Raw genomic sequence first — 114,776 nt, 5'->3', positions numbered from 1 at the left:
AACGGTGGCCGCGTGCACGTCGTGCAGGAGCCGGTCGGCGTGGTCGCAGCGATCACGCCATGGAACGCCCCATTGGTGCTGCTCTGCTACAAGGTCGCCGCCGCATTGGCCGCCGGTTGCACCGTGGTGGCCAAGCCCTCCCCGGAAACGCCGATCGATGCCTACATCCTGGCCGAATGCATCAGCGCCGCCGGTGTCCCCGATGGCGTGTTCAATCTGTTGCCGGCCGGTCGCGAGGTCGGCGAACAACTGATCGGTCATCCGCAGGTGGACAAGGTGAGCTTTACCGGTTCCACCCAGGCGGGCCGAGCGATCGGCGTTGCCTGTGCGCAGCGGTTAGCGCGGGTCGGGCTGGAACTGGGCGGCAAATCCGCAGCGATCGTGCTCGACGATGCCGATCTGGCCAAGGTGCTGCCCAGCCTGGTGCCCTACTCCATGCCGATCACCGGCCAGGTGTGCTTCGCGCTCACCCGCGTGCTGGTGCCGGCGCAGCGGCGCGAAGAGATCCTGCAAGCCTATTGCGCGGCATTGAGTGCGCTCAAGCTCGGCGACCCGTTCGCTGCCGATACCGGCATGGGCCCGTTGGCGCTTGGCCGCCAGCTCGAGCGCGTGCAGTCCTACATCGCGCAAGGCAGCGCCGAGGGTGCGCGCCTGGTCATGGGTGGCGGTCGTCCGACCCACTTGCCGCGCGGTTTCTTTATCGAGCCAACAGTATTTGCCGAGGTGACACCGGACATGACCATCGCTCGCGAAGAGATCTTCGGCCCGGTGGTCAGCTTTATCGATTATCACGACGACGCCGACCTGATCGCCAAGGTCAATGCCAGCGACTTCGGTCTGCACGGCACGGTCTACAGCGAAGATCCCGAGCGCGCGTATCGCATCGCACGCCGTGTGCGCAGCGGCAGCCATTGCATCAATGGCATGTGGGTGGATATCGAGATGCCATTCGGTGGGTTCAAGAATTCCGGTATCGGCCGCGAAGGCGGTATCGAAGGCCTGCACGCATTTCTTGAAACCAGGACCATTTATCTCAGTTAGAGCGTCCATCGACACAGCGACGCGTCCGCTACATAAACGCTCGCTACGTTCTGTTGGCCACCTCTGTCAGCCACGTTCAACCTTCAGCTCTCAGCAGTCGCACTCACGCCAGTCACTCCCCAACTCCGCACTCCGGAAGACCGCGCCATGACCATGCCGACCGACTCGATCGCTTTTCACGCCCGCCTTGCGCCACACACGCTCGCCGCACGCGACCTGTTGCTCGGCGCGCAATGGACCTACGCCGAGCTCGATGCGTTGATCGGCCGCTTCGCCGCGTTGCTGCAAGCGCGCGGTTGTGTGGATGGCGAACGCGTGGCGGTGCTGGCACGCAATTCGGTCTGGCAGGTGGCGCTGCATTTCGCCTGCGGGCGGGTCGGCGCGATCTATGTGCCGCTCAACTGGCGATTGAGTGCGGGCGAGTTGGATGCCTTGTTACTACGTGCAGAGCCGCATCTGTTTTTAGGCGATGACGTGGCCGCCGGGCGCGCCGATGTCGTGCCACTGATCGACTTTATCGAAGAGGCCAACGCACACGAACCCGCCGACACCGCGCCTATTCCGCCCGATCGCGTCAGCCTGATCCTGTTCACCTCCGGCACCTCGGGCCAGCCCAAAGGCGTGATGCTGAGCGAGCAGAATCTGCAGCAGGTGGCGCACAACTTCGGCGTCACCACCCGCGTGGATGCGACCAGCAGCTTTCTGTGCGAGGCGCCGATGTTCCATATCATCGGTCTGGTCACCAATGTGCGCCCGGTATTGGCCGTCGGCGGCTCGATCCAGGTGTCCAGCGGCTTCGAACCAAAACGTACCCTGGGCTGGCTGAGCGATCAATCGCTGGGAATCACCCATTACGTCGGCGTGCCGCAGATGATGCAGGCCTTCCGCAGCCAGCCCGGTTTCGATGCGGCCTCGCTGCGTCACCTGACCGCGCTGGTCAGCGGCGGCGCGCCACATGCCAGCGAGGATCTGCTCGGCTGGTTGGACGACGGCATCCCGATGGTGTGCGGTTTCGGCATGAGCGAGGCCGGCACGGTATTCGGCATGTCGGTGGACTGCGCGGTGATCCGCAACAAGCTCGGCGCGGTCGGCATTTCGACACCGGCGGTGCAAACGCGCGTGGTCGATGGCGATGGCAACGACTGCCCGGCCGGGGTCCCCGGCGAGCTGTTGTTGCGCGGGCCCAATCTCAGCCCCGGCTATTGGCGCGACCCGCAGGCAAGCGCCGAAGCGCTCGATGAGCACGGCTGGTTCCGCAGCGGCGACATCGTACAGCGCGATGCAGATGGTTTTTTCTGGGTCGTCGACCGCAAGAAAGACATGTTCATTTCCGGCGGCGAGAACGTCTATCCGGCAGAAATCGAAGCCGTGCTCGCCGAGCATCCGCAAGTGCGCGAATGCGCGGTGGTGGGCATCGCCGACCAGCAGTGGGGCGAAGTCGGTTATCTGGCAATCGTGCCCACCGATGAGGCACCGGATCTGGACCAGATCCGCGCCTATCTGGTCGAACGCCTGGCCAAGTACAAGGTGCCCAAACACCTGCGCGTCGTCGAGACGCTGCCACGCACCGCGACCGGCAAATTGCAGAAGGGGCGTTTGAAAGAGGCGTTGGCGAATGAGGCGTGACATGCGTTGGGCGCGTGCTGCGCCCAACCATCTTCAAGCCATCAATTCAGCGGCCGGATGCGGACGACTTGGCCGCACACGACCTGGCCGCGCACAACAAAACGGGCGGCCTGGGCTACCCGTTGCTCGCTTGCATCAGACCCACAGCGCAGTGATGGACAGCACGCATCAAGCCCTTACCACGGCACTTTCAGTCGATTACGCAGACGCGTCCAACAGCATGTCGTCTTCGCCGATCTGCTCATCCACCCACACCGCACCCTGCTCGGCCATCACCCCCAACTGGTGCTCCAGCTCGCGCATCAGCAAGCGCACGCCGGGTTTATGGATCGCTGCGCCATCGCGATAGATCACCCCGCCCGCCCGCGCCTGCGAGGGCTGCTGCAACTGGAACGCGCGCAGCTCGCCACGTGCGATATCGCCTGCCACCATCATGCTCGGCATCACCGCAATGCTGTCGGTACCGAGCAAAATCTCGCGGGTGAAACTGGCCGAACTGGAACGCAACTGATCGCGCGTGGCCAGGCCGTGTTCGCGCATCACCTGGGCCACGTCGCGCTCCACATGCTGGCTCAACGTCGGCAGCACCTGCCGGTAGGCCGCGGCTTCGGCAATGCGCACCGGGCCGTTGGCAAACAAGGGGTGATCGCTGCGTGCGACCAAGGCGATCGGATCCTGGTACAGCACCTTGCGGATCAGCGCATCGTAACGGGCCAGCGGATACAGCCGGCCCACGACCAGGTCGATCTCGTTGCCGGCCAGCTTGGGCAGCAACTCGTCGGTACGCCCGTGCAGCAGGCGCACCCGCAACGTTGGCTCGGCGCGGTACAACGCGGCCAGCACGGCCGGCAACAATCCGCTTGCCGCCACCGGCAATGCGCCCACCGTGATGGTGAGCGCATCGTCCTGCAGCAGACCCTCGAAGGTATCTTGCGCACGCCGTAGCTGGCCAAGAACGACATGCGCGGTCTGTACCAGCACCTCGCCCATCGCATTGGGGCGCACGCCGCGCGAATGGCGCTCGAACAACGGCGCGCCGACGATCTCTTCGATCTCCTGCAGGGCACGCGTCAATGCGGGCTGGGTGACGTTCAATACGCGTGAGGCGCGCAACAGGCTTTTTTGCCGGTCCAGCGCCTCGATGACACGTAGATGCCGGACCTTGATGCGGTGTTCGAAGAACACAGAGGACATGGTCATGGGGAGGACCTTACGTTTGGGAAGTCGGGTGAAGCCGCGCTGCGGCACAGGGCCGACGCGTGCAGATCAGCGTGCATCGGGCACACGCCGCGTCTGCATGAAGTCTTCGAAAGATTCGCCGCGCATGATGGCGTAAACCTGCAGATTGGTCATGCGCACCACGCGTGCAAATTTCTCGATCACAAAAAAATTGGCGCCATACTGCACCAGGCCGAGCCAGTCGCGCGCACGGATCAGCGCTTTTTCCTGCTCGGTGAGCTCGGCTTCCTGCATCAGCATTTCGGCATCCTGCAAAAAACGATCGCGCCAAGGGGCGCGGATCATGTGCCAAAAGAAACGATTGATGCGCAGCGCGCGGTTGCTGGTGCGCAGATCGAACACATAGGTGCCGCCGATCTGCTCCATGCCCTGTACTTGCGGATTCATCGTCAGGTCCTCATGCCGCATTCGCGGTGTGTGCGAGCAACTCTGCCGAGCGCAGCGCGCCGGCGGCTTCTTCGCCAGGCTCGTACAGCACCACGGTCATCGCAGTGGTGGTCATCAGGTAGTAGTTCTGATGCAGCTTGCGGATCGGCCCGTCCAGAGCACCACGCATCGCCAGCCACATGATCTGCTCCACGCTCTCGGCACCGCCCAGGCGCACGTAATCGGTGTGGGTCAACTCGGTCAGCGTTTCCGGCGCATGCTGGAAGCGATCCAGAAACTCCATGTCCCACTCGGTGTTGTTGAAGCCGGTGCGTTCGCCATGGATCTGGTGCGAGAGCCCGCCGGTGCCCACCACCACCACCTTGAGATCTTCCGGATAGGATTCGATCGCGCGGCGCATGGCCTGGCCCAGGCGGTAGCAGCGGCGCGCGGTCGGCAGCGGGTACTGCAGCACGTTGATGGCGATCGGCACCACCGTGCCCGGCCAGTCCGGCACGTGCGGCCACAGCAGCGGCAATGGCGCCGCGCAGCCGTGGTCGATGGGCTTGTCCTGGAACACGGTCAGGTCGAATTCGTCGTTGACCAGGCATTCGGCGATATGCGCCTGCAGCTGCACATCGCCGCGGATCGGCGGCAGATTGCGCAGCCCCGCACCTTCGTCGGCGACCGGAAAGCGCTCGCCGATGCCCAGTGCGAAGGTCGGGTACAGGTCGAAGAAGAAGGTCGTGCAATGGTCGTTGTAGAAAAACACCAGCACGTCGGCCTGTTGTTCGGCCAACCAGGCGGCCACCGGTGTGTAACCGTCGAACAGCGGCTTCCAGTGCGGATCCTGCTGCTTGCCCTTGTCGTAGGCCACCCCGATGGTGGGAACGTGCGAGGTTCCGATGCCGCCGATGATGCTTGCCATGTTGCACTCCTGCGACGCTGGCCGGCCGCTTTTGGGGCCAAACGCGCGTCATTGGTTGAGTCGGGATCAGCGACGCAATGGATCCCAAAGAAGGAAGGCCAACGACTCCGGACCGCCAAAACGGTATCCTTGGGATCCAAATTGCCATCAAGCGTTCTCATCCGCAAGGTTTTTATACAAGTAATTGCAAGTTTCCCCGCTCGAAGGAACGTGCGCTGCGGTACGGCGCGAGAGAATGGAGCCAATGGCGAACAACCACCGATTGCAAGCGGTCCAGCAACTACGCGAATTGATCCTGTGCGGCACCTTTGCCCCGGGCGAACGCATCACCGAAGCGGCCTTGGCCGAGCGCTTGGCCATTTCCCGCACCCCCATCCGGCAGGCACTGCCGGCGCTGTGCCAGGAGGGCCTGCTGGTACAGACGGGCAACCGCGGTTATGCGGTGCGGCGTTTCAGCCAGCAGGAGAGCCTGGACGCGCTGGCGGTCCGGGCGTTGATGGAAGGTATGGCCGCACGCGCCGTGGCCGAACAAGGCGCCTCTGCCGACCTGCTCGCCGCCCTGCATGCCTGCCTGGACGAGGGTGACCGCATCCTGGCCAAGCGCACCCTGGATGCCAGCGACGAGCTGGCCTACGGCGACATGAACGCGCGGTTCCACCGCATGATCGTGATGGCGGCCGACAAACCGATCCTGATTGAGACGGTGGACCGTTGCACGCTGGTACCGTTTGTCAGCCCCACCAACGTGGTGTTCGGGCAACGCTCGCCGACGCTGGCCTACGACGATCTGTTCTACGGCCACCGCCAACATGGCGCGATTGTCACCGCCATCGAGCAACGCGACGGCGCGCGCGCCGAACTGTTGTTCCGCGAGCATGCCAACACGCAGCGGCACAGCATGGGGATGTAACTCTGCGGCTTGGTTGCGTTTTCAGCGCGGCCAAACCGCGAAGCCAGCCGACGTCAACACTCACGCGCGTCTGCTACCTTGCGTTGCGCAAGCGCGCAGTGCGACTCACGTCACTCCCGCGCTCCACGTCACGTGCATGCCGACTTTGCGCCCGCATGCACGCCATTGGGCCGCACTACAACGAATGCACGTACATCAGGTTCACGCTGTTACCGGCGACCGAATTTTCCACGTCCAGCGGGATGTAAAGGTTGAGGTTGAACAGGTTCTTTGCATCCACGCGCCATGACAGCCCGGGCCCCAGATACAGCTGCATGCGCTTGCTGTCCGCCACGCGCGCGCCATTGGTCCGGTTGTCTTTGAGCTGCTGCAGGAAATAGCCGTTCACACCCACGCGCAGTTGCTCGCTCACTTTCACCGAGCTGGCAAAGTTGACCCAGACCGCGTCGCCGGCCTGGCCATTGCGAAACCGAAAGCCCGGGATCGGCGGTACGCCACCGGCACGGTCGGTGCGGAAATTGTAGAGATAGTTGATGCGCGCACTGATTTCCCAGTTATCGGTGGGCTGCACCGTGAATGCCCAGTGCGGTGCGATCGACCAAAAGCCGGTGCCCTGGTTGATGGCAGTATCGCGATCGAACTTGCCGACCGGTGCGAACAGATCCAGCGCAAAGCGCTGAAAGAAGAACACACGCCCGTCCCGCATGACCGGCGGCATCTGCAGCGCCGGACCGAACGAAATATCGCCCATGCCAAACCCATTGCTGCTCAATCGCACCGGGCTGTCGGCTGCGAACGAGGTGTCGTAGTTCACCAGCGGGATGATGGTGTTGAAACTCAGCGAACCGCGCCCCAGCGAATACGGGGTCACGTAGATCAACTGGGTCAGTAAGGCGCTGACCCCGACCTGCGGGTCGCGAAACGCAGGCGAGTTATCCCCGCGCGCATTCTTGATCGTGTTCAAGTCGTAGTAACGCAGGTATTCCAGCACCGTCCAGCCCGGCGTGGTGGAGCCGAAGCCATCCATGAAACTGGTGCCGCCCAGGTTGATGCCCTGCGGCATGGCCACTGTGTCGGGCGCTGCCTGCGCGAGGACGACCGCCGGTGCCAGCGTGCCAAGCAAGAGGGCCAGCCTGCCCGCATGCTGGCGGCGCGACCGGGACGATGAAGGACGACGACCAACAGACAAGCGTGCGCGTTCCACTAGGCGATTCTCCGATAAGGATGGGCGATTGAGGCAACGCGACGGGGGGGGGAGGAGCAGTGGTGCGATGCCACCCGGGTTCGCCGGGGCACCGTTGAACAGCGGTGGTGGGTATCTAGTGCGCTTCCACGCGCACCAGCAATGCGCCGAGGCGTTGTTTGAACAGCCAGTGGTCGTCCTGGCGCACCAGCACATCGTCGAACGTGCCAATCAATGCCGGCGCCTGTGCGGTCCACGGCGGCGGCGCGGTGGCCTGTGGTGCGCTGTACAGCACCACGTAGCTGTGTGCATGGGCCAATGCGTCTGAGTGCACGCTGACCAGGGTATTGAGCATGAGATGACAGGTACTGCGCGGCGCCCGTGCACGGAATGCCTCGCGGATCGCCTCGCGCCCATGCACGGGCGCGTCTGGTGCGCTAGGCCTTGCAAAGACGCCATCTGCGGTGAACAACGCAGCCAGTGCGTCATGTTCATGGCGATCGTTGTGCAAGGCGAACCGGCGGATCAGTTGTTCGCAAGCAACGATGATCGAAGCGTCTGGGGACACGCGGTGGCCTCACTGGCAATGGGTGATACAAGAAAAAAGTGGCGGTGACGCTGACGTCAGCGAACGTGCATTCGCGAGCCGATGGATGTGACGCCGCACGGGGAGACGGTGGTCATGCAGACAGCCAATTGCGCAGCGCGGCACTGACGGCAGCAGGCGCTTCCACCGGCGTCATATGCCCGCTGTGCTCGAACACCACTAACTGCGCGTGCGGGATCTGCCGCGCCATGTCCTGATGACGTTCCAGCGGACTCCAACTGTCCTGCCGGCCAACGCCAAGCAGCGTCGGGCAATGCACCTGCGCCAGCACGGGCGCGGCATCGGGCCGATGCAGTAGCGCGGTCACCTGGGCGGCATAGCTCTGCGGGGTCTGCCGCATGACCATGGCGACCAGTGCCTGCATCAGTTCGGCGTCGTCGTGGCGGTCGGGGTGCAGCATCGGCGGCAACCACTGGCGGGCCAGCGCCTGCATGCCGTCGCGGCGCGCCAGCTCCACGAGCGCACCACGCTGCGCATGCTCCTGCGCGTGCGCCGGATGCACGCCGGTGTCCAGCAGCGCCAGGCGCTGCACGCGCTCCGGCGCCTGCCGCACGATCTCCAGCGCCACCCGGCCACCCATCGAATGACCGGCCAGCGCAAACTGGTCAGGCGCCGCGGCCAATGCCTGTGCAGCCATCTGCTGCACGCTGTCGATACCCGGGAAATCGAGCACGCGCACCTCGGCGATGTCCGCCAGCGCCGCACGTTGCGCGTCCCAGATACTGGCGTCACACAGCAGCCCGCTCAGCAGGAGCAGCGGCGGGGTGAGTCGTACGGAAACGGCGGAGGTCATGGCCCGACTGTAGCCAGCCCGGGCGCGTCCGTCGTATGGAAACTGCGGCCTTCGCTATTAACGCCGGAACATAGCGGCCAGCAGACCGTCAGCGCGGTGCGCTCACGCGTTGCCGGACGCGCGCTTCCACAGCAGGTCCACCAACGGCGGGAGCTTGCCCGCCGCCCCCAGCACCGCGCCACGCAGCAAGGTCAGATGCATCTCGTCGTTGGAGAACACCGTGTTGATCGCGTCGAAGCCGTACGCGGCAACGGTGTTTTCGCTGCGCCGCGTGCGTGCCCAGCGCTGCAGGCGATGTGGGGCGGCCCAGTCGGCGCGCTTTGCAAGCGCGTTGCGCACCTCATCGCGCAACGCCGCCACATCGCGCAGGCCCAGGTTGACGCCCTGCCCGGCCAGCGGATGCACCACGTGTGCGGCGTCGCCCAAGGTCAGCACGCGGCCGCTGACGTATTGCTCCACCAACTGCCGCTGCAGCGGAAATGCCGCGCGCGCAGACACCACCCGCACGTCGCCCAGTCGCGCGGCAAAGGCCTGGGTCAACTCGCGCGAGAAGTCGGCATCGTCGAGTGCCAACACGCGCTCGGCTTCGGCATCCGGCAAGGTCCACACGATCGAACTGCGGCCATCGGCGAACGGCAGAAATGCCAGCGGGCCGGTGGGCAAAAAGCGCTGCCAGGCGGTGGAGTGATGCGGCTCATCGGTCTCCACGAACGCCACCACGCCTCGCTGTGCATAGGCATGCCGCGCCACCGGCAGGCCGGTCAACTCGCGCAACGTGGATGCCGCGCCATCGGCAGCAATCGCAATCGCCGCCTCCAGCCGGCTGCCGTCATCCAGGCGCAGGCGCACGCTGCTTGCGTCCTGCTCCAGCTCGGTCACGCGCGCCGGGCAATGCACTGCGATGCCTGCGGCATGCACGGCGGCCCACAGGCGATCGACCAGCAACGCGTGTTCGACGATCCAGCCAAGTTGTTCGCGGCCCAGCGTGTCGGCATCGAAGCTCAATTCGCCGCCACCGCCTGCGTCCCAGACCCGCATGCGCCGGTACGGCTGCACACGTGCGGCGCGCACGGCCTTCCACACGCCCAGGCTCTCCAGCAGAGCGGCATTGTCAGCGGCAAAGGCGTACACGCGCAGATCGGGTTGCTCTGCGCGCCACCGCGCAGGCTCACGGCCTTCGACTAGAACGACGCTCAAGCCCGCATCGGCCAGGGCCAGCGCGCAGGCGGCACCGACCACGCCACCGCCGACGATCAACGCATCGCGCATGCCACGGCGGCTCATGCGATCCCCCGGCACAACTGCGGCACATCGCCACGGAAGCCCATTGCCCCGCCGACCAGCATCGATTGCAGCGGTGCCGCCTGCGAGGTGGCCAGCAGCCCGAGACTGCGCAACAGCTGCAGCAACGGCGCCGGATTGCCGGTGAGTCGTGCCAATCCGCTGGAAAACCCGATGGTCTGTTCGCGGTCCACGCGCCGACGCGCCAGATACTCGTTCAACAGCGCGCCGGCACCGGCATCGCTGCGATCGTGTTCGATCAATTCGGCCAGCGTCAGCGCATCGCGCAAGCCGAGGTTGAAGCCTTGTGCGCCGATCGGGTGCAGCGTCTGCGCCGCATTGCCGATCAGCACCACGCGCTCGGCCACCAGGTTGGTCGCCAGCACCTGCACCAACGGATACGCGCTGCGCTCGCCGCTGGCGACAAAACGCCCGGCGCGCCAGCCGGCTGCGCGCTGCAGGCGGGCCAGCCAGCCTGCCTCGTCGAGCGCAGCCACCGCCTCGGCGTCGGCACGCGCCACGCAATGAATAGCACCGTAATGTCGGTCGCCGCGCGGCAGTAATGCGGTTGGCCCGTGCTCGCCGAAGCGTTCCCACGCGGTGCCATCCGGTGGTCGAGAGGCACGCACCCGCGCCACGAACAGGGTCTGGAAAAAGTCGTGCGCGTCGCTGCCGATATGCAGCAGCTCGCGCACTGCGCTGTCGCGGCCATCGGCGCCGACCACCAGCCTGGCCCGCACAAGCTGCTCGCCTTCATCGGTGGACAGGCGCAGTGCGCGCAGGCCGTCCTGCACCGGTTCGACCCCGATGCAACGCGCCGGGCGATAACGGCGTAGATGGGTCAATTCGTCCAGGCGTGCCTGCAAGGCGTCACCGAAGTCGCGCGCCACCACCACTTGGCCGAAGCTGTCGCGCCCGTAGTCGGCGGCGTCCAGCTGCACCCGGCCAAAGTCGCCGGCGCGGCTGACATGGATGCGCCGGATCGGCCCCGGCGGGCTGCGCAGCTTGGCCATCACCCCAAGTACGCCGAGCGCGTTGACGGTGGCGGCGGCAAAACTGAGGTTACGTTGGTCGAACACCGCTGGCGGAGTGCCGGCCGGGGTGGCTTCCACCAGCCCGACATCCAGGCCGATGCGGTCCAGCGCGATCGCCAGGCTGGAGCCGACCAGGCCGCCGCCAACGATCAGAACGTCATGTAGGTGTGTCATCCCCACATGATAAGCCTTCGCCCATGGCCTGTTGGCGTGATCGGGTGGGACAGCTTGACGCGCCAGGCGCGCGTGGCGCGGCAGGTTCCACGCTACACTCCCGGGCCTGTGATCCGGCTCCTTTCGCGCATGACTCCTCGCTCGCACGACACCCTGATTTTGAGCCTGCTCGCCATTGCGATGGCGGCCACGCGGATCAACCACTTCGCGCCGGTCCCGGACGCGTCCTGGGCGGTGTTCTTCATTGGCGGATTCCATCTGGCCGCGCGTAGCAAACTGGCGTTCCCGCTGCTGATGCTGCTGGCGGTGGCGGTGGACTGGCTGGTGATCACCAACCAGGGCCTGAGCTTCTGGCAGCACTACTGCGTGTCGCCCGCTTACTGGTGCCTGATCCCGGCGTATTTCGCGCTGTGGGCCGGTGGCGTTTGGCTGCGCCGGCATTACCATGGCGCCGAGTGGAGCGCGCTGGGCAGGCTGGTGCCTGCATTGCTGATCGCCGTGGCGCTGTGCCAGCTGATCGCCCAGGGCAGCTTCTACTGGATCAGCGCCAGCGTGGCCGAGCCGACCGTCGCCGGCTGGTTCAAGAACTACACCGACTGGCTGGGTCCTTACCTGCGCAGCGCCGCGCTCTACGTTGTGGCGGCCGCAGTGATCCAGGTCGCCGCCGAGCGCCTGACCAGCGCGCACGGCCAGACCCAGGCCGGCTGAGATGGGCAACCGGCTCTCACGCATCTATACGCGCACCGGCGACGACGGCAGCACCGGCCTGGGCGACGGCAGCCGCACCGGCAAGGACGCGCTGCGCGTCACTGCCTACGGCACCGTAGACGAAGCCAATTCGGCCATCGGCGTATTGCTGGCCGCCCCGGGCGTGCCGGAGCCGATCGCCGCGCTGCTGACGACCATCCAGCACCAACTGTTCGATCTGGGCGGCGAGCTGTGCATCCCCGGGCACGCAGCGATCGACGCCGCCGATATCGAGGCGCTGGAGCGTCAGCTCGACCACTTCAACGACACGCTTCCCCCGCTGCAGGAATTCATCCTGCCGGCCGGTGGCGAAGCGGCCGCACGCTGCCATCTGGCCCGCACCATCGTGCGCCGGGCCGAGCGCGAGACCATCGCGCTGTCGCGTCAGGAGGAAGTGCGCAGCGAGGCGATCGGCTATTTGAACCGCCTGTCCGACCTGCTGTTCGTACTCGCCCGCGTGCTGGCGCGTGCCGATGGCCAGCAGGAAGTGCTTTGGCGGCACGACCGCCGGCGCGGCTGACATGCACATGGCACGGCGGACAGGCTAGATTTGCCCCATGTTGGTCTTTACCCATCCCGCCTGCCTCGGCCACGACGCCGGCCCCGAGCATCCCGAGCGCCCCGCCCGTCTGGAAGCGGTGGTCGATGCCCTGCGCGACGCCTTCCCGGATCTGGACTGGCGCGAGGCGCCGCTGGCCAAGCTCGGCGACCTGTGCCGGGTGCACGAGCGCGAACAGGTCGATGCGGTGCTGGAAACCGCCTTCGAAGGCCATCACCGGCTCGATGTGGACACCGTGATGTCGCCCGGCTCGCGCGCGGCCGCCTTGCGCGCGGCAGGTGCCGGCATCGCGGCCGTGGACGCGGTCATGCACGACCTCACCCGCACCGCGTTCTGCGCGGTCCGCCCGCCCGGCCACCACGCCACCGGGCAGGTGTCGATGGGTTTTTGCCTGTTCAACAACATCGCCCTGGCCGCCGCCCACGCGCGCGACCGGCATGGGCTGGAACGCATCACCATCGTGGATTTCGACGTCCACCACGGCAACGGCACGCAGGCGATCTTCGAGCGCGACCCGACCGTGCAATACCTCAGCACCCACCAATCTGGGCTGTATCCGCACTCGGGCAGCGTCTATGAACGCGGCCTCGGCAACATCCACAACCTGCTGCTGCCACCGGGCAGCGACGGGTTGCGCTTCCGCAACGTGTGGGAAGACGAGATGCTGCCGCTGATCGACGCCTTCCGCCCGCAACTGATCCTGATCTCTGCCGGCTTCGATGCGCATCTGCGCGACCCGCTGGCCGATCTGATGCTCGACGCCGACGATTTCGCCTGGCTGACCCGTGCCTTGCGCACCCTGGCCGAACGGCATGCGCGCGGCCGCGTCGTCTCCATGCTGGAGGGCGGCTACGACCTGCAAGCCTTGCGCGAGAGCAGCGTGGCGCACGTGGCCGCACTGCGTTGAACCCCAACGGCGCGTTGGTCGCGCCACCCATTGCGATGAACCTCGCCCTCCCGATGCGGGGGCTTTTCATTGCCCCCATGCGGGGTATACGGCAAGCTAGTCGCCATTTTACTGGTTGAACCCACGCGTGCGCCGAGTCCTTCGCCTGCTGCCCCTGCCTTTGAGCATTGCCATCTGCCTCCCGGCCATGGCTGCCGACAAGCCGCTGAACTGGGGATTGTGCCCTGCCGTGGACCCGCTTCCCGGCTTCGACGGCGCCCCGGCCGCCGATGCCAAGGCCGCCGAGATGCGCCAACAGCTGCCCACCGATATCGAAGGCGATCAGCTGTCCGGCACCAGCACCACCCCGCAATACCAGGGCAACGTGGCGCTCAAGCGCGGCGACCAGTTCCTGGGTGCGGACAACCTGCGCATGGACACCGAGACCGGCAATTACATCGCCGAAGGCAACGTGCGCTATCAGGACACCTCCTTCCGCATGGTCGCCGACCGCGCCGAAGGCAATCAGGACACCGACGCCCACAAGGTCAGCAACATCCAGTACCAGTTGGTGGATCGCCGCGGTAATGGCGCGGCGGAATCGGTGGACCTGCAGGGCCAGGTCGGGCAGATGCACCGCTCGACCTATACCACCTGCGATCCCTCGCAGCCGATCTGGCGCGTGCGCGCGCCGGAGATCGACGTCGACAACGAAGAAGGCTTCGGTACCGCGCGCAACGCCGTGCTGCAGATCGGCAAGGTGCCGGTGCTGTACTTCCCGTGGTTCAAGTTTCCGATCGACGACCGCCGCATGACCGGCCTGCTGTTCCCGCAGTTCGGCCTGTCCGGCCGCAACGGCTTCGATTACCTGCAGCCGATCTACCTCAACCTGGCGCCGAACTACGACGCCACCTTGTTGCCGCGCTACATGAGCAAGCGCGGTTTCATGTTCGGTACCGAATTCCGTTACCTGTACGAGGGTGGTCGCGGCGAGATCACCGGCAACTATCTGCCCAACGACAAGTTGCGCGACAAGGACCGTGGCAGCGTCTTCTACAGCGGCTATCACAACGTCAACAAGTACTGGCAGGCGCGCAGCAGCATTGCCTGGGTCAGCGACACGCGCTATGTGGAGGACTTCACCAGCCGCATCAATGGCATGGGCTCGGCCTCCAGCCTGCAAAGCACCGTGGGCATCTACGGTACCGGCGAGACCTGGACCGCGGGCTTAATGGCAGACCGCTGGCAGCTGACCGACTACACGCTTGATGAGCAGTCACTGCCCTATAACCGGCAACCGCGTGCGTATTTCACCTGGGAGAAGCCGTTCGGCATTTTCGAAGCTGGCGTGTATGCGGAAGCGGTGCGCTTTACCCACGACGACTCTTACTTTGTCCAGCCCCCTAGGGACGGAAACACCAACGGCGACGACGGGGACGATTACGTCCGCACCAATATCCGCAACAAGGAATACGGCAGCGGCTCACGCCTGGACATCAAGCCTTACATCTCGATGCCTTTGTCGGGTGCGGCGTGGTTCCTGACGCCGACCGTGGCCTGGCGCTATACCACGTACCAGCTGGATTCGACGCTGGCCAACACGGCGCCGCTGACCGGCGATCGCTCGCCCTCACGCAGCCTCCCGATCGCCTCGGTGGATGCCGGTCTGTATTTCGACCGCGAGACCTCGCTGTTCGGCACCAACTATCTCAATACGTTGGAGCCGCGCATGTATTACCTGTACGTGCCCTACCGCGACCAGGACGACCTGCCGGTCTTCGATACGCGTCCGTTTACTTTCAGCTATGGCCAGTTGTTCCGCGATTCGCGCTACACCGGTGCCGACCGTCAGAACGATGCCAATCAGCTCACCCTGGCGGTGACCTCGCGCTGGCTGCGCCAGGACGATGGTCGCGAGAAGTTGTCGTTGAGTGCAGGCCAGATCCTGTACTTCAACGATTCGCTGGTCACCATCAACAACAGCACCAACTCGGCGGCCGGTAGCGAGCAGACCATCGAACAGGGCAAGTCCGCCTGGGTGGCCGATGCCAACTACATGATCAACGATCGCTGGTCGATGGGCGCCACCTATCAGTGGAACCCCAACTCGCGCAAGGAAGATCTGGCCAGCCTGCGCACGCGTTATCTGCTCAACAACGACGGCGTCATCAACCTGGCGTATCGCTACCGGCGCAACCTGATCGACGAAAGCGATCAGCTCAAGCAGGCCGATTTCTCGTTTCTGTATCCGATCAACCCCACCTGGAGCGCGGTCGGTCGCTATTACTACTCGCTGCTGGATCGCAAGCCGCTGGAAATCATCGGTGGCGTGCAGTGGGACAGCTGTTGCCTGGCCGTGCGTGGGCTGGTGCGCCGGTTCGTGCGCAACCGCAATGGCGAGATGGACAACTCCATCCAGGTGGAGTTCGTGCTGAAGGGCTTGAGCTCGTTCGGGCAGAACACGGACCGCACTTTGCGCCGTGCTATTCTCGGCTATTACCGCGACGACCTGTACTTGGTCCCGCCCAGCAACACCACGACTAATCCGGACGATTACGATCCGAACTTGATTCCATGACCAAGCCTTTCTCTGTGTTACTTGCCTCGCTGCTGGTGATCACCAGCACGGTTTCGCCGATGGCCTCGGCACAGCAATCCCAGCCACTGGATCGCATCGCTGCCATCGTGGACGAAGACGTGGTGCTGCAGAGCGAGCTCGATCGCGCTGTGCGCAACGTCAAGTCGCAGTACGCCGGCCGCGATAATCAGCTGCCGCCGGACGATGTCCTGCAGCGTCAGGTGCTCGAGCGTCTGGTGCTGGTCAAGTTGCAGGTTGGCCGCGCCGACAGCACCGGCATTCGCGTCAGCGACGAGGAGCTCAACCGGGCGATCGCCAGCATTGCGCAGCAGAACGGCACCACGGTGGATGGCTTGCGTCAGAAGCTGGCCGCCGATGGCATGGGCTATGGCGACTTCCGTGCCTCGGTGCGCGACGAAATCATCGTGCAGCGCCTGCGCCAGAGCTTTGCGCAGAGCCGTATCAGCGTGAGCGAAGGTGAAGTGGATACCGCGTTGGCCCAACAGGCCACCACCGGCAGCCAATATCACCTGGCGCACATCCTGGTCGGCCTGCCGGAAGGTGCCAACGCCGAACAAATCGCGACCGGCCAGAAGAAGGTCGATGGCGTGAAGGCATTGATCGACAAGGGCGAGCTGGATTTCTCGGCCGCTGCGGTGCGTTATTCGGACAGCCCGAATGCACTGGAAGGCGGCGACCTGGGCTGGCGCAGCCTGGACGAAATTCCCAACGCGTTCGCTCAGCTGATCCGCGACATGCAGCCTGGCCAGGTGGCCGGACCGCTGCGTGGCCCGAGCGGCTTCCAGTTGCTCAAGCTGGTGGAAATGCGCGACGCCAATGCCGGTGGCGAAAAGAAGCTGGTCACCGAGTACAACGCACGCCACATCCTGGTGCGCATCGGCGACAACCAGACCGAGGCGCAGGCCAAGGCCAAGATCGATACGCTGCGTGCGCGTATCACCGGTGGCGCCGACTTCCAGGCCACTGCGAAGGAGTCTTCCGAAGACACCAACAGTCGTGGTCAGGGTGGCGATCTGGGCTGGTTCCCAGCCGACGCGTTCGGCCCGGATTTCGGCAAGCAGGTCGAAGGCCTGGCAGACGGCGCAGTGTCCGAGCCGTTCCGCACCCAGGCGGGCTGGCATATCGTGCAGCGCGTCGGTAGCCGCCAGACCGATGTCAGTGCCGAGAGCCAGCGTGCGCAGATCCGTGAAACGATCGGCCGTCGCAAGCTGGAAGAAGAGTACAACCGCTACCTGCAGGAACTGCGCGGCGAAGCGTATGTGAGCTTCCGCACAGGCGACCGCGCCGATGGCGACGCCACTGCCGCTCCAGCCAAGCCGGCAGACCCTGCGGCGCCTGCCGCACCGACGCCGCCGCCGGCACAGCCGACGCGCTGATTCGATGCTCCCGTCGCTCGCGCTGGTGCCAGGCGAGCCGGCCGGGATCGGGCCGGAACTCTGTGTCCGGCTCGCCCAGCGGTCGCGCTCCGATGCGCACCTGATCGCATACGCCGATCCCGATACCCTGCACAGCGCCGCAAAGGCGCTGTGTTTGTCTGTGCGTTTGCTCGATCCGGATCAGCCTGCGCGCGCACCCGGCGATCTGCCGTTGCATCCGATCCGCCAGGCCGTGGCAACCCGCTTCGGCACACCCGACCCTGCCAACGCGGCGGCGGTCATCGCCGGCCTGCGTGGCGCGGCCGGCGACTGTCTGTCCGGCAAGTTGCAGGGCATCGTCACCGGCCCGGTGCACAAGGCGGTGATCAATGCCGGCGGCATCCCTTATTCCGGCACCACCGAATTGCTGGCCGAACAGGCCGGCTGCCCAGTGGTGATGATGCTGGCCAATGCGATCGTGCGGGTCGCGCTGGTGACCACGCACCTGCCGCTACGCGCAGTGGCCGACGCGATCACTGCCGACACCGTTGCACGCTGCCTGCGTATCACTGCGGCGGCATTGCAGCGCGACTTCGGTCTGGAACACCCGCGTATCGCCGTGCTCGGCCTCAATCCGCATGCCGGCGAAGACGGGCATCTGGGCCGCGAGGAACTGGACATCATCATCCCGGTGCTGGAGCAACTGCGCGGCGAAGGCCTGCAGCTGATCGGCCCGCTACCGGCCGACACCGCATTTTTGCCGCAGAAGCTCACCGGTTTCGATGCGGTGGTGGCGATGTATCACGACCAGGGCCTGCCGGTGCTCAAGTACAGCGGCTTCGAGCAGGCTGTGAATATCACGCTCGGCCTGCCCTACCCGCGCGTGGCGGTCGATCATGGCACCGCACTGGAGCTGGCCGGGCGCGGGATCGCCGACCCGTCCAGCCTGATGGCGGCAACCGCCTTGTGCGCGCGATTGGCCGCACGCGGCTGAGCGATGCCTGATCGCATGCGCATTTGCGCGCCGATCGTCCGTTAGATTCGTCAGGCAGTCAGAAACGACACCGCTTGCATGCACTGGCTCCGTTAAACTGCGCGCATGAATCATTCCTTCAGCGCTCCGGCCAAGAAGTCGCTTGGCCAGCACTTTCTTGCCGACCGGTATTACATCGACCGCATCGTGCAGGCAGTGGCCCCGCGCGCCGGCCAGCATCTGGTCGAAATCGGCCCTGGCCAGGGTGCGATTACCTTCCCGCTGCTGCGCAAGCACGGCGCGTTGACCGTGATCGAGTTCGACCGCGATCTGATCGCGCCATTGACCGACGCCGCCGCACCAATCGGCGCGCTGAGCATCATCCATCGCGATGTGTTGAGCGTGGATTTCACTGCGCTGGCCAATGGCACGCCGATACGGCTGGTCGGCAACCTGCCCTACAACATTTCCTCGCCGATCCTGTTCCATGCGCTGGACCATGCAGGCGCGGTGGCCGACATGCACTTCATGCTGCAAAAGGAAGTGGTCGACCGTATGGCCGCCGGCCCCGGCAGCAAGGTCTATGGCCGGCTGAGCGTGATGCTGCAGGCGTACTGCGAGGTCACCGCGTTGTTCGTGGTGCCACCCGGGGCGTTCCGGCCGCCGCCCAAGGTGGACTCGGCGGTGGTGCGGCTGGTGCCGCGCGACCCTGCCACGGTGCTGATCAAGGACCGCCGGCGCTTTGCCGAGGTGGTGCGCGCCGGCTTCGGGCAGCGTCGCAAGACCTTGCGTAATGCCCTGTCCGAGGTCTGCGAACCGGCGCATTTCGAGGCCGCGCAGGTGCGCCCGGATGCACGCGCCGAACAACTCGAGGTCGCGGATTTCATCCGTCTGGCCAATGTCGAGCTGGCTTGAGCGCCCCTCCCACATCGTTTTCCTTAGACTTTTCCCATGCAAGATGATCCGCGCTATCGGGTCGAGGTCGAGGTATCGCCCCGCTTCCTCGCTCATCAATCGACCCCGGAAGAAGGCCGCTATGCCTTCGCCTACAGCATCCGCATCCAGAACGCGGGCGCGCTGCCCGCGCGCCTGATCGCGCGCCATTGGCAAATCACCGACGCCAACGGACGTACCGAGCGGGTGGACGGCGAAGGCGTGGTCGGCGAGCAGCCATGGCTGCGCCCGGGTGAGGCCTTCAACTACACCTCCGGCGTGCTGCTGGAAACCGAGCAGGGACAGATGCAAGGTCACTACGACATGGTGGCCGACGATGGCACCGAATTCACCGCCCCGATCGCCGCCTTCGTGCTGAGCGTACCCAGGACGCTGCACTGATGGATGTTGCAATGAGGGAGCGCACGCGATGAGCGTCTGGGCAATTGGCGACCTGCAGGGTTGCTACGACATCACCCAGCGCCTGCTGGAAAAAATCAATTTCGATCCCGCGCAGGACACGCTGTGGTTCTGCGGCGATCTGGTCAACCGCGGCGGTCAATCGCTGGAAACGCTGCGGCTGGTGCATTCGCTGCGCGCGCACAGTGTGGTGGTGCTGGGCAACCACGATCTCTCGCTGCTGGCGATTGGCGCGCGTTCGGAAGAAGAACAGCGCAAGGTCAATCCGGATCTGCTGCGCATCGTGCTGGCCGAAGATCGCGACGTGCTGCTCGACTGGCTGCGCATGCAGAAACTGGCGCATGTAGACCGCGCGTTGGGCTGGATGATGATCCATGCCGGGCTGGCACCGAAGTGGACCACACAACTGGCCGAGAAGCATGCGCGCGAGGTCGAGCAGCAATTGCAGGGCGGCGGCTATCGCAAACTGCTGCGCAATATGTACGGCGATCAGCCGGGCTGGTCGCCGGGCTTGAGCGGTTACGACCGCAGCCGCGCGATCATCAACCTGTTCACGCGCATGCGCTACTGCACCCCGCGTGGGCGCATCGCCACCGACGACAAGGGCACGCCGGGCACGCAGGCGCAGGGTCTGTATCCGTGGTTCGAAGTGCCGGGCCGGGTGGAGCGCGATCTGAAGATCGTCTGCGGGCATTGGTCTGCGCTCGGTCTGACCATCACGCAAGGCGTGCACGCCATCGACACCGGCGCGGTGTGGGGCGGCAAGCTAACCGCCTTGCAGCTGGACACCGACGACCTGCGCGTGGTGCAGGTGCCCGGCATTCCGATCACGCACCCGCCGCAGGCAGCGCAGCGCGCACGATCACCGCGTCGTCGGCAACGCCAGCGTGGTGGCGGTGGCGACACCGCGAACGCGAACGCAAGTTCCACCACGGCCCCCAACACGGCTCCGCCCGCCGCAGACTGAAAAGCGGGATTGGTCGGCGTGCTGGTTGCAGCATGCCGAGCGTTTGCTTGGCGGCAGCGTGCCGGCGTTATCGTGGCGCTGTTACCTGACTGGAATGCTTGCGCTCTCGGCTTCCAGCACGCGTGCATGCCGAGATACGTTGCGACTGGAAGTAGTCGGCTGCTTCGATGAAATGCAGGAATCCGCAAAGCCAATGCCCTGCCAACGACGCAACCTTCGGCGAACTGCGGGGGAGTTTCGATCAGGTTCGCAGCGCAACCTGCTGAATTAATCGTTCTCCACCCACATTCGGTCTGCACTTATCTCCGCAGGCAGTTTCGTCATGCCATCAGCATCATGAGTGGCGATGGAAAGATCGATAAAACACGGCGAATGACGCGTTTTTCATAAAGTCATTCTCAAATCTGATAAGCCATCAGCGCATTTGAAGGTAGCGTGCATTGCCATGTCTGCCAGCGTGCAGTCAGATGGGATGCCACGCTGTCGATACAGAAAACAGTGTCGACGCACTGCTCTTTTTTTGCAGCAACACTGTTGTTATCCGGATGGCACGGATTTACGTGACCGCCCGATACCGCCACCACAGGACTCTTGCATGCGCACTCCGTTGAATGTCGTTGCCGTTTCCGGCGGCACCTCGCGCCCTTCTCGCAGCCTTGCGTTGGCTGAGGCAACGCTTGCCGAACTTGCGCGACGACTGCCGATCAAACCCAGCATTCTCCAACTCGGCGATATCGCCCGGCCGCTGGGCGCGGTGCTGTGGCGCAGCGAATTGGATGAGACGACCGAACAGGCGTTACGCCAGATCGAATCGGCCGACCTGCTGCTGGTTGTCGCGCCGGTGTATCGCGGCTCCTATCCCGGCCTGCTCAAGCATCTGTTCGATCTGATCGACATCAACGCGCTGATCGACACACCGATCCTGCTCGCGGCCACCGGCGGCAGCGAGCGGCATGCACTGGTGATCGACCATCAACTGCGCCCGCTGTTCGCCTTCTTCCAGGCATTGACCTTGCCGATCGGCATCTACGCCACCGAGACCGATTTCCAGGAGTACCGCGTGGTCAATCCGGCCCTGCGTCAACGCATCGAACTGGCCGCCGAACGCGCCGCAGGCGTACTCGGCGCACGCCCCGACGCGCTGCGGCGCATTGCCTGATCACAAGCAGTGCTCAATGAAACAAGCGCATACGCAGTGCTGGCTGTTTCGAAACAAAGCGCCATCGAATTCCCGCACATGGCAGCAACAACTTAGAAAACAGTCGCCCCGTCGAAGCCTCGCAATACTCGCAATGGATAAGCACTCTGGCGACCAACTCGCCAATTAAATCCCCGCACATGGATGTGCGGGCTCCTGCGAGGGACTCGCACAAAAGAGACCAACCATGGACATGTTCTGGTTCATTCCCACCCACGGCGACAGCCGCTATCTGGGCACCAGCGCCGGCGCACGCCAGGTCAGCGCCGAGTACGTGACCCAGGTCGCCGTTGCGGCCGACACGCTGGGCTACGACGGCGTACTGATTCCTACCGGGCGTTCCTGCGAAGACCCCTGGGTGGTCGCGTCCAGTCTGATCAACGCCACACGCCGGCTGAAGTTTCTGGTCGCGCTGCGCCCTGGCCTGATGGCGCCAGCGCTGGCCGCACGCATGGCCGCCAGTTTCGATCGGCTGTCCGGCGGGCGCCTGCTGGTGAACCTGGTCACCGGCGGCGACCGTGGCGAGCTGGAAGGCGATGGCGTGTTTCTCGACCACGCCGAGCGCTATGAAGCTTCGGCAGAATTCATCCGCATCTGGCGCGAGATCATCGCCCACAGCCACGCAGGCGACAGCTACGACTTCGACGGCAAACATCTGCAGGTGAAGGCGGCCAAGCTGCTGTATCCCACCGTGCAGCAGCCGTATCCGCCGGTGTGGTTCGGCGGTTCTTCCGATGCTGCGCACGAGTTGGCCGCCGAACAGGTCGATACCTATCTCACCTGGGGCGAGCCGCCGGAAGCGGTGGCGGAAAAGATCGCCTCGGTGCGCAGCAAGGCCGCCGCGCTCGGGCGTACGCTCACCTTCGGCATCCGCCTGCATGTGATCGTGCGTGAGACCGATGAACAGGCGTGGGCGGCAGCCGAGTCGCTGATCAGTCACCTGGACGATGACACCGTAGAGCGCGCCCAGAGTGCCTTCGCACGCATGGACTCGGTGGGCCAGCGGCGCATGGCCGCGCTGCACAGCAGCGGTCAGCGCCGCACCCGCGCCGATCTGGAAGTCAGCCCCAACCTGTGGGCCGGCGTCGGCCTGGTGCGTGGTGGCGCCGGCACCGCGCTGGTCGGCGACCCGCAGACCGTGGCCAAGCGCATTGAGGAATACGCAGCGCTCGGCATCGACACCTTCATCTTCTCCGGCTATCCGCATCTGGAGGAGGCCTACCGCTTCGCCGAGCTGGTGTTCCCGCTGCTGCCGCGCGCGCTCAAGCAGAAGCTGCCAGGGCAGGCCCTGAGCGGCCCCTTCGGCGAGGTCATCGCCAACACCATCGTGCCGCGCGCTGCAGCGCGCTGACTGGAGCATTTATGAAGCGCCGCAACCTGCTGAAATTCGGAACCCTCGCTGGCGTCGCGCTCGGCGCCTCGCCGCTGTTGTCGAGCACCGCCCTTGCGCAAGCCAACGGTGCGGTTCCCAAACAACTGCGCCTGGACTACGCCTACTACTCGCCGACCTCGCTGGTACTCAAGCACTTCGGCTGGCTGGAAGAAGCGCTCAAGGCGCAGGGCACGCAAGTCAAATGGGTGCTGTCGGCCGGCAGCAATCGCGCGCTTGAATACCTGGGCGGCAACAGCATCGACTTCGGCAGCACCGCCGGCCTGGCCTCGCTGCTGGCGCGCGCCAACGGCAATCCGATCAAGGCCGTGTACATCTATTCGCGCCCGGAATGGATCGCGCTGGCGGTGGGCAAGAACTCGCCCATCAGACAGCTGACTGAACTCAAGGGCAAACGCATCGCTGCCACCAAGGGCACCGACGCCTACCTGTTCCTGCTGCGCGCGCTGCGGCAGGCCGGGTTGAGCAAGAACGCGGTGGAGATCGTCCATCTGCAACATCCCGACGGGCGCACCGCGCTCGAACGCGGCGATGTGGACGCGTGGTCCGGCCTGGACCCGCACCTCGCCGCGAGCCAGATCGAGGCCGGCACGCGGTTGATCTACCGCAACGTCGCCTTCAATTCCCGTGGCTTCTTGAATGTCAGCGAGACCTTCGCGGTCGCTTACCCCGATCAGATTCCGCTGGTGATCCAGGCCTACGAAAAAGCGCGCAAATGGGCGATCGCCCACCCCGACGAACTTGCCGCGCTGATCGCCACCGAGGCCCGGTTGTCACCCCAGGTCGCCAGGCTACAGCTGCAGCGCACCGACCTGCGCAATCCCGTGATTGGCCCCGAAGAGCGGGCGGCGCTGCAGAGCGCGGCGCCCATCCTGCTGGAAGAAGGCCTGGTCCGGCCCGGCACCGATCTGAGCAAGGTGCTGGCCGCACTGATCGATCCCAGTTACGCCGCACGCGCACGCGTGGCGCAGGGCTGAGCGCAGCGATGAACGAGACTTCCTTGCGCGTTGCGCGCAGCTTACCGACCACGGCGCCGTCGCGACTGCGACTCAGACTGCCGGCCAGCAGCCTCGGCTGGCTGTTGCCATTGAGCTTCTTCGGCGCGCTCGAAATCGCCTCGGCGCTCGGCTGGACACCACGCTACCTGCTGCCGCCGCCAAGCCAGATCCTGACCACGCTGGCAGACGAGGCCGGCCGCGGCCTGGCCAGCCATATCGGCGCCAGCGTGTTGCGGGTGCTGGCCGGCTTCGCCATCGGCGCCGGCCTGGGCTTGCTGATCGGCATTGGGGTTGGACTGAGCCGCTGGCTGGAACAGTTGATCGACCCCAGCTTCCAGGCACTGCGCGCGGTGCCCAGCCTGGCCTGGGTACCGTTGCTGTTGCTGTGGATGGGCATCGACGAGGCGCCGAAGATCACCCTGATCGCCATCGGCGCGTTCTTCCCGGTGTATCTGGGCGTGGTCAGCGGCCTGCGCCAGGTCGACCGCACGCTGGTGGAACTGGGCGAAAGCTACGGCCTGTCGAAACCGCGCCTGGTGCGGCGGATCCTGTTGCCGGCGGCGCTGCCGTCCATCTTCACCGGGCTGCGCACCAGCCTGAGCCTGGCCTGGATGTTTCTGGTAGCCGCCGAATTGATTGCCGCCACGCGCGGGCTGGGCTATCTGCTCAGCGACGGGCGCGAAACCTCGCGGCCGGACATCGTGATCGGCGCGATCGTGCTGCTGGCCCTGCTCGGCAAACTCAGCGACAGCGTGCTCAAAGCGATCGAATCGCGCACCTTGCGCTGGCGCGACAATCTGCAGAACCGCAGCGTGCCTGGTCATGCAGGAAACCACACGTGAGCAGCACCGGCCTGCAGCTGCGCATCGCCAGTAAGCAGTTCGGCGCGCGCCAGGTGCTGCGCGACATCGAGCTGCAGCTGGCACCGGGCGAGATCGTCAGCCTGATCGGCGCCAGCGGCTGCGGCAAGAGCACCCTGCTGCGCATCGTGGCCGGTCTGGAACGCGATTACGCCGGCAAGGTGCTGCTGGATGGCGCGCGCGTGCGCGGGGTCGACCGGCGCATCGGTTTCATCTTCCAGGAACCGCGCCTGCTGCCATGGCTGGACGTGGCCGCCAATGTCGCCTTTGCCGACGATTCGGATATGTCGCCAGCTGCGGCGCGGCAATCACCACGCGTGCAGCAGTTGCTGGGCGCAGTCGGCCTGCTCGACTATGCAAGCGCGCTGCCCAAGCAACTGTCCGGCGGCCAGGCGCAACGCGTGGCGCTGGCCCGCGGGCTGTATCGACAACCGCGCGTGCTGCTGCTCGACGAGCCTTTCAGCGCGGTGGATGCGTTCACCCGCATCAAGCTGCAGGACCTGTTGCTGCGCCTGGCCGGCGAGCATGCGTTCAGCGTGCTGCTGGTCACCCATGACATCGAAGAAGCGGTCTACCTGAGCGACCGTGCGATTGTCATCGGCGGCCAGCCAGGGTCGATTGCGCATGCACTGCAGCTGGACACGCCGCGTCCGCGCGATCGTCAAACCGACGAACCGGCACTGCGTCAGGCCCGCCAGACCCTGCTCGCGGCGCTGCACGACATTCATGTGTTTTGAAGTGATGATCAGGCGCGAGAGCGGCCGTCATCCGGGCTTGGACAAGTCGCAGACAACGTCATGCAAGCGTGGCACATGAGATTCCGAGTACCGTGCATGCCGATCTGATGAGCGCACAGCCGTTTTGCTCGCCACGCCTGACGCGTCTGTCGAACTGGAATGCAGGCGCAAGACGCTGCTTGGCTGCCACCACGATCATCAGCACTCAACACTTGCTACTGGTCAACCCGCACTGACCGCACTGTTTCCCATCCAACAAGGCCATCGCGCATGACGAGCCTCCCACCACAACCACCCCTGCTCACTCCGCTGCAGACCGCCCAGCGCCTGGCGGCCGAATTCGCCGAGACCGCGATCGAACGCGATGCACGCGGCGGCACGCCCAAGGCCGAACGCGATGCATTGCGCGCCAGCGGCCTGCTCGCGCTGAGCATTCCCGTGCAGTACGGCGGCCTTGGCGCCAGCTGGGGCGAGGTGCTGCAGATCGTGCGCGCATTCGCCAAAGTCGACAGTTCCATCGCGCATGTCTTCGGCTTCCACCATTTGATGCTGGCCACCGTGCGCCTGTTCGGCCAGCCAGCGCAGTGGCACCCATGGCTGGAACAGACCGCGCGCGCGCAATGGTTCTGGGGCAACGCACTCAATCCGCTGGATACCCGCACCGTCGCCGTGCACCACGACGGCTGGCGCGAGTTCTCCGGCAAAAAGAGTTTCTGTTCCGGCGCTATCGACTCGCAGATGTTGATCGCCTCCGCATTGGACGAACGCAGCGGCAAACTGTTGATCGGCGCCATTCCCACTGCGCGCAGCGGCATCTCGCTGGGCCACGACTGGGACAACATCGGCCAGCGCCAGACCGACAGCGGCAGCGCCACCTTCGAACGCGTGCGTGTGGAAGAAAGCGAACTGTTGCTCGATCCCGGCCCCTTGAGCACACCGTTCGCCTGTCTCCGCCCCTTGATCGCGCAGTTGCTGTTCGCGCATCTATTCCTGGGGATTGCCGAGGGCGCGTTCGAAGAAGCGCGCACCTACACCCTGACCCAAGCGCGCGCCTGGCATCGCTCCGGTGTCGAACAGGCCAGCGAGGACCCCTACATCCTGGCCCATTACGGCGAGTTCTGGCTGGGCCTGGAAAGTGCCCGGCTACTCACCGGCCGCGCCGCCGAACTGCTCGATGCCGCCTGGCGCAAGGAACACGCACTGAGCAGCGACGAACGTGCACAGGTCGCGTTGGCGGTGGCTGCCGCCAAGGTCGCCACCACCCGTGTCGGGCTGGAGGTCTGCAGCAAGCTGTTCGAAGTCACCGGCGCGCGCGCCACCCACGCCGCGCTGCGGCTGGACCGCTACTGGCGCAACCTGCGTACCCAGACGCTGCACGACCCGGTCGATTACAAGCTGCGCGAACTCGGCGAATGGGCGCTGCGGCAGCAGCCGCCGACACCCAGCTTCTATTCCTGAGTGCTCTATTCCTGAGTACGCTGACGTTTCGCCTGCATCCACGCACTCGTTGTGTCAGCCGCGCTTGGTTGCTTGAACGTGATGCGGCGGTAGCGACCAACCGCTCATTCAACGCACGCGCCACTGCGCACTGCAACGATCGGTCTTTCAGCAACGCGCATGCCTCAGCGCCGGCGATAGTCCACATAATCGAACGCGAACGCATGGCGGGCATCGGCCGTGTGTCGCTCGCGCTGTACCGCTTCCCACACGGCCGGGTCGATCGGCGGGAAGTGGGTGTCGGCCTGCTCCACGATCGTGGCGACCTCGGTGACGGCCAGAACATCTGCCAGTTCCATCGTCAGGCGATACACCTCGCCACCGCCGATCACGCACAGCTCCTGCGCACCTGATGCATCGGCCTGCGCAATCGCTTCATCGACCGAAGCCACCGCCTGCATGCCCTCGAACGGCACCTGCGCGGAACGCGTCAGCACCAGATTCAAGCGCCCCGGCAACGCACGCCCCAAGGACTGCGCGGTCTTGCGCCCCATCAGGATCGGCTTGCCTAACGTCAGCGCCTTGAAGCGCTTCAGATCGTCCGGCAATTTCCACGGCAATTCGTTATCGCGGCCAATGGCATTGTTGCGGTCGAAGGCGACGATCAAGATGATTTTCATGCCTCAGCATACCGCGCAGGCAGGCTGCATCATGCGACCGCTGCTCACACCGCAACCGGTGCCTTGATCGCCGGATGCGGGTCGTAACCGTCGATGGCGATGTCCTCGAAGCGGAACGCAAACAGATCAGTCACCTCAGGATTCAGGCGCAATCTGGGCAGCGCGCGTGGAGTGCGCGCTAGTTGCTCGCGCGCCTGCTCGAAGTGATTCGAATACAGATGTGCGTCGCCCAAGGTGTGCACGAAATCGCCAACGCCCAGCCCGGTGGCCTGCGCCACCATATGCGTCAGCAATGCATAGCTGGCGATGTTGAACGGCACGCCGAGAAAGATATCGCCACTGCGCTGATAGAGCTGGCAGCTGAGCTTGCCGTTCACCACATAGAACTGAAACAGGCTATGGCACGGCATCAGCGCCATCTGCGGTAGCTCGCCCACGTTCCAGGCGCTGATCACCAGCCGGCGCGAATCCGGGTTGCGCTTGATCTCGTCCACCAGCCATTGCATCTGGTCGATTTCCACGCCGTCCGGGCCGGTCCAGCGCCGCCACTGCTTGCCGTAGACCGGGCCGAGATTGCCATCGGCGTCGGCCCATTCGTCCCAGATGCGGACCTGGTTGTCCTTGAGATAGCCAATGTTGGTGTCGCCCTGCAGAAACCACAGCAGCTCGTGGATGATCGAGCGCAGGTGCAGCTTCTTGGTGGTGACCAGCGGAAAGCCGTCGTTGAGGTCGAAGCGCATCTGCCAGCCGAACACGCTGCGCGTGCCGGTGCCGGTGCGATCGGACTTCTCAGCGCCGTGTTCCAGCACATGCTGCAGCAGGTCCAGATACGGCTTCACTTGGCGGCTCCCGCCACTGCGGTGTCCACCACCACCGGCTGCAACACCGGCGCGCGGCGCGACATCGCCAACAACACCAGCCCGCCAATGATCAACGGCAGGCTCAGAATCTGCCCCATCGTCAGCCAGTTGAAAGCCAGGTAGCCGATCGGCGCGTCGGGCACGCGCACGAATTCGACGATGAAACGGAACACGCCATACAGCAGCGCGAACATCCCCGACACCGCATAACGCGCACGCGGCTTCATCGAGAACGCCCACAACACCACGAACATCACCACGCCTTCCAGCGCGGCTTCGTACAGCTGCGAGGGATGGCGCGCGAACTGATTCAACGCACCGGTGGCGTACTGCGCCTGGATCTGGGCAGGCAACTGGCCGGCCAATTCCGGCGCAAGCGGAAAGATCACGCCCCATCCGGCCTGGGTGAACTTGCCCCACAACTCGCCGCCGACGAAATTGCCGAGCCTCCCGAAGCCCAGACCCAACGGCACCAGCGGCGCCACGAAATCCATCACATCGAAGAAGTGCAACCGGTGCTTGCGCGCCCACAGCCCGCAGGCGATCAGTACACCCAGCAGGCCGCCGTGGAAGCTCATGCCGCCTTGCCACACCTTGAACAGAATCAGCGGGTTGGCCAGCAAGCTGTCGAACGCATAGAACAGCATGTAGCCGATGCGCCCGCCCAGCACTACGCCAAGCATGCCGTAGAACAACAGGTCGGAAAATCCGTCCATGTCCACACCGGGCAGGCGGCCGCGCAGGATGCGCGAGCGGCCCAGCGCCCAGGCGGAGAAGAACGCGGCCAGGTACATCAACCCGTACCAGTGCACCTGCACCGGGCCAAGCGAGAAGGCGATGGGGTCGATGGCGTGCAGATAGATCATGCGGACCGCGGATCACAAAAAAGCGAGGCGTCTATTCTGACATCTCGCACGCGCTCAGCCTAAGAGCTGGGGACGATCGGGCAGCTCGTCTTCATGCTGCACGTTCGCAGCAGCCGGGAAATGCTCGCTCAACAGCTCGGTCACCGCCTCGATCCCGGCTAGCACCGCCGCCTTGTGCTCGCCGTCGCGCAGGAATTCCTGCATGCGCCGACACACCTCCGCCCACTGCGCGTCCGGCACGCGGCTGCGCAGACCGCGGTCGGCGACCACTTCGATGGCGTGGTCGGCAAGCAGCAGATAGAGCAGCACCCCGTTATTGGCGTCGGTGTCCCAGGTGCGCAATTGCGCAAAGGCCTGCTCGGCACGCTGGCGCGCGGTGTGCCCACGCCATAGCGCGCTCAGCGGCAGATCGGCTTCCACCGCCACCAAGATCTGGCCGGTATGGGTGCGCTCGCTGGCTGCAACGGCTGCGGCAATCGCGTCCATGCAACTGGCCGGGAAACTACGCTGCGCCGAGGGCGCAAAGACATGCCTGAGCCAACGCATTACCAGCTCCCCGAGGCGCCACCGCCTCCCGATGACCCGCCACCACCACCCCAACCGCCGCCGCCGAACCCGCCACGGCCGCCGCCCCCAAATCCGCCGAACCCGCCGCCGCCCCAGCCACCGCCGCCGACAAAGCGCCCCGGCGATCCGGATGCCAGCCCCGCCAGCAGCCCGATGACCGCAGCGCCCACGCTGGCGAACAACAATGAAGTGAAGAGCAGTGCGGCACCGCCGGCTGCGACGCCGGTCAGCAACGCGCGCAGCGGCCGCGGCAACGCGCCGAGAATGCCGCGCGCCACCATCGCGACGACAAAGCCGATGAACAACGCCATGATCCAGCCGCCGCCACCGCCCGAGCCATTGCCCAAGCCGCCATCGGCATGCCCGCTGACCGGCGCGGGCAAGGCCTCGCCCTCGATCAAACCGGCCAGCGTCGCGGTTGCAGCGCTGATGCCGCCGGCGTAGTCGCCCTCACGGAAGCGCGGTGCCAGATACTCCTGGATGATGCGGTTGGCCGTGATGTCGGGGATCGCGCCTTCCAGACCGTAACCGGGCTGGATCCGCACGCGGCGGTCGTCCTTGGCCACCAGCAGCAACACACCGTCGTCCACGCCCTTGCGGCCGATCTTCCACTGGTCGAACACGCGCTGGGTGTACTGCTCGATCGCCTCCGGCTGGGTGGTCGGCACGATCAGGATCTGCAACTGCGCGCCCTTGCGCTGCTGCAAGGCCAGCGCCTGCTGCTCCAGCTGCTGGACCTGGGCAGCATCCAATGTGCCGGTGACATCGACCACTGGCGAGCGCAATGGCGGAATGGTCGCCAGATCCTGCGCCAGCAGCGAAGCCGGCAGCAGCAGTAGCGCCATCATCCACAACACCCACCTGTGCGTTTGCCGCATTAGCTAACTCCTACCTGATGAGCACTGACAGTTAATCAGCACTGACACTTAGCTTCCCTTCTCCCTGCGGGAGAAGGTGCCCCGAAGGGGCGGATGAGGGTACGCGCGAAGCCTCGTGCAGTTAGACGACACAGAGGCTCCGCGCCGTACCCTCACCCCAACCCCTCTCCCGATGGAGAGGGGCTTGATGCCCAGCATCTGAAAGTTGGTTGAGCAAGCGGACGATAGATAGATCGACATGGCTAACCTAAGGAAGGTCTGAACAATGAGGCCTGAGAGTGCGGGATGTCGCATCGTTCCGGAGAGTCGCGTTTGGATCTTCGGATTTTTCGCAATTTCTGGAGCTTTCCTTGGGAATTCCCCGGGTTACAGGCGCACGCTCCCCATCGTCGGCAGTAACTGCTTTCGCTTCATCCACAGGTTCGATAGCGCAAACAAGGTCAGCACCTGCGCGGTGTTCTTGGCCAGGCCGCGATAGCGGACCTTGGTGTAGCCGAACTGGCGCTTGATCACCCGGAATGGATGCTCCACCTTCGCGCGCACACTGGCCTTGAAGTGTTCCCAACGTCTTTCCCGAGCACGCTCGCGCTTGTTGCCGAGGGCTTGCATCGTCGAGGGCCTGGCGGCGATGAAGAATGCAGCCTTGCAGGCCTGCAGTTCTTCGCGCTTATCCGCACCGGTGTAGCCGCTGTCGCCAAACACGCTGTCTTCTTTGCCATGCAGCAACGTGTGTGTCACCGTGACATCGGCGACGTTGGCGGCTGTGCAATGGACGTGGTGCACCAACCCGGAAAATTCATCCACGCCGATGTGCGCCTTCATCCCGAAATACCACTGATTGCCCTTCTTGGTCTGATGCATCTCAGGGTCGCGCGCGTTGTCGGCATTCTTGGTCGAACTGGGCGCCGCGATCAGCGTCGCATCGACGATCGTGCCCGACCGCAGGCTCTGGCCCTTGCGCGCCAGATGCGCGTTGACCGCTTCCAGCATCCGCGCGGCAAGGCCATGGGTCTCCAGCAGGCGCCGAAAGTTGAGAATCGTGGTCTCGTCCGGAACGTTGTCCAAGCCACCGAGCTGGGCAAACCGCCGCAAGGTCGGGATCTCGTGCAGTGCTTCTTCCATCGCCGGATCGCTCAGCGCATACCACTGCTGCAGCAGATGAATCCGCAACATCGTCGCCAGTGCGTACGGCTGCCGACCTGGCCGGCCCGATACCGGATAGTGCGGCGCGATCAGACCGAGCAGTTGCTGCCACGGAACCACCTGCTCCATCTCGGCCAGAAAGATCTCGCGCCGGGTCTGCTTGCGCTTGCCCAGGCCCTCAGCGTCACCGAACGTCAGTTGCATGGATCACTCCTCAACATCAGGCGGGTAGTGTCGCGTATCTGTGGTGCGTTGTTCAGAGGTTCCCTAACAATTGCCTCGACATGCCGTGCGGCCAACCCCGCAGTATTTGATACTGCGCAAATCGCAATTACTTACTGCGCAGGCTGCGGTTGCTGCACAGGCTGCTGCTGCGGCGCCTGTTGATTACCGAAGTCCACCTGCGGCGCACGCGAGATCTGCGCTTCGTTTTCCACAGTGAAATTCGGCTTGGGCTGATACCCGAAGATCTTGGCGGTGATCACCTGCGGGAACGAACGGATGTAGGTGTTGTACTCCTGCACCGTCTGGATATAACGACCGCGCGCCACGGTGATGCGGTTTTCGGTGCCTTCCAGCTGTACCTGCAGATCGCGGAACGACTGGTCGGATTTCAGCTGCGGATAATTCTCGCTGACCACCAGCAGGCGCGACAGCGCGCTGCCGAGTTCGCCCTGCGCTTGCTGGAAATTCTTCAGCGACGCTGCGTCGTCGGCGTTGACCTGAATCTGTCCGACGCGCGAGCGCGCATTGGTCACCTCGGTCAGCACCTGGCGCTCCTGCTGGGCGTAGCCCTGCACCGTGCGCACCAGATTGGGAATCAGATCGGCGCGGCGCTGATATTGATTCAGCACTTCCGACCAACCTGCCTTGACGCCTTCCTCCTTCTGCTGGATCGCGTTGTAACCGCAACCGGACAGCGAGACGGTCAGCATCAGCAACACCAGGGCGCGAATCAGGACAGGCATGCAGGCGACTCCGTAGAAGAGAGCCGCAGCATGCCATGTAGCAAGTCAAGCCGGCATGCACATGCGTACGACTGGCGGGTTGTTCCGCTGGGCGATCAGTTCTCGAATTAAGAACAATGTCAGTTCGAACGCATCGGTGTGCGCACGGGCGCTAGGCGCGACAGAGGCTGGCAATTGTTAAAGAGAGTCACTACGCGCCACACGAACGCCGGGCTCTTCCGCTGACGCACTCGCACTCGCACTCTGATGCGTCGCATCGCCATGTACGTCTCCACGCTTTCGCTAAGCAATCGCCTACAAGGGCCTGGCTGCCACGGCGCGCGCGTGACCAATCGCTCTCAGAACACCCGCGGCAACAGAATCAGCCCCCAGCACAGCAGCACATTGATCAGCAGCAAGAACACCGCCGCCGAGCCCATATCCTTTGCGCGGCCGGCCAGCACATGGTGTTCCGGGCCGTAGCGCTCGATCACCGCCTCGATCGCGGAATTCAACAATTCGGCGGCCAGCACGATCAGCAAGGGCGCAATCAGCGCGATGCGCTCCAGACCGGACTGACCGAGCCACAGTCCAAGCGGCGCCAGCACCACGGCCAGGCAGACCTCGAGCCGAAACGAAGATTCATGCAGCCATGCCGCGCGCAAACCCTGCCACGACCAGATCGCCGCCTTGAGCATGCGGCGCGGGCCGCGCGGCACGTGTCCCAGTTGATCGGCCACGCGTCAGCGCTTCCGGCCGCAAGGGCGTATCAGGGGACGGATCGAACGCATGGTGTGGTCGCTACTCAGGAAAGGCCGAATTTTGCACCGTGGCGCTGCGCACCGCCAGGGCGTGACACCCGTCCAAACAGGTGGCGTTGGGCCTACAAGGCAGTCGGATGCTGCCGCAAGGCGCACCATCTGCCGCATGGTCGGGTCTGGCCCGGCGAAGCGGCCTGCGCGCAATGCGATGCTACGCCCTGGAAGCCAACGGGTTTGCCCTCCGCTTCCAGCCTGTCGCACCATGGCGGTCCGCTTCACTGCCGCAGGCTCTCTCGCATGATCAAGCATCCCTTGCGCACACTGCTGTGCGCCCTTGCGTTATTGTCCGGCCACGTCCACGCCGACACCCCACACACCGCGCCGCAAGTCCCGGCGCAGGCCTCCAATGCCGCGTGGGAAAACGACATGAAGCGCTTTGCCGACAGCGACGCGCAGCAGCCGCCACCCAAGCACGGCGTCGTGTTCGTCGGCAGTTCGTCGATCCGTTTCTGGGACACCTTGGCGCAGGACTTTCCCGGCAAGCCGGTGATCAATCGCGGCTTCGGCGGCTCGGAAGTGCGCGACAGCACATGGTACGCGGACCGCATCGTGCTCCCCTACGCGCCGCGCCAGGTGGTGCTGTATGCCGGCGACAACGATCTCAACAGCGGCCGTACGCCGGAGCAGGTGCGCGACGATGTGCTGGCATTCGTAGCGCGCATTCGGCGCGATCTGCCCAAGGCGCGCATCAGCTATCTGTCGATCAAACCCAGCCCGTCGCGCGCGCATTTGCTGCCGGCAATCGTGACGGCCAATCGCCTGATCAAGGACGCACTCGCGCCGCTGCCGCGCGTGGACTACGTGGACATCTACACACCAATGCTGGATGCCAGAGGCAAGCCGCGCGCCGAGCTGTTTCGCGAGGACATGCTGCACATGACCGCCGACGGTTACGCGATCTGGCGCAAGGCAGTGGAACCTGTGTTGGAGCAGAAGTAAGACCAGGCAGATCGGCCAACAAAAGACGCCCTCAGGCCACAACCACCGCCACCGACGTCCCCACATCGGCCTCGCTATGCAATTCGATCCGCCAACCGAAGCGGTCGCACAGCCGGCGCACGATCGACAGGCCCAGGCCGGTGCCCTGCGGGCGTGTGGGATCGGCGCGGAAGAATGGCTCGAATGCACGTGCACGTGCTTCTTCGCTCATGCCGATGCCGGTGTCGCGCACGATGATGCGGTCCTGGGTCACTTCGACTTCGATGCTGCCGGTGTCGGTGTAGGCACAGGCATTACGCAGCAGGTTGCTGAGCACCACGCGCATCACCCGCGGCGGGGCGAACATCTGCAGGCTACGGTCGCCGACCATCTGCAACGACACCGGCTTGTCGCCAAGCAATTCACGCGCGCTGTCGACTTCTTCGCTGGCCAGTTCGGCGGCGTCGAAGGTTTCGCTTTGCGGGTCGATTTCGGCCTCGCGCGCCAGGATCAGAAACGCATCGATCACCGCTTCCATATCGTGGCCGGCCCGCTGGATACGGCGCAGGCTGCGTTGCGTGCGCGGCGACAATTCGTCGTCGGCCAGGGCCATGTCGCTGGCCACGCGGATCACCGTCAGCGGCGTGCGCAATTCATGACTGGCATCGCGGGTGAAATTGCGTTCGCGCGCAACGTGGTCGCTGACTCGTTGCCCCAGCGCATGTAACGCTGCGGCCAACTGCCGTGTTTCGCCCTGCAGTTCGGCGGGCAATCGTTCCGGTGCCAACTCATCCACATCCGGATTGCGCGGGTCCCACTGCGAAACGCGCCGTGCGAGCCAGCTGATCGGCGACACCAGGCGTTTGGAGATGCGATAGGTAAACCACGACACGCCGTAGATCGACAGCAACACCACGATCGCCGGCACCACGCCGTACCACAACGTCAGATGGGCGGCGCGCGAACGCGAAAACACCAGATACAAGCGTCCTTCCGGACGTTGATCCACATACACCAGCGCGTCGGCAGCGGCCACTTCGCTGAAGCCGCGCGGCAACCGTTGCAACACCGGCGGTGCGTTGTCGCCGAGCTTGCCGGCAGGCGAGAAATAGCCCTGTATATTGCGGGTATTCGGCGGCGGGTTGTTCGGCGCACTCTTGTGCAGGCGCCAGAAATGCACCGCCTCGTCGGCCAGTACGGTGCGCACCAGGCTGTACTTGATCACGAAGGAGATCAGATAGCCGCCAAGGACGATCGCCAGACTCGCCAGTGCGACCTGCAACAGGAAGGCGAGACGTATTTTTCGTGGGAGCCCGTGCGGCATTGCGGCATCCAGGGAGAGCGCCGGATTAAAGGCAACGCTTCCGTGAGCCCGTCGTGCAACCAGCCGGCAGCACGCGGAAGCGAGCGGCGCGTGAGCGCCTACAGGAAAAGCCGGCCGCCAGAAGGCGACCGGCCAGTGACATCAGGCCATCGGTTGGGCGATGTCGGCGATGCGATAGCCGGCGCTTTGCACGGTGTGCAGCAGGGGGCGATCGAAGGGCTTGTCGATGATCTTGCGCAGGTTGTACAGATGGCTGCGCAAGGTGTCCGAATCCGGCAACCCATTGCCCCAGATCTCGCGCTCGATTTCCTGGCGGGTGACCACACGCGGCGATTCGCGCATCAGGATGGTGAGCAACCGCAAGCCGATCGGCGAGAGCTGCAGCTCGGTGCCGGCACGGGTGGCGCGCATGCTGACCGGGTCGAGCACCAGGTCGGCGACCTTGAGCACTTCCGAACCCACCTGGCGGCGCTCGCGACGGATCAGGGCACGCAGGCGCGCTTCCAGTTCCTGAATCGCAAACGGCTTGGTCAGGTAATCGTCGGCGCCGAAGCCCAAGCCGGTGAGCTTGTCGTCCAGCGTGTCGCGGGCGGTCAGCATCAGCACCGGGGTGGACTTGCGTGCGTCGTTGCGTAGGCGGCGGCACACTTCGATGCCGTCCAGGCGCGGCAGCATGAGATCCAGCACGACCACGTCGTAGCTGTTCTCGGCGGCCAGACGATAACCGTCCAGTCCGTCCTGCGCATAGTCGACCTCGAAGCCACGGCCTTCCAGGTACTCGCCGATCATTTCGGAGATATTGCGATTGTCTTCGACGACCAGCACGAGGCCGGACGTTTCCTTGGTCTGACGCATGGACTTTCCTCGGTCTTCAGCTTTGTGAAACATGCCGGATCGACGGTGGAAAGGGCGTGAAGGACCGGCGACGTTCTGTGACAGACGACGCCTAGCGACCGAGCAGTGGACGCAGCGCCGGCCAGACCGTTTCCAGCACCTTCGGCTGGGCCGCGGCGGTCGGATGCAAGCCGTCGGCCTGCATCAGCCCCGGCTGTAGCGCGACCTTTTCCAGAAAGAACGGCACCAGCGCGGTTTTGTACTGTCTGGACAGGTCGGCATAGGTCGCCTTCAGGCGTTCGCGGTAGGCCGGGCCGTAGTTCGGCGGCACATCGATACCGAGCAGCAGCACCTTTGCGCCGGCCTGCTGGCTGAGCTGGATCATCTTTTCCAGATTGCCCTTGAGCTGTGCCGGGGTCAGGCCACGCAACGCATCGTTGCCGCCAAGTTCGATCACCACGACGCCGGGGTGGTGCTTTTCCAGCAAGCCGGGCAGTCGCGTCAATGCGCCGGAGGTGGTCTCGCCACTGATGCTGGCATTGACGACTGCCGGTGGCGTCGCCATGTCACGCTTCAGGCGTTGGTCCAGCAGAGTGACCCAACCGGACTGCACCGGGATGTTGTGCGCAGCGCTCAAGCTGTCGCCCACGACCAGGATCGGTGCGGTTGCCACCGGACTTTTGGCAGAGGCAATTCCCGGCGCAAGCAGGGACAGTGTCAGCAGCCACAGGACCAGCGCGCCATATCGCAGTGTTCTTTCACGCATTCGGAGATTCCTCATCGACAGTCTGGCCCCCCGCTCCAGCACCCGCACCGCCATCGACGTCCGCGAGGTCGGCAAGTCCGTCAGTGGACCGGAGGGAACACTCCACATCCTCGACAACGTGAGCTTGACGGTCAGTGAAGGCGACAGTATCGCCATTGTCGGCGCATCCGGTTCGGGCAAGACCACCCTGCTCGGCCTGCTTGCCGGGCTGGATCTGCCCAGCCGCGGCAGCATCGCGCTCTCCGGCCAGGATCTGGGCCAGCTCGACGAAGAAGCCCGTGCCGCCCTGCGCGCGCGCGAAGTCGGCTTCGTGTTCCAGAGCTTCCATCTGCTGCCGGCACTGACCGCCGAAGAAAACATCGCACTGCCGCTGGAACTGGCCGGGCGCGAAGATCCGGCGCGGGTGCGCGAGGTGCTGGAGGCGGTGGGCCTGAGCGCACGTGCGCGCCACTACCCGCGCCAGCTGTCCGGCGGCGAGCAGCAACGCGTGGCGCTGGCACGCGCCTTCGTGGCCAGGCCACGCATCCTGTTCGCCGACGAGCCCACCGGCAGCCTCGATCAGACCACCGGCGCGCAGATCAGCGACCTGCTGTTCGCGCTCAATGCCACCAGCGACACCACCCTGGTGCTTGTGACCCACGACATGACGCTGGCGCAGCGCTGCCATCACATCTACCGCATCGACAGCGGCCGCCTGCACGCTCAGACCGGTCCGGCCGCATGAACGTGCTGCGACAGGCCGCGCGCGCGGTGCGCCGCGAGTTCCTGGCCGGCGATCTGCTGACCGTGTTCGCCGCGCTGGTGCTGGGCGTGGCGGTGATGACGGCGGTCGGCACGCTGGTCGACCGGGTGACGTTGGCGCTGACCTCCAGCGCGGCCGAAGTGCTCGGTGGCGATCTGGGCGTGACCGGCCGCCAGGAGATTCCGGCCGACTTCGCTGCTGAAGCGCAGCGACGCGGGCTGCAGAGCACGCGCATGGTCAGCTTCCCCAGCGTGTTGTTCCATGGCGAGTCCAGCCAGATGGCCAACATCCGCGGCGTCGGCGCTGGCTATCCGCTGCGGGGTCAGTTGCTGGTCTCCAAGGACAGCACTGGCACGGAAGGCACCGTCGCCAGCGCACCGCCGCCGGGTCAGGCCTATGCCGACCCGCGTCTGCTGGAGGCGCTGGGCCTGCGGGTGGGCGAGCAGCTGGAATTCGGCGCCGGCCATCTCACCATCGCCGGCGTGCTGCGTGCCGAACCGGATGCCTCCGGCGAACTGATGCAGCTCTCGCCGCCGTTGTTGGTCAATCGCGCCGATATCGACGGTGCCGGCCTACTCGGCCCCGGCAGTCGCGCTTCGTACCGGCTGATGTTTTCCGGTGCGCCGGAAGCCATCGCCGACTTGCGCGCCTGGTTGAAGCCACGCGCCAGCGAATACCGTCTGGTCGGCATCGAAGACACCCAGCGCGGCATGCGCGCGGCCTTTGATCGCGCCGGCCGCTTCCTGGCCTTGTCGGCGTTGCTGGCGGTGCTGTTGTCCGGCGTGGCCACCGCATTGGCGGCCAACCGGTTTGCGATGCGCCGCATCGACACCGTCGCCGTGTTGCGCTGCCTGGGCGCACGCCAGCGCGACATTCTGGCGATGCTGTCGCTGCAATTGCTGTTAACCGCGATCCCGGCCTGCCTGGTCGGGATCGGGCTGGGCATGCTCGCGCAGGAAGGCCTGGTGCAGGCGCTCGGCAGCCTGATTCCGAACCGGCTGCCGTTGCCGCAGGCCACCCCTGCCCTGGCCGGTGCCGGCATCGGGTTGGTACTGCTGCTGGGCTTCGGCCTTCCGCCGCTGCTGCGGCTGCGCAACGTGCCGCCGATGCGCGTGCTCAACCGCAGCTTCGCCGCAGTACCGCCGAGTTCGCTGCTGGTCTACGCCGCTGCGTTGGCGGCCACGCTGGCGCTGACTGTCTATGCCACCGGCAATCTGGTGCTCGCTGGTTGGGTGCTCGGCGGGCTGGCTGCATTGGCGCTGGTGGCGATGGCGCTAGGGCTCGGGCTGCTCACGTTGCTGCGGCCGATCCAGCATCGCCTGCGTGGCGCCTGGAAGTTGGGTCTGGCCTCGCTGACGCGGCGGCGTGGCCTGAGCGTGGTGCAGTTGGTCGGGCTGTCGCTGTCGCTATGCGCGCTGTTGCTGCTGGCCGTGGTCGGCCCCGGACTGCTCGGGCAATGGCGCGAGCGTCTGCCGGTGGATACGCCCAACTACTTCCTGATGAATATCCAGCCCGAACAAACCGCGCCGGTGCTGCAGACGCTACGCGGCTTGGGCGTCAACGATGCGGCCGTGGAGCCGTTTTCGACCGGGCGTCTGGTGGCGATCAACGACAAACCGCCTGCGCGCGGCGACCGCGATCCACAGGACAATGGCGACGGCGACAACCGCCCGGTCAATTTCTCCTGGCGGCATGCATTCCCCCCCGCAAATACCTTGCTGGAAGGCAAATTCTGGGCAGCCGACAGCACTGCGCCGGAGGCCTCGGTGGAAGAAGGCTGGGCGCAGCGGTATCAGCTCAAACTCGGCGACCGCATCACCTTGTTGCTGGGCGAACAGCAGCGCAGCTTCACCGTCACCAGCATCCGCAAGGCCGACTGGGATTCGTTCCGGGTCAACTTCTTCCTGCTACTCAATCAGGGATCGGTCGGCGATGCACCGTACAACCTGATTTCCAGCTTCCATCTGCCACCCGGCAATGCGCCCAAGCTGGCGTCGTTGAGCCGCGACTATCCCAACATCTCTGTGCTGGATATCGACGCCATCCTCGGCCGCGTGCGCGAAGTCATCGACCAGGTGGCGCAGGCGGTGCAACTGGTGATGGGCTTCAGCCTGCTGGCCGGCGTGCTGGTGCTGCTGGCGGCCTTGCAGGCCACCGCAGGCGAACGTCGCTACGACAGCGCGGTGCTGCGCACGCTGGGCGCGCGACGCGGGCAGTTGCGTGGCGCGGTACTGGTGGAATTCGGCGCGCTCGGCTTGCTCGCGGCAACGCTGGCGGTGACCGCAGCGGCGGTGATCGGCGCGGTGGTTGGGCGCCAGGCGTTCGAAATTGCGTTGACGCCGGATTGGCCGCGTCTGCTGATCGGCGGCGCCTTCGGCCTGGCACTGAGTCTGTTGGCCGGTTGGTCGGGCACCCGGCGCATCCTGTCCACGCCGCCGGCATTGGCGTTGCGGGCGGAATAAGAGTGCACCACAAAGCGACTGCGCTGCCCAGGCGGCGCTGCGTCAATATCTACTCATCGACGTAAAGCAGTTGAGCCCGAATCGGGTGGCGCCAAGTTGCGTCGCCCGTCATGCCGGGTCGCATATACCTGCAGCGCATAAGCACGTTGCCAATCGTACGTTCGCAGCGGCGGCACGACTGCCTAGAGTGGTCTGTCCGGTCGCCGGCCCAGGCGGCCTTTCGTTGCCGTCGAGGTGCCACCGTCATGGCCAGCGTCACTTCCGCCGCGCGTGCGCAGACCCCGCGCGATGCGGTTTCCACAGTGCAAGCTTCCGGCGTGCAGATCGTGCCGTTCGATGCCCCGCTGGGCGCCGAAGTGATCGGCCTGGATCTGTCGCAGCCGCTGGATGCGGACACCTTCGCGCGTATCCATCAAGCGCATCTGGACTATCACGTGCTGGTGTTCCGCGACCAACGCATCACCCCGGCGCAGCAGGTCGATTTCAGCCGTCGCTTCGGCCCGCTGCAGATCCATGTGCTGCGCAATTTCCAGTTGCGTGGGCATCCGGAAGTACTGGTGGTGTCCAATATCAAGGAGAACGGCGAACCAATCGGCCTGGGCGATGCCGGGCATTACTGGCACTCGGACCTGTCGTACAAGGAAACGCCCAGTCTGGGCTCGCTGCTGCACGCGCAAGAGCTGCCCAGCGAGGGCGGCGACACCTTGTTCGCCAATCAGCATCTGGCCTGGCACACCTTGCCCGATGCGCTCAAGCACGCGGTGCAGGACCTGCGCGCCGAGCACAGCTATCTGGCCAAGTACGAAGAGCTGCGTGCGCGCAATCCGTGGCGTCCGGCGCTGACGGCCGAACAGATCGCCGAAGTGACACCGGTGCAGCATCCGATCGTGCGCACGCACCCGGAGACAGGCCAGAAAGCGCTGTTTGTCAGCGAACATTTCACCACTCGCATCGTCGGCTTGCCCGACGACGAAAGTGATGCGCTGCTGCAGGCTCTGTTCGAACACAGCACCCGCGAGGCATTGGTGTATCGGCACCGTTGGCAGCCGCACGACATGGTGTTCTGGGACAACCGCTCGGTGATGCATCTGGCCGCCGGCACGCCGGATCACCTGCGCCGTCGGCTCAACCGCACCACCATCGAAGGCGATGCGCCGTTCTAGAAATCGTGCGCCGCCGCGTGGGTCTTATGGCTCGTAACGCGCTTTGAAATGCGCCCTTCCCTCCCCCTTTCGACTGGAGCGCCGCATGCGTTTGACCGTCACTTCTCACCACGCAGCCCCGCAGCGCCGTCGTTTCTTCGGGCGTGTTGCGCTGCTGCTCCTGGCCGCGTTGCCTTTGCTGTTCAGCGCGCATGCGCAGGCAGAAGGAAAACTGCGCGTCGCCAAACAGTTCGGCATCGTCTATCTGCTGCTGGACGTGGCGCAGGATCAAAAACTCATCGAGCAGCAGGGCAAGGCCGCTGGCGTGGATATCGACGTGCAGTTCCTGCAGTTGTCCGGCGGCGCGGCGGTCAACGATGCCTTGCTGACCGGTTCGATCGATATCGCCGGTGCCGGTGTCGGGCCGTTGTTCACCATCTGGGACCGCACGCATGGCCGCCAGAACGTGCGCGGCGTGGCCTCGCTGGGCAATTTTCCGTACTACCTGATCAGCAACAATCCCCGTATTAAAACTATCGGCGATTTCACTCCGCAGGACCGGATTGCGGTACCGGCCACCGGCGTGTCGGTGCAGTCGCGTTTTCTGCAGCACGCTTCGCAGCAACGTTGGGGCGACAAGGGCACCCATCAGCTGGATCCGCTGCAGGTCGCATTGCCACATCCGGATGCCGCCGCCGCGATCATCCGTGGTCGCACCGAGATCACTGCGCACTTTGCCAGCCCGCCGTTCCAGGAGCAGGAACTGGCGCGTAACCCGGCCGCGCATATCGTGACCAGCTCCTACGAGATCGAAGGCGGCCCCTCGTCGGCGACGGTGCTGTATGCCACCGAAAAATTCCGCCGCGACAATCCCAAGACCTATCGCGCCTTCGTCGCTGCGCTGGATCAGGCGGCACGTTTTGTCACCGCGCATCCGGAACAGGCGGCGGATATCTTTCTGCGCCGCAATGGCTCAGGCATCGACCGCGCGCTGGTGTTGCAGATCCTCAAGGACCCGAAAGTGCAATTCACCGTGGTGCCGCAGAACACGCTGGGGCTGGGCAAGTTCATGCAGCACAGCGGCGCGATCAAGCAGACGCCGAGCAAGCTGAGCGACTACTTCTTCGACGACCCGCTGATTGCGGGCGGGAGCTGAGCGATGCCCACGCCCACGCCCTTGCTGCAGGTCGACCACGTCAGCCTGGAATACGCTTCCGCGCAGCGCGTGGTGCGTGCCACCCACCGCGTGCGTTTCGATGTGCATGAAGCCGATCGTTTCGTGCTGCTGGGGCCGTCGGGTTGCGGCAAATCCACCTTGCTCAAGGCGGTGGCCGGCTTTGTGACCCCGCGCGAGGGGCAGATCCGTCTGGATGGCAACGCGGTCACCGGGCCCGGGCCGGACCGGGTGGTGGTGTTCCAGGAATTCGACCAGCTGGCGCCGTGGAAGACCGTGCGCGAGAACGTGGTGTTCGGCCTGCGCGCGGCACGCAAGCTCTCGCGTGCCGAAGCGCGCGAACGTGCTGACGACAGTCTGGCGCAGGTCGGTCTGAGCGCCTTTGCCGATGCCTATCCGCACACCTTGTCCGGCGGCATGAAGCAACGCGTGGCGATCGCGCGCGCATTGGCGATGCGCCCGCGCGTGTTGCTGATGGACGAGCCCTTCGCTGCACTCGATGCATTGACGCGTTCGCGCATGCAGGAGCAGGTGCTGGAGCTGTGGGAGCAATCGCGCTTCACCTTGCTGTTCGTCACCCACTCCATCGAAGAAGCCCTGGTGGTCGGCAATCGCGTGCTGCTGTTGTCGCCGCACCCGGGTCAGGTGCGCGCCGAACTCAACGCACATGCATTCGGCCCGCACAGCGCTGGCAGTGTGGCGTTCCAGCAGACCGCGCAGCGCATTCATCGGCTGCTGTTCGACCTGCCCGACGACGCCCTGGATGATGCCAAGGTAGCACCGCTGCGTCGCCCGGCCGAACGCCAACGCGAGGCGCTGCCATGAGCGGCAGCAACGCCACCGCGCTGCCGCCGCTGCCGCCGGTGCGGGCCGAGTACGAACGTGCACTACAACCGCTGGATCCCGCATTGATCGCCACCGCCGCGCCGGCGCGCTGGCAGGCGCCGCCGTGGCTGCGCAAGGCACTGGTGTTGGTGGTGCTGGTCGCCGTGTGGGAGATCGCCGCGCGCGTGGTTGGCGATGATCTGATGCTGCCCAGCGCCCTGCAGACCGCACGCGCGTTTTACGATGGACTGCTGTCGGGCGAGTTGCTGCGCCGCGTGGGCGCTTCGCTGCGGGTGCTGGCGCAGGGCTACGCGCTCGGCGTAGTGCTGGCCTTCGTGCTGACCGCGCTGGCCGCCTCCACGCGCTGGGGCCGCGATGTGCTCGGCACCTTGACCGCCATGTTCAACCCGCTACCGGCCATTGCGTTGCTGCCGCTGGCCCTGCTGTGGTTCGGCCTGGGCACCGGCAGCCTGGTGTTCGTGCTGGTGCATTCGGTGCTGTGGCCGCTGGCGCTGACCACCTATGCAGGCTTCCAGGCAGTACCGGAAACGCTGCGCATGGCCGGGCGCAATTACGGGCTGCGTGGGCCGCGTTACGTGGCGCAGCTGCTGATCCCGGCCGCGCTGCCGGCGATCCTGTCCGGGCTGAAGATCGGCTGGGCGTTCGCCTGGCGCACCCTGATCGCCGCCGAGCTGGTGTTCGGGGCCACCTCCGGCCAGGGTGGTCTGGGCTGGTACATCTTCCAGAACCGCAACGAGCTGTATACAGATCGGGTGTTCGCCGGCCTAGCGATGGTGATCGTGCTCGGCCTGCTGGTGGAAGGCGTGGTGTTCCAGGCCATCGAGCGGCTGACCGTGCGCCGCTGGGGCATGCAGCGCTAGGCTGCCGGGCTCATCGGCACGGTCGCGTGCGCTTAACAGGGCTGGATTATGCTGCCGGCCCGCTCACACCCCGACCGCCGTCATGCCCACCGCGCCCTTCACTGCTTACGTCTACCCGATCCTGCTGTTGCTCGCCAGCAACGTGTTCATGACCTTCGCCTGGTACGGGCATCTGAAGTACAAGAGCACGCCGTTGATGATCGCAATCCTGGTCAGCTGGGGCATCGCGTTTTTCGAATACTGCCTGCAGGTGCCGGGCAACCGGCTCGGGAGCGCGGTGTATTCGGCCCCGCAGCTCAAGGGCATGCAGGAGGTGATCACGCTGCTGGTGTTCGCCGGCTTCTCGACGTTCTACCTGGGCCAGTCGTTGAAGTGGAATCACTGGGCCGCGTTCGGCCTGATTCTGGTGGCCGCGTTCTTGATGTTCAAGGAATAAGGCTAATGCCCCGTAGGAGCGCGCTGGCGCGCGATGAGGCGTTACCGATAAAGCCTCAATCGCGCGCCAGCGCGCTCCTACGACATCCAGGTGCCTAGTTCGCCGGTTCCACCCACTGCGCGAACACCGCATCGAGTTGCGCGTCCTTGACCCGCTTGCCCTTCTGCACGGTCTCGGCCTGCTGGAACATCGGCATGATCATCGCCATGCCGTCCGGCTTGGTCTTCAGATGCAGGCCCGGCGGCGTGTCCAGGAACTTGGCCCAGCGCGTGCGCACCTTGGCCCAGTAGCCCTGGGTGCCCTTCCAGTACGCATAGGCCTGGGCGAAATCGACGTCGGTGGTCTTGCGGTAATCGTTGAAGCCGAACTCGCGCGCGATCGCCTCCTGGCTGCCATCGGGCTTGCGCAGCACCTTGGTGTTGAACTGTTCGTGGGTCCAGCCGTTGGGCGTGAGCGTGTGGCGGTTGATCACCGACAGCGCGTTGTAGTCGCTGCGCTTGGTGTATTCGCGGCGCGGCAACGGGCGCCAGCTCAGATCGCTGGTCCAGGTGGGATGACCCTCGGCATAGTCCCAGCGACCGGTGCCGCAATAGCGTGGCGCGTCGCTGACTTCATACACGCATTGCGTCCAGGCGCCGGTGGTGACTGCCGGCGGCAGCGCATGCACCGTCCAGGTCTGCTCGGCAGTGAACTCGAAACGCTGCGGCGCCTCGAAGATCCAGTCCTGCCGCCAGTGCTTGGTCACATGCTTGCTCTTTTCGTCGACCAGCAAGTGCTGCAGCACCACTTTGCGCGGTGAATCTTCGACCACGATGACCACTTCGCTGGCGCCGCTGCGCATGGCCGAGGCACGTTCGTAACCGGGCTTGAGCAGCACGGTTTCGTCGAAGGCGAAGTCCACGGCGTATTCGCCCTGCATCGCCAGGATGCTCTGGCGATCGCGCTGGGCGTCGGCGGCGGCAATCAACGGCAACAGGCTCAGCGTCAGTGCGATACAGCGGGGAAACAGTGGGCTCATCGGAACTCTCGTTGGTGGTCTCAGGAACGTCAGCGGCGCAAGCGCACCAGCGACGTCGTCATGTCGGATGGATCAGTATTGCTTGATGAGGTGGAGTCAGCGCGCAAGGCGGCAGCGCGTGCGCAGCAGCAATCATCCACCGCCACACGTCCGTCGATGCCCTCCTCGCGTGCCAGGCGTGCGGCCACTTCCGCGCCCAGCGCCGAGACTGTCGCCAGGCTGGCGACAAACGGTTGCTCGCGAGTGGCGGCCGTCTGCAGACGCAGCGCGCTCAATCGCCAGGCCTCCCCGCGCATACGGCCGGCCAGACGACGCCACAGCCGCTCGCCGACGCCGAGCTCATGGGTTTCCATCGGCAGCGGCGGCAAGCGCGAGACCAGGCGATCCCAGATCAAAAAATCGCTGTCCGGCAACAGACAAATCCGCCAGCAGCAGTGTCCTTCGGCATCGAAGAACCAGATGCTTTCGCGCACGCCGTCGCTGTCGACCTGCCGGCATGCCGCCGCATCCACCGCGTGCTGCCAGCCATCCAGCTCATTGCCCAGCGCGGGCCGATACAGACATAGCACCGTGCCCAGTGCCGCCAGCTGCTGCGGACGCGGCAGCGCGGCGCGGGTGGCACGTGCATGCGACAACTGCGGCAGTGGGCGGGCGCTGGTCATGGCCGCTACCAGCTCACGGCCAGGCTGACCGAGGCGGTACGCCCGGCGCCGGTGAAGCGGTCGAGCACCGTGCTGCTGGCCAGCGTGCCGTTGGGCAGCGCGTTCCAGTCCACATAGCGGCGATCGGCCAGATTGAAGATGCCGGCGGTGACCTTGGCGCCGGGCGCAAATTCCCAATGCCCCATCAGATCCAGCGTGGCGTAGCCGGCCGGCGTGTAATAGCTGTCCAGCTGCGGGCGGCGTTTGCGTGCAACGAAGGTGCCGATCAACTCTGCGCCCCAGCCATCGCTGTCGAAGGCCACACCGAAGGTGCCGCGCAGCGGGTCGACCGAATTGAGCGGCGTGTCGTCGGTGAGATTGTCGCCTTCCGAGTAGGCGACGGCGCTGTTGAGCGACCAGCCCTGCCAGCCCGCCAGCGCGCCCAGATCGACACCGGCGCGTGCTTCGGCGCCCTTGATCACCACATCGTCCACATTGCGCGACTGGAACAGCATCAGCCCTTCGGCGTTGAAACCCGCCGGCGCATACGATTCGATGAAGTTGCGGTAGTCGGTGTAGTACACGGCGACGCCCAGATACCCGATCGCGTCGTTGAAACGCAGCCCCAGTTCGCCACCGCGACTGGTCTCCGATTTCAGGTCCGGATTGGCGATGGCGGTGTAGCGCGCCTGCAGATTGGTGAAGCCGATATTGACGTCGTTGTACGGCGGGGCGCGGAAGCCGTGCGCGTAATTGGCATACGCCGACCATGCATCCGAGAAACGCCACACCGCACCGAACTTGGGCGAGACCTGGGTTTCGTCGATGGTCGCAGCGGCCACGCCGGGATTGTCTTCGCGGAAGATATCGTCCACCTGTGGCGAGAGGCGGAAATAATCCACGCGCACGCCGGGTGTCAGCGACAGCTTGCCGTCGAATAGGCGGATCTCGTCCTGCGCGTACAACCCGAGCTTGGTGGTTTCGCTGTTGGGGAAATCGCGCACCGGGAACACGTCCTGACCGACCCGGTTGGTCACCACGCCATTGACCAGATTCACCGAATACCCGTCGCGCTTGGCGCGGGTATCGGTCCAGGTGCCATCCAGACCGTAGGTGATGTCGTGGCTGAGCGTGCCGGTGTCGATGGACTTGTGCGCGTTGACCAGCAGCCCGTACACGCGCTGATCGAAATTGTGTTCGTTGTGGCGGCGCGTGTTGTTGCCGCGCAATTCATCGGTACGCTGCAGGCTTTCGCTGTCCTGGCGATACAACTGCCACTGCAGATCGTCGGCGAGCGCCCAATCCAGTGCATCCAGCTCGTGCCGCAGCGAGACGCGCGCACGCGTCTGATGGTCGCGCCCTTCCTGCGACAGAATGCGCAGCGAGGCCATCGCATTGCGCGGGTCGATACCGGTCAAGGCATCGATGCTGCCGTAGTCTTCGTTGCCTTCCACGGTGAGCTTGAAGCGCTGTTGCGCGCTCGGCGCGTAGACGAGTTTGGCGAGCACGCTGCGGCCGTCGATGCGCTGCGGATTGGCTGCGGTGCGGGTGAAATCGCGGCTACGGTTGTCGCCCTGGTTCTGCGCTTCCTGACCCTGGCGGTGACTCACCGCCACCATGCCGCTCCAGCGCTCGCCGCCGAACGCGCCGGTGGCACCGGCGAACAGGCCGTTCCAGTCGCCCTCGTAGCCGAACTTCAGCCCGACGTAGCTGTGCTTGTCGGCACTGAGATAATCGGCCGGGTCCTTGGTGACGAAGGCCACCACGCCGCCCAGCGCATCGGAACCGTACAAGGAGCTGGCCGGCCCGCGCACCACTTCGACGCGCTTGAGCGTTTCTAGATCGACGAAGTTGCGGTTGGCGTTGAGGTAGCTGCCGAAACTGAAGGTGTCCGACACCGGCACGTTGTCGACCAGGATCGCCACGCGGTTGCCGTCCAGCCCGCGGATGCGGATGCCGTTGGCGCCGGTGAAGCGGCCGCTGGTACTGGTCACCGACACGCCGGGCGTGTAACGGAACAGATCCTTGAGCTCGCGCACCAGTTGGTTGTCGAGTTGTTCGCGGTCGATCACATCCACCGTGCTCGGCACATCGACCAGGGCGCGCTGGGTGCGCGTGGCGGTGACCTGCAGCCGGTTGAAGTCGTGCACCTCACGCGCGGCATCCCCGCTGCCGTCGAGTTCAGTAGCATGGGCACACAACGGAACAGCAGGCAGCGCCAGCGACAGCGCGACCACCAGCGGATGCAGGCGGATCATCGGAAACCTTCGAGAAGAACCCCCGACAGCGCGCGCTGTGGCAGACGCCGCGAGCGGCAGCCGAGGGTAGAGAATGAAGTGGCGGGCGGCGGCGGCAACGCCCGCGGCAGACAGCTCCAATACCTGCGCGAGCGGGCATCGGTGGGGGTGAAGCGACTTAGAACATCGTGCGCGGCAATCAGGCTGCGGGAGCGAACGAGTACGGCTGATGCTGGGCACCTGCCGATCTCGACACCGACCGCGCCCGCTTGGCGGTGCGCAGCGGGTCATCGGCGGTGTTACTTGGTCAGGATGAGCTTGTCGTTGCTGGTATGGCGCAGGCGATAGACACGATCGCCATGCTGAATCAGCACTTCGCGACGGCCCTTGAGCAGCGCCTCGCTGCTGATGACGTCTTCTGCGGGGACAGCGCGCGGGACGGCGCGGTCGCGCAGGTTGACCGGTTCGGAGCGAAGCAGCACGGGGTGAGCGGTCATGATCTGGATCTCCAGTCGGTTGGCCAGACAAATAATAACCATTCTCATTTAATGATCAAGAGCCATTCTCATTTGAATGCCTGGATCTTTAGATGAATACACCCACTTCGATTGCATTTATCAATCGATATGGGCAGCAGTCGTGGCGCAGCTCCATCGTCCGTCATGAAAAGCCTGCCTTCTCACATTCCAGCTGGAGACGACCTGGCCCAGCTGGATCAACAACCCCACCTTTCAGCGCGTGACCTCTTCCACCCGCGCCCAGTCAGCTGCATCGACCTTGGTCAGCGTTTCCAGCGCGCCGAGGTTTTCTTCCAGTTGCGCTACACGGCTGGCGCCGAGAATCACCGTGGACACATGCGGGTTGCGCAGGCACCAGGCGATGGCCAGGCGTGCGGGCGACTGGCCCAACTCGGCGGCCAGCGCGCAGAACGCGCGGGCACGTTCCAGGCGGCGGGCCTCCGGTGCACCCAGCACTTCGTCCTGCAACCAGTGATTGCCCGGCTGGCCCAGGCGGCTGTCGGCGTCCACGCCGGCGTTGTACTTGCCGGTCAGCAGGCCCGAGGCCAGCGGCGACCAGATGGTGGTGCCCAGCCCGGCTTCGCATAGCGGGGCGTACTCGCGCTCCAACCGGTCGCGGTGCAGCAGGTTGTATTGCGGCTGTTCCATCGACGGGGCGTGCAGATGCTCCTGCTCGGCGATGGCGATGGCGGCGCGCAACTGTTCGGCGCTCCATTCGGAAGTGCCCCAGTACAGCACCTTGCCCTGGCGGATCAGTGCGTCCATGGCGCGCACGGTTTCCTGGATGGGGGTGTCAGGATCGGGTCGGTGGCAGAAATACAGATCCAGATACTCCACGCGCAGGCGCTTGAGTGCGGCATGGCAGGCATCGGTGATGTGCTTGCGCGAGAGTCCGCGCTGGGTCGGGCGCGGGCTGTCCACCGCGCCGAAGAACACCTTGCTCGAGACGCAATAGCCATCGCGCGGCAGGCGCAGGTCGGCGATCACATCGCCCATCACTTCTTCGGCGCGGCCGCGTGCATACACCTCGGCGTTGTCGAAAAAGTTGATGCCGTTGTCCCAGGCGGCAGCAATCAGGTTGCGCGCTTCGCTGCGCCCGATCTGCTTGCCGAAGGTGACCCAGGCCCCGAACGACAAGGCCGACAGCTGCAGCCCGGTGGAACCCAGACGACGGTAATGCATTGGCAGACTCCAACAACCTCCGTGGCGCCCTGCCCCGGATCGGCGTGCGCAGTGTAGGACGTGAGGTTGCTGGGGCGACAGGGCGTGGACTGCGTAATCCGCAGGCATTCCGCCACCAACGGAATTGCCTGCCCATCAGTAACCGCAGAAAGTGGGAGCGCGGTGGCGTATCCGGGTGCGGGACCGTGTGGCGGCATGGATGCCGCCACCGAGCCTACATGGACGTACTTGCGGCGTGTCCCGCTCCCGGATGCGACGCCACGCATCGACCAACGCCGCGCACGACGTCTGCCAGTTCGAGGCGAACGCTTCAGTGGCTGTAGGGCGCTTGCACGCGTACCGGCGTGGGACACGCCGCAAGTACGTCCGTGTAGGCTCTTCTGCGGCATCCATGCCGCATAAGGTCCCACGCCGGTACGCGCGCAAGCACCTTCGGCTGTCGTCGGCGACTGATGGAAAAGCAGCGTCTGGCTGCCGGATCGAATCACGGGGCGTGGCCTTCGCTGGCGCCATCGCGCTATCCCTTCCACTACCGGTGAGTCGACTCCGCAAATCCCCCACTTTGCGCAAGCACGGCTCACCCGCTCGCTACTGCCGGCCTGTCAGCGCCCGCTGCATCTCGGTTGCGGGCTGACGGGGAACGTCTGAACACCGCTCGCCTTGCCCACCGTCACCCCCTGCTCTAGGCTTCTCGGTTTGCCGTCTGCGCCGGGGAATGGAATGGTCGAAGGTTTGGGAAGGATCGGCTTTGGCCTGTTCGGTCTGGCGGTGCTCATCGGCATCACCTGGCTGTTTTCGAACAACCGCCGCGCGATCGACTGGAAGCTGGTCGCCACCGGTCTGGCGCTGCAGATTTCGTTCGCCGCACTGGTGCTGCTGGTGCCGGGCGGGCGCGACGTGTTCGACTGGCTGGGCCAGGGCTTCGTGAGGGTGCTGAGCTTCGTCAATGAGGGCTCCAGCTTCATTTTCGGCAGCCTGATGGACATCAACAGCAACGGCTTCATTTTTGCGTTCCAGGTGCTGCCCACCATCATCTTTTTCTCCGCGCTGATGGGCGTGCTCTACCACCTGGGTGTGATGCAGGTGATCGTGCGTGCGATGGCCTGGGCGATCACCAAGGTGATGCGCGTATCGGGGGCGGAAACCACCAGCGTGTGCGCCAGCGTGTTCATTGGCCAGACCGAAGCCCCGCTGACGGTGCGCCCGTACATACCCAAGATGACCCAGTCCGAGCTGCTGACGATGATGATCGGCGGCATGGCGCATATCGCCGGTGGCGTGCTGGCAGCGTACGTCGGCATGCTCGGCGGCAGCGACCCTGCGCAGCAGGCGTTCTACGCCAAGCATCTGCTCGCCGCCAGCATCATGGCCGCGCCCGCCACCCTGGTGGTGGCAAAGCTGCTGGTACCGGAAACCGGCACCCCGCTGACCCGCGGCACGGTCAAGATGGAAGTGGAAAAGACCACCAGCAATGTCATCGATGCGGCTGCGGCCGGCGCCGGCGATGGCTTGCGGCTGGCGCTGAATATCGGCGCGATGCTGCTGGCCTTCATCGCGCTGATCGCGCTGATCAATGCACCGCTGACCTGGTTGGGCGATGTCACCGGCGCCGCCAAGGCGCTGGGCCATCCGACCAACCTGTCGACGATCTTCGGCTACGTGCTGGCGCCGATCGCCTGGGTGATCGGTACCCCGTGGGTGGACGCGACCACGGTCGGTTCGCTGATCGGCCAGAAGGTGGTGATCAACGAGTTCGTCGCCTACAGCGAGCTGTCGCGGATCGTGAAGGGCGAAGTGCCGGGCGTGGGCCTGAGCGCCGAAGGCCGGCTGATTGCCACGTATGCACTGTGCGGCTTTGCCAACTTCAGCTCGATCGCGATCCAGATCGGCGGTATTGGCGGGCTGGCACCGGAACGCCGTCACGATCTGGCCAAGTTCGGGCTGCGCGCGGTGCTCGGCGGTTCGATCGCAACGTTCATGACCGCTACCATTGCCGGCGTGCTCTCGCATTTCGGTTGAGGTGGCGCGGGTTCATCGGTGTGCCGGTCTAATCGCCGCACGCCACGTTTTATTCAGTCATTCAAGTTAAGGGTATTTATGAGTTCGGTCGTCGTTGTCGGGTCCTTCAATGTCGATCACGTGTGGCGCTGTGATGTCCTGCCCGCGCCGGGTGCCACCATCGCCGGTCGCTACAGCACCGGCCCGGGGGGCAAGGGGTTCAATCAGGCGGTCGCGGCCGCGCGTGCCGGCGCCAAGACGCATTTTTTGTGCGCGCTGGGCGACGATGCCGGTGGTGCGCTGGCGCGCTCGCTTGCCGCGCACGATGGCTTCGCGCTGATCGCCGAGCCCAGCAATGAGCCGACCGGCACCGGCGGCATCTATGTCGACGCGCATGGCCGCAACACCATCGTGATCGGTGCCGGCGCCAACTCGGTACTGAGCGCCGCGTTCGTCGATAACCAGCGCGCGCTGGTCGCCTCGTCCCGGGTGTTGCTGGCGCAGCTGGAATCGCCGGCGGAAACCATCGAATCGGCGCTGGCATTGGCGCGCGAGTGCGGCGTACTGACCGTGCTCAACGCCGCGCCGGCCAATGCGCCGACCTCGATCTGCCTACTCAAGTTGTCGGATGTGCTGACGCCCAACGAAACCGAATTCGCCGCCCTGCTCGGCCGCCATGTCGGCGAGCGCATCAACGCCGACGATGTGGCGGCGCTGGACGGCAACACACTGCATTCGCTATGCCGCAAGTTGCTGCCGGGCGGCACCGTGGTGGTGACGTTGGGTTCGGTGGGCGCGTTCATTTCGCACGCAGAAGAACAGCTGCGTGGCGATACGGCTGCGCATTACCGGGTGGGCGCGGAAAGCGCGCAGACGGTGGACACCACTGGCGCCGGCGATGCCTTCAACGGCGCGCTGGTGGCCTCGCTGGCGCAGTCGCCCGGCGCCAGCTTCAACACCCACGTGCGCTTTGCCACCCGCTATGCCGCACGCTCCACCGAAGTGGAAGGCGCTGCTACCTCGATGCCGCGAATGGTGCCCGAACCGGCGGTGTGATCCGCACGCTTCACGCGACGACGAAGGCGACCGCAGCGATGCGGTCGCCTTTTGCGTTCAGGGCGTTGGACTGCACGTTAGAGACTGTTTTCGATTGGCGAACGGCATGTTGAGACCTGTCTGCCGACGGATGCTGCGAACCGCGCTCCCAGCGGAACTTCGGTCTTCTTCCTCGGACAGTCGCTCGGGTAAGGAGGCGAGGCATGATGCAGCGTCGGGCACCCGTACCCTCATCCGGCGCTGACGCGCCACCTTCTCCCGAGGGGAGAAGGATGGAGAAGCCCCTCTCCCCGCGGGGCGAGAAGGCGCTGCTTACGCGCCACTGGCGCGTGTGCCTTGGAGCGCCCGCGCCGCAAGCGCGGGCAGGGGCGCGAAGCGGGGGTTGGGGTGAGGGTACGACGGAAGACAGTCAACTCCACAGCACAGTTGGAGTGAGGTACGGCCAACCAATACTCCCGCCACTGTCGTCCTTTACACGTCGCACTTTGCCAATCACGCCGACATCGCTCGAACGACTCCTAGCAATCGCTCAGGCCGAAGCCCACAAGCGCTCTTACGATTCCCCAATCCCCAATCCCCATTCCCGACTCCCGATTCCCGATTCCCCCACCCCAGCTACAATGCCGCCATGCACATCAGCCCCTACTCCATCGACCCCAAGGTGATCCTGGCCCCGATGGCCGGCGTCACCGACAAGCCGTTCCGGCTGTTGTGCAAGCGGCTGGGCGCCGGGCTGGCGGTGTCGGAGATGACCATCTCCGATCCGCGCTTCTGGGGCACGCGCAAATCGCTGCACCGCATGGACCATGCCGGCGAGCCGGATCCGATCAGCGTGCAGATTGCCGGCACCGAGCCGCAGCAGCTGGCCGAGGCCGCGCGCTACAACGTGGACCACGGCGCGCAGCTGATCGACATCAACATGGGCTGCCCGGCAAAGAAAGTCTGCAATGCCTGGGCTGGCTCGGCGCTGATGCGCGACGAAGATCTGGTGGCGCGGATCCTGCGCGCAGTGGTGCAGGCGGTGGACGTGCCGGTCACGTTGAAAATCCGCACCGGGTGGGATTGCGATCATCGCAACGGCCCGACCATTGCGCGCATTGCGCAGGACTGCGGCATCGCCGCGCTAGCCGTGCACGGGCGCACCCGCGATCAGCATTACACCGGCAGTGCGGAGTACGCGACCATTGCCGAAATCAAGGCTGCGTTGCAGATTCCGGTGATCGCCAATGGCGATATCGACTCGCCGCAGAAGGCTGCGCAGGTGCTGCGCGACACCGGCGTGGATGCGGTGATGATCGGCCGCGCCGCGCAGGGGCGGCCGTGGATCTTCGGCGAGGTGGCGCATTACCTGGCCACCGGCGAGCTGTTGCCGCCGCCGTCGTTGGCGTTCGTGCGCGATACCTTGCTTGGACATCTGGAAGCGCTGCATGCGTTCTACGGGCAGCCGCAAGGTGTGCGCATCGCGCGCAAGCATCTGGGCTGGTACGCCAAGGATCACCCGCAAAGCGCCGACTTCCGCGCGGTAGTCAATCGCGCCGAAACACCAGAGGCGCAGCTGGCGCTGACCCGCGATTATTTCGATGCGTTGATCGCCGGTGTGTCGCCGGCGCTGTCGGCCGCAGCCTAAACTGATTTTTCTAGCTTCAATTTTTTGAGAGCTGCACGCATGAGCGCACCTGGCGATACACCCACCTATCTGCATGGTTTTTCGCCCACCGAACAGGCACGCCTGCTCAAACAGGCGCGCTTGCTCGAAGCCACCTTGTTCAATCAGATCGACTACAGCGGCGCGCGACGTCTGCTGGAAGTGGGCAGCGGCGTGGGTGCGCAAACCGAGATCCTGTTGCGCCGCTTTCCCGATCTGCACGTGACCGGCGTGGACTTGAGCGAGGCGCAATTGGGCGCGGCACGCGCGAATCTCGAGCGGCTGGCGTGGTGCCGCGAGCGCTACACCTTGCAACAGGCCGATGCGACCGACCTGCCGTTCGAGGCGCGTCAATTCGATGCGGCATTCCTGTGTTGGGTACTCGAACATGTGCCCTCGCCCGCACGCGTGCTCAACGAAGTGCGCCGCGTGCTGCTGCCGGGCTCGCCGGTGTATGTCACTGAGGTCATGAATGCCTCGTTCCTGCTGCATCCGTACTCGCCGAATCTGTGGCGCTACTGGATGGCGTTCAACGATTTTCAGCACGACCAGGGCGGCGATCCGTTCGTCGGCGCCAAGCTGGGCAACCTGCTGCTGGCCGGCGGCTTTCGCGATGTGCAGACCGAGATCAAGACGCTGCACCTGGACAACCGCGAGCCGGGCCGGCGCAAGACCATGATCGGGTTCTGGGAAGAAGTGCTGCTGTCGGCGGCCGAGCAATTGCTGCAGGCCGGCGCGGTCAACGCAGAGACCGTGGACGGCATGCGCCGCGAACTGGCGCAGGTGCACAGCGACCCGAATGCGGTGTTCTTCTATTCGTTTGTGCAGGCGCGCGCCACGGTGTATTGAGCGGGCGCCGAGAGGGTCTACTGCGCGGTTCTACTGAGTCACCGGCGCAGGCGCGGCAGCATGTTCCAGATCGCCAGTCAGCACCGTGCCGGCCGGCTCGTGCCAGATGCGGTGCCACATTTGCGCCAGCACTTCGCCGATCTGATCGCGTGCCACCGGCGCGCGGTAGGCCGCCTGGACCTGCCGCGGCGCAATCGGCTGCCACTGCCCGTCTTCGCGATGAGCGACCACGAAGTTGAAGTTGTAGTCCGGCTCCAGGCCCATGCGCAGATCGCTGAGCATCAACTCGTCGTCGACCAGGCGCGCGCGCATGAAGCCGCGATTGAACCAGGTCAGCCGGCGCACCGAATCGAACCTGGCCACTTCACCCAAGGCCTGGGTGTTGCTGGAATAGCCGCGGAACTGCATCGGGCCCTTGTCGGCGACCAGCGAGCGCTCGCCGATCACATAACCATTCGGCGTCATCGCGACCACCCGCCACAACAAGGTATTGAGCGGCATCGGCACCGAGAAGCGCGGCGCATCCTTCAAACCGAGTGCGGCCAGCGCGCGATCGGCTTCGCGGTCGACCAGGTGCTTGGCCAGCAGCGACCAACCCAGATACGCAGAACTCAACGCAAGCCCGATCACCAAGGCGTGCTGGGCAAGCGGACGCGCACGTGCGAACCACGCCACCGCACAGGCCAACAACAGCCATAGCGTGTAGCCCGGATCGATGATGAACACACTCGACCACATGGCCGGATGCGGCTGCAACGGCCACCACAACTGGGTGCCATAGACGGTGAAGGCATCCAGCAAGGGATGCGTGATCAAGGCCAGCTGGATCGCCCAGAACCAGCGCTTGGGCGCACTGGCCACGCGCCGGTTGCCGTAGCGGCGGTACAGCCACCAGATCAGCCAACCGACGAATGGCAGCACCAATAACGAATGGCTGGCGCTGCGATGCACGGTCATCTGCGTGACCGGGTCACTGGTAAAGGGCAGCAGCGCCAGTGCGTCTAGATCGGGCAAGGTGCCCAGTGCCGCGCCGGCCAACAAGGCGGCACGGCGCTGTCCGGCCGGGGCGACGGCGGCAGCGACGGCGCCGCCGAGAACGATCTGGGTCAATGAATCCATCGCCCGATGCTAGCAGGCCCAACATGCATTGGCAGGCATGTTTGTACGCGTTTTCAGTCGAATGCAGGGCGATCGTCGGCGAGGCTTGGCTGGTCGTCCTGCACGGCAGCGCCTTGCTGTCACCGACGTCTGCTTAACTCCATTGCCACCTGTTCAGGCGCACAATGCAACGGACATGCGGGGCGTGTATCATCCGCAGCCATCTTTTCATCCGAATCAAGGGATATAAGCCAGATGTCCAGCTACCTGTTCACCTCCGAATCGGTCTCCGAAGGCCATCCGGACAAGATCGCCGACCAGATCTCCGACGCTGTGCTGGATGCCATCCTGGCCCAGGACAAGCGTGCCCGCGTGGCGTGCGAGACGATGGTCAAGACCGGTGTTGCGATCGTTGCCGGCGAAGTGACCACCAGCGCCTGGATCGACCTGGAAGCGCTCACCCGCAAGGTGATCCTGGACATCGGCTACAACAGCTCCGACGTCGGCTTCGACGGCGAGACCTGTGGTGTGCTCAACCTGATCGGCAAGCAGTCGCCGGACATCAATCAGGGCGTTGATCGCAAGAACCCGGAACAGCAGGGCGCCGGCGACCAGGGCCTGATGTTCGGCTACGCGACCAACGAGACCGACAGCCACATGCCGGCGGCGATCCACCTGGCACACCGCCTGGTCGAGCAGCAGGCCAAGATCCGCAAGAAGAAGAACTCGGCGCTGTCCTGGCTGCGTCCGGATGCCAAGTCGCAGGTCACCTTGCGCTATGAAGACGGCGTTGCGACTGCGATCGATGCGGTGGTGTTGTCGACCCAGCACGATCCGGGCGTCAAGCAGAAAGACCTGATCGAAGCGGTGCGCGAGGAAATCCTCAAGCCGGTGCTGCCGGCCAAGTGGCTGCACAAGGGCACCAAGTTCCACATCAACCCGACCGGCAAGTTCGTGATCGGCGGCCCGGTGGGCGATTGCGGCCTGACCGGTCGCAAGATCATCGTCGACACCTACGGCGGCTGGGCCCGTCACGGCGGCGGTGCGTTCTCGGGCAAGGATCCGTCCAAGGTCGATCGTTCGGCCGCCTACGCTGCGCGCTATGTGGCCAAGAACGTGGTGGCTGCCGGTCTGGCCGACCGTTGCGAAGTGCAGGTTTCCTACGCCATCGGCGTGGCCGAGCCGACCTCGATCTCGGTCACCACCTTCGGCACCGGCAAGATCGCCGACGAGCAGATCGAAAAACTGATCCGCAAGCATTTCGACCTGCGCCCGTTCGGCATCATCCAGATGCTCGACCTGATCCACCCGATGTACCAGCAGACCGCCTCCTACGGTCACTTCGGCCGCAAGCCGAAGGACTTCAGCTACACCGACGCGACCGGTGCGCAGCACAACGCCACCGCGTTCTCGTGGGAAAAGACCGACCGTGCCGATGCGCTGCGCGCCGACGCCAAGCTGAAGTAAGTCAGCGGCTCCTGCGGGAGTGGATGTAGTGAGTTGCACATGGGCCGCTGATGCGGCCCATGTGCGTTTTGGCGGAACGCGTATCGTGATCAATGCTTGCGTGGGGAGCATCGTCTGCCGATCAGCGCTAGTAATACTGGGAGCGCGGTGTCGCGTCCGGGGGCGGGACCGTGTGGCGGCATGGATGCCGCCACCGAGCCTCCACGGATGGATTTACGGCGTGTCCCGACACCGGATGTGGCGCCGCGCAGCCGACCGACTCCGCACACCGATCGGTCTTGCACACGACATCTGGCGTTTTCATGCCAATGCTTCGGCTTGCTGCGGGCGCTTGCACGCGTACCGACGTGGGACACGCCGCAAGTACGTCCGTGTAGGCTCTTACGCGGCATCCATGCCGCGTAAGGTCCCACGCCGGTACGCGTGCAAGCACCACCGGTTGTTGTCGGTGGTTGACGGAAAAGCGGGGTCTGGTTGAACTGATCGAGCTTCGGAGCGTGGACTTCGCTGGCGAAGTGATAGTTCCAACGACTGGCACTATGGCAGCAGCGTCGAATGACAACGTGTTGAATTGATACCGACAACATCGCCTGCGGAATCCGCAAGCATTAGGCCGCTTGAAAGCCTTTAGCTTTGCTTTGCGACAGCGACGATTCTGCGGGAGAGGGGTTGGGGTGAGGGTACGGGGCGAAGCCTCCTTGAGTAATCGATGACGCCAGGCTTCGCACGTACCCTCATCCGCCCCTGCGGGGCACCTTCTCCCGGTGGGAGAAGGAACAGCCGCTGACCGCCTTTTTCGAGTTAAAGATTGCTGCTGTACGGTTACCGATCGAGCTGCAGCTGCTTCTCAAGCGCCTGCGTAAACTCCGGCAACGGGCATGCCTTGCGTTGCTCTGCTGTGCAAACGCCAAGCGCCAACTTCTGCTGCAACGGCGGATGCTCCAGATTGAGCGGCGTCAGCGTCCGCAGTTGATCCAGCGATTGCGCCAGATACTGCGCACGCACCACCTGCTTCCCACTCGGCTCGCGCCATAGGCCCAGCACCAACGCACCGCCCGGCGGCGGATCATCCGCGCCGTAGCCGGGCAAGTGAAAGTGCACGCCCAGCAAACTGCTCAACGCGGCGATATGCGTGTCGCTGCCGACGAACAGCGATACCTTCGGCGCCTGCGCGTCACCGAAGCGTTGCAGCACTTCACGCGCCAGCGGTGCGCCCGAGCGCGCGGCCATGTAGTGCGGCCGTGCGTAGATGTCGAACAGCAGCGCGTGCAGCCGCGAGACCTGCGCGAGGCGTTCGGGCGTGACCCGGCCCCAGCCGACCTGCGACTGCGGCAGACCTTCGGCGTATTGCAGCAGCAGGACCTCGCCGGTGCCGGAGGTCAGATCGATCGGCCCACCCAAGGCCAGGCCGCGGCCATTGGCAGACGGCGTCAGCGTGGATGGCATCTGCGCAAAGTCGCAGGGCGTGCGGGTGCAGCCCAGAATCTGCTGCATCGCCTGCAGTTCGGCCGCATGCCCTTGCAGCAACGCGGCAGGACCGCCGGTCTGCTTTTCGATCGAGGCGACCGCTGCGACGGCATCGAAGGCAACCGCGCCGGCTTCGATCGGTCGAAACAACGGGTCGTTGCTGCCGGCTTCACGGTGCCCGGCCACGATGCCGCAACCGGGTGCCAACGCCTCGGCCAGCAAGGCGCCGCTGTCGATGGTGCGCTGATCGGTGTTGGCCCAGATCGACACGCTGCCTGGCGCCGGGCAACCAGTGCTCGGCAACACCTTGTGCTGCGCCAGCCATTGGCGCAGATACTCGCCGCTCAATTGCACGCCGATGCGCCCATGCGGGGTGAGCATGCTAGCCGGCGTGGACCACTGCGGCCACGGTGCGTCTGCGTAGTGCGCGGCGGCGGCTTCACCCTGCAACGGCGCACGCACGCCATGCCGGAACACGACAACCACGCGCTCCAATTGCGCGGTCTGCACGACTGCAGGCGGCGCAGGTGTCCGCGGCGTGCAAGCGATCAGCAGCAACATCCCAAGTGCAAGTGCCGGCATCAGCCAGCGCGGCCGAGGCACTGTCTTCGAGCGTTGCCTGACACCTGCGTGCAACGGCGCAGTGATCCCACGCGACGGCAACAACGCAATCCCCATCGCGCCGCTGCCGTCATCGCCTGCGGGCGTCTGTTCACCACCCTGCCCCGTTTTCCTAGCTTGCATGGAACACATACTTGGCTGTCATCCCGTTGGTCATGGCGGAATGTACGGTGCCAATATGCAAGGCAGACGACACCTGGCGAAACTTCCTCAAATATTCGGGCAGCCGCCACGCGGCGATAGATCCCCGGAATCAGCCGCACGGTTGCGGCACCAAGTGCGGCATCAGTCTTGTCCAACCACGACTCGCCGCAGGGTGCGCTGCCTTGCGTGGATAACCCGACACACCAGTCGTCAGGACGCACTGCACAAGGCAGCGGCACGATGACATGCAGATGAGCCGGCATCAGCCCATCTGCATAACTGCCCAAGCCGCGTGCGTGGTACGTCACCTGTCCGCGCTAGGGAACCTCTGAACAACGCACCACAGATACGCGACACTACCCGCCTCATGTTGAGGAGTGATCCATGCAACTGACGTTCGGTGACGCTGAGGGCCTGGGCAAGCGCAAGCAGACCCGGCGGGAGATCTTTCTGGCCGAGATGGAGCAGGTGGTTCCGTGGCAGCAACTGCTCGGTCTGATCGCGCCGCACTATCCGGTATCGGGCCGGCCAGGTCGGCAGCCGTACGCACTGGCGACGATGTTGCGGATTCATCTGCTGCAGCAGTGGTATGCGCTGAGCGATCCGGCGATGGAAGAAGCACTGCACGAGATCCCGACCTTGCGGCGGTTTGCCCAGCTCGGTGGCTTGGACAACGTTCCGGACGAGACCACGATTCTCAACTTTCGGCGCCTGCTGGAGACCCATGGCCTTGCCGCGCGGATGCTGGAAGCGGTCAACGCGCATCTGGCGCGCAAGGGCCAGAGCCTGCGGTCGGGCACGATCGTCGATGCGACGCTGATCGCGGCGCCCAGTTCGACCAAGAATGCCGACAACGCGCGCGACCCTGAGATGCATCAGACCAAGAAGGGCAATCAGTGGTATTTCGGGATGAAGGCGCACATCGGCGTGGATGAATTTTCCGGGTTGGTGCACCACGTCCATTGCACAGCCGCCAACGTCGCCGATGTCACGGTGATGCACACGTTGCTGCATGGCAAAGAAGACAGCGTGTTCGGCGATAGCGGCTACACCGGTGCGGACAAACGCGAAGAACTGCAGGCCTGCAAGGCTGCATTCTTCATCGCCGCCAGGCCCTCGACGATGCAAGCCCTCGGCAACAAACGCGAGCGTGCTCGGGAAAGACGTTGGGAACACTTCAAGGCCAGCGTGCGCGCGAAGGTGGAGCATCCATTCCGGGTGATCAAGCGCCAGTTCGGCTACACCAAGGTCCGCTATCGCGGCCTGGCCAAGAACACCGCGCAGGTGCTGACCTTGTTTGCGCTATCGAACCTGTGGATGAAGCGAAAGCAGTTACTGCCGACGATGGGGAACGTGCGCCTGTAACCCGGGCAACACCCTGCAAACGCGCCGGAAACGGCAAAAAAATCGAGGATCTGAGCGCCGTCAGCCTGGTCGATGTGGTTAGGCTCATCCTCCGATGCCGTTGATCAGACCATCCCTAGCACGGCCCTGAGTATCCATACGAGCGATGCAGCGCAGATCGGCTCACACTCAGGTGCGTAGAAAGATTTCCACGCGTCGATTGAGTTGTCGCCCGCCGGGGTTGTCCTGTCCATTGAGCGTATTCGGCGCTACCGGCTGCGATTCGCCGTAGCCCTTTGCGCCGGCCGACTGCGCGGCACCGCGTGTGCGTAACGCGGCCAGTACCGCATCGGCGCGGCGCTCGGACAGCGCCTGGTTATAAGCGTCGCTGCCCTTGGCATCGGTATGCCCGCGCACTTGCATGTCCTTGGTGCTGACCTTGCCGAGTGCCGCGGCCAAGGTGATCAGATAGCCGCACGGCGCACCGGGAGGTGCGAACTTCTGCAGCAGCGGAAAGCGCCCGGCGGGCGGCACCTTCGGCAGCGGCGGCATGCGTACCTCGCGCGGCGGTGTGCCGACGGTACCGGTGCCATCGCCGCGGTTCTGCACCAACCCGTCCGGGCCGTTCCAGGTTCCCGAACCGTCGGCGTTGATGGTGATCAGGCCGCGCGGGCCATTCCAGGTGCCGCTGCCATCGCCGTGATTGTTGACCAACCCGCTCTTGTCGCTATTCCAGGTACCCGCACCCTTGGCGTCCAGGCTGATCAGACCGGCCGGGCCGTTGTAGGAGCCGGCACCGTTGGCCTGCACCTGGATGATTGCGTCGTCGCCACCGGCGCCGCTCGCATTGATGGTGCCGCTGCCGTCGGCGTTGACGCTGATCAGGCCGCCGTCGAAGTTGGCGGTGCCGCTGCCGTCGGCCTTGAGGTCGAACAGCCCGTTGTCGCCATTGCGCAGCAGATTGCCGTTGGCATCGACGCTGGTGATGCCGGCATCGTTGATCAGGGTGCCGCCATCGCCGCAACGTGCCGGCGCAACGCTGACGCCTTCGATCGGGTCGAGAATGTCCTGCAGCGAGGCTTCCAGCGCGCGTTGCGCCGGGGTCACGCCGGCGATCTCCGGCACCACGATCAACGGGATGGCCGGGAACTCGGGCACCGCCTCATCGGTGGCCGGCGGCGCATCGGATGCACGCGCTGCAGTCTGCGCTGCCGGCGGCGTTGCAGCCGCAGCGTCTGCCGCGTTGTTCTGACCTTCGTCGCGGCCGCAACCGGCCAACAGCAAGGGCACCCAGATCACTGCCGACAGCGTCTTGCGCATCGCGTCTTCCTTGTTGGAGCGTGTTCGAGAGAACCGCCTGATAGCATGAGGCTGGTAAACAATGCGCTAAGAACGGCGAACAAAACCGCTGCGCGGCCGCCAGGTCGAGTGCAGTGATTTTGTCGGCCACTTCTTGGTGAATGCAGTCAAAAGCCTAGTTAATCGAGGGCACGGTGCCCTCGCCGCTCGCGGGACACGCCGCAAGTACGTCCATGTAGGCTCGGTGGCGGCATCCATGCCGCCACACGGTCCCGCAAGCGGCGAGGACACCGCACCAGACAGTTATAGGTTGCCTTGTTGAAAGCCTGCCTATTTCTCGGCTTGTCTTGGAAGCTGATCGGGCGCGCCGTCACCTAAACGACGCACGTCATGCATTGCTTGCACCATGCAAAACGACACTCTCGACTGGTCCTTGCCCGCCCACCGTCGCGGGACCTTACGCGGCATGGATGCCGCGTAAGAGCCTACACGGACGTACTTGCGGCGTGTCCTGCGATGGTGGGCGGGCAAGGGCCCTGCAGCCAACTCGCAGCGTCGAGGGCGCGGCGCCCTCACCGCTCGCGGGACACGCCGTGAACCCATCCCTGGGGGCTCGTTGGCGGCATCCACGTCGCCAACGAGCCCGCAATCGGTGAGGACACCGCACCAGATAGCTGGCCGGCTGTTTTATTGAACGCCATGCGCACCGACCATTCGCTGACCACAACGGCGTCTCGATTCTGCTTGCTTTCAGAACGTTGCCGAGGGTGCAGCCGGTATCTCGCCTTGCGCGCCTTGCGCACTCGTGTTTCCTGCCTCCTCGGCCTGCAGCTGCGCATGCAGGATGCGGCGGATCTCCAGAATCGCCTGCGGCGTTTCCTGCACGCTATGCCAGGAGGTCACTACCAGTTCCGACTCGGCGCCCTGCAGATGTGCGCTGCGATAAGGCACCAGACCATCGTCGGAATCGGCCAGCGGCACCTGCGGTTTTTCGCGCCCGACGATTGTGTGGTAATGCACCTGTGGGGAGATCGGCAGGTCCATGCTGGCGCGCACGAACGGGTCGGTATCGCGCAGGTTGTCGATGCTGGTCGGCGGCAGCAAGCGCCGCTTGCGTCGCGGGTCGCCGCCCTGCCCGTCACGCTCGCTGTTGGCCAGGTCCTGCAGCACATCGCCGAAGCGATCCAGCAAGGCGATCGGCAAACGCACCAAGCGGCCGACGAAGCGCCCCAGCCCACCTTCGGCCAATGGCGTACCCCGATGCGGCGCGGCAATGAAGATGGCGCGGTCGACCTGCGGCAGTGGCGAAAAATGCAGCAGCGGCGACAACTTCGCGCGCACGCGTGCGCCGCGCTCGCCTTCCAGCCGGTAGTTTTCCAGCAATGAATTCCACAACGTGTCGCCGGAAGACGACACCAGCAAGCGCCCGATCACCCCGCCCATGCTGTGGCCGATCAACACCATGTCCTGCGATGCGATCGCCGTGCCGGCCGGATCGAAGTGCTGCAGGCTGCGCTCCACCAGGGCCTGGATTTCGGCGCGGTTGACCGCCACCGGCGCATTGGTCGGGTAATACACCTGCCAGATCTGGTAACGCTGGCGCAGCGCTTCATCGCCCATCACTTCGTTGGCGACATTAACCCAGGCTTCCGGGCTGCTGGCAAGGCCATGCAGCATCAGCAGCACGCGTCGGTCCGGATCGTAGGGCTGCATCAGATACAGATGCGGGCGATCGATGCCGCGCGCGCTGCCCAGCATCGAGCGCAACGACTGCGCGGCGAAACCGGATTTGGCCAGCCACAAGCCATAGGCCGCAGTGAAATTGGCTGCCAGCGGCACGCGCTGCCCATGCAGCACCACCTCGTTCTGGCGATACGGGTCGTACGGCACCACGGTGGCGATGTTGCGGCGTAGCACGGCATCCAGCGTCTCGCCTTCGAAACGCAGCAGCAGCGTTGCCGGTGCGTACGGCATCTCGCTGAAAGTAGGCAACGGCCGCTCTGGCGATGCGACTGCAGTGGCGGCTTGTTGCAAGGCCAGCCCGGCGGGATCGCCGACCACTTGCGGGTCCACCTCGGCCACCAGCTCGGCACCGAAGCCATCGCGCCGATAGGTGCTGCGCAGACCATTGAAGCGCAAGGCCGAGGCGGCGAAGATCGCGCGTGGCGTGTTGCCGCCGCCCGGCAACCGATACGCAGACATGTCGATCGCCACCTGCCAGCGGCCCAAGGTGGTCGGTTCGCGCTCGTTTTGGCCGGTCTGCTGCGCGCGTGCGAACAGGCGTTCGATCACCTGCTGCACGGCGTAGTTGTAATAGTCGCGCACCTGCGTCTGGCGATTTTCGAACGCACGTGCACTGGGCGGGCGTGCGCTGAAAAACAGGTACGCGTACGCATGCCGCGCTGCTTCCAGCCAGGCGTCGACTGCCGCGTCGCTCATCGTTGTCGGGTCGCGCCCGCCCAAGGCAATCGCATGCGCGGTCCATAGCTCGGCTTGCGTTGCCAGACGGCGCTCGTCGCCGATGCCCGCCACGCTGGTGAGTTGCTGCAGGCACGGCAGCGGGTCGCTGCGGCAGGCCTTGGGTTGCAGCCCGGCCACCTGCAGGGTCTCACTGCTGGCCTGGCTCAACTCGCCGGTGCTGAGCACATCCCCGCGCGTGCGCGCGATGTAGTCGCCGCTGCTGTGCGATTGCACCGTGACCATGGCGCAGCCGCTCAGCAACAGGCTGCCCAGCACACCCGCCAACACTGCAGCGGTGCGGCGTCCACGCAGGCGCGGCGTCACCGGGGTGCGCTCGTGGTGGCAGCAGGCGCCGGGGCCTGCGGCATGCCGACACGGATGCGCTCGGAGAAATCTGCCGCCGTATCGGCTGCGATCGCACGTGCGGTGAAATGCCCGCGCTGCTTCAAGGTGGCAAAAGCGTAGCCGGGCAGCAGGCCCTGATGATCGTAGGCGTATGCGTCCACGTAGCCGGACAGCAGCAGGCGATGATCCAGCGGCAGCGTCGGCTGCAATTGCCGCGCCAGCGCAAACACAATCGTGGTGCAGTTGCTGGTGAGCGTGTTGTAGAACGCCGGGGCGCGATTCAGGTCGTTGGTCATGCGCACATAACCCATGAACATGCGGCGCAGACCGGCCTTGGGAATCGCCAGCCGATATAGATACATGTCCTCGCCACGCACGTTGGTGCGCACGCGCAGAATGTCGCGCTCGTCGGCGGCCACCAGGGTTTCTTCGAAGCTGCGGAAAAACCCGCCCAACGCAGAAAACGACTCGCCGCGTTCCTTGCGAATTTCCAGCGAGAACACCACGTGCGAGCCGTCGTCGAAGCCGAACGACACCAGCGTGTGCGCGATGGCTGGGCCCATCCAGTACGAGAGCGCCAGATCTGCGCTGACCAGACGATCCAGATCGTAGCGCCGGGTTTCCCAACGCGGCTGGTAGTCGGTTTCGCTCTGCCAATCGAAATTGCGCACGTTGCGCAGCGTCACGATGTTGCCGTGCACTTCGGGCTGCAGCCGCTGGGCGACATCGTCGGCCCAGTCGCGGTCCTGGCTGGGCTGCATCATCCACCACGACACCGCCAGCACCGCAAACGCCGCACTGAAGATGCCCACCAACGCCCAGTTCTCGCGGCCACGGCGCAGGCCCCACAACGCCGCCAGCGCCATCGCGCACCACGAGCCCACCCAGGCCGCGCGCACGAACGCATTGCCAGTGATCGCGAAGTAGATCGCAAGTCCACCCCATAGCGCGGCCAGCACCAGCGCCACGCGCAACGCCCAGCGACCGAGGCGGGACCGCGTGGCCGGCTTCATCGCGTGCCGCCTTCCGGCACCTGCATGCCCAAGGCGTGCATCAACAGATCGGCCGAGCGATGGGCAAGCCGTTTGCGTTCGGATTCGTCATTGCCACGCAGGCAGCTGCCCAGCATGTCGATCACCAGCAGCAACTGCTCGTCGTCGACATCGGCGCGGCACAGGCCGGCGTCGCGGGCACGATGCACGAACGGCAGGAAGATATGCACCACACGCCGATCGGCCGCTTCCACGGCCGGGTGCGCGCGTTCGATCGAACGCCAGAAATCCACCAGCGGTGCGGATTGGGCGATGTGCTCGGCCACGTCGTGCAGCAGCACCGCCAGCCCGTCCGGGCGCTCGCCCAGATCGGCGGCGAGGCGTTCCAGCCCGTCCAGGCCGCGGGTCATCAACGCGGTCATCAGCGCGAGCCGATCGGGGAAATTGCGATACAGCGTGGCGCGGCCAAGGCCGGCACGTTCCACCACCAGTTCCAGCGGGGCATTGACGCCGTGTTCGCTGAACACTTCGTCGGCGGCATCGAGTATCTGCCGGCGGCGCAGCGCGGCATCAGGGCGAGGAGTCGTCATGGCGGCATTATCGGACAGATTTGTCCGGTAACGCCAGAGTCCGCTTGACGAATCCGCACCCTCTCCGACCAACGGTCTGATCAGACGGTCTGATCAGACGGTTTGACCAGGCCGTCGGATTCGACCGTCGGATCCGACGGTCGGGCCAGCAGACCGGATCACCCGGTGTTCTGCACGCCTTGCGAGACGCCGTTGACGCAGGCGACCAGCGCGCGCAGCAGCTCGTCGTCTTCGCCATCGGTGGCACGCCAGCGTTGCAGCAGGTCCACCTGCAACACGCTGATCGGGTCGATGTAGGGGTTGCGCAGGCGGATCGACAAGGCCAGCCGCGGGTCGTGCTGCAGCAGCGATTGCTGCCCCGTCAACGCCTTCACCCAGCCCTTGGTCAGCGCCAGTTCGTCGCGAATGCCCGGGAAAAAGCGCTCATGCAGGTCACCCGACAGCCGCGAAAACAGCTCGGCGATGTTGAGATCGCCCTTCGACAGCACCATCGCCACGTCGTCCAGAAAGGTGCGGAAGAACGGCCAGTCCTGCGCCATCTCGCGCAAGGTCTCTTCATGTCCCGCATCCACTGCCGCCTGCAGGCCGCTGCCCACGCCGTACCAGCCCGGGATCACCGCACGCGCCTGGCTCCACGCGAACACCCACGGAATCGCGCGCAGATTGGACAACGCCGCGTCCTGGCCGAGCCTGCGCGACGGGCGCGAGCCCAGGGTCATGCGTTCGATCACGTCGATCGGCGTGGCGCGGCGGAAATACTGCATGAAATCCGGCGCGCCAACGAACGCGCGGTACGCGACAGTGCTTTGTTCTGCGACCAGATCCATCACTGGCCGCCAGCGATCCTCGCGCGGCTCGGGCGCACGCGGGCGCAGGCTGGAGAGCAGCACCGCGCCGGTCATCTGTTCCAGCGAGCGCAATGCCAAGGCACGAATGCCGTACTTGCGATGGATCACCTCGCCCTGCTCGGTGACGCGCAGGCGGCCATCGACGCTGCCGCGCGGTGCGGCATCCAGCGCACGGCTGGTCTTGCCGCCGCCACGCGCAATCGAGCCGCCGCGGCCGTGGAAGAAGGTCAGCCGCACGCCCAGCTCGGCAGCAGCTTCAAGCAATTCCACCTGCGCGCGCTGCAAACCCCAGCGCGAGGCAGTGATGCCGCCGTCCTTGCCGCTGTCCGAATAACCGAGCATCACCATCTGGGTATCGCCGCGCGCGGCCAGATGCTGGCGATAGACCGGGTCGGCGAGCAGATCCTGCACGGTGCCGGTGCCGCCGCGCAGATCGTCCACGGTTTCGAACAACGGCACGATATCCAGCGGCACGGCGCCGGCGTCGTCGACCAGGCCACCGCGTCGCGCCAGCGCGAGCACGGTGAGTACGTCGGCGCGGTTGTGCGCCATCGAGATGATGTAGCTGCCCAACGCATCGGCGCCGTGGCGGCTGCGCGCATCCGCGAGCGCGGCGAATACCGCATCCAGCCGTGCATTGCCTTCGTCGGCTACGCGCGGCAGCACCTGCTCGCCGGAGGCATACGGGCCGAGCAAGGCAGCGCGCTGCCTGGCGTCCTGATCGTCCCAATCCGCCTGGCCCAATGCGTCGGCCACTGCGCGCGCATGCACGCTCGATTCCTGGCGCACATCCAGACGCGCCAGATGAAAGCCGAACGTGCGCACGCGCCACAACAGACGGCGCACCGCGAACCAACCGGCGTGCAGCCCCTTGTTGGCCTGCAGGCTGTCCAGAATCAGCTGCAGATCGTGTTCCAGCTCGGACGGTGCGGTGTAGGCGCCCTCGGCATCGTCCAGCGTGGCCTGCAGACGCGCGCGCATCAGATCGTTGAGCAGCCGGTACGGCATGTCGCCATGGCGCGGACGCGAGCGTGCGGCGTCCTCCGGTAGCAGTGCGCGGTAGCGCTCCAGTTGCTCGCTCAATTCCGCACTGACTGCCACCAGTGTGGTCGACTGGCTGAGCAGGCTGGCCAGTTGCCACAGCTCGTTTCGATAGCGATCCAGCACCGCGCGTCGCTGCGCATCCAGCGTGCCGGCGATGGTGGTGGCATCCACATTGGGATTGCCATCCATGTCGCCGCCCACCCAGGTGCCGAAGCGCAACAGGCGCGGTAGGGTCGGCACGCTGCCATAGGTTTCTTCGATGGCGTGTTCGAGGGTTTCGTACATCACCGGCACCACGCGATACAGCACCTGGGTGAGATAGAACCCCACATGCTCGCGCTCGTCTTCCACGGTGGGACGCACCGGCGAGGAATCGGCGGTCTGCCAGGAGGCGGTCAGGGCCATGCGGAAGCGCGCCGCATCGGTGGCGCGCTCGTTGGGCGTGCGCATGCCATCCAGGTTGTCGACCAGGCTGGCGACCATCAGCTGTTCTTTTTCAAGCAGCGCGCGCCGCACCGCTTCGGTGGGGTGCGCGGTGAACACCGGCTCCACATCGATACGCGGCAGCCATTCGCTGAGTTCTTCCAGCGTCACGCCCTGCGCCTTGAGCCGGCGCAATGCATCGTGCAGGCCATCCGGCTGCGGGGTGTCGGTGCTGCTGCGCTGGTACTCGCGGCGGCGGCGGATGCGATGCACGCGCTCGGCGATGTTGACCACCTGAAAATAGGTGCTGAAGGCGCGCACCAGCGACTCGGCTTCGCGCGGCTCGCGCCCGGTCAGTTGCTCACTCAGCGTGGACGGCGGTGCATCGCCCTCGCGCCGCGCAATCGCCGTGGTGCGGACATGTTCGATCTCTTCGAGGAATTCCGCAGAGACCTGCTCGGCGAGCAGATCACCGACCAGTGCACCGAGCCGACGCACATCGTCGCGCAAGGCAAGATCGGGGGTAGCGAACACAAGACTGCTGCGGTACTCGTTCATCGGAAACGCACACCCTCTTCAAGCGCAAAGTCGTCGAAGACTAACCCAAAAGGATTAGATGGTTGCGACAAGCGCGACGGTTTCAACGCCAACCATCGCGTACCAGAGCCCCCTATCGATGGCTCTCGTAGGAGCGCGCTCGCGCGCGATGGGGCTTTCCCGGTAATGCCCCATCGCGGGCAAGCCCGCTCCTACGCGGTGTGGCTGTCCTGGTCATGGCCCGTCGCGCCCAGGTGCGCTCCTACGGGTGCCAGCGCACGATCGATCAACGCGTGCGCGTAGCGCCGGTCTCCTTCACCGGCTCGCCGAGATTGGTCTTCAACCACTGCTCGCTCTCGGCCAGCATCTGCAGGATCGACTGCCGCGCGCGATACGCATGCGATTCGTTGGGCAGCATCACCAGGCGCGCGTTGCCACCCAGGCCCTTGATCGCAGCGAACATGCGCTCGCTCTGGATCGGGAAGGTGCCGGTGTTGTTGTCGTCCTGGCCGTGGATCAGCAGCAACGGGTCCTTGATCTTGTCGGCGTAGTTGAACGGCGACATCGCCTGGTACACCGATTGCGCCTGCCAGTAATTGCGTTCTTCGGCCTGAAAACCGAATGGCGTGAGCGTGCGGTTGTAGGCACCACTGCGCGCGATGCCGGCCTTGAACAGGCGCGTATGCGCGAGCAGATTGGCGGTCATGAAGGCGCCGTAGGAATGCCCGCCGATGGCGATGTGCTCACGGTCGGTGACACCGCGTCGTACCACTTCGTCCACGGCGGCCTGCGCATCGGCGATCAACTGCGGCACATAGGTATCGTTGGGTTCGGCATCGCCTTCGCCGACGATCGGCATGGTCGGGTTGTTGAGCACCACATAGCCGATCGCCAGAAACGCCTGCGGCCCCCAGTAGCTGATCGCGTTGAAGCGGTACGGCGAGTCGGTGACCTGGCTGGCGGTATCGGCACTCTTGAACTCGCCCGGGTAGGCCCACATCAGCAGCGGCCGCGGGCCGTCGCGTTTGGGGTCGTAACCGGGCGGCAGCAACAGCGTGGCGGTGAGGCCCACGCCATCGGCGCGCTTGTAGCGGATCTGCTCCTTCTGCACGCCGCGCAACTGCGGCAGGGGATGCGCGAAATGCGTCAACGCACGCGGCGCAGCCGCTGCATCGCCCAGCGTCTGCACGAAATAGTTGGCCGGTTCTTCAGGCGATTCGCGGCTGAGCAGCAACTGCGTGCCTTGCGCATCCAGCAACGCCAACGGCGCGGAATAGGTCGGTGCCTGCGAATGGAACAGGCGCGTGGCGCGTTTGCTCTGCAGATCGAAGCGGTCCACGAACGGGCGGTCGCCTTCCGGCGAGGCGCCCTTGCCGAGCAGGAACAGGCTGTTGCCATCGGCACCGGTCTGCAGCAGCGCGCGGCCCTTGCCATCGGCCACCGTCGCCGGCGTGCCGGGGTCGTTGTAGCGGTCCTGCGAGGAACGGTCCCACAGCAGTTCGGGTGCGCGCCGCGGCTGATCCGGTGCAATGCGCCACTGTTTGGTGCGGCGGGTCTTCCACCAGCTCTCGCTGAGGATGGCCAGATCGCCCCGGCCCCACTGGATGCCGTCAAAACGGCTGCCCAACTGCGCCAGCGTCACCGGTGCACGCGCGAACGGCGCGGCCTGCATCAGCACCGCATCGCGGATCTTGCTCTCGCGTGCCGGGTCGCCGCCGTCCTGCGCCTCGGCCCAGACCAGCGTGGCCGGTGCATCAACGCGCCAGGCGATGTCGCGCACGCCGGTGGGCACTGCGTCGTTGCCGGTCGGCAGGCCTTCCACCAGCGGCAACTTGGCGATCTGCCGAACCAGCTTGCCCTGCAGGTCCAGCACTTCGATGCGACGCGCGAAATTGTCCACCGGCACCACATACGAGAACGGCCGCTCGCTGCGTTCGCTCAGGAGGTAACGGCCATCCGGCGACACCGACAGGTTGAGATAGATGCCGGGCGCGGCGATCGGGCGCACCTGCCCGCTCACCGTGACGATGATCGGCTGGCCGGTGGCGTAGTACTCGAACACGCGCGCATCGGCCTCGTTGCGCAGCAGGTCCTGATAGGTCGGCAGCGAACGCACGCCGGCGGCGGCGCTGGTCTGCTGGGTCGCAGGACCGTCCGGCACCGCATCGCGCGTGGGCGGCGTGCCCTGCCCTGCCACCTGCTGCTGCACCAGTAGCCCGCTGCCATCGGGCAACCAGCCCAACGCGTCGTTGACGCTGGTGTTCAAGCCGGCCACCAGACGCCGCGCCTGCCCGGCCGCCACATCCACCAGCCACAGCTCGTTTGCACCGCTGGTCGCATCCTCGCGGCGGAACGCCAGGTAGCGTTGATCCGGCGACCAGCTCAACGTGGCCAGCGACAGTGGCGACGGCAGCCCGGCGATCTGCCGCTCGCTGCCGTCGGCTACCGACAGCAGCCACAGCTTGCCGGCGAAGGCAAACCGGCTGCTGGCGAAGGTCTTGGGATGGATGCGCAGACCGGCCAGCTTGAGCTCGGGTTGGGCGACCTCGGCGATATCCGGCAGCGCCGGCATTTGCAGCATCGCAGCCAGATCACGTTTCGGCGAGATGTGCAGCAGTGGCGCGCGCGGGGCGTCCACCACCGCCTGCAGCGCTTTGGAGGGCAGTTGGTACCCGCTGGCCGCCGCAGTGGGTTGCGCAGCCGGCGTGCTGGCCGCCGATGCCAGCAGCGGCGCGCTCAGCGCCAACACGCCCGCCCACGCCCACGTGTACTGCCGCCAGCCCTGCGCATTCCGCTTTGCCTGCATTGTCCGTCCCCGGTCTCGATCGACCCTGGACCATAGCAGCCGTTGGTCGGCGACTCCCCTGCCGTTGGTTGGGGGTCATGCCAATTCATGCCGGAGGGGGGTGCTGCCGATATAATCAACGCTCTCGTCGAGGGGCGCTGCGACCGGTATGGCGGACTGATCCGCCAACTGCACAAACCGTGCAGGCAATACGGCCAGGCTCGACAAGCATTCATCGTTCAACGGCGCCCCGAATTGCAGACATTGGTCTGCTTACCGGAGCTATTGCATGAACGCTGTCACGAAAATCGCCCCACATACTGACTACAAGGTCGCCGACCTCTCCCTGGCCGATTGGGGCCGCAAGGAGCTGGACATCGCTGAGCACGAGATGCCGGGCCTGATGTCGATCCGCCGCAAGCATGCGCAGAGCAAGCCGCTGAAGGACGTACGCATCACCGGCTCGCTGCACATGACCATCCAGACCGCCGTGCTGATCGAAACGCTCAAGGACATCGGTGCCAACGTGCGCTGGGCTTCGTGCAACATCTTCTCCACCCAGGACCATGCCGCCGCCGCGATCGCGGTCACCGGCACCCCCGTGTTCGCCTGGAAGGGCGAGACGCTGGAAGAGTATTGGGACTGCACCCTCGACGCGCTGACCTTCACCCTGCCCGACGGCACCCAGACCGGTCCGGAACTGGTGGTGGACGACGGCGGCGACGTCACCTTGCTGATCCACAAGGGCTATGAGCTCGAAAACGGCAGCACCTGGGTCGACGAGCCGGCGGCTTCGCACGAAGAAGGCGTGATCAAGGCGTTGCTCAAGCGCGTTGCCGTCGAGCGTCCGGGGTACTGGACCCGCGTGGTCAAGGACTGGAAGGGCGTCTCCGAAGAGACCACCACCGGTGTGCACCGCCTGTACCAGATCGCCGAAGCCGGCAAGCTGCTGATCCCGGCCATCAACGTCAACGACTCGGTCACCAAGAGCAAGTTCGACAACCTCTACGGCTGCCGCGAGTCGCTGGCCGACGGCCTCAAGCGCGCGATGGACGTGATGCTGGCCGGCAAGGTCGCCGTGGTCTGCGGTTACGGCGACGTCGGCAAGGGCAGCGCCGCCTCGCTGCGCGCCTATGGCGCCCGCGTCGTCGTCACCGAGATCGACCCGATCTGCGCCCTGCAGGCGTCGATGGAAGGCTTCGAGGTCAACACCATCGAATCCACCCTGGGCCGCGGCGACATCTATGTCACCACCACCGGCAACAAGGACATCATCACCGTCGAGCACCTGCAGGCGATGAAGGACCAGGCCATCGTCTGCAACATCGGCCACTTCGACAACGAGATCCAGGTCGATGCGCTGAACGCACTCAAGGGCGTGGAGAAGATCAACATCAAGCCGCAGGTGGACAAGTACGTGTTCGCCAACGGCAACGCGATCTTCCTGCTGGCCGACGGCCGCCTGGTGAACCTGGGCTGCGCCACCGGCCACCCGAGCTTCGTGATGTCCAACTCGTTCGCCAACCAGACCCTGGCGCAGATCGACCTGTGGGAAAAGCGCGACAGCTACGAGAAGAAGGTCTACATCCTGCCCAAGCACCTGGACGAGGAAGTGGCCCGCCTGCACCTGGAAAAGATCGGCGTCAAGCTGACCACTTTGACCAAGGACCAGGCCGAGTATCTCGGCGTGGATGTGGCTGGCCCGTACAAGCCGGATCATTATCGCTACTGATCACCTGGGCTGATGATTGCCCGGATGTCACAGGTTGAGCAGAACGGGCGCCGAAAGGCGCCCGTTTTCTTTGGGGGACGCTGGATGGCTCTGCGTAGAAGCGGACCCACATGGCGATCAATCTGCCTTCGCACCACGTAGCGACATCGACGTGCATCGCAAGCTGTAACGCCTTGAGCAATACACCATGGAAGAATCCAGCATCTTCCGATAGTTTTTGCCGCTGGCGTGCCAGCTATTCCTGTATGCGATGCTCGCTCAAGGCTTGCAAATTAACCGGCGTGACGGCAAGACTGATCGTCCACTACGCAACACCCATCGTCGGAAGGAAACAACATGGGCGGCTTTAGCATCTGGCACTGAATCATCGTTCTTTTCTTCTTTTGCAGTGTCGCCGCTGTCATCAGTCTGATCGTCTGGGTCGCAAAGCGCGCGTCGCGCAAATCGACTATCGCAACGACAGGTTCGGCAGTTCCAAAGACCGCTCAATCCAGACTGCTGGAGCTGGAAACACTGAGGTCGCAGCAGTTGATCACGGACGCGGAATACCACCAGCGCCGCACCGACATCCTGAGCGAAATCTGAGCAGCAGCTGCAGCGCATGAACTATGTCTCCGCTGTGCTGGATCAACATGTCCATGTCATTTGCGAAGTTGCCATGCGCCAGAAATTACTGACGCGTGGCAATTCGATACAAGACGGCATCAGTCTGAGCTTCAAGAACTCTCAAGAACTTTCCAAAATCCTCAGCCTGCTGCAATCACTGCAAATTTTCTTTGCCGACGCACCTGCGGGTTGGCCGCCCGCGGCCGTCTTCGCGCAGCTCAGAGATCAGGGACTGGTGCAAGGCGCGATCACTACTGTTGCATGGGTCGCCCCCGACGTGCCCGTGCTCGGCGTCGGCTAGCACGCATCTGCGCCGGGGTTGCCGGCAGTTCGCCAGGTGCAATCAACGCAATGGTGCGCTTGAGAATGTCGGCTGCTGCGCACACACGTCTGCGGCTAATAACTTTCCAAACTCCGCTGACTAACGTGGCGCGGTAACACTCGCATCCATTGATGGCATGCGTTGGTTATTCCCTGCCGCACTCGTATTCTCAAGAGAACCGGTCATGAAAAAAAGCATGCTCACGTTGGCACTCTCGGCGCTGGTCCTGACAGCCGCACCCGATGTCTTTGCACAAGGTGCATCCGGCGACGGATCAGGGTGGTTCGTCAACGGCGGCGTCGGCCGCACCTCGCTCAAGAGCGGGACCTACGATGGCAGCGATACCGGCTACAACGTCTCCGCCGGGTATCGCTGGAACGTGCTGTTCCCATGGCTATCGATTGGTCTGGAAGCTGGCTATAACGATCTTGGCAACATCCAGGCGAAAAATCTCTTCAACGGTGACGCGGTCATCGAAGACGAAAGCCAGCTGCGTGGCTGGACAGTCGGGTTGAATCAGCGCTTCGCACTGGGCGACAAGTGGTATGCCAGCATGCGTGGCGGGCTGTATGGCTGGAAGGGCCAGGGCCTGAGCAATGACACCGTGTCGGACCGCGACGACCTGGACAAGCTATCGTGGTATGCAGGCGCCGGCGTAGGCTACAACCTGGGCGAGCACTTCAGCATCGGCGCCAACTACGACCATTACAACGCCAAGAAATTCGAAGTGGACTTGAGCACCGACATGGCGTCGGTGAATGCCGAATATCGGTTCTGACAGTTACCAGAATGTCGAGCTGCGGCGAGTCCGAAAACAGCACACGCAGCTCGGCTCTGCAGTCGTAAGTGCAACCCCATCTCACGCTCAGCGAAAGGATACGCGCGCGGCGGCGAAGCAGCACCGCGCCGCCGACAGGCCTGAGTTCAAGAGCAGCGCCCCTTTGTCTGCCGCGCGAAAATCGCACGATACGACACGAGCGATCTGCCTGCTAAGGCCGCCAATTCGCATTGCATTCCCAGAACGCAACGCTGCGCCGATACGCGTCACGATCAAGCGGTGTGCCGGAGCCGCCTTCTTCCACCCCCAGTGCGTTGCGCAACATCGTGATCGGCGCCATCGGGGTTTCCTCCGGCTCGGTGGTATAGAGGCAACCGACTACACCCCAGTCAGCGTCGATCGGCGAGCCTTCTTTCGCCAGCTGATCGCGGCTATACAAAATCGGCAAGAGATACGTGGCCACTGGCGGTTCGACACCTTCGAACCACCGCACCAGCACCGGCAATTCCTGCGTACTGCGCGCCTCGTAGCCGGAGCGCAGCAAGTGACGATTGTCGCCGGTGATCGGCGCGGTAAGGCAGCGGGTCGAGGTCCAGTTACGGTGCACGTGCAACCGGCAGAACGGCGCATAGCCTTCGATCACGCGCACTGGCGTCTCGTCATTGAGCCGCTGGATGAACTGCTCGGGTGTGCAGTCCTGGATGGCGTTGCCGCGACCACCGCGCGGGAACAGGCGGGTACGGGCGAACGGCGTTAGAACGATCGACATGGCAGTGTTGGAGGCGGCAAAGACCGCCAGGGTAGCGTGCAGCCTTGCACGCGGCCACTCACCAGATCAGATCGTCCGGCACCTTGAACTGGCTGTAATAGTCATCGTCGCTGTCTGTCGGTGCCGGGGCGCTGCCGCGGCCATGGTCCAGCACCACGGTGTCCGCATCGCGGCTGTAAACCTTGTCGGCGGCTGCGCGTGGAATCAGCTCGAAGCCGTCGCCGTGGCGTGCGATCACCAGTGCGCCACTGGCCAGCTGGCTGCGCAGCGTGGGGTTGACCAGCACGCTGCGGATGACGCTGCCGTCGTTGAAACGGTAGTCGATCTCGCCCTCGCGCTTGACCTTGCTGGTCTCCACGATCTGCCGGACCTGGGCCAGCACCTCCTGCCGCCGAAGTTGCACCTTGCGCTCCTCGGCGAGCGCGCGATCGCGTTCGGCGCGCTCGGCCTGCAGACGCACGGTGTCCACCTTGTCGACGTCTGCCGGCGCCACCGCTGCGCCCTTGGCGTGACGCTGCTTGAGCTGCTCGCGTGCGACCTTGTCCACCTGGGCCTTCTTGACCAGGCCAGCCTTGAGCAGTTGTTCTTGCAGTGGATTGCGCATGGGAATTGGTCGGCAGGTGGGTATGGGCATAGTTTAGCGGCCAGCGCGTGGTCCTGGTGCTCGGCGCGCTTACCGGGGGCATCTGCTTCATCCGCCGGCCACGCCTGGACAGCACGCGTCATCCCCATCCCCTGCCAGCGCGCGGGGCACGTCTTTGGCGTCGTTGAGTTGCCAAACAATCCAGGCGAATACGCCACACGCCACTGTTCTCATCGCACGACAAGGTGACTTGTAGCGCACCTGTGAACCTGCCAATACACCGCCTTGTTGAGATCGACACAGTGCCTCTGCGCGCGTCATCGCGCGCGAATGATTTTTTTATCTCCCGAATAATTTTCGCAGCTTTTTTATGTTTCCGGTAACGCTCGCACACGTGATGCGGCAACGCAGAGGGAGCGAAATATCGCAGCACCATCAACGCGCGCTCGCGTTCAACTCGCATTGATTGAAAAAAGAAATCTCGCGCCTGCAACGAAGCCGCTTGTTCGCCGGACCTACGGGGGCAACTCGACGCATGCAGTGTGATCAGCGCATCGCATGCGCCGCAGCTATCCCCCGATGAGGCGAAGCCGCCTTGCTTCAGGCAGCGACGCCTCAGTCTCGATGAACCGTGCAGCAGACCGGAGCAATGCGATGCCTCTCTATTTCGTGCGCCATGGTGAGTCGCTCGCCAACGAACAGAACTATTTTGCCGGTGCGCAGAACTCACCGCTCACGCCGCTCGGCCGCCGCCAGGCACAGCAGGCAGCACGCTACGTGTGCCAGCGCGCATTACGTTTCGACGAAGTGCATGTGTCCACATTGGAGCGTGCACAGGCCACAGCGGCCATCATCTTGGAGGGTGCGCAAGGCAACCCGCAGGTGCGCTCGAGCGCCGCCCTGGTGGAGCGCGATTTCGGCATTTTCGCCGGCAAGAACAAGACCTTGATCAAGAAGTCGATCGGCCACCGTCTCTACGACGCCTGCTTTCACGACGCTGATGGAGCGCCACCCGATGGCGAACACTGGATGGACATGTATGCGCGTTGCAAGCACTACTACGACACCGTGCTGGCACCGCTGGATCGACAAGGCAAGCAGGTCCTGGTGGTGGCGCACAAGTACATCGTCGAAGTGTTCGCGCTGATTGCCTCTGGCCTGCCGCCTGCCGAGTACATCGACTTCCGCCTGCCCAATTCGCGCCCGCTGTCGTGGGACGAACTCAAGCAGATGACCGCGCGCAGCTCCTCGCGCATGAATTATCTGGGCGAGCAGACCGAGATCCACCTATTGCAATGGATGTTGCTCGCGGCAATCAGCGGCTTCGCACTGTCGTGCCTGGGCGTCAGTCTTCCGCATGTCGTCACCACCACCGCCATCGTCGCGCTGCTGGCAGCGAATGCCTTCTTCCTGTCGCTGCGTATCGAACCGGGCGCTCTGCGCCTGACCCAAGGTCCAGAAAATATTGCGCTCAGCATCATCAGCGTGGCACGTGCGCTGTGTGCCATGTTCCTGCTCACACACTTCCAGAACGAATGGATCCATGTGATCGGCTTGCTGCTGATCGTGCCGCCCGCCTTGTCGGTACCGACCTTCTCGCTGGCGCGCGGTGGCGATTACTTTTTTGCGGCACGCTACACGCTGGTGCTGTCGATCCTGCTGCCGGTGCTGTTATTGGTGTTGTATGTGGACCACCGTGAAGTACTGGGCAACGCGCATGCGCTGGAGCGCTTCTTCGTGGTGCTGTTGCTTGCCTTGGCGTTGCCCTCCTTGCTCGCACAGGTCTGGCGGCGTGCGCGCCCGATCGCAGCCGGCAAACTCGCAACCAATTGGGGCTGGGTTGGCTCATTGACGATGGTGCCGATGGCCTTGCTGGTCTCGCTGCGCGCCGACGGAGCGGCGCTGGCCGATGCATTGCTGCATGGCGGCTGGCCGGCATGGGCTGCATTGCTGCTGCCGTTTACGCTATTGATGGCATGCCGTGTGGGCAGCGCGTTGTATCTGCACGCGCACCAGGTGGTGACCGGCAAGCGCATCAGTGCGGCCATCGCCTCGGACATCCATCTGCTGCAGACCTCGCCCAATATCTTTTTGTGGCTGAGCCTGTTGCTGCCCGGCACGTTTGCGCACGCGCCCACGCTGGTGGCCGGTACCTTGCTGGGCTTCTTTGCGTTTGCGCTGCTGGACGAGGCATGGGTGGTCAGGCGCTTCCGCGCGCAGATCGCACCTGCGATGCACAAGCTTGCGAGTCGTTCCACTTCAGCCAATGGCGTGACCACTACCGCCACGGTCGGGCAGGACGAGGCGGTGCTGGACAGTCGCTGAGACATGCCGGCAGCAGAAGTGTCGACCCTGGGCGTTTGCTGCCGATTCGCTGGGATACGCTCGTGGAAACGCGCGGTCTCTGACGCAAAAAAACACCGGCCAATGGCCGGTGTTCTCAATGCTGCAGCACCCTGGAGAGCGCGGCCGACTACCAGGCAAACGGCGCGGTAACCTTGCGTGCAGCCAGCAGAAACGCGTCGGCAACGTGCACGAATGGCGCGACATCCACTTCCGACTCGCCGCTGCGCACCAGCTGCACAAAGCGCCGATACAAGCCGTCGTACTCGCCGGCCGCATCCACTGCCTGCGGCTGCCCATCGATGCTCAGCTTGGCACCGCCCTCGCTGAGCATGAGCAGGCCTGCGGTGGTTTCCACCTCGATATCCCAGCGCTGATGACCGGTTTGCAGGAAGTCGAATTCGGCCGTCACCGGCACACCCGCAGTGTCGACAAAGGCGAGCTTGGCGTATAGCGGTGCCTGGCGGTTTTCCGGCGTATGCAACTCGGCCTCGCGCAGCGCGAAGGGGCGTGGCAACAGATGCGTGACGATGGACAACGCATTGATGCCGGGATCGAACACGCCCATGCCGCCCGGCTCCAGAATCCAGTCCTGCCCCGGATGCCAATGACGAATGTCTTCTTTCCAGGTGATGTGCGCGCGCAGGATCTGCTTGTCGGCCAGCCACGCCCGCGCAGGCTCCACAGCGGCGGCACACCGCGAATGCCAGCTGGTAAACAGGCTACGTTGCGCACGCTGCGCCACTGCACGTAGATCATCGATTTCTGCGAGCGTGGCGGCGGGGGGCTTTTCCAGGAACACATGGCGGCCAGCGCTCAGTGCGGCTTGGGCAAGCGCATGACGCCCGACCGGTGGCGTGCACAACGCCACTGCCTCGATCTGCGGATGCGCAGCAAACGCCTCTTCCAACGTGTGATAGGCCGGCACGCCATCGACCGTGCCGTGCCGGCTGACGGTGGCGACCAGCTGCACATCCTCGCGCGCGGCGATGGTGGGCACATGCTGGTCGCGGGCGATCTTGCCGATACCGACAAGGGCAATGCGCAATGCGTCTGGATGCTTCATCGAAACCTTCGTGCTGATATGGAAGTGACAGCGCCGCTTCGATCGCATGAAGCAAGCGATTGCGCGGGGCCAACGCGGCAATGGCGCAATGCAGCTCCGCAGCCCTGCACGCGAGCACGCAGTGTACGGTCAGGGTGCGGCTCGCCGCGAGACATCGCTCCTGCTTGTTTTGCTATACCTGCGACGCGTGGTGGCCGCGCAAGGACGGCCATTGCTGCGCGCTTTTACGATGCCGTGCTCGGCGCGCTCGGCTATGTGCGGGTGTGGTCCGATCTGGAGCCGGCACGCTCGATCAGGCGGTCGCGTACGGCCGGCCAGGCGGCGAAGACAGCCTGGCGTTGAAGCAGTGGGAAGCCGGCATCTGCTGGATTGATCCATACACCAACCTGCTTGGGTGCGCATTGCAATGCGCTATCCGACCACATCCCGCCGCAACAGGAGTCGCCTGCCTGACACGCGCGCATGCCAGGCAGCTGACCGCAGGTAGTCACATCTCCAGCACCACCTTGCCCAGGTGGCTGCCCTGTTCCAGATAGCGGTGCGCCGCAGCGGCCTCGCTCAGCGGGAAGCGCTTGTCGAGCAGCACGCGCAGCTTGCCCTGCGCGATCCACGGCCAGACCACGCGCTCCACTTCCGCCGCCAGACGCGCCTTTTCGTCGGCGCTGCGCGGGCGCAACGTCGAGCCGGTGAGGACCGCCTGCTTGCGCATCAGCAGCGGAATCGGCACCTCGATGGTCGAACCGGCCTGCGAGGCGATGTAGACGATGCGCCCGCGCGGATTGAGCGCCTCCAGGGTATCGGCGAACACCGCAGCGCCCACCATGTCGAGCGACACATCCACACCGCCGTGCGCCTTGGCTACGGCGACAAAGGATTCGGCAGTGGAGTCGATCGCCAGATCGGCGCCCAGTTCGCGCGCCTGTGCCGCCTTGCCCGCCGAACGCGCGGTAGCCAATACATGCGCGCCGGCGGCCTTGGCCATCTGGATCGCGGTGACGCCGATCCCGGAGGTGGCGCCATGCAGCAACAGCCACTCGCCAGCCGCGAGCCGGCCGTGCTCGAACAGGTTGGCGTAGGCGGTAAAGATGGTTTCCGGTAATGCGGCGGCGTGCACCAGATCCATGCCGGCCGGAATCAGCAGCACATGGCGCGCGTCGACCACTGCGTACTGCGCGTAGCCGCCGCCGCCCAGCAATGCACACACGCGATCGCCCACTTTCCAGCGCCCAGCCGGCTCCACGATTTCACCTGCGATTTCCAGGCCAAGGATCTCCGGCGCGCCGGGCGGCGGCGGATAGTGGCCGGCGCGTTGCAGCAGATCGGGACGATTGATGCCGGCGGCGTGCACGCGGATCAACACGTGCCCCGGCGCGGGACGCGGGCGCGGTTGCTCGCTGACGTACAGCGCATCCGCATCGCCCTTGCCATCGCGGATGGCGATGGCGGTCATCGTGGTGTCGCTCATGCAAGGCGCTCCGTAGAAAGTGCGCCCAGTGTAGGCATGCAGGCGTCAACGTTTGGCGCAGGGTGGGCAGCGATGCTGCGCAGCGCAAGACCCCGTGAATCGCCACGCGCGCCTGCACCGACGCAGACGCGCGTGGCACGCATCACTCCTCGCTGGGAGCGACGCCCTGGTCGATGTACTGGCGAATCGCCTCGAACACCTTCGAGGTGCCGTCATCCTGCCCGGACGGCAGGCGTGCAGCGAAGTCGCTCAGCAACTTGTCGCCATCCACACCGGGTTGCTCGGCCAGGGCGAGCGCCAGGTCGCCGACGCTGCGCGCCAGCGCGACCCAGATGCGGCCCAACGATTCGGCGATGACATCCATTTCCTCTTCTTGCATGTTGCGCTCCGATCAAGTGGCGTGGGGTGCCTTGAAGCTTACCGCCTGCGCTAGGTAGTGAGGCCCTAGCGCAAGCAGCCGCAACCATTCGGATATCACGCCTGCACCCGGATGCCCACATGACGGCGAACGCGAAAATCGGGACGCTCGCAACCAAATATGCATTCATCGCGATGAAGCGATATTATGCCCGCACGCTCTGCCGGACCCGCCGCGATGACGCATCTCAGTTTCGAGTTCTACCCGCCCAAGACCGACGACCAGCGCGCGCAGCTGGACCGCACCGCGGCCAGGTTGAAGGGCTACGCGCCGGAATACGTGTCGTGCACCTTCGGTGCCGGCGGCTCCACGCTCAGCTACACCTCCGAGACGGTGCGTCACCTCAAGCAGAAGCATGGCTTCGAAGCCGCCCCGCATCTGTCCTGCGTCGGCGGCAGCCGCGAGGAAATCCGCGAACTGCTCAAACTCTATCGCGCGATCGGCTGCACCCGCATCGTCGCGCTGCGCGGCGATCTGCCTTCGGGCATGGGCCATCCGGGCGACCTGCGCTATGCCTCCGACCTGATTGCCTTCATCCGCGCCGAACACGGCGATGCGTTCCGCATCGAAGTCGGCGCGTATCCGGAAACCCATCCGCAGGCGACCGATGCGCTGAGCGATCTGCGCTACTTCAAGGCCAAGGTGGATGCCGGCGCGGATGCCGCAATCACCCAGTATTTCTACAACGCCGACGCGTACTTTCATTTCCGCGACACGGTGCAGCGCATGGGCGTGGAGATCCCGATCATCCCCGGCATCATGCCGATCTCCAATTTCTCGCAGCTGCGGCGTTTTTCCGAGCAATGCGGTGCGGAGATTCCGCGCTGGATCGGCAAGAAGATGCAGTCCTACGGCGACGATGCCGATGCGGTGCGCGCCTTCGGTGCGGAAGTGGTGGCCACGGTGTGCGAACGCCTGATTGCCGGCGGCGCGCCGGCCCTGCACTTCTATACGCTCAACCTGGCCAAGCCGACCACGCAGGTGTTGCAACTGCTCGGGCGCTGAGTGCGGGCTTTGCGCGCGCGTGCGCTGCTGGCGCGCGTTTGGCCGGCCTTGCATCACAACCACAGCACGTCGCACACCGACGCGCAGGCCCTGATGCGCACGCGTGCTGCCGAGGTTGAACGCGTGACCGGCCGGTATCGCACGCACACCTGCGCGCGCACGTATCTCGCCAGCTCACACGCCCCCCGCTACGCTGCGCCGATGCCTCGCGTCCTGCTGCCTTTGTTGCTGTTGTTCTGCCTTGGCTCCGCCACGCGTGTGCAGGCGCAGGAGATCCGCCGCTGCGTCACGCCGGATGGGCAGACCATGTTCACCGACCGCCGCTGCGAAGACGTCGGCGCCGCTTCGCGTCCGCCACCGGCCACGCGCACGCAAGGCAACACCGGCCTGTATCGCTACGGCTGCCCGCGTCGGCTGAGCGAACTGGTGTCATTGCTGCAACTGGCGGTGGACAGCCGTGACGTCAACCGGCTCTCCAGCCTGTACCTGTGGAGCGGCCAGTCGGATGCCGCTGCCAACCAGGTATTGAGCCGTCTGGAAGCGATCGTGCAACGCCCGTTGCTGGATATCGTCCCGATGTACCCGCAAAGCGAGACACCAACCTGGGAAGCCGAAGCCGGCAGCACAGCCACAGCCGCTCCCTCGTTGGACGGCAGCGCCATCGACGCCCCGCTTCCCGCAACTCCAAGCCGCCCACGACCGTGGGGCCTCCGCCTGGAACAGAACCTCCCCAGCGGCACGCCCGCACGCAGCGTGCTGCGCCTGCGCCGGCAGTACAACTGCTTCTGGGTGACGTTTTAAAGCCGCTCACAAAACACGCGTGGGCTGCCATGACCGTATCTGCTTCGAACAACCCTCTCGAATGAAATTACCCGCACGCAGGTACACAGCTCGCCAAACGTTTTAAGACCAAACAGCAAACCGACGCATGATCTCTGCAACCGCTTGCTCTGGACTCAGTACCGCGCTGTCGATCACCCAATGCGGCGCGGTCCAGGCCACCTAGTCATGCGCGAGTACGGAAGACCAGTCCGGCGCGCGCAGTCCGGGGATTTCGCTATGCCGCGATTCCACGCGCTGCCGATGAACGTCGCGATCGCTGCACACCACTTCGATTTCCAGCAGCCGGCTTTGTGTGCGACGCGCCACGTCACGCCATGCCTCGCGGGTGACCGGCAAGGGATTGACGCTATCGGCAACCACCACCTGGCGTTGGCGCAGATTCGCCTCTGCAATGGCGTAGGCAATCAGATAGCCGGCCGGCCCGACGTCGTCAGCGAGTGCACCGCTGTCGCGCAGCGCTTGCTCGATGGTGTCGATGCGTAGATACATCGCATTGCAGTGCGAGAGCAGCAGCTGTGCAATGGAACTCTTGCCGACGCCCGGCAATCCGCCGAATACCACCAGGGTCGCCGACGGTGTAATCACTGCGGCCAGAGCGAGCGAATTGCCGCAATGCCTTGCGCGCCATGCGAGCGTGCTTCGCGCAGGTCGTCGATCTGCATGCCGCCGAGTGCGTAGATCGGTAGCGAGACCTGCTCGCGCAGGGTTTCGAAACCGTCCCATCCCAACGGTGTCGCACCCGGATGCGAGGTCGTCGCCTGCACCGGACCCAGTACCGCAAAATCGCAGCCCAGGCGCTGTGCATGATGCAGATCTTCCAGTCCGTGGCACGAGGCGGCAACCAGCTGTTCGGCCGGCAGCGGGCGCTGTTGCAGTGCGGCTAATTGCTCCGATCCCAGATGCACACCGATGCCGAGTTCGCCGGCCAACGCGATGTCGCGATTGAGCAGCAGCTGCGCGCGCGCACGACCACGCACGCGCATCACCTGTTGCAGCAATGCCTGCCAGCGCGCGGGCTCGGCCTGCCGCGCGCGCAACTGGATGCGCGTAACGCCCTCTTGCAGCGCACGCTCCAGACCTTCCAGCCACAGCATGTCGTCGTCCGGTTCGGGCGTGATCAGATAGCGGTCGGGCTGGCGCAACGCACCGACCACCGGCACGTCGGCGGGCGGCATCGAATAGCGGGTCAGCTTGTCCGCGGCCACCCAGGTCATCGCCTGGCCTTCGCGCCCGCGCGGGCTGCCTTTCCATGCGGTGATGTGGCGCACTTCCAGGCGTAGCCGCTTGTCCGGGTACAACTGCGGTACATCCATCAGCCACTCGCCCACCTGCGCCTCGATACCGAGCTCTTCATTGAGTTCGCGCACCAGCGCCTGTTCGGAGGTTTCGCCAGGTTCGCGCTTGCCACCGGGAAACTCCCACAGGCCAGGCATGTCACGGGTTTCGGTACGGCGGGTCAGCAGGATGCGGCCGCGGGGGTCGGTGATCACGCCGGCAACGACGTGGATGGATCTTAGAGAATCGGGCATGGGCACAAGAGTGCCGCGAGTGAGCCGTTCAGTGCAATCGCTTGAGGGCGGGGATTCAGGATTAGGGATTCGGGATTGGTCAAAGCGCAGCATATGTGCTTCTGCCAATCCCCAATCCCCAATCCCCAATCTCCAATACCGGCCCTACAGCGGATGCCCGATGCGCCAGAGCACTCCGCTGGGATCGTGCAAGGTGAAATCGCGTGCGCCCCATGGTCGATCTTCCGGCGCACTGCAGGTCACCCCGAACTGCTCGCCCAGCCCGGTGTCGTGCACGTGCTGCCACCAGCCATCGGCGTCGTCCACCCATAGGTGCAGCATCAGATTCTCGGCCAGCTCGCGCAGATAGAAATCCTGCAACAAAAACGCGCAGTGCGTGCCATGCCGGAAGCAGGTCACGTTGCCCACCTCGTCTTCCTGCACAAAGCCCAGTGCGCGATAGAACCGCTGCGACACCGCGTAGTCGCGCGCAGGCACGAACACCTTCAGTTGCTGGCTGGACAGCGACATGACCGCACTCCACGCAGGATGTGGATCGAGCATACGCCCCGCAGTGGCGCAGACGGAGAAGCCTGTGTGCAGCGGGGCAGTTGGCGCAGCGAGAGATTGGACGAGCGTGTGGCGGACCTGCCGTTCCGAGGCCCACCGAGAGAGCACACCACAAGAACCTGAGAGTCCCATCCGTAAGCAGAGCCCCCTTGGTAAGGGGGGGGCGCGCCAAAGGCGCGGGGATCGGAGGAATACCGTGCACCCAGCGTCCGCTACGCGGACACTGGGTGTGCAGCCCGCAAAGCGGGCTGCACCACGGTCAACTCAGCTCAGCTGAGTTGACCGTGGCAGTGCTTGTACTTCTTGCCGCTACCGCACGGACACGGATCGTTACGGCCCACCTTGGGCTCGTCGCGGGTCACCTGCGACACCGGCACCGGTGCGTTGCCGGCCTGCATCTGTTCCACTTCCTCGTCGGCACCGTAACCGCCCACGTCCTGATGCTGGAACTGCGAAGCCATCAAGCGCGCTTGCGCCTGCAGACGCTCCTGCTCTTCCAGCTCGGCCACTTCTTCTTCGCTGCGAATGCGCACGCGCGCCAGCAGGTTGATCACTTCGCGCTTGACGTTCTCCAGCATCTCGGAGAACAGCTCGAAGGCTTCCTTCTTGTATTCCTGCTTGGGCTGCTTCTGCGCGTAACCGCGCAGATAGATGCCCTGGCGCAGGTAATCCATCTTGGCCAGATGTTCCTTCCAGCCCTGGTCGAGCACGGTCAGCATCACGTGCTTCTCCAACGCGCGCATGGTGTCGTTGCCCACCGCCGCTTCCTTCTCGGCAAAGTGCGCATCCACCGCTGCCTGCACCTTGGCCGCAATCTGCTCGGCGTCCAGCTCTTCCTGGGTACGCGCCATCTCGCTCAGCGCCAGAGGCATGCCCAGTTCCGATTCCAGCGTGGCTTCCAGACCCTTGAGGTCCCACTGCTCGTCGACCGAGTTGGGCGGCACGAAGCGCGCGACCAGATCGTAGATCACATCGCCACGGATGCCGTCGACGTTGTCCTTGACCGATTCGGCATCCAGCAATTCGTCGCGCTGGGCGTAGATCACCTTGCGCTGATCGTTGTTGACGTCGTCGAAGTCCAGCAGGTTCTTGCGGATGTCGAAGTTGTGCGCTTCCACCTTGCGCTGCGCCTTTTCGATCTGCCGGCTGACCAGGCGATCTTCGATGACGTCGTCTTCCTTCATGCCCATCATGCGCATCGCCTTCTGGACCCAGTCCGAGGCGAAGATGCGCATCAGGTTGTCTTCCAGCGACAGATAGAAGCGCGAGGAACCCGGGTCGCCCTGACGACCGGCACGGCCGCGCAGCTGGTTGTCGATACGGCGCGACTCGTGCCGCTCGGTACCGATGATGTGCAGGCCGCCGGCCGCCTTGACCGCGTCATGCCGGCGCTGCCATTCGGTCTTGGCCTGCAGACGCTGTTCGTCGCTGATGTCCTCGCCCATGCCGTGCAGCTCGGTTTCCAGCGAACCGCCCAGCACGATGTCGGTACCGCGACCGGCCATGTTGGTGGCGATGGTCACCGCACCCGGCTGGCCGGCGTTGGCCACGATGGTGGCTTCGCGCTCGTGCTGCTTGGCGTTGAGCACTTCGTGCTTCACACCTGCATTGCGCAGATGCTCGGACAGCATCTCCGAGGTTTCGATCGAGGTGGTACCCACAAGCACCGGCTGACCGCGCTTGGCGCAGTCTTCGATATCGGCCAGCACCGCATTGAACTTGCCCTTGCGGTTGAGGAAGACCTGGTCCGGATGGTCCTTGCGCACAGTCGGGCGGTTGGTCGGGATCACCACCACTTCCAGGCCGTAGATGCTCTGGAATTCGTAGGCTTCGGTGTCGGCCGTACCGGTCATGCCGGACAGCTTCTTGTACATGCGGAACAGGTTCTGGAAGGTGATGCTGGCCAGCGTCTGGTTCTCGCGCTGTACCGGCACGCCTTCCTTCGCTTCGACCGCCTGATGCAGGCCATCGGACCAGCGACGCCCGGACAGCGTACGGCCGGTGAATTCGTCGACGATCACCACTTCGCCATCGCGCACGATGTAATCCACATCGCGCTGGTAGATCGCATGCGCACGCAGTGCGGCGTTGAGGTGATGCACCACGCTCAGGTTCTGCGCGGCGTACAGGCCATCTTCGGCATTTTCGAGAATGCCGGCCTGCATCAGCAGTTCTTCGGCGTGGCCCATGCCCGCCTCGGACAGATGCACCTGCTTGCCCTTCTCGTCAATCCAGTAATCGCCCTCGCCCTCTTCGCTTTCCTGCTTGGTCAGCTGCGGCACGATGCGGTTGACGCGGATGTACAGCTCCGGCGATTCGTCGGCCGGGCCGGAAATGATCAGCGGGGTGCGCGCTTCGTCGATCAGGATCGAGTCGACTTCGTCGACGATCGCGTAGTGCAGATTGCGCTGGTAACGATCGGCGCGCGACAGCGCCATGTTGTCGCGCAGGTAATCGAAACCGAATTCGTTGTTGGTGCCGTAGGTGATGTCGCTGCCGTAGGCCTCGCGCTTGTCGCTGTGCGGCATGCCCGGATACACCACGCCCACGCTCAGGCCCAGCCAGTTGTACAACTTGCCCATCTGCGCGGCATCGCGGCGCGCCAGGTAGTCGTTGACCGTGACCACGTGCACGCCCTCGCCCTGCAGCGCATTGAGGTACACCGGCAGCGTGGCGACCAGGGTCTTGCCTTCGCCGGTGCGCATCTCGGCGATCTTGCCCAGGTGCAACACCATGCCGCCGATCAGCTGCACATCGTAATGACGCATGCCGAGCACGCGGCGGCTGGCCTCTCGGCAGACCGCAAAGGCTTCGGGAAGAATCTTGTCCAGGGACTCGCTGGCGGCAAGTCGCTGCTTGAACTCCGGAGTCTTGGCTTGCAGCTCGGCGTCGGAGAGCTTCTCGATCGTCGGCTCCAGGGCATTGATCTGGGTGACGAGGCGGGTGAGCTGGCGCAGCTGGCGTTCGTTACGACTGCCAAAGACACGGGTAAGCAGACTGTTGATCATTGAAGAAACCGGTTGAAAAGGAACGGTTTGACCGACGCCGGTCCCCAAGACCCGGCCGCCGTAAACGAAACAGGGCGCACTGCGCCCTGTCGATGGCAACACCCTATTGTAGCTTGGGGCGGGCCTTCACGAATCAAGCGCTGAGCGGGCCTTCGTCAACCGCGCCCGCGGCGTCCCACCGGCGTGTTGGTGTCGCCCAGGAACTTGCGCGGATTGACCACCCGCCCGTCCGCCCACACCTCGAAATGCACGTGTGCGCCGGTAGAACGGCCGCTGGAACCGGCCCTGGCCACCTGTTGGCCGGCGCGCACCAGATCGCCCACCTTCACCACCAGCCGCGAGTTATGCGCGTAGCGGGTCACGTAGCCATTGCCGTGGTCCACTTCGACCACGTTGCCATAGCCGCCGCGCACGCCGGCGTAGCTGACCACGCCATCGGCGACCGACATCACCGGGTCGCCCACGTTGGCATGGAAATCCACACCCTTGTGGAAGGCCGAACCGCCGTCGAACGGATCGGCGCGGCCGCCAAAGCCTGAGGTGATGTAGGTATTGCGGATCGGCATCCGCGAGGGCACCGAGTTCTGCTCGAGCTGATGATCGAACATCAGCGAGGCAAGCACGTTCAATTGCTGGCCGGAGGCGGAGAACTGCTGTTCCACTTGGCCTAGCGTCTCCTTGAGCGATTCGACCGGCATGTCGCTGACCGGCTCATCGCCGCCACCGACGCCGACCGGCGCGTCGAAGTCGAACTCGCCGTCCTTCAACTTGCCCATTTCGGTCAGCCGCTCGCCCAAGGCATTGAGGCGGGTGGCCTGCGCCTGCAGCTCACCCATGCGCGCGGCCAGTGCATTGACCTGCGCCTGCGAAGCGCGCTGCGCCTGGGCCAGCTCGGCCTGCTGCTGCGCGACCTTGGCCTGCAGCGCGGAATTGGTCACCATGCCGGTGGCGGTGCTGGCACCGACGCCGATCAACATCCCCAGGCCCAACACCGCGCCGAGGACTACCATCGGTCGATCTGCGGCGAAGCCCTGGAACTGTCGGACCACACGCTGGGTCCGGGTTTGCCGAGATTTGATTACAACTTTCTTCAACGCCATATGAGTGTCATGTCCAAGCCCAAGTCCAACGCACGCAACCCTTCCGCTCCACAACCGGCCATCGAGGCCGCGTTGGGTGAAAAGGCTGGCGACCCCTTGCGTCGCGCCTTGTGGCTCGATGCGCTGGACCGGCAGTTGCGCCCCCTGTTACCGCCTCATCTGGCCACCCGTTGCCGGTTGGCCAATGTCCGAGGCGAACAGCTCGTTTTTCTGGTTGATTCACCTGTCTGGCATGCCAAGTTGCGGCTTGCCGAGACCCAATTGTTGGATGCCGCCCGATCCATCGGACTGAAGGCCACCGCAGTGACCATCAAGACCATCACGACCCCGCTGCATTCCCCAATGCCGCAGAACCGTGAACGTCCACGCCCTGTCTCCGAGGCGACGCACAAAGGACTGCGCGACGCCTTGGCCTCCTTGCAGGACGTTCCACCGACCAAGCGGTGATATCCGTGCCGCCTGTACGAAACGGCCGCCTGTGCGTGAAAGAATTGCGAAGACCGCACACGACCCGACGCATCCTAGCGGGCATAGGCCACGCAGGAGTTAGAGAAGTCTTAAATAAACGTTAAGAACGAGCCGGAAATCCGACAGAGTTCACACTTCGAACGCCAACTGCGGCATTCCCTGACATCAGGCGTAGACGGGGCTGGCGTAGGTGACCGGCGGCTGCACGCTGCCTTCGGGAAAGCTGACCCATTCCCAGGCCGCTTGATCGGCCAGCAACGCACGCACCAGCTTGTTGTTGAGCGCGTGGCCGGATTTGAAGCCTTCGTAGGCGCCCAGGATGGCGCCGCCGGCCAGATACAGATCGCCGATGGCGTCCAGGATCTTGTGCCGCACGAATTCGTTGGTGTAACGCAGGCCGTCCTCGTTGAGCACGCGGAACTCGTCCAGCACGATGGCGTTGTCCATCGAACCGCCCAGGCCCAGATTGCGCTCGCGCATGTACTCAAGGTCGCGCATGAAGCCGAAGGTGCGGGCGCGCGAGATTTCCTTGACGTAAGCCGAGGTGGAGAACTCGATTTCCTGGCGCGACTGCTTGGCCGGGATCATCGGGTGATTGAATTCGATGGTGAAACCGAGCTTGTAGCCCTCGTACGGCTCGAAGCGCGCGACCTTGTCGCCTTCGCGTACTTCCACCGTGTGCTTGATGCGGATGAAGCGCTTTGCCTTGTTCTGCTCGACGATGCCTGCCGACTGCAGCAGGAACACGAACGGGCCGGACGAGCCGTCCATGATCGGCAACTCGGCCGAGGACAGTTCGACGATGACGTTGTCCACACCCAGGCCGGCCAGTGCCGACATCAGATGCTCCACGGTCTGGATCTTGGCGCCATTGCAGGTCAAACCGGTGCACAGCGTGGTCTCGGTGACCAGCTCGGCATCGGCGGGGACTTCGACGACAGGTTCCAGGTCCACACGCCGGAACACCACGCCATGATCGACAGGAGCCGGTCGTAGCGTCATATACACCTTGTCGCCGCTATGCAGGCCGACGCCGGTGGCACGAATGGTGTTTTTGAGAGTGCGTTGCTGGGTCATATGCGAAGTCTGGATGAACAATGCAGACAGGCGCTGAACCGGCTGTCCAATCGTTGAGATTATCCGAATTTTAACAAGTCACGCGTGACGGCAACTGTAATCGACCGGTCACGCCACTGCAAAAGCTGCCGGATCAACGCGTCGATCCGGCAGAAAGAGGACATGGCATTGCAACCCCGAAGCGAACCTCGGGGCATTGCGGGCGGCGCCACCAAGGTGGCATCGCAGTGAAGCGTCAGTCTGCCTGGCGGCGCAGGAACGCCGGGATATCCAGGTAGTCGTTGGGCAGGTCTGCCGCCGGCGCAGAGGAACCGCCGCCGTTGTTGCTGCTGCTGCCGACCGAGTCGCTGCTGGGACGACGCAGGCCAAGGCCCATGCTGCCGCCAACGGCCTTGGACACCGCATCGCCACCGCTGGTCTCGAAATCGCCGAATTCCGGCTGACCGGTGGTGGCGTTGCGCACCAACTTGATCGGCGCGCGCTGGTCCGGACGCTGGGTCTGGCGTGCAACCGCACGGTTCAGACCAGTGGCGACCACGGTGACGCGCACTTCGTCCTGCATGTCCGGGTCGAGCACCGTACCGACGACCACGGTGGCATCTTCCGACGCGAACGCTTCGATGGTGCGGCCGATCTCGTCGAACTCGGCCATGGTGAAGTCCGGGCCGGCGGTGATGTTGACCAGGATGCCGTTGGCGCCGGCCAGGTTCACATCGTCCAGCAGCGGGTTCTGGATGGCGGCTTCGGCAGCGGCCTGCGCGCGATCGTCGCCGCGTGCCGAACCGGTACCCATCATGGCCAGGCCCATTTCCGACATCACGGTGCGTACGTCGGCAAAGTCGACGTTGATCAGGCCCGGACGCACGATCAGATCGGCGATGCCCTGCACGGCGCCCTGCAGCACGTCGTTGGCAGCGCGGAACGCCTGAATCATGGTGGCGTTGCGGCCGAGCACGGTGATCAGCTTTTCGTTGGGAATGGTGATCAGCGAATCGCAATGCTGGCTCAGTTCCTCGATGCCCTTCAGCGCAACCTGCATGCGGCGGCGGCCTTCGAACGGGAACGGCTTGGTGACCACGGCCACGGTCAGGATGCCCATTTCCTTGGCCAGCTGCGCAACCACCGGCGCTGCACCGGTGCCGGTGCCACCGCCCATGCCGGCGGTGATGAACACCATGTCCGCACCCTGCAGCGCGTCCATGATGCGCTCGCGATCTTCCAGCGCAGCCTGACGGCCGACTTCCGGATTGGCGCCCGCGCCCAGGCCCTTCGTCACGTTGGTGCCGAGCTGCAGCTGCAACTTGGCGCCGCAGTTCTTGATCGCCTGCGAGTCGGTGTTGGCGGTGATGAATTCCACGCCATCGACGTTGGTGTTGACCATGTGTGCAACCGCGTTACCGCCGCCGCCGCCCACGCCAACGACCTTGATTACCGCGTTGGGAGCCATCTTTTCGATCAGTTCAAAATGTGCCATGTCAGTGTCCTCTTGAGCCGGGATTGGGGAGTGGGGATTGGGGATTCGCAAAAGCGTTGGTCCCTGTCCACTCCGCACCACGGCGAGTGTTGTTGTTTGAAAGTCGGGATTCGTGTGCGGGACCGTAGATGCGCTGTTGCGCTCTACGACTCACCTCACCTACTCCTCGACGCAATGCCTGCAAAAAATTTTACCGCCTACCCGCTCGCCGCTCTCTACTTAATCTTTGCTGCCACTCTGCTTTTCTTTCGCTCTTACCAATCCCAAATCCCGAATTCCCAATCCCGGCCCCTCAGAATTCGCCGCGATACCAGTTCTTCAATTTCTTGAACAAACTCCCGGCACGTCCGGTCGGGATCGACGGGCGGCGCGGGTGTTCGATCTGGCTGCCCATCAGCAACAGGCCCACGCCGGAGGCGTGCACCGGGTTGCCGACGACTTCGCCCAGGCCGGTGACGTGCTGGGGAATGCCCACGCGCACCGGCATCTGCAGCATTTCTTCGGCCAGTTCGACCACGCCTTCCATCTTCGACGCGCCTCCGGTGAGCACCATGCCGGCGCGCACCATTTCCTCGAAACCGGAGCGGCGCAATTCGGCCTGCACCATTTCGAAAATTTCTTCGTAACGGCCCTGCACTGCCTGCGCGAGCGCATGCCGTGGCATGCGGCGCGGCGGGCGATCGCCGACCGAGGGCACCTGGATGCTTTCTTCGGCGGTGGCCAGCTGCGCCAGCGCACAGGCGTAGCGGACCTTGATCTGCTCGGCTTCCGGGGTCGGCGTGCGCAGCATGTGCGCGATGTCGTTGGTGACGTGGTCACCGGCGATCGGCAGCGAGGCGGTGTGGCAGATCGCGCCCTGCACGTAGACGGCGAGGTCCGTGGTGCCGGCGCCGATATCCACCAGCACCACGCCCAGTTCGCGCTCGTCGGCGGTCAACACCGCCACCGACGATGCGAGCGAGGACAGCACAAGATCGTCGACCTGCAAGCCGCACTTCTGCACGCACTTGGTGATGTTGGCCGCGGCCGACTGCGCGCACACCACCAGATGCGCATGCACCTCCAGGCGCACGCCGGTCATGCCGACCGGATTGCGGATGCCTTCCTGCGAATCGTCCAGCACGTATTCGCGCGGGATCGCATGCAAGATGCGCTGGTCGGCAGGAATGGCCACGGCCTTGGCCGCATCCAGCACGCGCTCCAGATCGCTCCAGGTCACTTCGCCGTCGCGGATCGGCACGATGCCGGGCGAGTTCTTGCACTGCACATGGTTGCCGGAGATCGAGGCGTACACCGAGCGGATTTCGCAGCCGGCCATCAGCTCGGCTTCTTCCACTGCGCGCTGGATCGACTGCACGGTGGATTCGATATCCACTACCACGCCGCGCTTGAGACCGCGCGATTCATGCGAACCGATGCCGATCACTTCGATCGGATTGCCGGGCGAGTACTCGCCGACCAGCGCGACGACCTTGGAGGTGCCGATGTCCAGTCCAACGATGAGGGATTTGTCGCCTTTGCGGTTCATGTCTTAAAGCCGGGATTCGAGATTCGGGATTCGGGATTGGAGAAGAGCGGTCTACGGTTACGGGGCAATTCCAGAACAACCGTGTGGTGTGCGGCGGGTGTGGCCGGCGGCAGCTTTTTCTTGGTTTCCGGCGCGCCCTCTTCCATTTTTCGTTCGACCGTAAAGCCATTGGTGTAGCGCAGGTCGGCGCGGGCGATCGGGCGTTGCGGGTCGGCCAGCTGCGGCAATACGCGGGCGAAGCGCTGCAGGCGTGCGCGCGCATCGTCGCGGCCGATCACGATCTGCACGCCGTTGCTTAGTCCCAGCGACCAGCTGCCGCGTGCGTCCATTTCCAGGCGCTCCACATCCAGCCCGGTCGGCGCGAACAGCGCGCGCGATTCGTTGTAGAGCGCCACCACGTCCTGCGTCTTGCTGTCCGGGCCACCGAGTTGCGGCAGCTTGAAATCCTTCAACAACGGCGGGGTGCGGAACAACCGGCCCTGCTCGGACAACATGCGGTCGGTGCCCCAGCGCGCGAACGGCTTGTGCTCGGTGACATGCACTTCCAGCACGTCCGGCCAGCGCTTGCGCACCTGCGCACTTTCCACCCACGGCAAGCGCGCGATGGCGTCCTGCGCGTTCTGCAATTTCACCGCGAAAAAACCCGAGCGCGCATACGGCAGCACCACCGCACGCAGCTCTTCGGCCGGCACCCGCTTGAAGTCGCCGGACACCCGCAACCGCGCCAACGGCCAACGCTCGGCGCCGACCCAGCCATTGAGCACAGCCACCACAGGCAACGCGACCAGCGTCACCGCGATCAACCAGGCCAGGATGCGCAGGGTGGCGTTCATGGGCGCGCTCCGCGCGCGGAATTGGTGATTCGGGATTGGGGATTCGCAACGGCAACAGCAACGGCGCACGCGGCGTCGCTGTTGGCCAATCCCGAATGCCGAATCCCCAATCCCGCCGTCATAGCGTCTGCTCCAGCACGCGCCAGACCAGTTCTTCGAAATCGATGCCGAGCTGGCGCGCGGCCTTGGGTACCAGCGAGTGGCTGGTCATGCCCGGAGCGGTGTTCACTTCAAGCAGATACAGCTGGCCGCTGGCGCGGTCGCGCATCACGTCCACACGGCCCCAGCCACGTGCGCCGGCAGCGCGGAAGGCGTCGAGTGCGAGCTGGCGGATCTGCGTTTCGGCATCGCCTTCCAGGCCCGGGCACAGGTACTGGGTGTCGTCGGCCACGTACTTGGCGTTGTAGTCGTACCACTGGCCCTTGGGCACGATGCGGATCGACGGCAGCGCAACTTCGCCGAGCACGGCCACGGTGAGTTCGTCGCCTTCGATCAGCTGCTCCATCAGCAGCGCGCCGTCGTAACGCGCCGCCAGCACCACGGCTTCCTCGAGCTGGGCCTGGTCGAACACGCGGCTGATGCCGACGCTGGAGCCTTCGTTGGCCGGCTTGACGATGACCGGCAGGCCGAGCTGTTGTGCCGCGGCATGAATTTGATCGGCGCTGGCACCGGCGGCCAGACGCGCATAGCGCGGTGTGGACAGGCCCAGCGACAGCCACACCTGCTTGGTGCGGATCTTGTCCATGCTCAGCGCCGAGCCGAGCACGTTGGAGCCGGTGTACGGCACCTTGAACGCTTCCATCAGGCCTTGCACGATGCCGTCTTCGCCGCCGCCGTTATGGCCGTGCAGCACGTTGAAGACGCGGTCGAACCGTTTTTCGACCAGTGCCTGCGCCAATGCCGGAATGCCGTCGACCGGCTGCGCATCGACACCGCGCGCGCGCAGTGCATCGAGCACGTTGCTGCCGGAGTTCAACGACACTTCGCGCTCGGACGAGGTACCGCCGAGCAGCACGGCAACGCGACCGAACGCAGCCGGATCGGTGCCGCGCACGTTGGCGACCGTCGCGCTCATGCAGCCGCTCCGGTGAAGCCGTTATTGATGATGTGCTGGGCCACGTAACCGATATCGCCGGCACCCATCATCAGCAACAGGTCGCCATCCTGCAGCACGTCCGGCAACACTTCGGCCAGGCCCGAAATCTGGCCGACCACCACCGGCTCGCTGCGGCCGCGCGCACGGATGGCACGCGCCAACGCACGCGAATCGGCGCCGGGAATCGGCGCTTCGCCGGCCGGGTAGACCTCGCTCAACACCAGCGCATCGACGGTACTCAACACCGCGGCAAAGGCATCGAACTGATCGCGGGTACGGCTGTAACGATGCGGCTGGAATGCAACCACCAGACGCTTGTCCGGCCAGCCACCGCGGGCTGCGGCGAACACTGCTTCCAGCTCGCGCGGATGGTGGCCGTAATCGTCGACCACGCGCACGCGTGCACCGGTGCTGGTGGTGACTTCGCCCAGATCGTTGAAGCGACGGCCGATGCCGGCGAAGTTTTCCAGCGCGCGCGCAATGGTTTCCGGCGCCACGCCCAATTGCCAACCGATCGCCGCTGCTGCCAGTGCATTGAGCACGTTGTGACGGCCCGGCAGTGCGAGCGTCACCGGAGTGGTGGTGCCTTCGGGCAGGCGCAGCGTGAAGCGCATGCGCGGGCCGTCCTGCACCACATCTTCGGCGCGCACGTCGGCGTTTTCGCTCATGCCGTAGCTCATCACGTGGCGCGGCGTCTTGCTGGCCAGCGCGGCCACTTCCGGGTCGTCGATGCACAGCAGGGCCAGGCCGTAAAACGGCAGGCGCTGCAGGAATTCTGCGAATGCCGCCTGGATACGCGAGAAATCGTTGCCGTAGTTTTCCAGGTGATCCGAATCGATATTGGTGATCACCGCCATCAACGGATTCAGACGCAGGAAGCTGCCATCGCTCTCGTCGGCTTCGGCCACCAGCCACTGGCCGCCACCGAGCTTGGCGTTGGCACCGGCGGCTAGCAACTGCCCGCCGATGACGAAGGTCGGATCCAGCCCGCCTTCGCTCAGCACGGCCGCCGCCAGACTGGTGGTGGTGGTCTTGCCGTGCGTGCCTGCCACCGCGATACCGCGACGGAAGCGCATCAGCTCGGCCAGCATCGCCGCACGCGGCATGATCGGAATGCGCTGGCTGCGCGCTTCCATCAGCTCGGGGTTGTCTTCGCGGATCGCGCTGGACACCACCACGCAATCGGTGCCGAGCACATTGGCCGCCGAATGCCCGCGCATCACCCGCGCACCCAGCTTGGCCAGCCGACGCGTGGCCGCGTTATCAGAGTTGTCGGAGCCGGAGACTTCATAGCCCAGCGTCAGCATCACTTCGGCAATGCCGCTCATGCCGGTGCCGCCGATACCGACGAAATGCACGCGCGGAAACGCACGCACCAGATCGCCGCTGTCCTGCAGACGGCGGATCACGCGGCACCTCCTGCGGAGTTGCGAATCGGGACTCGGGAATCGGGAATCGTATGAAGCGGAGCGCCAGCGGCGACGGATACTTGGTCGGTGCGCTTGTCTGCGTGCATCAATTTGTGTTCCTGCAAGTGTTCTGAGCTCTGCCCATTCCCCATTCCCGATTCACCACTCCCGGCCTCTTGAAGAATGATGTCGGCGATGCGTTCGGCGGCGTCGGGTTTGGCCAGGGTGCGGGCGGCTTGCGCCATCGACAGGCGGCGCGCGGGGTCGGCGAGCAAGGTCTGCAAGACCTGCTGCAGACGCACTGCCAGGGTGTCGTCCTGCTTGAGCAGCACGGCGGCGTCGGCGCCGACCAGGTATTCGGCATTGCGGGTCTGGTGATCGTCGACGGCGGCGGCGAAGGGCACCAGCACGCTGCCGATACCGGCGGCGCACAGTTCGGCCAACGTGGAGGCACCGGCGCGGCACACGACCAGGTCGGCCCAGGCGTAAGCGGCCGCCATGTCGGCGATGAAGGGTTCGACGCTGGCGTTGACGCCGGCCTGTGCATACGACGCTTCGGCTTCACCGCGCAGCTTCTCGCCGCACTGATGACGCACCTCGACATCCGGGTGACCGAGTGCCGCCAGTGCCGCCGGCACGGCTTGATTCAATGCGCGTGCACCCTGGCTGCCGCCGAGGACCAGCATGCGTACCGGGCCACCACGACCGACCAGGCGCAGAGCCGGCACGGGGAGCGCTGCGATTTCCGCGCGCACCGGATTGCCCACCGCTTCTTCGCCAGCGAAGCTGCCCGGGAAACCGGTCAACACGCGACGCGCGAAACGCGACAACACCTTGTTGGTCATGCCGGGTGCGCGATTTTGTTCGTGCACCAGCAACGGCACGCCGAGCAGACGAGCAGCCAGGCCGCCCGGGCCGGCCGCAAATCCGCCGAAGCTGATCACCGCACGCGGCTGGCGCTTGCGCAGTACGAAGCCGGCGGCGCGCACCGCGCGCATCACCCGCACCGGCGCGCCGAGAAGTTTCACCAAGCCCTTTCCGCGCAGCCCAGTGATGGCCAGCGTGTCGAGTGGGATGTCGTGCTGCGGCACCAGACGGGTTTCCATCGCGCCATCAGCGCCAAGCCAGGTCACCGGCACGCCACGCGCGCGCAGCACCTTGGCCACGGCCAGGCCCGGGAAGATATGCCCACCGGTTCCGCCAGCAAGGATCATGACCGGACGAACCACAGCTGACTGCGCGGACGCCGGCGTGGGATTCGCATGGCTACTACTCATGCAATCCTCCCGAACGTCGGTTCCACACGCGGCTGCATGCGGCTGGTGCCGCGCAGGATGGCCGATGCCGGCGCCACCGATGCTGCAGCGACCGGTGCGGGTGCGGGTGCAGCGGCAGCCACGGTGTCGCGCTGCGGTTTGCGTGCTGGCGCATACGCCGGCGGCACCGAGTCGACCACCGGCTCGGCCGGCTCCGCCGACGGCGCGCCTGCACCCTGCGGCGACAACTTGCTGCGCAGGCGCTCGGCGCGATCCATTTCATAGGACACGCGCAGCAGCAAGCCCATCGCCACGCAGGTCATCAGCACCGACGAACCGCCGGAGGAAATCAGCGGCAAGGTCAGGCCCTTGGTCGGCAGGATGCCCAGATTCACGCCCACCGAGACGAAGCTCTGCAGGCTGATCCACAGACCGATGCCGAAGGCGATGTAGCCGGAGAAGTGGCGCTTCATTTCCACGCAGCGCATGCCCAGCCAGAACGCGCGGCCAACCAGTAGCGCGTACAGCGAGATCACCCCGCACACGCCGACAAACCCGAGCTCTTCGGCAATCACCGAAAAGATGAAATCGGTATGCGCTTCGGGCAGATAGTTGAGCTTTTGCACCGAGGCGCCTAGGCCCACGCCGGTCCACTGGCCACGGCCGACCGCCATCAAGGCATTCGACAACTGGTAGCCGGAGCCGAGCTGATCGGCCCACGGATCCAGGAACGAGGTGATGCGACGCAGGCGGTACGGTTCCAGGATCGCGATGAAGGCGAACACCGGCAGGCCGAACACGATCGGCATCGACATGCGCGGCAGGTTCACCCCGCCCAGCACCAGCATGCCGGCTGTGATCGCCAGCAACAGCGTGGACGAGCCGAAGTCCGGCTGCATCAACAGCAGGCCGACCAGTGCGATCGCCACGCCCAGCGGCTTGAGCATCGCCGGCCAGGTCGCATTGACCTCGTCGCGAAAGCGCACCAGGTAGCTGGACAGCCACACGATGTAGAGCACCTTGACCGCTTCCACGGTCTGGAATTTCGACACGCCCAGATTGATCCAGCGCTTGGCGCCGTTGACGCTGCTGCCCAGGCCGGGCACGAACACCACCATCAGCAAACCGAAGCAGGCCAGCAGCAGCACCTGGTTGTACTGCTCGATGGTCTTGAGCTCGGTCCGCATCGCCCAGAACGCCAGGCCAATGCCGATGCCCAGAAACAGCAGATGGCGGGTCAGGTAATAGAACGGGTTGTCGGACAGTTCGATCGAGCTGGACGCCACCATCACCACGCCCAGCGAGGCGAGCGTGGCCGCGGCGCCGAGCAGCCACGGGTCGTAGCGCCCGCCGATGGCTTCGAGTCGAGTGGCTTGACGCGCGTTGTCGTTCATCAGCGCACCTTCAACGTGGCAAGGCCGATCAGCACCAGCACCACCGAGATGATCCAGAAGCGCACGATCACGCGCGGCTCCGGCCAGCCCTTGAGTTCGAAATGATGATGGATCGGCGCCATGCGGAACACGCGCTTGCCGGTGAGCTTGAAGCTGGCGACCTGGATGATCACCGACAGCGTTTCGATCACGAACACGCCGCCCATGATCACCAACACCAGTTCCTGACGCACGATCACCGCGATGGTGCCGAGCACCGCGCCCAGCGACAGCGCGCCGATATCGCCCATGAACACCATGGCCGGATAGGTGTTGAACCACAGAAACCCTAACCCTGCCCCCGCGATCGCCGAGCAGATGATGATCAGCTCGCCGGCCCCGGGAATCAGCGGGATTTTCAGGTATTCGGCAAACACCACGTTGCCCGAGGCATACGCGAACACACCCAGCGCACAGGCCACCAGCACGGTCGGCATGATCGCCAGACCATCCAGGCCGTCGGTCAGATTGACCGCGTTGGAGAAGCCGACGATCCAGAAGTAGGCAATGACCACAAAGCTCACGCCGGCCAACGGCAGCGCCACCGCCTTGAACATCGGAATGTAGAAGGTGATCGCGGCCGGCACATCGGCGGTGTAGTACAGGAACAGGCCGGCAGCCAGGCCGAAGATCGACTGCAGCAGATACTTCCAGCGCGACTTCAGGCCGTTGGGGTCGCGGCGCACGATCTTGATCCAGTCGTCGTACCAGCCGATCGCGCCAAAACAGATCATCACTGCCAGCACCAACCACACATAACGGTTGCGCAGGTCGCCCCACAACAGCACCGACAAGGTCACCGTCAGCAGGATCAGCGAGCCGCCCATGGTGGGCGTACCGGCCTTGGAAAAATGCGTCTGCGGGCCATCCTGACGGATCGGCTGGCCACCCTTGAACTGGCCCAGCTTGCGGATCACCGCCGGGCCCATCCACAACGACAGGAACAACGCGGTCAGCGCCGCCAGGATGCCGCGGAAGGTCAGATAGTTGAACAGCCCGAACAGGCTCTCCAGTTGCTGTAGCCAACGGGCCAACTCAAGCAGCATGGGAGGTGTCCTCCACCGCTGCGAGCAACGCGGCGACGATGCGGTCCATCGCACTGCCACGCGAGCCTTTCACCAACAACGTGGGCGGGACCTGCGCCGTGGTGGCGGCAGTCTGCGCCGCCGCACCGGTGTGTTCGTGCATCGAAGAAGATTCCTGCGTTTGAGTCGGCGAAACGGCGACCTGCGCCAGATCCGCCTGCAACGCCGCGACCAGCGCGGCATGAGTGGCGAACACGCGGCCGCCATCGCCGAAGGCCTGCGCGGCGGCGGCACTGAGCTCGCCCAACGCGTAAAGACGCTGCAGCTTGGCCGCACGTGCGCGACGCCCAGCAGCGGCATGCAGCGCCTTGCCTTCCGGGCCGAGTTCGCGCATGTCGCCGAGGACCAGCCAACCCGCGCCCGGCGCGGCAGCCAGCGTGTCGATGGCCGCATCCAGCGAACCGGGATTGGCGTTGTAGCTGTCGTCGATCAGCACAGCGCCGCTGGGCAGCGTGTGTGCGATCTGACGACCGGCCACCGGACGCGCCTGCGCCAAACCGGCGGCGATGATCGGCAATGCGATACCCGCGCCCAACGCCAGCCCGGCCGCAGCCAGCGCGTTGAGCACGTTGTGGCGGCCCGGCAGCGGCAGCGCGATCTGCGCCTCGCCTTGCGGCGTCACCAGCGTGAACTGCGCACCACCTTCCTGCAGCCGTAGCCCACGTGCAGTGAGGTCGGCGCTGGCCTGCAAGCCATAACGCAACACGCGACGGCCCTGCACCGGCTGCGCATGCAGTTGCTGCTCGAACCAGGCCCCGAAGGCATCGTCGGCATTGATCACCGCCACGCCATTGGCCGGCAGTGCAGCGTAGATGGCGCCCTTGGTGCGCGCGACGCCGAGCAGGCTGCCCAGACGTTCCAGATGGGCGGGTGCGATATTGTTGACCAAAGCTACGTGCGGCTGCGCGATGTCGGTGAGATAGGCGATATCGCCCGGCTTGCCGGCGCCCATTTCGTAGATCGCAACATCCGCATCGTCCGGCGCGGCGATCACCGCCAGCGGCAGGCCGATTTCATTATTGCGGTTGCCCGGATTGGCGTAGACGGTGGTGCCCTCGACGCGCCCAGCCTCTTCCAGGATCGACAGCAGCAAGGCCTTGACGCTGGTCTTGCCGTTGGAGCCGGTCAACGCGATCACGCGCGTGGCGCGGTCGCGCTGCATGCCGGCAGCGATACGCGCCAGCGCGAGTTCGGTGTTTTCCACCAGCACCTGCGGCACGCTCAGCGCAGGCAGCAGGCGATCCACCAGCAACCCACTGGCACCATGCGCCACTGCGTCTGCGGCAAAGTCGTGTCCATCGAAACGCTCGCCGCGCAGCGCCACATACAGGCTGCCGTTGGCGAGCGTGCGGGTGTCGTTGCCGACCGCATCGATCATGGCGTCGTCGCCGTGCAGCTCGCCGCCGGCCCAGTGGGCGATCAACGACAACGGAGTGAGCTTCATGCGCGCACTCCCAGCACGGTGCGCGGCAGCAAGGCCTGCGCCGCCACGATGGCGTCGTCGAAGGCATGCTGCACACCGGCAATTTCCTGATATGGCTCGTGGCCCTTGCCAGCGATCAGCACGATGTCGGAGGCACCGGCCATGCTGATGGCCTGATGGATCGCCGCGGCGCGGTCGCGCTGCACGATCGCCGCATCCGGGCGCGCAAAGCCGCGCAGGATGTCGGCCACGATCGCATCGCCATCTTCGCCACGCGGGTTGTCGTCGGTGACGATCGCCACATCTGCATTGACCTCGGCGATCGCCGCCATCTGCGGACGCTTGCCGGTATCGCGCTCGCCACCGCAGCCGAACACGCAGATCAGCCGGTCCTGCGCATGCGAGCGCAGGCTGGCCAATGCCTGTTCCAGCGCGTCGGGCGTGTGTGCATAGTCCACCACCACCAACGGGGCGCCATGCGCGCCGCCGAGACGATTCATGCGGCCGTGGATCGGCTGCAGCTGACCAAGCACTTCGGCGATCTGTGCCGGCGCGATGTCCAACGCATACAACGCACCGGCGACCGCGAGCAGGTTATCGACGTTGAAGCGGCCCAGCAGCGGCGAGTGCACCGGATGCACTTCGCCATGGATGTTGAGCGCGAAATTGATGCCGTTGTGGTCCAGCTGCAGCGCCTGCGCACGCACCACGGCCTGGGCTTGCGCGCGCGAACTCACGCCGATCGCGCGCAGCGCCGGGTCGAGCGCGGCGAACAGCGTGCGGCCGAAGTCATCGTCCAGATTCACCACAGCTGCTTTCAATCCAGCGCGCGTGAACAGCTTGGCCTTGGCCGTGCCGTACTGCGCCATGTCGCCGTGGTAATCGAGATGGTCGCGGGTGAGATTGGTGAATACCGCCACGTCGAAGTGCACTGCGTCGACGCGGCCCTGGTCGAGCGCGTGCGAGCTGACTTCCATCGCCACGGCCTGCGCGCCTTCATCGCGCAACTGCGCCAGCAACGCGTGCGTGGGCAATACCAGCGGCGTGGTGAAACCGGTCGGCACGGCATTGCCATACAGGCCAACACCCAAGGTGCCGAGCGTGCCGGTGGGCATGCCGAGCAGCGTCAGCGCCTGCGCCAGCAACTGCACGGTGGAGGTCTTGCCGTTGGTGCCGGTGACGCCGACCATGCGCAGCGCCTGCGAGGGCTGGCCATGAAACTGATCGGCCATCGCGCCCAGACGCGCGCGCAAACCAGGCACGGCGATCGCATCGGCCGGTGCCGGCAACTCGGCAGGCGCTGGCGGCTCGAACAACACCGCCGCCGCGCCATTGGCACGCGCCTGTTCGACGAAGCCCAGACCATGCGCGCCGAAGCCGGCGATCGCCACGAAGGCATCGCCCGCACGCACCGCACGGCTGTCCATCACCAGACCCGAGACCTGCACGTCGTGCGCGATCGGCACGTCCGGCAACAGCTGCGACAGCGGCATGGAGCGGCTCACTGGCGGCTCTCCTGCAGCGGTGCGGGCTGGGCCGGCGCGGGTAGCGCGGCAGGTGCAAGTGCGGTGGGAATACCGGCAGAGACTTCATCCACCGGATCCGGCATCAATGCCGGGTCCAGCTCGGGCGGCTGCGGCTTGGCGATCGGCTGCCCGGTCTTGCCAGCCGCCTGCGCGGCCAGCCACGACTGGATGTCGTCCGGCGGCACGTCCATCAGACGCAGCGCGCCTTCCATCACCTTGTGGAACACCGGTGCCGACACCAGGCCGCCGTAATACACCTTGCCCTGCGGATCGTTGATCACGATGACGGTGGCAAAGCGCGGGCGCGTGGCCGGCACCAGGCCGGCGAACAGCGCGTTGTAATGCCCGCGCTCGTACCCGTTGGCGCCGTTCTTGCGCGCGGTACCGGTCTTGCCGGCCACGTGATAGCCCAGAATGGCCGCGCCCTTGGCGCCGCCCTGGGTGACCACGGTTTCCATCATGTCGATGACCTGACGCGCCACTTCCGGCGTGACCACCTGGCGGGTTTCGTTGTGCTGGCCGCGTACGAAGGTCGGCGGGGTCAGCTTGCCGCCGTTGCCCAGCGTGGCGTACGCCTGCGCGATCTGCAGCGGCGTCACCGACAGGCCATAGCCGTACGACATCGTGGTCTTGGACGGGCCGCTCCAGCGCGCCGGTTGCAGCACCACGCCCGAGGATTCGCCGGGAAAACCGCTATGCGGCGCGCTGCCGTAACCGAAATTGCGGATCGACTGATAGAACGTCTGATCCGGCACCTTGGCCGCAATCTTGGCCGCACCGATGTTGGAGCTGCGCGTGATCACGCCGGTGACGTTGAGCACGCCGTTGTTGCGCGGCACATCGCGGATGGTGAAGCGCCCCACGGCCATGTAGCCAGGGTTGGTGTCGATGATGGTGTCCTTGGTCACCACGCCGGCAGTCAATGCGGTGGCCACGGTGAGCGGCTTCATCGTCGAACCCGGCTCGACCAGATCGGTGACCGCGCGGTTGCGGCGCGCCGACGGATTGATGCCAGTGACCGAATTGGGGTTGTAGGTGGGCAGGTTGACCATCGCCAGCACTTCGCCGGTGGCCACGTCCATCACCACCATCGAGCCGCCGGCAGCATTGTTTTCGACCAACGCGTTGCGCAGTTCCTTGTAGGCCAGGAACTGGATGCGGCGGTCGATGCTCAGCGTCAGGTCCTTGCCCGGCTGCGCAGGACGCACCAGATCCACGCTCTCCACGATCGCGCCGCGCGCATCGCGCACCACTTTCTTGGAGCCCGGCTTGCCGCGCAGCCATTCGTCGAAAGCCAACTCCAGGCCTTCCTGGCCGCGGTCGTCGATATTGGTGAAGCCCAGCACATGGGCCATCGCTTCGCCTTGCGGATAGAAGCGACGGAACTCGCGCTGCGAGAACACACCGGGAATCTTCAGCTCAACAATGGCATGCGCCTTGTCCGGATTGATCCGGCGCTGCAGGTACATGAATTCCTTGCCGGCCTTCTGCGCCAGCTTGGCGTTCAACTCGTCCAGCGGCTGGCCGAGTGCCTTGGCCAACTCGGGAATGCGGTCCGGATTACGCAGCAGTTCCTGCGGATTGACCCAGATCGATTCCACCGGCGTGGACACCGCCAGCGGCTCGCCGTTGCGGTCGGTGATCATGCCGCGCGAGGTGGCGATCGGCAGCTCGCGCAGGTAACGCGCTTCGCCCTGGCGCTGATAGAAATCGCGGTTGACCAGCTGCACGAACGCCGCGCGGCCGATCAGCGTCACCGAGCACAGGCCCAGCGCGATGCCGACCAGCGTCAGACGGCCACGCAGGTTGAAGTTGCTGCGCGCGCGGTTGCGGCCGGCTTTCATGGCGCACCTCCGTGTGCGCCACCCTGCGGGCGGCTGCGCCGTGCAAAACGGCTGTCCTGCCGTTTTGTCATGGACACACCCTGTGCGCCACCCCGCGGGCGGCTGCGCCGTGCAAAACGGCTGTCCTGCCGTTTTGTCATGGGCGCACCACCACGATGTCGTTGGTCTCCGGGAACTTCATCCCGATACGCGCACGCGCGACCTGATCGACGCGATTGCTTTCCGCCCAGGTGGCCTGCTCCAGCTGCAGCCGGCCGAATTCGATATTCAATTCGTCACGCGTGTGTTCGAGCTTGGACAACTGCACGAACAACTTGCGATGCATGTGGCGCATGTACACCACACCGATCGCCGAGGCGATGCTGCAGGCGAGCAGCACGATGAGCAGCAGGCGGCTCATTGGGCGTCTCCTTGAGACGCCGGGATTGGGGATGCGGGATTCGAGATTCGCTTAAAGCGCTCTTCTAATCCCGAATCCCCAATCCCCAATCCCAACTTCTCAGCCACCCGCAACACCGCACTACGCGCGCGCGGGTTGACGCTCAACTCGTCGAAGTCGGCTTTGACTGCGCCGGTGACCAGCTGCAGCGTCGGCACGAACGGCTGCGCTTCGGGCAGGCGGCGATTGCTCGGCGGGGCCTTGGCGTAGCGGGCCATAAATTGTTTGACGATGCGGTCTTCCAGCGAGTGGAAGCTGATCACCGCCAGGCGGCCGCCGGGCTTGAGCGCGCCTAGGGCGGCATCCAGGCCGGCTTCCAGATCGTCCAGCTCGCGGTTGATGTAGATGCGGATCGCCTGAAAGCTGCGTGTGGCCGGATGGGTCTTGCTGTCGCCACGCGGCATCACCGAGGCAATCAGGTCGGCCAGCTGCGCGGTGCGCAGCAGCGGCTGTTCGGCGCGGCGCGCCACGATGGCACGTGCGATGCGGCGGCTCTGGCGTTCTTCGCCATAGGTCCACAGCACATCGGCGATGTCGCGGTCGCTGGCCTGCGCCAGCCACTCGGCCGCGCTCTGCCCGGCGTCCGGGTCCATGCGCATGTCCAGCGGGCCGTCCTTGCCGAAACTGAAACCGCGCCCGGCCACATCCAGCTGCGGCGAGGACACGCCCAGATCCAGCAGGATGCCGTCGACGGTTGCCGCAGCGACCACCTGGCCCAGACCGGCAAAGCTGCCGCGATGGATGGACACGCGCGCATCGCCACCGAACGCTTGTTCGGCCACGGCAATCGCTTCGGGGTCCTTGTCCATCACCAGCAGTCGACCTCCCGGGCCAAGGTGTTGCAGCACGCCACGGGCGTGTCCGCCACGCCCGAACGTGCCATCGAGATAGGTTCCGTTTTCGATCACCTGCAGGCCATCCAGAACCTGCGTGTACAGCACCGGCACATGGGCTGCCGGCGGCTGCGACACCGGGTGACCGGGCTGCGCTTCACCGCGCATCCGGGCACCCCGGCTCACAACCTGAGATCGAGCAATTCATCGCCCAGATCCCCGTCAGACAATGTCTGCTGGATCAGTGCGCGATGTGCCTGCTCGCTCCAGAGTTCGAATTTGTCGCCCATGCCCAGCAGCACGGCCTTTTTCTCGATGCCGACCGCATTGCGGTGGCTGGCCGGGATGCTCAGACGGCCGTTGGCGTCCAGCTCCAGCATTGCGGAAGAACCCACCAGTTTCTGCTGCAGCGTGCGGACCACGCGCTGGGTATTGGGCTTGGACATCACATCGTCACGCACCCGCTCCCACTCCTTTTCCGCATACAGCCACAGACATCCGGCTTCGAACGGGTTGTAGGTGAGTACCAGGCGGTTGCCGCTCGCACGCGTGACGAGGTCGCGGTACGCGGTTGGCACCGCCATACGCCCCTTGTCGTCCACCGTGATGGCAGTCTCGCCCTGAAACACCGAATGCAACCTCGAATACCCGCTGGGGGATCATTGAACCACGAAAAACCACAAAACACCTGGTTTTCCCTCCGTTGCCCACCTTAGCAGTGCGCCGAAGGTTGTCAACAACTTTGGAGACCGCAAATCGCCAGTCGCATCAATGAGTTGCAGCACTCTTTAGAGACTTGTTCAAAGGTTATCCACAAGTTGCTGTTTCGTCTCAGATTTTGAGATTGAACAAAAGTTCAGGGGTGTGAAGGCCATGTAAACTCGACCGTGGTCTCACTTCACATTGAGCCGACTACACGTCATGACTGCGCAAACCGGCGACAATCGGCGCCATGTGCCTGGTTGCTCTCGCCTGGAAAGCCCACCCCCGCTGGCGTTTGCTGCTGGCGGGCAACCGCGATGAATTCCACGAGCGCCCCACCGCGCCGCTGGCACGTTGGGCAGCGCCGGCCGACGGCGTGCTGGCGGGCCGCGACCTGCGCTCGGGCGGCAGTTGGGTAGGGCTGGGCAACCACGGTCGCGTCGCGGTGGTGACCAACGTGCGCGACCCGCTCGCCACCGCGTCCGGGCGCTCGCGGGGTCATCTGATTGCCGATTACCTGGCCGGCAGCCTGGATGCCGCCGCCTACGCCAGCGATCTGGCAGCGGCCGCGCACGAGTTCCCGCCCTTCAACTTATTGCTGTGCGATGCCGAGCGTTGCGAGCACCTCAGCAACCACCCGCCACTGGCCCGCACGCTGGCGCCCGGCATCCATGGCATGTCCAACGGCCCGCTGGATGCGCAGTGGCCCAAGACCGCCGCACTGACTAATGCATTACACAACTGGTGCGCCACCGACAGCGACGACCTGCAACCCTTGTGGACCTCCCTGGGCAACCCTGCAATCGCACCCGACGCCGCGCTTCCCCACACCGGGGTGGACTTGGCCACCGAACGCCTGCTCTCGGCCGCCTTCATCACCGGCACCAGCTACGGCACGCGCGCCAGCACCATCGTGGCGGTGGACCAGCAAGGCCGTGGCTTCATCCACGAACGCCGCTTTGGACCAAACGGGATCTTCCAAGGCGAAACACGACTGGACGTCGCCGGCATGCATTGACAATGCGCATTCATGCGCATAGCGTGCGCATAATCCACTGGAGGCCGCTCATGAGCCGTTATTACGACAGGTCCGCGCAAAAAAAGCCGCTGAACCTGACCATCAACTCGGACCTGGCCGCGCAGGCACGGGCGATGACTGGCAACCTGTCGGCAAAGGTCGAGGAACTGCTGGCCGAGTACGTGACAAAAGAACGCGACAGCCACAGCGCCCGAGCAATGGAGCTGCAGCGCGCCGCAAGCGAATGGAAGACCTTCACTGACGCGCACGGCTCCTTCGCCGAGGAGTTCTCCACGCTATGACCGACCAGTTCGATGTCTACGCGAACGTCGGCCAGAACAAGAACATCCCGTACGTGGTCGTCGTCCAGTCAAAGATCTTCGACGCCTCACCTCGCCGCGTCGTCGTGCCCCTGGTCCGAAAGTCCACCCACTCCCCGACCCCCTCCCGCTTCACCCCGGAACTCGCGGTGGCCGGCCACAGCGTCATCCTGCAACCCCTGGAAATGACCTCGGTGCCGCTGGCAGTGCTCAGCAAACCTGCCGGCTCCCTGAAAGACCAGGGCCAAACCATCATCGACGCCCTGGACGAGCTATTCACCCGCTCATTCGGCTAGCGCCGAACACGACCGCAGGTGAAACACCAACGCAACGTTGCCCGCGAGGGCGAAGCCCAAGCCACGTAAAAATGACCGCAGCACCCAGATCGCATTGATCGCAGCCGAAGCAAGCGCCCAGCAAAGCACCCGAGTGCAAGCCCCCTTGAGTCAAGGGGGCGCGGCGACAGCCGCGGGGTTCTGGCATGCCCGGAGCGGGGCCCGCGCTTTGTACTGCCGAAGGCGGTACAAAGCGTGGGTGTCTTCTTGGGGCGAACGCCCAAAGAAGACAGCGAAACAGCCGTGGGGTTCTGGCATGCCCGGAGCGGGACCCGCGTTTTGTACCGCCAACGGCGGTACAAAGCGTGGGCACCTTTTTGGGCCTACGCCCAAAAAGGCGGCGGAGCCGGCCGATAAGCCGGGTTCTGTCGTGGACAGTCATTCGTCTAGGCGCTACGTCACCGCAGCGCTCAAGCAACCTACCCGGATCCAGCGCGGGCCACGCCAATGGATCCCTATTTGGTCTTGCTCCAGGTGGGGTTTGCCGTGCCGGTCCGTTACCGGACTCGCGGTGCGCTCTTACCGCACCATTTCACCCTTACCGGCTCCTCGAAAGGAACGTAGGCGGTATCTTTCTGTTGCACTTTCCGTCGGCTTGCGCCGCCCAGGCGTTACCTGGCACCTTGCCCTATGGAGCCCGGACTTTCCTCGGCACTCTTGCGAGTGACGCGACTGTCTGGCCGACTCCGCCGGGGCGCACTATACGCTATGCAGAACGGCGCAGCGATGCCAGCCCCGCCATTGCCGGTAGGAGCGCACCTGGGCGCGAGAAGCCTTATCGAAAAATCACAGTCGCACGCAAACGTGCTCCTGGGATGGCAAACCTACCCGCCATACAACGCCTTGCGCGGCGCACCGGTCAGCTCGGCGGCCAGCTTGGCGGCGGTGGACGGGGACAGGTGCTCGGCAAGCTTGGCGTAGACGCGGCGGCCTTCGGCGAGTTGGCCTTCGGCGGCGTCGGCGGCGCCCTGCACCATCACCACGAACTCGCCCTTGCGCTGGTTGTCGTCGGCTTCGACCTTGGCCTGTAGCTCGGCCAGGGTGCCGTCGAGCACGGTTTCGAACAGCTTGGTCAGCTCGCGGGCGATCACCGCCGGGCGGTCGTCGCCGAAGGCCCCGCGCAGGTCGGCCAGCGAGTCGACGATGCGGTGCGAGGATTCGTAGAACACCAGGGTGCGGGTCTCCCCGGCCAGGTGCGCCAGGCGTTCGCGGCGGGCAGCGCTTTTGGCGGGCAGAAATCCTTCGAAACTGAAACGGTCGCTGGGCAGGCCGGCCACGCTGAGCGCAGCGATGGCGGCGCAGGCGCCAGGCACCGGGCTGACCCGAATCCCGGCCGCGCGCGCGGCGCGCACCAGCTTGAAGCCGGGGTCGCTGACCAGCGGGGTGCCGGCGTCGCTGACGATGGCCAGCGACTCGCCCTCGCGCAGGCGCGCGACGATGCGCTCGGACATGGCTTCTTCGTTGTGGTCGTGCAGGGCCAGCAGCGGGCGGTCGATGCCGAAATGGCCGAGCAACTGGCGGGTGTGGCGGGTGTCTTCGGCGCAGATCGCGGCCACGCCACGCAGCACCTCCTGCGCACGCGGCGACAGGTCGGCCAGGTTGCCGATCGGCGTGGCGACCACATGCAGGGTTCCGGGGGACGTCATCAGCGGTATTTCCGGGGGCAAAGGGTAGAATCGTAGCGTTTTTAACGGTCCGCCCCGGCGGGCCCCGTCCAATGGATCTGAAATGAACAAGCGTGTTGCAAGGATCTCCGCCCTGTCGCTGCTGGTCATGCTGGCCGCCGGTTGCGCCACCAGCAGCGTCACCCAGACCGCCTCGCCCACGCAGAACGCGGCGCTGGCGTTGCTGGACCAGGGCAAGCCGCGCGAGGCGGCGCAGCAGTTGGAAGCCGAGGCGGCCGGCGCCAGCGGTGCGCAGCGCAGCCGCTTGCTGGCCGCCTCGGCGTTCGGCTGGCACGACGCCGGCGATGACGCACGTGCGCGCACGTTGCTGGCGCAGGTGACCCCACGCCATCTCACTGGCGAAGACCGCGCCCGCTTCGCGTTGTTGACCGGCGAGCTGGCTGTGATCGACAAGCAGGCCGCGCAAGCGCTGCAGGCGCTGGGCGACAGCCCGCAAGGCCTGCCGCAGCCGTTGCAGACCCGCTGGCTGCTGGCACGCGCCGCCGCATTGGAAGGCACCGGCGACCTGTTCGGCGCCGCCGCCGACCGTGCACGCGCCGATGCCAGCCTGACCGGCACTCCGCGCAGCGAAAACCAGCGCGCAATCGTGCGCCTGCTCGCCGCGCTCGACGACGCCACGCTCAAAGGCCGCACCGCCGCACTACCGGCCGGCGACCCGCTGTACAACTTCGCCGGCCGCGCCATGATCAGCCGCGGCTTGGCGCTGCCGCGTGCGTTCGAGCGCGATGCGCAGTGGGGCTTCGATACCAGCAAGCGCCCGC

General features: G+C 65.0%; 100 protein-coding genes, 1 other RNA gene, 1 pseudogene and 1 riboswitch (2 of these 103 only partly in view). Of the genes and pseudogenes, 43 read left to right on the top strand and 59 right to left on the bottom strand.

The features are described 5' to 3' along the window. Together NMB96_RS10845 and NMB96_RS10840 are read left to right on the top strand one after the other, a co-directional pair. Nucleotides 1–1,041: the 3' portion of an aldehyde dehydrogenase gene (locus NMB96_RS10845; protein ID WP_255086870.1), read on the top strand. Its footprint begins 429 nt before the window's first position; only the last 1,041 of its 1,470 coding nucleotides appear in the window; its start codon lies off the left edge, out of view; it ends in the stop codon at nt 1,039–1,041. Between the two features lie 147 nt (nt 1,042–1,188). Continuing rightward, nucleotides 1,189–2,667 carry an AMP-binding protein gene (locus NMB96_RS10840; protein WP_255086869.1) on the top strand — a complete coding sequence of 493 codons (1,479 nt, stop codon included), beginning with the start codon at nt 1,189–1,191 and terminating at the stop codon, nt 2,665–2,667. A 198-nt stretch (nt 2,668–2,865) separates the two neighbouring features. Here the strand turns inward: NMB96_RS10840 and NMB96_RS10835 are convergent, their stop codons facing one another. From NMB96_RS10835 to NMB96_RS10825, 3 genes are all read right to left on the bottom strand, one after another. Beyond that, nucleotides 2,866–3,867 (bottom strand): LysR substrate-binding domain-containing protein, encoded by a 1,002-nt coding sequence (locus NMB96_RS10835; protein WP_043888995.1) that lies wholly within the window; start codon nt 3,865–3,867, stop codon nt 2,866–2,868. 66 nt (nt 3,868–3,933) lie between these two features. Beyond that, nucleotides 3,934–4,293, bottom strand: coding sequence for a protocatechuate 3,4-dioxygenase (locus NMB96_RS10830; protein ID WP_255086868.1), 360 nt, complete (start codon nt 4,291–4,293; stop codon nt 3,934–3,936). A 10-nt stretch (nt 4,294–4,303) separates the two neighbouring features. Further along, complete coding sequence (locus tag NMB96_RS10825) at nt 4,304–5,200, bottom strand: gallate dioxygenase (RefSeq protein WP_255086867.1); 897 nt, start codon at nt 5,198–5,200, stop codon at nt 4,304–4,306. A 235-nt stretch (nt 5,201–5,435) separates the two neighbouring features. Here NMB96_RS10825 and NMB96_RS10820 point away from each other — a divergent pair, with 235 nt between their 5' ends. Beyond that, the gene (locus tag NMB96_RS10820; protein WP_023902948.1) at nt 5,436–6,110 is read left to right on the top strand and encodes a GntR family transcriptional regulator; all 675 of its coding nucleotides are present in this window, start codon (nt 5,436–5,438) and stop codon (nt 6,108–6,110) included. Between the two features lie 175 nt (nt 6,111–6,285). On the opposite strand, the gene NMB96_RS10815 is transcribed toward NMB96_RS10820, so the two are convergent. From NMB96_RS10815 to ubiH, 5 genes are all read right to left on the bottom strand, one after another. Beyond that, a complete protein-coding gene (locus NMB96_RS10815; protein WP_023902947.1) occupies nt 6,286–7,314 on the bottom strand; it encodes a SphA family protein in 1,029 nt (342 codons plus the stop codon). A 115-nt stretch (nt 7,315–7,429) separates the two neighbouring features. Continuing rightward, a complete protein-coding gene (locus NMB96_RS10810) occupies nt 7,430–7,861 on the bottom strand; it encodes a nuclear transport factor 2 family protein (protein WP_023902946.1) in 432 nt (143 codons plus the stop codon). 112 nt (nt 7,862–7,973) lie between these two features. Further along, nucleotides 7,974–8,693: an alpha/beta fold hydrolase gene (locus NMB96_RS10805; RefSeq protein ID WP_023902945.1), complete on the bottom strand. Its 720-nt coding sequence runs from the start codon at nt 8,691–8,693 to the stop codon at nt 7,974–7,976. A gap of 102 nt (nt 8,694–8,795) precedes the next feature. After that, nucleotides 8,796–9,977 (bottom strand): UbiH/UbiF family hydroxylase, encoded by a 1,182-nt coding sequence (locus NMB96_RS10800; protein ID WP_255086864.1) that lies wholly within the window; start codon nt 9,975–9,977, stop codon nt 8,796–8,798. Then, nucleotides 9,974–11,182: a 2-octaprenyl-6-methoxyphenyl hydroxylase gene (ubiH, locus tag NMB96_RS10795; protein ID WP_255086863.1), complete on the bottom strand. Its 1,209-nt coding sequence runs from the start codon at nt 11,180–11,182 to the stop codon at nt 9,974–9,976. The genes NMB96_RS10800 and ubiH overlap by 4 nt, the downstream gene beginning before the upstream one ends. Nucleotides 11,183–11,311: 129 nt before the next feature. Between ubiH and NMB96_RS10790 the strand changes: the two genes are divergently transcribed. The 15 genes from NMB96_RS10790 (at nt 11,312) to NMB96_RS10720 (ending at nt 27,262) form a co-directional block, all read left to right on the top strand. After that, nucleotides 11,312–11,890 (top strand): hypothetical protein, encoded by a 579-nt coding sequence (locus NMB96_RS10790; protein ID WP_255086861.1) that lies wholly within the window; start codon nt 11,312–11,314, stop codon nt 11,888–11,890. Between the two features lies 1 nt (nt 11,891). Then, nucleotides 11,892–12,449 carry a cob(I)yrinic acid a,c-diamide adenosyltransferase gene (locus NMB96_RS10785; protein ID WP_255086860.1) on the top strand — a complete coding sequence of 186 codons (558 nt, stop codon included), beginning with the start codon at nt 11,892–11,894 and terminating at the stop codon, nt 12,447–12,449. A 37-nt stretch (nt 12,450–12,486) separates the two neighbouring features. Then, nucleotides 12,487–13,395, top strand: coding sequence for a histone deacetylase family protein (locus tag NMB96_RS10780; RefSeq protein WP_023902941.1), 909 nt, complete (start codon nt 12,487–12,489; stop codon nt 13,393–13,395). Between the two features lie 127 nt (nt 13,396–13,522). Then, nucleotides 13,523–15,952 (top strand): LPS-assembly protein LptD, encoded by a 2,430-nt coding sequence (gene lptD / locus NMB96_RS10775; RefSeq protein WP_043909593.1) that lies wholly within the window; start codon nt 13,523–13,525, stop codon nt 15,950–15,952. Further along, the gene (locus NMB96_RS10770) at nt 15,949–17,349 is read left to right on the top strand and encodes a peptidylprolyl isomerase (protein WP_023902939.1); all 1,401 of its coding nucleotides are present in this window, start codon (nt 15,949–15,951) and stop codon (nt 17,347–17,349) included. Before lptD ends, NMB96_RS10770 begins: the two co-directional genes overlap by 4 nt. Before the next feature lie 4 nt (nt 17,350–17,353). Then, on the top strand, nt 17,354–18,322 hold the full coding sequence (gene pdxA / locus NMB96_RS10765; RefSeq protein ID WP_255086859.1) for a 4-hydroxythreonine-4-phosphate dehydrogenase PdxA: 969 nt from the start codon (nt 17,354–17,356) through the stop codon (nt 18,320–18,322). A 105-nt stretch (nt 18,323–18,427) separates the two neighbouring features. Further along, nucleotides 18,428–19,216: a 16S rRNA (adenine(1518)-N(6)/adenine(1519)-N(6))-dimethyltransferase RsmA gene (rsmA, locus tag NMB96_RS10760; RefSeq protein ID WP_255086858.1), complete on the top strand. Its 789-nt coding sequence runs from the start codon at nt 18,428–18,430 to the stop codon at nt 19,214–19,216. Nucleotides 19,217–19,252: 36 nt separating this feature from the next. Beyond that, the gene (gene apaG, locus NMB96_RS10755) at nt 19,253–19,636 is read left to right on the top strand and encodes a Co2+/Mg2+ efflux protein ApaG (protein WP_006451488.1); all 384 of its coding nucleotides are present in this window, start codon (nt 19,253–19,255) and stop codon (nt 19,634–19,636) included. A 28-nt stretch (nt 19,637–19,664) separates the two neighbouring features. Continuing rightward, complete coding sequence (locus NMB96_RS10750; RefSeq protein WP_255086857.1) at nt 19,665–20,621, top strand: symmetrical bis(5'-nucleosyl)-tetraphosphatase; 957 nt, start codon at nt 19,665–19,667, stop codon at nt 20,619–20,621. Between the two features lie 595 nt (nt 20,622–21,216). Next, nucleotides 21,217–21,780 carry an FMN reductase gene (gene msuE / locus NMB96_RS10745; protein WP_023902934.1) on the top strand — a complete coding sequence of 188 codons (564 nt, stop codon included), beginning with the start codon at nt 21,217–21,219 and terminating at the stop codon, nt 21,778–21,780. Between the two features lie 226 nt (nt 21,781–22,006). Next, nucleotides 22,007–23,170 (top strand): FMNH2-dependent alkanesulfonate monooxygenase, encoded by a 1,164-nt coding sequence (gene ssuD / locus NMB96_RS10740; RefSeq protein ID WP_115039841.1) that lies wholly within the window; start codon nt 22,007–22,009, stop codon nt 23,168–23,170. 11 nt (nt 23,171–23,181) lie between these two features. Continuing rightward, nucleotides 23,182–24,186: an aliphatic sulfonate ABC transporter substrate-binding protein gene (locus tag NMB96_RS10735; RefSeq protein WP_023902931.1), complete on the top strand. Its 1,005-nt coding sequence runs from the start codon at nt 23,182–23,184 to the stop codon at nt 24,184–24,186. Nucleotides 24,187–24,194: 8 nt separating this feature from the next. Then, nucleotides 24,195–25,049, top strand: coding sequence for an ABC transporter permease (locus NMB96_RS10730; RefSeq protein WP_023902930.1), 855 nt, complete (start codon nt 24,195–24,197; stop codon nt 25,047–25,049). Then, nucleotides 25,046–25,804, top strand: coding sequence for an ABC transporter ATP-binding protein (locus tag NMB96_RS10725; RefSeq protein WP_023902929.1), 759 nt, complete (start codon nt 25,046–25,048; stop codon nt 25,802–25,804). Before NMB96_RS10730 ends, NMB96_RS10725 begins: the two co-directional genes overlap by 4 nt. A gap of 270 nt (nt 25,805–26,074) precedes the next feature. After that, complete coding sequence (locus tag NMB96_RS10720) at nt 26,075–27,262, top strand: acyl-CoA dehydrogenase family protein (RefSeq protein WP_255086856.1); 1,188 nt, start codon at nt 26,075–26,077, stop codon at nt 27,260–27,262. A 164-nt stretch (nt 27,263–27,426) separates the two neighbouring features. Here NMB96_RS10720 and NMB96_RS10715 read toward each other — a convergent pair whose 3' ends face one another. The 8 genes from NMB96_RS10715 to NMB96_RS10680 form a co-directional block, all read right to left on the bottom strand. After that, on the bottom strand, nt 27,427–27,921 hold the full coding sequence (locus tag NMB96_RS10715) for a dihydrofolate reductase (RefSeq protein WP_255086855.1): 495 nt from the start codon (nt 27,919–27,921) through the stop codon (nt 27,427–27,429). A gap of 44 nt (nt 27,922–27,965) precedes the next feature. Continuing rightward, nucleotides 27,966–28,760, bottom strand: coding sequence for a thymidylate synthase (locus NMB96_RS10710; RefSeq protein ID WP_023902925.1), 795 nt, complete (start codon nt 28,758–28,760; stop codon nt 27,966–27,968). Further along, nucleotides 28,757–29,647: a prolipoprotein diacylglyceryl transferase gene (lgt, locus tag NMB96_RS10705; RefSeq protein WP_023902924.1), complete on the bottom strand. Its 891-nt coding sequence runs from the start codon at nt 29,645–29,647 to the stop codon at nt 28,757–28,759. Before lgt ends, NMB96_RS10710 begins: the two co-directional genes overlap by 4 nt. Before the next feature lie 54 nt (nt 29,648–29,701). Further along, nucleotides 29,702–30,193 (bottom strand): TPM domain-containing protein, encoded by a 492-nt coding sequence (locus tag NMB96_RS10700; protein WP_255086853.1) that lies wholly within the window; start codon nt 30,191–30,193, stop codon nt 29,702–29,704. After that, the gene (locus tag NMB96_RS10695; RefSeq protein ID WP_023902922.1) at nt 30,193–31,092 is read right to left on the bottom strand and encodes a TPM domain-containing protein; all 900 of its coding nucleotides are present in this window, start codon (nt 31,090–31,092) and stop codon (nt 30,193–30,195) included. The genes NMB96_RS10700 and NMB96_RS10695 overlap by 1 nt, the downstream gene beginning before the upstream one ends. Before the next feature lie 366 nt (nt 31,093–31,458). Continuing rightward, the gene (locus NMB96_RS10690; RefSeq protein WP_255086852.1) at nt 31,459–32,439 is read right to left on the bottom strand and encodes an IS5 family transposase; all 981 of its coding nucleotides are present in this window, start codon (nt 32,437–32,439) and stop codon (nt 31,459–31,461) included. Nucleotides 32,440–32,570: 131 nt separating this feature from the next. Further along, nucleotides 32,571–33,203 (bottom strand): LemA family protein, encoded by a 633-nt coding sequence (locus tag NMB96_RS10685; protein ID WP_023902764.1) that lies wholly within the window; start codon nt 33,201–33,203, stop codon nt 32,571–32,573. A gap of 338 nt (nt 33,204–33,541) precedes the next feature. After that, nucleotides 33,542–33,922 carry a diacylglycerol kinase gene (locus NMB96_RS10680; protein ID WP_023902762.1) on the bottom strand — a complete coding sequence of 127 codons (381 nt, stop codon included), beginning with the start codon at nt 33,920–33,922 and terminating at the stop codon, nt 33,542–33,544. Nucleotides 33,923–34,240: 318 nt separating this feature from the next. On the opposite strand from NMB96_RS10680, the gene NMB96_RS10675 reads away from it, so the two are divergent. Next, nucleotides 34,241–34,942: an SGNH/GDSL hydrolase family protein gene (locus NMB96_RS10675; RefSeq protein ID WP_255086851.1), complete on the top strand. Its 702-nt coding sequence runs from the start codon at nt 34,241–34,243 to the stop codon at nt 34,940–34,942. A gap of 31 nt (nt 34,943–34,973) precedes the next feature. On the opposite strand, the gene NMB96_RS10670 is transcribed toward NMB96_RS10675, so the two are convergent. From NMB96_RS10670 to NMB96_RS10660, 3 genes are all read right to left on the bottom strand, one after another. Continuing rightward, complete coding sequence (locus tag NMB96_RS10670; protein ID WP_183086883.1) at nt 34,974–36,245, bottom strand: sensor histidine kinase; 1,272 nt, start codon at nt 36,243–36,245, stop codon at nt 34,974–34,976. A 141-nt stretch (nt 36,246–36,386) separates the two neighbouring features. Beyond that, a complete protein-coding gene (locus NMB96_RS10665; protein ID WP_002811889.1) occupies nt 36,387–37,100 on the bottom strand; it encodes a response regulator transcription factor in 714 nt (237 codons plus the stop codon). A 91-nt stretch (nt 37,101–37,191) separates the two neighbouring features. Next, nucleotides 37,192–37,860, bottom strand: a complete 669-nt coding sequence (locus NMB96_RS10660; protein ID WP_023902759.1) for an arylesterase — start codon at nt 37,858–37,860, stop codon at nt 37,192–37,194. Between the two features lie 109 nt (nt 37,861–37,969). Between NMB96_RS10660 and NMB96_RS10655 the strand changes: the two genes are divergently transcribed. The 7 genes from NMB96_RS10655 (at nt 37,970) to NMB96_RS10625 (ending at nt 45,507) form a co-directional block, all read left to right on the top strand. Then, complete coding sequence (locus tag NMB96_RS10655; protein ID WP_043889686.1) at nt 37,970–38,569, top strand: ABC transporter ATP-binding protein; 600 nt, start codon at nt 37,970–37,972, stop codon at nt 38,567–38,569. Beyond that, nucleotides 38,566–41,049 (top strand): ABC transporter permease, encoded by a 2,484-nt coding sequence (locus NMB96_RS10650; protein WP_023902757.1) that lies wholly within the window; start codon nt 38,566–38,568, stop codon nt 41,047–41,049. Before NMB96_RS10655 ends, NMB96_RS10650 begins: the two co-directional genes overlap by 4 nt. 245 nt (nt 41,050–41,294) lie before the next feature. After that, entirely contained in the window at nt 41,295–42,212 is a 918-nt protein-coding gene (locus NMB96_RS10645; RefSeq protein ID WP_023902756.1) for a TauD/TfdA dioxygenase family protein, read from the top strand. An 85-nt stretch (nt 42,213–42,297) separates the two neighbouring features. After that, on the top strand, nt 42,298–43,347 hold the full coding sequence (locus tag NMB96_RS10640) for an ABC transporter substrate-binding protein (protein ID WP_023902755.1): 1,050 nt from the start codon (nt 42,298–42,300) through the stop codon (nt 43,345–43,347). Between the two features lie 3 nt (nt 43,348–43,350). Further along, complete coding sequence (locus NMB96_RS10635; RefSeq protein WP_183086884.1) at nt 43,351–44,190, top strand: ABC transporter ATP-binding protein; 840 nt, start codon at nt 43,351–43,353, stop codon at nt 44,188–44,190. After that, a complete protein-coding gene (locus NMB96_RS10630; RefSeq protein ID WP_023902753.1) occupies nt 44,187–45,071 on the top strand; it encodes an ABC transporter permease in 885 nt (294 codons plus the stop codon). The genes NMB96_RS10635 and NMB96_RS10630 overlap by 4 nt, the downstream gene beginning before the upstream one ends. Before the next feature lie 82 nt (nt 45,072–45,153). Then, nucleotides 45,154–45,507 carry a DMT family protein gene (locus NMB96_RS10625; protein WP_023902752.1) on the top strand — a complete coding sequence of 118 codons (354 nt, stop codon included), beginning with the start codon at nt 45,154–45,156 and terminating at the stop codon, nt 45,505–45,507. Between the two features lie 94 nt (nt 45,508–45,601). Here the strand turns inward: NMB96_RS10625 and NMB96_RS10620 are convergent, their stop codons facing one another. The 5 genes from NMB96_RS10620 to NMB96_RS10600 form a co-directional block, all read right to left on the bottom strand. Continuing rightward, nucleotides 45,602–46,525, bottom strand: a complete 924-nt coding sequence (locus NMB96_RS10620; RefSeq protein ID WP_023902751.1) for a DUF6607 family protein — start codon at nt 46,523–46,525, stop codon at nt 45,602–45,604. Between the two features lie 29 nt (nt 46,526–46,554). Beyond that, on the bottom strand, nt 46,555–47,187 hold the full coding sequence (locus tag NMB96_RS10615; RefSeq protein WP_023902750.1) for a ChuX/HutX family heme-like substrate-binding protein: 633 nt from the start codon (nt 47,185–47,187) through the stop codon (nt 46,555–46,557). 5 nt (nt 47,188–47,192) lie between these two features. Then, nucleotides 47,193–49,424 carry a TonB-dependent hemoglobin/transferrin/lactoferrin family receptor gene (locus NMB96_RS10610; protein ID WP_023902749.1) on the bottom strand — a complete coding sequence of 744 codons (2,232 nt, stop codon included), beginning with the start codon at nt 49,422–49,424 and terminating at the stop codon, nt 47,193–47,195. Between the two features lie 278 nt (nt 49,425–49,702). Then, nucleotides 49,703–49,942 carry a hemin uptake protein HemP gene (gene hemP, locus NMB96_RS10605; protein ID WP_023902748.1) on the bottom strand — a complete coding sequence of 80 codons (240 nt, stop codon included), beginning with the start codon at nt 49,940–49,942 and terminating at the stop codon, nt 49,703–49,705. Between the two features lie 192 nt (nt 49,943–50,134). Beyond that, nucleotides 50,135–51,103 carry a potassium channel beta subunit family protein gene (locus NMB96_RS10600; protein ID WP_023902746.1) on the bottom strand — a complete coding sequence of 323 codons (969 nt, stop codon included), beginning with the start codon at nt 51,101–51,103 and terminating at the stop codon, nt 50,135–50,137. A gap of 720 nt (nt 51,104–51,823) precedes the next feature. Between NMB96_RS10600 and NMB96_RS10595 the strand changes: the two genes are divergently transcribed. The 4 genes from NMB96_RS10595 (at nt 51,824) to NMB96_RS10580 (ending at nt 56,651) form a co-directional block, all read left to right on the top strand. Beyond that, on the top strand, nt 51,824–53,122 hold the full coding sequence (locus NMB96_RS10595; protein ID WP_006451423.1) for a NupC/NupG family nucleoside CNT transporter: 1,299 nt from the start codon (nt 51,824–51,826) through the stop codon (nt 53,120–53,122). Nucleotides 53,123–53,200: 78 nt separating this feature from the next. After that, nucleotides 53,201–54,157 carry a ribokinase gene (locus tag NMB96_RS10590; RefSeq protein ID WP_255086850.1) on the top strand — a complete coding sequence of 319 codons (957 nt, stop codon included), beginning with the start codon at nt 53,201–53,203 and terminating at the stop codon, nt 54,155–54,157. A gap of 628 nt (nt 54,158–54,785) precedes the next feature. Further along, nucleotides 54,786–55,784, top strand: coding sequence for a tRNA dihydrouridine synthase DusB (dusB, locus tag NMB96_RS10585; protein ID WP_255086849.1), 999 nt, complete (start codon nt 54,786–54,788; stop codon nt 55,782–55,784). Nucleotides 55,785–55,823: 39 nt separating this feature from the next. Further along, nucleotides 55,824–56,651 (top strand): methyltransferase domain-containing protein, encoded by an 828-nt coding sequence (locus NMB96_RS10580; protein WP_255086848.1) that lies wholly within the window; start codon nt 55,824–55,826, stop codon nt 56,649–56,651. A 30-nt stretch (nt 56,652–56,681) separates the two neighbouring features. Here the strand turns inward: NMB96_RS10580 and NMB96_RS10575 are convergent, their stop codons facing one another. Next, on the bottom strand, nt 56,682–57,770 hold the full coding sequence (locus tag NMB96_RS10575; protein WP_255086847.1) for a metal-dependent hydrolase: 1,089 nt from the start codon (nt 57,768–57,770) through the stop codon (nt 56,682–56,684). 234 nt (nt 57,771–58,004) lie between these two features. On the opposite strand from NMB96_RS10575, the gene metK reads away from it, so the two are divergent. Then, entirely contained in the window at nt 58,005–59,216 is a 1,212-nt protein-coding gene (gene metK, locus NMB96_RS10570) for a methionine adenosyltransferase (RefSeq protein WP_006449196.1), read from the top strand. Nucleotides 59,217–60,038: 822 nt separating this feature from the next. Here metK and NMB96_RS10565 read toward each other — a convergent pair. Next, on the bottom strand, nt 60,039–61,361 hold the full coding sequence (locus NMB96_RS10565; RefSeq protein WP_425520926.1) for a histidine-type phosphatase: 1,323 nt from the start codon (nt 61,359–61,361) through the stop codon (nt 60,039–60,041). Between the two features lie 471 nt (nt 61,362–61,832). On the opposite strand from NMB96_RS10565, the gene NMB96_RS10560 reads away from it, so the two are divergent. Continuing rightward, the gene (locus tag NMB96_RS10560; protein ID WP_183086593.1) at nt 61,833–62,813 is read left to right on the top strand and encodes an IS5 family transposase; all 981 of its coding nucleotides are present in this window, start codon (nt 61,833–61,835) and stop codon (nt 62,811–62,813) included. Nucleotides 62,814–62,981: 168 nt separating this feature from the next. Here the strand turns inward: NMB96_RS10560 and NMB96_RS10555 are convergent, their stop codons facing one another. From NMB96_RS10555 to NMB96_RS10530, 6 genes are all read right to left on the bottom strand, one after another. Continuing rightward, a complete protein-coding gene (locus NMB96_RS10555) occupies nt 62,982–64,112 on the bottom strand; it encodes an OmpA family protein (RefSeq protein WP_343237628.1) in 1,131 nt (376 codons plus the stop codon). A gap of 729 nt (nt 64,113–64,841) precedes the next feature. Continuing rightward, nucleotides 64,842–66,794 carry an esterase/lipase family protein gene (locus NMB96_RS10550; protein WP_374728774.1) on the bottom strand — a complete coding sequence of 651 codons (1,953 nt, stop codon included), beginning with the start codon at nt 66,792–66,794 and terminating at the stop codon, nt 64,842–64,844. Nucleotides 66,795–66,871: 77 nt separating this feature from the next. Continuing rightward, the gene (locus NMB96_RS10545; RefSeq protein WP_255086845.1) at nt 66,872–67,909 is read right to left on the bottom strand and encodes a DUF4105 domain-containing protein; all 1,038 of its coding nucleotides are present in this window, start codon (nt 67,907–67,909) and stop codon (nt 66,872–66,874) included. Further along, nucleotides 67,906–68,478, bottom strand: a complete 573-nt coding sequence (locus NMB96_RS10540; RefSeq protein WP_043889008.1) for a TetR/AcrR family transcriptional regulator — start codon at nt 68,476–68,478, stop codon at nt 67,906–67,908. The genes NMB96_RS10545 and NMB96_RS10540 overlap by 4 nt, the downstream gene beginning before the upstream one ends. Nucleotides 68,479–68,636: 158 nt before the next feature. Then, complete coding sequence (gene ppc, locus NMB96_RS10535) at nt 68,637–71,351, bottom strand: phosphoenolpyruvate carboxylase (protein ID WP_255086844.1); 2,715 nt, start codon at nt 71,349–71,351, stop codon at nt 68,637–68,639. Nucleotides 71,352–71,616: 265 nt separating this feature from the next. After that, entirely contained in the window at nt 71,617–74,136 is a 2,520-nt protein-coding gene (locus NMB96_RS10530) for a S9 family peptidase (RefSeq protein ID WP_255086843.1), read from the bottom strand. Nucleotides 74,137–74,259: 123 nt separating this feature from the next. Then, nucleotides 74,260–74,373, top strand: a riboswitch (S-adenosyl-L-homocysteine riboswitch). A 31-nt stretch (nt 74,374–74,404) separates the two neighbouring features. Here NMB96_RS10530 and ahcY point away from each other — a divergent pair. The 3 genes from ahcY (at nt 74,405) to NMB96_RS10515 (ending at nt 77,553) form a co-directional block, all read left to right on the top strand. Further along, nucleotides 74,405–75,847, top strand: coding sequence for an adenosylhomocysteinase (ahcY, locus tag NMB96_RS10525; protein ID WP_255086842.1), 1,443 nt, complete (start codon nt 74,405–74,407; stop codon nt 75,845–75,847). A gap of 601 nt (nt 75,848–76,448) precedes the next feature. After that, nucleotides 76,449–76,754 (top strand): PIN domain-containing protein, encoded by a 306-nt coding sequence (locus NMB96_RS10520; protein ID WP_023903034.1) that lies wholly within the window; start codon nt 76,449–76,451, stop codon nt 76,752–76,754. A 205-nt stretch (nt 76,755–76,959) separates the two neighbouring features. Beyond that, nucleotides 76,960–77,553: a porin family protein gene (locus NMB96_RS10515; RefSeq protein ID WP_255086841.1), complete on the top strand. Its 594-nt coding sequence runs from the start codon at nt 76,960–76,962 to the stop codon at nt 77,551–77,553. A gap of 211 nt (nt 77,554–77,764) precedes the next feature. On the opposite strand, the gene NMB96_RS10510 is transcribed toward NMB96_RS10515, so the two are convergent. Next, a complete protein-coding gene (locus tag NMB96_RS10510; RefSeq protein WP_255086840.1) occupies nt 77,765–78,322 on the bottom strand; it encodes a DUF3228 family protein in 558 nt (185 codons plus the stop codon). 58 nt (nt 78,323–78,380) lie between these two features. Next, nucleotides 78,381–78,926: a DUF2058 domain-containing protein gene (locus NMB96_RS10505; RefSeq protein WP_255086839.1), complete on the bottom strand. Its 546-nt coding sequence runs from the start codon at nt 78,924–78,926 to the stop codon at nt 78,381–78,383. 633 nt (nt 78,927–79,559) lie between these two features. On the opposite strand from NMB96_RS10505, the gene NMB96_RS10500 reads away from it, so the two are divergent. After that, the gene (locus NMB96_RS10500; RefSeq protein ID WP_255086838.1) at nt 79,560–81,230 is read left to right on the top strand and encodes a histidine phosphatase family protein; all 1,671 of its coding nucleotides are present in this window, start codon (nt 79,560–79,562) and stop codon (nt 81,228–81,230) included. Nucleotides 81,231–81,378: 148 nt separating this feature from the next. Here NMB96_RS10500 and NMB96_RS10495 read toward each other — a convergent pair whose 3' ends face one another. The 3 genes from NMB96_RS10495 to NMB96_RS10485 form a co-directional block, all read right to left on the bottom strand. Beyond that, a complete protein-coding gene (locus NMB96_RS10495; protein WP_043889009.1) occupies nt 81,379–82,314 on the bottom strand; it encodes a Gfo/Idh/MocA family protein in 936 nt (311 codons plus the stop codon). Nucleotides 82,315–82,801: 487 nt separating this feature from the next. Further along, a complete protein-coding gene (locus NMB96_RS10490) occupies nt 82,802–83,779 on the bottom strand; it encodes an NAD(P)H-quinone oxidoreductase (protein ID WP_255086837.1) in 978 nt (325 codons plus the stop codon). Between the two features lie 142 nt (nt 83,780–83,921). Then, nucleotides 83,922–84,158, bottom strand: coding sequence for a hypothetical protein (locus NMB96_RS10485; protein ID WP_023903043.1), 237 nt, complete (start codon nt 84,156–84,158; stop codon nt 83,922–83,924). A 216-nt stretch (nt 84,159–84,374) separates the two neighbouring features. On the opposite strand from NMB96_RS10485, the gene metF reads away from it, so the two are divergent. Continuing rightward, nucleotides 84,375–85,202, top strand: coding sequence for a methylenetetrahydrofolate reductase [NAD(P)H] (metF, locus tag NMB96_RS10480; RefSeq protein ID WP_023903044.1), 828 nt, complete (start codon nt 84,375–84,377; stop codon nt 85,200–85,202). Between the two features lie 201 nt (nt 85,203–85,403). Continuing rightward, nucleotides 85,404–86,003: a hypothetical protein gene (locus tag NMB96_RS10475; protein ID WP_183086885.1), complete on the top strand. Its 600-nt coding sequence runs from the start codon at nt 85,404–85,406 to the stop codon at nt 86,001–86,003. Nucleotides 86,004–86,105: 102 nt separating this feature from the next. Here NMB96_RS10475 and NMB96_RS10470 read toward each other — a convergent pair. The 5 genes and pseudogenes from NMB96_RS10470 to NMB96_RS10450 form a co-directional block, all read right to left on the bottom strand. Then, nucleotides 86,106–86,630, bottom strand: a pseudogene (locus NMB96_RS10470) (P-loop nucleotide/nucleoside kinase family protein). Next, the gene (locus tag NMB96_RS10465; RefSeq protein ID WP_255086836.1) at nt 86,627–87,574 is read right to left on the bottom strand and encodes a Nudix family hydrolase; all 948 of its coding nucleotides are present in this window, start codon (nt 87,572–87,574) and stop codon (nt 86,627–86,629) included. Before NMB96_RS10465 ends, NMB96_RS10470 begins: the two are co-directional and overlap by 4 nt. 144 nt (nt 87,575–87,718) lie before the next feature. Beyond that, the gene (locus NMB96_RS10460; RefSeq protein ID WP_255086835.1) at nt 87,719–88,084 is read right to left on the bottom strand and encodes a VOC family protein; all 366 of its coding nucleotides are present in this window, start codon (nt 88,082–88,084) and stop codon (nt 87,719–87,721) included. Between the two features lie 308 nt (nt 88,085–88,392). Continuing rightward, entirely contained in the window at nt 88,393–91,131 is a 2,739-nt protein-coding gene (gene secA / locus NMB96_RS10455; RefSeq protein ID WP_255086834.1) for a preprotein translocase subunit SecA, read from the bottom strand. 155 nt (nt 91,132–91,286) lie between these two features. After that, entirely contained in the window at nt 91,287–92,231 is a 945-nt protein-coding gene (locus NMB96_RS10450) for a M23 family metallopeptidase (RefSeq protein WP_255086833.1), read from the bottom strand. Here NMB96_RS10450 and NMB96_RS10445 point away from each other — a divergent pair, their 5' ends adjacent. Further along, a complete protein-coding gene (locus tag NMB96_RS10445) occupies nt 92,232–92,678 on the top strand; it encodes a DciA family protein (RefSeq protein ID WP_006448957.1) in 447 nt (148 codons plus the stop codon). 186 nt (nt 92,679–92,864) lie between these two features. Here the strand turns inward: NMB96_RS10445 and lpxC are convergent, their stop codons facing one another. The 15 genes from lpxC to mraZ form a co-directional block, all read right to left on the bottom strand. Then, nucleotides 92,865–93,776: a UDP-3-O-acyl-N-acetylglucosamine deacetylase gene (gene lpxC / locus NMB96_RS10440; RefSeq protein ID WP_006448956.1), complete on the bottom strand. Its 912-nt coding sequence runs from the start codon at nt 93,774–93,776 to the stop codon at nt 92,865–92,867. Between the two features lie 235 nt (nt 93,777–94,011). Next, entirely contained in the window at nt 94,012–95,250 is a 1,239-nt protein-coding gene (gene ftsZ, locus NMB96_RS10435) for a cell division protein FtsZ (RefSeq protein WP_006448955.1), read from the bottom strand. 292 nt (nt 95,251–95,542) lie between these two features. Beyond that, nucleotides 95,543–96,778, bottom strand: a complete 1,236-nt coding sequence (ftsA, locus tag NMB96_RS10430) for a cell division protein FtsA (RefSeq protein WP_003485272.1) — start codon at nt 96,776–96,778, stop codon at nt 95,543–95,545. Beyond that, nucleotides 96,775–97,611 (bottom strand): cell division protein FtsQ/DivIB, encoded by an 837-nt coding sequence (locus NMB96_RS10425; protein ID WP_023902730.1) that lies wholly within the window; start codon nt 97,609–97,611, stop codon nt 96,775–96,777. Before NMB96_RS10425 ends, ftsA begins: the two co-directional genes overlap by 4 nt. A 118-nt stretch (nt 97,612–97,729) precedes the next feature. Then, the gene (locus tag NMB96_RS10420) at nt 97,730–98,686 is read right to left on the bottom strand and encodes a D-alanine--D-alanine ligase (RefSeq protein WP_023902729.1); all 957 of its coding nucleotides are present in this window, start codon (nt 98,684–98,686) and stop codon (nt 97,730–97,732) included. Next, nucleotides 98,683–100,116, bottom strand: coding sequence for a UDP-N-acetylmuramate--L-alanine ligase (murC, locus tag NMB96_RS10415; RefSeq protein ID WP_023902728.1), 1,434 nt, complete (start codon nt 100,114–100,116; stop codon nt 98,683–98,685). Before murC ends, NMB96_RS10420 begins: the two co-directional genes overlap by 4 nt. Next, complete coding sequence (gene murG / locus NMB96_RS10410) at nt 100,113–101,393, bottom strand: undecaprenyldiphospho-muramoylpentapeptide beta-N-acetylglucosaminyltransferase (protein ID WP_023902727.1); 1,281 nt, start codon at nt 101,391–101,393, stop codon at nt 100,113–100,115. Before murG ends, murC begins: the two co-directional genes overlap by 4 nt. Further along, nucleotides 101,390–102,766, bottom strand: coding sequence for a putative lipid II flippase FtsW (ftsW, locus tag NMB96_RS10405; RefSeq protein WP_023902726.1), 1,377 nt, complete (start codon nt 102,764–102,766; stop codon nt 101,390–101,392). The genes murG and ftsW overlap by 4 nt, the downstream gene beginning before the upstream one ends. Beyond that, nucleotides 102,766–103,851, bottom strand: coding sequence for a phospho-N-acetylmuramoyl-pentapeptide-transferase (mraY, locus tag NMB96_RS10400; protein ID WP_006452808.1), 1,086 nt, complete (start codon nt 103,849–103,851; stop codon nt 102,766–102,768). Before mraY ends, ftsW begins: the two co-directional genes overlap by 1 nt. Further along, nucleotides 103,841–105,334: a UDP-N-acetylmuramoyl-tripeptide--D-alanyl-D-alanine ligase gene (locus NMB96_RS10395; RefSeq protein ID WP_255086831.1), complete on the bottom strand. Its 1,494-nt coding sequence runs from the start codon at nt 105,332–105,334 to the stop codon at nt 103,841–103,843. The genes mraY and NMB96_RS10395 overlap by 11 nt, the downstream gene beginning before the upstream one ends. Next, nucleotides 105,331–106,806 (bottom strand): UDP-N-acetylmuramoyl-L-alanyl-D-glutamate--2,6-diaminopimelate ligase, encoded by a 1,476-nt coding sequence (locus NMB96_RS10390; RefSeq protein WP_255086954.1) that lies wholly within the window; start codon nt 106,804–106,806, stop codon nt 105,331–105,333. Before NMB96_RS10390 ends, NMB96_RS10395 begins: the two co-directional genes overlap by 4 nt. A gap of 8 nt (nt 106,807–106,814) precedes the next feature. Next, nucleotides 106,815–108,683 (bottom strand): peptidoglycan D,D-transpeptidase FtsI family protein, encoded by a 1,869-nt coding sequence (locus tag NMB96_RS10385; RefSeq protein WP_006452805.1) that lies wholly within the window; start codon nt 108,681–108,683, stop codon nt 106,815–106,817. Between the two features lie 136 nt (nt 108,684–108,819). After that, nucleotides 108,820–109,083 (bottom strand): cell division protein FtsL, encoded by a 264-nt coding sequence (gene ftsL, locus NMB96_RS10380; protein ID WP_005991913.1) that lies wholly within the window; start codon nt 109,081–109,083, stop codon nt 108,820–108,822. Continuing rightward, nucleotides 109,080–110,123 carry a 16S rRNA (cytosine(1402)-N(4))-methyltransferase RsmH gene (gene rsmH, locus NMB96_RS10375; RefSeq protein ID WP_023902722.1) on the bottom strand — a complete coding sequence of 348 codons (1,044 nt, stop codon included), beginning with the start codon at nt 110,121–110,123 and terminating at the stop codon, nt 109,080–109,082. The genes ftsL and rsmH overlap by 4 nt, the downstream gene beginning before the upstream one ends. A 14-nt stretch (nt 110,124–110,137) precedes the next feature. Then, nucleotides 110,138–110,593, bottom strand: a complete 456-nt coding sequence (mraZ, locus tag NMB96_RS10370; RefSeq protein WP_095574949.1) for a division/cell wall cluster transcriptional repressor MraZ — start codon at nt 110,591–110,593, stop codon at nt 110,138–110,140. A gap of 314 nt (nt 110,594–110,907) precedes the next feature. Here mraZ and NMB96_RS10365 point away from each other — a divergent pair, with 314 nt between their 5' ends. From NMB96_RS10365 to NMB96_RS10355, 3 genes are read left to right on the top strand one after another with little or no spacing between them, the layout of a single operon-like run. Then, nucleotides 110,908–111,675 carry an NRDE family protein gene (locus NMB96_RS10365; RefSeq protein WP_023902721.1) on the top strand — a complete coding sequence of 256 codons (768 nt, stop codon included), beginning with the start codon at nt 110,908–110,910 and terminating at the stop codon, nt 111,673–111,675. Between the two features lie 50 nt (nt 111,676–111,725). Beyond that, on the top strand, nt 111,726–111,977 hold the full coding sequence (locus tag NMB96_RS10360) for a type II toxin-antitoxin system CcdA family antitoxin (RefSeq protein ID WP_023902720.1): 252 nt from the start codon (nt 111,726–111,728) through the stop codon (nt 111,975–111,977). Next, nucleotides 111,974–112,291 (top strand): CcdB family protein, encoded by a 318-nt coding sequence (locus NMB96_RS10355; protein ID WP_023902719.1) that lies wholly within the window; start codon nt 111,974–111,976, stop codon nt 112,289–112,291. Before NMB96_RS10360 ends, NMB96_RS10355 begins: the two co-directional genes overlap by 4 nt. A 377-nt stretch (nt 112,292–112,668) precedes the next feature. Here the strand turns inward: NMB96_RS10355 and rnpB are convergent. Both rnpB and rsmI read right to left on the bottom strand, forming a co-directional pair. Beyond that, nucleotides 112,669–113,018, bottom strand: an RNA gene (gene rnpB / locus NMB96_RS10350) — RNase P RNA component class A. A gap of 136 nt (nt 113,019–113,154) precedes the next feature. Continuing rightward, nucleotides 113,155–113,976 (bottom strand): 16S rRNA (cytidine(1402)-2'-O)-methyltransferase, encoded by an 822-nt coding sequence (gene rsmI, locus NMB96_RS10345; protein ID WP_043888956.1) that lies wholly within the window; start codon nt 113,974–113,976, stop codon nt 113,155–113,157. 82 nt (nt 113,977–114,058) lie between these two features. On the opposite strand from rsmI, the gene NMB96_RS10340 reads away from it, so the two are divergent. Next, on the top strand, nt 114,059–114,776 hold the beginning of the coding sequence (locus NMB96_RS10340) for a penicillin-binding protein activator (protein WP_023902717.1). 1,013 nt of this gene lie beyond the right edge of the window; the window shows 718 of its 1,731 coding nt (coding positions 1–718); its start codon is at nt 114,059–114,061; its stop codon lies off the right edge, out of view.

The organism is Xanthomonas hortorum (assembly GCF_024339125.1).
Taxonomy (GTDB): domain Bacteria; phylum Pseudomonadota; class Gammaproteobacteria; order Xanthomonadales; family Xanthomonadaceae; genus Xanthomonas; species Xanthomonas hortorum.
This window is presented reverse-complemented; position numbering and strand designations above follow the sequence as displayed.

Bases quoted from the DNA above. Each gene is read 5' to 3' on its own strand.
- NMB96_RS10840 (WP_255086869.1), top strand. From the start codon at position 1,189: ATGACCATGCCGACCGACTCGATCGCTTTTCACGCCCGCCTTGCGCCA.
- NMB96_RS10835 (WP_043888995.1), bottom strand. From the start codon at position 3,867: ATGACCATGTCCTCTGTGTTCTTCGAACACCGCATCAAGGTCCGGCAT.
- NMB96_RS10830 (WP_255086868.1), bottom strand. From the start codon at position 4,293: ATGAATCCGCAAGTACAGGGCATGGAGCAGATCGGCGGCACCTATGTG.
- NMB96_RS10825 (WP_255086867.1), bottom strand. From the start codon at position 5,200: ATGGCAAGCATCATCGGCGGCATCGGAACCTCGCACGTTCCCACCATC.
- NMB96_RS10820 (WP_023902948.1), top strand. From the start codon at position 5,436: ATGGAGCCAATGGCGAACAACCACCGATTGCAAGCGGTCCAGCAACTA.
- NMB96_RS10805 (WP_023902945.1), bottom strand. From the start codon at position 8,693: ATGACCTCCGCCGTTTCCGTACGACTCACCCCGCCGCTGCTCCTGCTG.
- NMB96_RS10800 (WP_255086864.1), bottom strand. From the start codon at position 9,977: ATGAGCCGCCGTGGCATGCGCGATGCGTTGATCGTCGGCGGTGGCGTG.
- ubiH (WP_255086863.1), bottom strand. From the start codon at position 11,182: ATGACACACCTACATGACGTTCTGATCGTTGGCGGCGGCCTGGTCGGC.
- NMB96_RS10790 (WP_255086861.1), top strand. From the start codon at position 11,312: ATGACTCCTCGCTCGCACGACACCCTGATTTTGAGCCTGCTCGCCATT.
- NMB96_RS10785 (WP_255086860.1), top strand. From the start codon at position 11,892: ATGGGCAACCGGCTCTCACGCATCTATACGCGCACCGGCGACGACGGC.
- NMB96_RS10780 (WP_023902941.1), top strand. From the start codon at position 12,487: ATGTTGGTCTTTACCCATCCCGCCTGCCTCGGCCACGACGCCGGCCCC.
- NMB96_RS10770 (WP_023902939.1), top strand. From the start codon at position 15,949: ATGACCAAGCCTTTCTCTGTGTTACTTGCCTCGCTGCTGGTGATCACC.
- pdxA (WP_255086859.1), top strand. From the start codon at position 17,354: ATGCTCCCGTCGCTCGCGCTGGTGCCAGGCGAGCCGGCCGGGATCGGG.
- rsmA (WP_255086858.1), top strand. From the start codon at position 18,428: ATGAATCATTCCTTCAGCGCTCCGGCCAAGAAGTCGCTTGGCCAGCAC.
- apaG (WP_006451488.1), top strand. From the start codon at position 19,253: ATGCAAGATGATCCGCGCTATCGGGTCGAGGTCGAGGTATCGCCCCGC.
- NMB96_RS10750 (WP_255086857.1), top strand. From the start codon at position 19,665: ATGAGCGTCTGGGCAATTGGCGACCTGCAGGGTTGCTACGACATCACC.
- msuE (WP_023902934.1), top strand. From the start codon at position 21,217: ATGCGCACTCCGTTGAATGTCGTTGCCGTTTCCGGCGGCACCTCGCGC.
- ssuD (WP_115039841.1), top strand. From the start codon at position 22,007: ATGGACATGTTCTGGTTCATTCCCACCCACGGCGACAGCCGCTATCTG.
- NMB96_RS10735 (WP_023902931.1), top strand. From the start codon at position 23,182: ATGAAGCGCCGCAACCTGCTGAAATTCGGAACCCTCGCTGGCGTCGCG.
- NMB96_RS10730 (WP_023902930.1), top strand. From the start codon at position 24,195: ATGAACGAGACTTCCTTGCGCGTTGCGCGCAGCTTACCGACCACGGCG.
- NMB96_RS10720 (WP_255086856.1), top strand. From the start codon at position 26,075: ATGACGAGCCTCCCACCACAACCACCCCTGCTCACTCCGCTGCAGACC.
- NMB96_RS10715 (WP_255086855.1), bottom strand. From the start codon at position 27,921: ATGAAAATCATCTTGATCGTCGCCTTCGACCGCAACAATGCCATTGGC.
- lgt (WP_023902924.1), bottom strand. From the start codon at position 29,647: ATGATCTATCTGCACGCCATCGACCCCATCGCCTTCTCGCTTGGCCCG.
- NMB96_RS10700 (WP_255086853.1), bottom strand. From the start codon at position 30,193: ATGCGTTGGCTCAGGCATGTCTTTGCGCCCTCGGCGCAGCGTAGTTTC.
- NMB96_RS10695 (WP_023902922.1), bottom strand. From the start codon at position 31,092: ATGCGGCAAACGCACAGGTGGGTGTTGTGGATGATGGCGCTACTGCTG.
- NMB96_RS10690 (WP_255086852.1), bottom strand. From the start codon at position 32,439: ATGCAACTGACGTTCGGTGACGCTGAGGGCCTGGGCAAGCGCAAGCAG.
- NMB96_RS10685 (WP_023902764.1), bottom strand. From the start codon at position 33,203: ATGCCTGTCCTGATTCGCGCCCTGGTGTTGCTGATGCTGACCGTCTCG.
- NMB96_RS10675 (WP_255086851.1), top strand. From the start codon at position 34,241: ATGATCAAGCATCCCTTGCGCACACTGCTGTGCGCCCTTGCGTTATTG.
- NMB96_RS10670 (WP_183086883.1), bottom strand. From the start codon at position 36,245: ATGCCGCACGGGCTCCCACGAAAAATACGTCTCGCCTTCCTGTTGCAG.
- NMB96_RS10665 (WP_002811889.1), bottom strand. From the start codon at position 37,100: ATGCGTCAGACCAAGGAAACGTCCGGCCTCGTGCTGGTCGTCGAAGAC.
- NMB96_RS10660 (WP_023902759.1), bottom strand. From the start codon at position 37,860: ATGAGGAATCTCCGAATGCGTGAAAGAACACTGCGATATGGCGCGCTG.
- NMB96_RS10650 (WP_023902757.1), top strand. From the start codon at position 38,566: ATGAACGTGCTGCGACAGGCCGCGCGCGCGGTGCGCCGCGAGTTCCTG.
- NMB96_RS10645 (WP_023902756.1), top strand. From the start codon at position 41,295: ATGGCCAGCGTCACTTCCGCCGCGCGTGCGCAGACCCCGCGCGATGCG.
- NMB96_RS10640 (WP_023902755.1), top strand. From the start codon at position 42,298: ATGCGTTTGACCGTCACTTCTCACCACGCAGCCCCGCAGCGCCGTCGT.
- NMB96_RS10635 (WP_183086884.1), top strand. From the start codon at position 43,351: ATGCCCACGCCCACGCCCTTGCTGCAGGTCGACCACGTCAGCCTGGAA.
- NMB96_RS10630 (WP_023902753.1), top strand. From the start codon at position 44,187: ATGAGCGGCAGCAACGCCACCGCGCTGCCGCCGCTGCCGCCGGTGCGG.
- NMB96_RS10625 (WP_023902752.1), top strand. From the start codon at position 45,154: ATGCCCACCGCGCCCTTCACTGCTTACGTCTACCCGATCCTGCTGTTG.
- NMB96_RS10620 (WP_023902751.1), bottom strand. From the start codon at position 46,525: ATGAGCCCACTGTTTCCCCGCTGTATCGCACTGACGCTGAGCCTGTTG.
- NMB96_RS10615 (WP_023902750.1), bottom strand. From the start codon at position 47,187: ATGACCAGCGCCCGCCCACTGCCGCAGTTGTCGCATGCACGTGCCACC.
- NMB96_RS10610 (WP_023902749.1), bottom strand. From the start codon at position 49,424: ATGATCCGCCTGCATCCGCTGGTGGTCGCGCTGTCGCTGGCGCTGCCT.
- hemP (WP_023902748.1), bottom strand. From the start codon at position 49,942: ATGGTTATTATTTGTCTGGCCAACCGACTGGAGATCCAGATCATGACC.
- NMB96_RS10600 (WP_023902746.1), bottom strand. From the start codon at position 51,103: ATGCATTACCGTCGTCTGGGTTCCACCGGGCTGCAGCTGTCGGCCTTG.
- NMB96_RS10595 (WP_006451423.1), top strand. From the start codon at position 51,824: ATGGTCGAAGGTTTGGGAAGGATCGGCTTTGGCCTGTTCGGTCTGGCG.
- NMB96_RS10590 (WP_255086850.1), top strand. From the start codon at position 53,201: ATGAGTTCGGTCGTCGTTGTCGGGTCCTTCAATGTCGATCACGTGTGG.
- dusB (WP_255086849.1), top strand. From the start codon at position 54,786: ATGCACATCAGCCCCTACTCCATCGACCCCAAGGTGATCCTGGCCCCG.
- NMB96_RS10580 (WP_255086848.1), top strand. From the start codon at position 55,824: ATGAGCGCACCTGGCGATACACCCACCTATCTGCATGGTTTTTCGCCC.
- NMB96_RS10575 (WP_255086847.1), bottom strand. From the start codon at position 57,770: ATGGATTCATTGACCCAGATCGTTCTCGGCGGCGCCGTCGCTGCCGCC.
- metK (WP_006449196.1), top strand. From the start codon at position 58,005: ATGTCCAGCTACCTGTTCACCTCCGAATCGGTCTCCGAAGGCCATCCG.
- NMB96_RS10565 (WP_425520926.1), bottom strand. From the start codon at position 61,361: ATGGGGATTGCGTTGTTGCCGTCGCGTGGGATCACTGCGCCGTTGCAC.
- NMB96_RS10560 (WP_183086593.1), top strand. From the start codon at position 61,833: ATGCAACTGACGTTCGGTGACGCTGAGGGCCTGGGCAAGCGCAAGCAG.
- NMB96_RS10555 (WP_343237628.1), bottom strand. From the start codon at position 64,112: ATGCGCAAGACGCTGTCGGCAGTGATCTGGGTGCCCTTGCTGTTGGCC.
- NMB96_RS10550 (WP_374728774.1), bottom strand. From the start codon at position 66,794: ATGGTCACGGTGCAATCGCACAGCAGCGGCGACTACATCGCGCGCACG.
- NMB96_RS10545 (WP_255086845.1), bottom strand. From the start codon at position 67,909: ATGAAGCCGGCCACGCGGTCCCGCCTCGGTCGCTGGGCGTTGCGCGTG.
- NMB96_RS10540 (WP_043889008.1), bottom strand. From the start codon at position 68,478: ATGACGACTCCTCGCCCTGATGCCGCGCTGCGCCGCCGGCAGATACTC.
- ppc (WP_255086844.1), bottom strand. From the start codon at position 71,351: ATGAACGAGTACCGCAGCAGTCTTGTGTTCGCTACCCCCGATCTTGCC.
- NMB96_RS10530 (WP_255086843.1), bottom strand. From the start codon at position 74,136: ATGCAGGCAAAGCGGAATGCGCAGGGCTGGCGGCAGTACACGTGGGCG.
- ahcY (WP_255086842.1), top strand. From the start codon at position 74,405: ATGAACGCTGTCACGAAAATCGCCCCACATACTGACTACAAGGTCGCC.
- NMB96_RS10520 (WP_023903034.1), top strand. From the start codon at position 76,449: ATGAACTATGTCTCCGCTGTGCTGGATCAACATGTCCATGTCATTTGC.
- NMB96_RS10515 (WP_255086841.1), top strand. From the start codon at position 76,960: ATGAAAAAAAGCATGCTCACGTTGGCACTCTCGGCGCTGGTCCTGACA.
- NMB96_RS10510 (WP_255086840.1), bottom strand. From the start codon at position 78,322: ATGTCGATCGTTCTAACGCCGTTCGCCCGTACCCGCCTGTTCCCGCGC.
- NMB96_RS10505 (WP_255086839.1), bottom strand. From the start codon at position 78,926: ATGCGCAATCCACTGCAAGAACAACTGCTCAAGGCTGGCCTGGTCAAG.
- NMB96_RS10500 (WP_255086838.1), top strand. From the start codon at position 79,560: ATGCCTCTCTATTTCGTGCGCCATGGTGAGTCGCTCGCCAACGAACAG.
- NMB96_RS10495 (WP_043889009.1), bottom strand. From the start codon at position 82,314: ATGAAGCATCCAGACGCATTGCGCATTGCCCTTGTCGGTATCGGCAAG.
- NMB96_RS10490 (WP_255086837.1), bottom strand. From the start codon at position 83,779: ATGAGCGACACCACGATGACCGCCATCGCCATCCGCGATGGCAAGGGC.
- NMB96_RS10485 (WP_023903043.1), bottom strand. From the start codon at position 84,158: ATGCAAGAAGAGGAAATGGATGTCATCGCCGAATCGTTGGGCCGCATC.
- metF (WP_023903044.1), top strand. From the start codon at position 84,375: ATGACGCATCTCAGTTTCGAGTTCTACCCGCCCAAGACCGACGACCAG.
- NMB96_RS10475 (WP_183086885.1), top strand. From the start codon at position 85,404: ATGCCTCGCGTCCTGCTGCCTTTGTTGCTGTTGTTCTGCCTTGGCTCC.
- NMB96_RS10465 (WP_255086836.1), bottom strand. From the start codon at position 87,574: ATGCCCGATTCTCTAAGATCCATCCACGTCGTTGCCGGCGTGATCACC.
- NMB96_RS10460 (WP_255086835.1), bottom strand. From the start codon at position 88,084: ATGTCGCTGTCCAGCCAGCAACTGAAGGTGTTCGTGCCTGCGCGCGAC.
- secA (WP_255086834.1), bottom strand. From the start codon at position 91,131: ATGATCAACAGTCTGCTTACCCGTGTCTTTGGCAGTCGTAACGAACGC.
- NMB96_RS10450 (WP_255086833.1), bottom strand. From the start codon at position 92,231: ATGGCGTTGAAGAAAGTTGTAATCAAATCTCGGCAAACCCGGACCCAG.
- NMB96_RS10445 (WP_006448957.1), top strand. From the start codon at position 92,232: ATGAGTGTCATGTCCAAGCCCAAGTCCAACGCACGCAACCCTTCCGCT.
- lpxC (WP_006448956.1), bottom strand. From the start codon at position 93,776: ATGACCCAGCAACGCACTCTCAAAAACACCATTCGTGCCACCGGCGTC.
- ftsZ (WP_006448955.1), bottom strand. From the start codon at position 95,250: ATGGCACATTTTGAACTGATCGAAAAGATGGCTCCCAACGCGGTAATC.
- ftsA (WP_003485272.1), bottom strand. From the start codon at position 96,778: ATGAACCGCAAAGGCGACAAATCCCTCATCGTTGGACTGGACATCGGC.
- NMB96_RS10425 (WP_023902730.1), bottom strand. From the start codon at position 97,611: ATGAACGCCACCCTGCGCATCCTGGCCTGGTTGATCGCGGTGACGCTG.
- NMB96_RS10420 (WP_023902729.1), bottom strand. From the start codon at position 98,686: ATGAGCGCGACGGTCGCCAACGTGCGCGGCACCGATCCGGCTGCGTTC.
- murG (WP_023902727.1), bottom strand. From the start codon at position 101,393: ATGAGTAGTAGCCATGCGAATCCCACGCCGGCGTCCGCGCAGTCAGCT.
- ftsW (WP_023902726.1), bottom strand. From the start codon at position 102,766: ATGAACGACAACGCGCGTCAAGCCACTCGACTCGAAGCCATCGGCGGG.
- mraY (WP_006452808.1), bottom strand. From the start codon at position 103,851: ATGCTGCTTGAGTTGGCCCGTTGGCTACAGCAACTGGAGAGCCTGTTC.
- NMB96_RS10395 (WP_255086831.1), bottom strand. From the start codon at position 105,334: ATGAAGCTCACTCCGTTGTCGTTGATCGCCCACTGGGCCGGCGGCGAG.
- NMB96_RS10390 (WP_255086954.1), bottom strand. From the start codon at position 106,806: ATGCCGCTGTCGCAGCTGTTGCCGGACGTGCCGATCGCGCACGACGTG.
- NMB96_RS10385 (WP_006452805.1), bottom strand. From the start codon at position 108,683: ATGAAAGCCGGCCGCAACCGCGCGCGCAGCAACTTCAACCTGCGTGGC.
- ftsL (WP_005991913.1), bottom strand. From the start codon at position 109,083: ATGAGCCGCCTGCTGCTCATCGTGCTGCTCGCCTGCAGCATCGCCTCG.
- rsmH (WP_023902722.1), bottom strand. From the start codon at position 110,123: ATGCGCGGTGAAGCGCAGCCCGGTCACCCGGTGTCGCAGCCGCCGGCA.
- NMB96_RS10365 (WP_023902721.1), top strand. From the start codon at position 110,908: ATGTGCCTGGTTGCTCTCGCCTGGAAAGCCCACCCCCGCTGGCGTTTG.
- NMB96_RS10360 (WP_023902720.1), top strand. From the start codon at position 111,726: ATGAGCCGTTATTACGACAGGTCCGCGCAAAAAAAGCCGCTGAACCTG.
- NMB96_RS10355 (WP_023902719.1), top strand. From the start codon at position 111,974: ATGACCGACCAGTTCGATGTCTACGCGAACGTCGGCCAGAACAAGAAC.
- rsmI (WP_043888956.1), bottom strand. From the start codon at position 113,976: ATGACGTCCCCCGGAACCCTGCATGTGGTCGCCACGCCGATCGGCAAC.